The 113,039-nt window shown below is 59.8% G+C and carries 112 protein-coding genes, 1 tRNA gene and 2 pseudogenes (2 of these 115 cut by a window edge); 52 read left to right on the top strand and 63 right to left on the bottom strand.

Annotation, left to right across the window (positions count from 1 at the left end; all coding sequences use genetic code 11):
- The 4 genes from JNB88_RS03960 to JNB88_RS03945 form a co-directional block, all read left to right on the top strand.
- On the top strand, positions 1-1,483 hold the 3' portion of the coding sequence (locus JNB88_RS03960) for an ABCB family ABC transporter ATP-binding protein/permease (protein ID WP_220354388.1). The gene continues 395 nt to the left of window position 1, outside the view; 1,483 of the gene's 1,878 nt are visible here — the last part of the coding sequence; the start codon falls outside the window, past its left edge; its stop codon occupies positions 1,481-1,483.
- Between the two features lie 136 nt (positions 1,484-1,619).
- Positions 1,620-2,318, top strand: coding sequence for a phosphatidylserine decarboxylase (locus JNB88_RS03955; RefSeq protein WP_220354387.1), 699 nt, complete (start codon positions 1,620-1,622; stop codon positions 2,316-2,318).
- A 19-nt stretch (positions 2,319-2,337) separates the two neighbouring features.
- Positions 2,338-3,186, top strand: a complete 849-nt coding sequence (gene pssA / locus JNB88_RS03950) for a CDP-diacylglycerol--serine O-phosphatidyltransferase (protein WP_220354386.1) — start codon at positions 2,338-2,340, stop codon at positions 3,184-3,186.
- A gap of 160 nt (positions 3,187-3,346) precedes the next feature.
- Positions 3,347-3,487, top strand: a complete 141-nt coding sequence (locus tag JNB88_RS03945; protein ID WP_197066669.1) for a hypothetical protein — start codon at positions 3,347-3,349, stop codon at positions 3,485-3,487.
- Between the two features lie 189 nt (positions 3,488-3,676).
- Here JNB88_RS03945 and JNB88_RS03940 read toward each other — a convergent pair whose 3' ends face one another.
- From JNB88_RS03940 to JNB88_RS03930, 3 genes are read right to left on the bottom strand one after another with little or no spacing between them, the layout of a single operon-like run.
- Positions 3,677-4,300, bottom strand: a complete 624-nt coding sequence (locus tag JNB88_RS03940; protein WP_220354385.1) for a LysE/ArgO family amino acid transporter — start codon at positions 4,298-4,300, stop codon at positions 3,677-3,679.
- Positions 4,301-4,336: 36 nt separating this feature from the next.
- Complete coding sequence (locus JNB88_RS03935) at positions 4,337-5,101, bottom strand: SOS response-associated peptidase (protein WP_220354384.1); 765 nt, start codon at positions 5,099-5,101, stop codon at positions 4,337-4,339.
- Between the two features lie 42 nt (positions 5,102-5,143).
- Positions 5,144-5,464: a YnfA family protein gene (locus tag JNB88_RS03930; protein WP_037134546.1), complete on the bottom strand. Its 321-nt coding sequence runs from the start codon at positions 5,462-5,464 to the stop codon at positions 5,144-5,146.
- 85 nt (positions 5,465-5,549) lie between these two features.
- Here JNB88_RS03930 and JNB88_RS03925 point away from each other — a divergent pair, with 85 nt between their 5' ends.
- From JNB88_RS03925 to JNB88_RS03890, 8 genes are all read left to right on the top strand, one after another.
- Complete coding sequence (locus JNB88_RS03925; RefSeq protein WP_220354383.1) at positions 5,550-5,969, top strand: NUDIX hydrolase; 420 nt, start codon at positions 5,550-5,552, stop codon at positions 5,967-5,969.
- Positions 5,970-6,029: 60 nt separating this feature from the next.
- Complete coding sequence (locus JNB88_RS03920; protein ID WP_220354686.1) at positions 6,030-6,461, top strand: TIGR02301 family protein; 432 nt, start codon at positions 6,030-6,032, stop codon at positions 6,459-6,461.
- 99 nt (positions 6,462-6,560) lie between these two features.
- Complete coding sequence (locus JNB88_RS03915) at positions 6,561-6,818, top strand: hypothetical protein (protein ID WP_018857413.1); 258 nt, start codon at positions 6,561-6,563, stop codon at positions 6,816-6,818.
- 17 nt (positions 6,819-6,835) lie between these two features.
- Positions 6,836-7,582 carry a hypothetical protein gene (locus JNB88_RS03910; RefSeq protein ID WP_220354382.1) on the top strand — a complete coding sequence of 249 codons (747 nt, stop codon included), beginning with the start codon at positions 6,836-6,838 and terminating at the stop codon, positions 7,580-7,582.
- Between the two features lie 62 nt (positions 7,583-7,644).
- Positions 7,645-8,478 (top strand): CAF17-like 4Fe-4S cluster assembly/insertion protein YgfZ, encoded by an 834-nt coding sequence (gene ygfZ / locus JNB88_RS03905; RefSeq protein WP_220354381.1) that lies wholly within the window; start codon positions 7,645-7,647, stop codon positions 8,476-8,478.
- Entirely contained in the window at positions 8,475-9,080 is a 606-nt protein-coding gene (locus JNB88_RS03900) for a YfbR-like 5'-deoxynucleotidase (RefSeq protein ID WP_037134542.1), read from the top strand. The genes ygfZ and JNB88_RS03900 overlap by 4 nt, the downstream gene beginning before the upstream one ends.
- Positions 9,077-9,613, top strand: a complete 537-nt coding sequence (locus JNB88_RS03895) for a tyrosine phosphatase family protein (protein ID WP_220354380.1) — start codon at positions 9,077-9,079, stop codon at positions 9,611-9,613. Before JNB88_RS03900 ends, JNB88_RS03895 begins: the two co-directional genes overlap by 4 nt.
- Before the next feature lie 35 nt (positions 9,614-9,648).
- The gene (locus JNB88_RS03890; RefSeq protein WP_037134540.1) at positions 9,649-10,224 is read left to right on the top strand and encodes a hypothetical protein; all 576 of its coding nucleotides are present in this window, start codon (positions 9,649-9,651) and stop codon (positions 10,222-10,224) included.
- Positions 10,225-10,243: 19 nt separating this feature from the next.
- Here JNB88_RS03890 and JNB88_RS03885 read toward each other — a convergent pair whose 3' ends face one another.
- Positions 10,244-10,759: a superoxide dismutase family protein gene (locus JNB88_RS03885; RefSeq protein ID WP_220354379.1), complete on the bottom strand. Its 516-nt coding sequence runs from the start codon at positions 10,757-10,759 to the stop codon at positions 10,244-10,246.
- A gap of 119 nt (positions 10,760-10,878) precedes the next feature.
- Positions 10,879-11,208 carry a hypothetical protein gene (locus JNB88_RS03880; protein WP_420832161.1) on the bottom strand — a complete coding sequence of 110 codons (330 nt, stop codon included), beginning with the start codon at positions 11,206-11,208 and terminating at the stop codon, positions 10,879-10,881.
- A gap of 424 nt (positions 11,209-11,632) precedes the next feature.
- On the opposite strand from JNB88_RS03880, the gene JNB88_RS03875 reads away from it, so the two are divergent.
- From JNB88_RS03875 to JNB88_RS03865, 3 genes are all read left to right on the top strand, one after another.
- A complete protein-coding gene (locus tag JNB88_RS03875; protein ID WP_220354377.1) occupies positions 11,633-13,507 on the top strand; it encodes a putative bifunctional diguanylate cyclase/phosphodiesterase in 1,875 nt (624 codons plus the stop codon).
- Between the two features lie 68 nt (positions 13,508-13,575).
- The gene (locus tag JNB88_RS03870; RefSeq protein ID WP_220354376.1) at positions 13,576-14,220 is read left to right on the top strand and encodes an HD domain-containing protein; all 645 of its coding nucleotides are present in this window, start codon (positions 13,576-13,578) and stop codon (positions 14,218-14,220) included.
- A 9-nt stretch (positions 14,221-14,229) separates the two neighbouring features.
- Entirely contained in the window at positions 14,230-15,084 is an 855-nt protein-coding gene (locus tag JNB88_RS03865; RefSeq protein ID WP_220354375.1) for an MOSC domain-containing protein, read from the top strand.
- On the opposite strand, the gene JNB88_RS03860 is transcribed toward JNB88_RS03865, so the two are convergent.
- The 12 genes from JNB88_RS03860 to rpoZ all read right to left on the bottom strand — a co-directional run bounded on the left by JNB88_RS03860 (position 15,081) and on the right by rpoZ (position 25,221).
- Positions 15,081-16,082, bottom strand: a complete 1,002-nt coding sequence (locus JNB88_RS03860) for an aldo/keto reductase (protein ID WP_220354374.1) — start codon at positions 16,080-16,082, stop codon at positions 15,081-15,083. The two genes, JNB88_RS03865 and JNB88_RS03860, sit on opposite strands and share 4 nt — an antisense overlap.
- 109 nt (positions 16,083-16,191) lie before the next feature.
- Positions 16,192-16,950 carry a DNA repair protein RecO gene (gene recO / locus JNB88_RS03855; protein ID WP_220354373.1) on the bottom strand — a complete coding sequence of 253 codons (759 nt, stop codon included), beginning with the start codon at positions 16,948-16,950 and terminating at the stop codon, positions 16,192-16,194.
- A gap of 68 nt (positions 16,951-17,018) precedes the next feature.
- Positions 17,019-17,453, bottom strand: coding sequence for a response regulator (locus JNB88_RS03850; RefSeq protein WP_420832166.1), 435 nt, complete (start codon positions 17,451-17,453; stop codon positions 17,019-17,021).
- A 156-nt stretch (positions 17,454-17,609) separates the two neighbouring features.
- Entirely contained in the window at positions 17,610-18,362 is a 753-nt protein-coding gene (locus tag JNB88_RS03845) for a Crp/Fnr family transcriptional regulator (protein ID WP_220354371.1), read from the bottom strand.
- A 128-nt stretch (positions 18,363-18,490) separates the two neighbouring features.
- Positions 18,491-19,429: a GTPase Era gene (era, locus tag JNB88_RS03840; RefSeq protein WP_220354370.1), complete on the bottom strand. Its 939-nt coding sequence runs from the start codon at positions 19,427-19,429 to the stop codon at positions 18,491-18,493.
- 8 nt (positions 19,430-19,437) lie between these two features.
- Positions 19,438-20,157 (bottom strand): ribonuclease III, encoded by a 720-nt coding sequence (gene rnc, locus JNB88_RS03835; RefSeq protein WP_037134530.1) that lies wholly within the window; start codon positions 20,155-20,157, stop codon positions 19,438-19,440.
- Positions 20,154-20,897 (bottom strand): signal peptidase I, encoded by a 744-nt coding sequence (lepB, locus tag JNB88_RS03830; protein ID WP_037134529.1) that lies wholly within the window; start codon positions 20,895-20,897, stop codon positions 20,154-20,156. The genes rnc and lepB overlap by 4 nt, the downstream gene beginning before the upstream one ends.
- A gap of 115 nt (positions 20,898-21,012) precedes the next feature.
- Positions 21,013-21,417, bottom strand: a complete 405-nt coding sequence (gene acpS, locus JNB88_RS03825) for a holo-ACP synthase (RefSeq protein WP_220354369.1) — start codon at positions 21,415-21,417, stop codon at positions 21,013-21,015.
- The gene (locus JNB88_RS03820) at positions 21,414-21,998 is read right to left on the bottom strand and encodes a DUF2062 domain-containing protein (RefSeq protein WP_220354685.1); all 585 of its coding nucleotides are present in this window, start codon (positions 21,996-21,998) and stop codon (positions 21,414-21,416) included. Before JNB88_RS03820 ends, acpS begins: the two co-directional genes overlap by 4 nt.
- A 140-nt stretch (positions 21,999-22,138) precedes the next feature.
- The gene (locus JNB88_RS03815) at positions 22,139-22,288 is read right to left on the bottom strand and encodes a DUF3563 family protein (protein ID WP_081930954.1); all 150 of its coding nucleotides are present in this window, start codon (positions 22,286-22,288) and stop codon (positions 22,139-22,141) included.
- A gap of 184 nt (positions 22,289-22,472) precedes the next feature.
- Complete coding sequence (locus tag JNB88_RS03810) at positions 22,473-24,716, bottom strand: RelA/SpoT family protein (RefSeq protein WP_220354368.1); 2,244 nt, start codon at positions 24,714-24,716, stop codon at positions 22,473-22,475.
- 100 nt (positions 24,717-24,816) lie between these two features.
- Positions 24,817-25,221 (bottom strand): DNA-directed RNA polymerase subunit omega, encoded by a 405-nt coding sequence (rpoZ, locus tag JNB88_RS03805; RefSeq protein WP_220354367.1) that lies wholly within the window; start codon positions 25,219-25,221, stop codon positions 24,817-24,819.
- Between the two features lie 286 nt (positions 25,222-25,507).
- Between rpoZ and JNB88_RS03800 the strand changes: the two genes are divergently transcribed.
- Complete coding sequence (locus JNB88_RS03800; protein WP_037134524.1) at positions 25,508-26,092, top strand: LabA-like NYN domain-containing protein; 585 nt, start codon at positions 25,508-25,510, stop codon at positions 26,090-26,092.
- A gap of 51 nt (positions 26,093-26,143) precedes the next feature.
- Here JNB88_RS03800 and smpB read toward each other — a convergent pair whose 3' ends face one another.
- Together smpB and dapA are read right to left on the bottom strand one after the other, a co-directional pair.
- Positions 26,144-26,623, bottom strand: coding sequence for an SsrA-binding protein SmpB (gene smpB, locus JNB88_RS03795; RefSeq protein WP_025659866.1), 480 nt, complete (start codon positions 26,621-26,623; stop codon positions 26,144-26,146).
- A 101-nt stretch (positions 26,624-26,724) separates the two neighbouring features.
- Positions 26,725-27,609, bottom strand: a complete 885-nt coding sequence (dapA, locus tag JNB88_RS03790) for a 4-hydroxy-tetrahydrodipicolinate synthase (protein WP_037134523.1) — start codon at positions 27,607-27,609, stop codon at positions 26,725-26,727.
- A 213-nt stretch (positions 27,610-27,822) separates the two neighbouring features.
- Here dapA and JNB88_RS03785 point away from each other — a divergent pair, with 213 nt between their 5' ends.
- Entirely contained in the window at positions 27,823-29,895 is a 2,073-nt protein-coding gene (locus JNB88_RS03785) for a lytic transglycosylase domain-containing protein (protein ID WP_220354366.1), read from the top strand.
- Positions 29,896-29,950: 55 nt separating this feature from the next.
- Positions 29,951-30,841 (top strand): alpha/beta fold hydrolase, encoded by an 891-nt coding sequence (locus JNB88_RS03780; protein WP_220354365.1) that lies wholly within the window; start codon positions 29,951-29,953, stop codon positions 30,839-30,841.
- A gap of 89 nt (positions 30,842-30,930) precedes the next feature.
- Here the strand turns inward: JNB88_RS03780 and JNB88_RS03775 are convergent, their stop codons facing one another.
- From JNB88_RS03775 to JNB88_RS03760, 4 genes are all read right to left on the bottom strand, one after another.
- Entirely contained in the window at positions 30,931-31,956 is a 1,026-nt protein-coding gene (locus JNB88_RS03775) for a porin (protein WP_220354364.1), read from the bottom strand.
- Positions 31,957-32,525: 569 nt separating this feature from the next.
- Positions 32,526-32,615 (bottom strand) — tRNA-Ser (locus JNB88_RS03770).
- 81 nt (positions 32,616-32,696) lie between these two features.
- A complete protein-coding gene (locus JNB88_RS03765; RefSeq protein ID WP_220354363.1) occupies positions 32,697-33,914 on the bottom strand; it encodes an NAD(P)/FAD-dependent oxidoreductase in 1,218 nt (405 codons plus the stop codon).
- Between the two features lie 83 nt (positions 33,915-33,997).
- Positions 33,998-35,113 (bottom strand): Gfo/Idh/MocA family protein, encoded by a 1,116-nt coding sequence (locus tag JNB88_RS03760; RefSeq protein WP_220354362.1) that lies wholly within the window; start codon positions 35,111-35,113, stop codon positions 33,998-34,000.
- 205 nt (positions 35,114-35,318) lie between these two features.
- Here JNB88_RS03760 and JNB88_RS03755 point away from each other — a divergent pair, with 205 nt between their 5' ends.
- The 5 genes from JNB88_RS03755 to iolB all read left to right on the top strand — a co-directional run bounded on the left by JNB88_RS03755 (position 35,319) and on the right by iolB (position 41,979).
- A complete protein-coding gene (locus JNB88_RS03755) occupies positions 35,319-36,194 on the top strand; it encodes a MurR/RpiR family transcriptional regulator (protein WP_220354361.1) in 876 nt (291 codons plus the stop codon).
- Between the two features lie 92 nt (positions 36,195-36,286).
- Positions 36,287-38,221, top strand: a complete 1,935-nt coding sequence (locus tag JNB88_RS03750) for a bifunctional 5-dehydro-2-deoxygluconokinase/5-dehydro-2-deoxyphosphogluconate aldolase (RefSeq protein WP_220354360.1) — start codon at positions 36,287-36,289, stop codon at positions 38,219-38,221.
- Positions 38,222-38,244: 23 nt separating this feature from the next.
- On the top strand, positions 38,245-40,095 hold the full coding sequence (gene iolD, locus JNB88_RS03745) for a 3D-(3,5/4)-trihydroxycyclohexane-1,2-dione acylhydrolase (decyclizing) (protein WP_220354359.1): 1,851 nt from the start codon (positions 38,245-38,247) through the stop codon (positions 40,093-40,095).
- A 66-nt stretch (positions 40,096-40,161) separates the two neighbouring features.
- Positions 40,162-41,079: a myo-inosose-2 dehydratase gene (iolE, locus tag JNB88_RS03740; RefSeq protein ID WP_220354358.1), complete on the top strand. Its 918-nt coding sequence runs from the start codon at positions 40,162-40,164 to the stop codon at positions 41,077-41,079.
- A 102-nt stretch (positions 41,080-41,181) separates the two neighbouring features.
- On the top strand, positions 41,182-41,979 hold the full coding sequence (gene iolB, locus JNB88_RS03735; RefSeq protein ID WP_220354357.1) for a 5-deoxy-glucuronate isomerase: 798 nt from the start codon (positions 41,182-41,184) through the stop codon (positions 41,977-41,979).
- Positions 41,980-42,029: 50 nt separating this feature from the next.
- Here iolB and JNB88_RS03730 read toward each other — a convergent pair whose 3' ends face one another.
- Complete coding sequence (locus JNB88_RS03730) at positions 42,030-42,470, bottom strand: glyoxalase superfamily protein (protein WP_220354356.1); 441 nt, start codon at positions 42,468-42,470, stop codon at positions 42,030-42,032.
- A gap of 347 nt (positions 42,471-42,817) precedes the next feature.
- Between JNB88_RS03730 and JNB88_RS03725 the strand changes: the two genes are divergently transcribed.
- Positions 42,818-43,150, top strand: coding sequence for a hypothetical protein (locus JNB88_RS03725; RefSeq protein ID WP_220354684.1), 333 nt, complete (start codon positions 42,818-42,820; stop codon positions 43,148-43,150).
- A gap of 41 nt (positions 43,151-43,191) precedes the next feature.
- On the opposite strand, the gene JNB88_RS03720 is transcribed toward JNB88_RS03725, so the two are convergent.
- Positions 43,192-43,638 (bottom strand): baeRF12 domain-containing protein, encoded by a 447-nt coding sequence (locus JNB88_RS03720; RefSeq protein ID WP_037134512.1) that lies wholly within the window; start codon positions 43,636-43,638, stop codon positions 43,192-43,194.
- Between the two features lie 253 nt (positions 43,639-43,891).
- Here JNB88_RS03720 and JNB88_RS03715 point away from each other — a divergent pair, with 253 nt between their 5' ends.
- Positions 43,892-44,287: a hypothetical protein gene (locus JNB88_RS03715; protein ID WP_037134511.1), complete on the top strand. Its 396-nt coding sequence runs from the start codon at positions 43,892-43,894 to the stop codon at positions 44,285-44,287.
- Positions 44,288-44,380: 93 nt separating this feature from the next.
- Entirely contained in the window at positions 44,381-45,493 is a 1,113-nt protein-coding gene (locus JNB88_RS03710) for a pyridoxal phosphate-dependent aminotransferase (protein WP_220354355.1), read from the top strand.
- A 117-nt stretch (positions 45,494-45,610) separates the two neighbouring features.
- On the opposite strand, the gene JNB88_RS03705 is transcribed toward JNB88_RS03710, so the two are convergent.
- A complete protein-coding gene (locus tag JNB88_RS03705) occupies positions 45,611-45,877 on the bottom strand; it encodes a sel1 repeat family protein (protein WP_220354354.1) in 267 nt (88 codons plus the stop codon).
- A 434-nt stretch (positions 45,878-46,311) separates the two neighbouring features.
- Here JNB88_RS03705 and JNB88_RS03700 point away from each other — a divergent pair, with 434 nt between their 5' ends.
- Positions 46,312-46,650: a DUF2147 domain-containing protein gene (locus JNB88_RS03700; RefSeq protein ID WP_037134508.1), complete on the top strand. Its 339-nt coding sequence runs from the start codon at positions 46,312-46,314 to the stop codon at positions 46,648-46,650.
- 58 nt (positions 46,651-46,708) lie between these two features.
- Here JNB88_RS03700 and JNB88_RS03695 read toward each other — a convergent pair whose 3' ends face one another.
- Entirely contained in the window at positions 46,709-47,407 is a 699-nt protein-coding gene (locus JNB88_RS03695) for a glutathione S-transferase N-terminal domain-containing protein (protein WP_037134807.1), read from the bottom strand.
- A gap of 75 nt (positions 47,408-47,482) precedes the next feature.
- Between JNB88_RS03695 and JNB88_RS03690 the strand changes: the two genes are divergently transcribed.
- Together JNB88_RS03690 and amn are read left to right on the top strand one after the other, a co-directional pair.
- A complete protein-coding gene (locus JNB88_RS03690) occupies positions 47,483-47,737 on the top strand; it encodes a hypothetical protein (protein ID WP_156142554.1) in 255 nt (84 codons plus the stop codon).
- A gap of 97 nt (positions 47,738-47,834) precedes the next feature.
- Complete coding sequence (amn, locus tag JNB88_RS03685) at positions 47,835-49,331, top strand: AMP nucleosidase (protein ID WP_220354353.1); 1,497 nt, start codon at positions 47,835-47,837, stop codon at positions 49,329-49,331.
- 9 nt (positions 49,332-49,340) lie between these two features.
- Here amn and JNB88_RS03680 read toward each other — a convergent pair whose 3' ends face one another.
- Positions 49,341-49,565 carry a hypothetical protein gene (locus JNB88_RS03680; RefSeq protein WP_220354352.1) on the bottom strand — a complete coding sequence of 75 codons (225 nt, stop codon included), beginning with the start codon at positions 49,563-49,565 and terminating at the stop codon, positions 49,341-49,343.
- Positions 49,566-49,712: 147 nt separating this feature from the next.
- Between JNB88_RS03680 and JNB88_RS03675 the strand changes: the two genes are divergently transcribed.
- From JNB88_RS03675 to JNB88_RS03660, 4 genes are read left to right on the top strand one after another with little or no spacing between them, the layout of a single operon-like run.
- Complete coding sequence (locus tag JNB88_RS03675) at positions 49,713-50,072, top strand: YciI family protein (protein WP_220354351.1); 360 nt, start codon at positions 49,713-49,715, stop codon at positions 50,070-50,072.
- 10 nt (positions 50,073-50,082) lie between these two features.
- Entirely contained in the window at positions 50,083-50,442 is a 360-nt protein-coding gene (locus tag JNB88_RS03670; protein WP_220354350.1) for a YciI family protein, read from the top strand.
- A gap of 4 nt (positions 50,443-50,446) precedes the next feature.
- The gene (locus JNB88_RS03665) at positions 50,447-50,806 is read left to right on the top strand and encodes a YciI family protein (RefSeq protein ID WP_220354349.1); all 360 of its coding nucleotides are present in this window, start codon (positions 50,447-50,449) and stop codon (positions 50,804-50,806) included.
- Positions 50,807-50,809: 3 nt separating this feature from the next.
- Positions 50,810-52,054: an RNA polymerase sigma factor gene (locus JNB88_RS03660; protein ID WP_220354348.1), complete on the top strand. Its 1,245-nt coding sequence runs from the start codon at positions 50,810-50,812 to the stop codon at positions 52,052-52,054.
- Here JNB88_RS03660 and JNB88_RS03655 read toward each other — a convergent pair.
- Positions 52,022-52,984 carry a lysylphosphatidylglycerol synthase domain-containing protein gene (locus JNB88_RS03655; protein WP_220354347.1) on the bottom strand — a complete coding sequence of 321 codons (963 nt, stop codon included), beginning with the start codon at positions 52,982-52,984 and terminating at the stop codon, positions 52,022-52,024. The two genes, JNB88_RS03660 and JNB88_RS03655, sit on opposite strands and share 33 nt — an antisense overlap.
- A 67-nt stretch (positions 52,985-53,051) precedes the next feature.
- Here JNB88_RS03655 and JNB88_RS03650 point away from each other — a divergent pair, with 67 nt between their 5' ends.
- Together JNB88_RS03650 and JNB88_RS03645 are read left to right on the top strand one after the other, a co-directional pair.
- Positions 53,052-54,068 (top strand): glycosyltransferase family 2 protein, encoded by a 1,017-nt coding sequence (locus JNB88_RS03650; protein ID WP_220354346.1) that lies wholly within the window; start codon positions 53,052-53,054, stop codon positions 54,066-54,068.
- Positions 54,061-55,557: a glycosyltransferase family 39 protein gene (locus JNB88_RS03645; RefSeq protein ID WP_220354345.1), complete on the top strand. Its 1,497-nt coding sequence runs from the start codon at positions 54,061-54,063 to the stop codon at positions 55,555-55,557. Before JNB88_RS03650 ends, JNB88_RS03645 begins: the two co-directional genes overlap by 8 nt.
- A 13-nt stretch (positions 55,558-55,570) precedes the next feature.
- Here JNB88_RS03645 and JNB88_RS03640 read toward each other — a convergent pair whose 3' ends face one another.
- On the bottom strand, positions 55,571-56,935 hold the full coding sequence (locus tag JNB88_RS03640) for an aspartate aminotransferase family protein (protein WP_220354344.1): 1,365 nt from the start codon (positions 56,933-56,935) through the stop codon (positions 55,571-55,573).
- Between the two features lie 52 nt (positions 56,936-56,987).
- On the opposite strand from JNB88_RS03640, the pseudogene JNB88_RS03635 reads away from it, so the two are divergent.
- Positions 56,988-58,354, top strand: a pseudogene (locus JNB88_RS03635) (glutamine synthetase family protein).
- Here the strand turns inward: JNB88_RS03635 and JNB88_RS03630 are convergent.
- The gene (locus tag JNB88_RS03630; protein ID WP_220354343.1) at positions 58,351-59,295 is read right to left on the bottom strand and encodes a diacylglycerol/lipid kinase family protein; all 945 of its coding nucleotides are present in this window, start codon (positions 59,293-59,295) and stop codon (positions 58,351-58,353) included. The pseudogene JNB88_RS03635 and the gene JNB88_RS03630 overlap by 4 nt on opposite strands.
- A gap of 305 nt (positions 59,296-59,600) precedes the next feature.
- Between JNB88_RS03630 and JNB88_RS03625 the strand changes: the two genes are divergently transcribed.
- Positions 59,601-60,821, top strand: coding sequence for an MFS transporter (locus JNB88_RS03625; protein ID WP_220354342.1), 1,221 nt, complete (start codon positions 59,601-59,603; stop codon positions 60,819-60,821).
- On the opposite strand, the gene JNB88_RS03620 is transcribed toward JNB88_RS03625, so the two are convergent.
- Positions 60,789-61,193: a winged helix-turn-helix transcriptional regulator gene (locus JNB88_RS03620; RefSeq protein WP_220354341.1), complete on the bottom strand. Its 405-nt coding sequence runs from the start codon at positions 61,191-61,193 to the stop codon at positions 60,789-60,791. The genes JNB88_RS03625 and JNB88_RS03620 overlap by 33 nt on opposite strands.
- Positions 61,194-61,297: 104 nt before the next feature.
- Here JNB88_RS03620 and JNB88_RS03615 point away from each other — a divergent pair, with 104 nt between their 5' ends.
- Complete coding sequence (locus tag JNB88_RS03615; protein WP_220354340.1) at positions 61,298-62,311, top strand: zinc-binding alcohol dehydrogenase family protein; 1,014 nt, start codon at positions 61,298-61,300, stop codon at positions 62,309-62,311.
- Positions 62,312-62,596: 285 nt separating this feature from the next.
- Positions 62,597-63,973: a magnesium transporter gene (gene mgtE / locus JNB88_RS03610; RefSeq protein WP_220354339.1), complete on the top strand. Its 1,377-nt coding sequence runs from the start codon at positions 62,597-62,599 to the stop codon at positions 63,971-63,973.
- Between the two features lie 32 nt (positions 63,974-64,005).
- Here the strand turns inward: mgtE and JNB88_RS03605 are convergent, their stop codons facing one another.
- Positions 64,006-64,479 (bottom strand): Lrp/AsnC family transcriptional regulator, encoded by a 474-nt coding sequence (locus tag JNB88_RS03605; RefSeq protein ID WP_220354338.1) that lies wholly within the window; start codon positions 64,477-64,479, stop codon positions 64,006-64,008.
- A 145-nt stretch (positions 64,480-64,624) separates the two neighbouring features.
- On the opposite strand from JNB88_RS03605, the gene JNB88_RS03600 reads away from it, so the two are divergent.
- Positions 64,625-65,530, top strand: coding sequence for a DMT family transporter (locus tag JNB88_RS03600; protein ID WP_220354337.1), 906 nt, complete (start codon positions 64,625-64,627; stop codon positions 65,528-65,530).
- A gap of 120 nt (positions 65,531-65,650) precedes the next feature.
- Here JNB88_RS03600 and JNB88_RS03595 read toward each other — a convergent pair whose 3' ends face one another.
- Positions 65,651-66,757 (bottom strand): branched-chain amino acid aminotransferase, encoded by a 1,107-nt coding sequence (locus JNB88_RS03595; RefSeq protein ID WP_220354336.1) that lies wholly within the window; start codon positions 66,755-66,757, stop codon positions 65,651-65,653.
- Between the two features lie 24 nt (positions 66,758-66,781).
- Complete coding sequence (locus tag JNB88_RS03590) at positions 66,782-68,446, bottom strand: electron transfer flavoprotein-ubiquinone oxidoreductase (RefSeq protein ID WP_220354335.1); 1,665 nt, start codon at positions 68,444-68,446, stop codon at positions 66,782-66,784.
- A gap of 244 nt (positions 68,447-68,690) precedes the next feature.
- On the opposite strand from JNB88_RS03590, the gene JNB88_RS03585 reads away from it, so the two are divergent.
- The 6 genes from JNB88_RS03585 (at position 68,691) to JNB88_RS03560 (ending at position 76,798) form a co-directional block, all read left to right on the top strand.
- Entirely contained in the window at positions 68,691-69,479 is a 789-nt protein-coding gene (locus JNB88_RS03585; RefSeq protein WP_220354334.1) for an SDR family oxidoreductase, read from the top strand.
- Between the two features lie 209 nt (positions 69,480-69,688).
- Complete coding sequence (locus tag JNB88_RS03580) at positions 69,689-70,951, top strand: efflux RND transporter periplasmic adaptor subunit (RefSeq protein ID WP_220354333.1); 1,263 nt, start codon at positions 69,689-69,691, stop codon at positions 70,949-70,951.
- Positions 70,948-74,064: an efflux RND transporter permease subunit gene (locus JNB88_RS03575; RefSeq protein WP_220354332.1), complete on the top strand. Its 3,117-nt coding sequence runs from the start codon at positions 70,948-70,950 to the stop codon at positions 74,062-74,064. The genes JNB88_RS03580 and JNB88_RS03575 overlap by 4 nt, the downstream gene beginning before the upstream one ends.
- Before the next feature lie 168 nt (positions 74,065-74,232).
- The gene (locus JNB88_RS03570; RefSeq protein ID WP_037134485.1) at positions 74,233-75,525 is read left to right on the top strand and encodes an Hsp70 family protein; all 1,293 of its coding nucleotides are present in this window, start codon (positions 74,233-74,235) and stop codon (positions 75,523-75,525) included.
- A gap of 58 nt (positions 75,526-75,583) precedes the next feature.
- Positions 75,584-76,456 carry a uracil-DNA glycosylase gene (locus tag JNB88_RS03565; RefSeq protein WP_220354331.1) on the top strand — a complete coding sequence of 291 codons (873 nt, stop codon included), beginning with the start codon at positions 75,584-75,586 and terminating at the stop codon, positions 76,454-76,456.
- 150 nt (positions 76,457-76,606) lie between these two features.
- On the top strand, positions 76,607-76,798 hold the full coding sequence (locus tag JNB88_RS03560) for a hypothetical protein (RefSeq protein WP_037134483.1): 192 nt from the start codon (positions 76,607-76,609) through the stop codon (positions 76,796-76,798).
- A 42-nt stretch (positions 76,799-76,840) separates the two neighbouring features.
- On the opposite strand, the gene JNB88_RS03555 is transcribed toward JNB88_RS03560, so the two are convergent.
- Together JNB88_RS03555 and JNB88_RS03550 are read right to left on the bottom strand one after the other, a co-directional pair.
- Complete coding sequence (locus JNB88_RS03555) at positions 76,841-77,722, bottom strand: hypothetical protein (protein WP_220354330.1); 882 nt, start codon at positions 77,720-77,722, stop codon at positions 76,841-76,843.
- 195 nt (positions 77,723-77,917) lie between these two features.
- A complete protein-coding gene (locus JNB88_RS03550) occupies positions 77,918-78,847 on the bottom strand; it encodes a DMT family transporter (protein ID WP_220354329.1) in 930 nt (309 codons plus the stop codon).
- A gap of 294 nt (positions 78,848-79,141) precedes the next feature.
- Between JNB88_RS03550 and JNB88_RS03545 the strand changes: the two genes are divergently transcribed.
- The 3 genes from JNB88_RS03545 to JNB88_RS03535 all read left to right on the top strand — a co-directional run bounded on the left by JNB88_RS03545 (position 79,142) and on the right by JNB88_RS03535 (position 85,568).
- Positions 79,142-80,254, top strand: coding sequence for a methyl-accepting chemotaxis protein (locus JNB88_RS03545; RefSeq protein ID WP_220354328.1), 1,113 nt, complete (start codon positions 79,142-79,144; stop codon positions 80,252-80,254).
- A gap of 163 nt (positions 80,255-80,417) precedes the next feature.
- Positions 80,418-83,066 carry an aminopeptidase N gene (gene pepN / locus JNB88_RS03540; RefSeq protein WP_220354327.1) on the top strand — a complete coding sequence of 883 codons (2,649 nt, stop codon included), beginning with the start codon at positions 80,418-80,420 and terminating at the stop codon, positions 83,064-83,066.
- Between the two features lie 183 nt (positions 83,067-83,249).
- Entirely contained in the window at positions 83,250-85,568 is a 2,319-nt protein-coding gene (locus JNB88_RS03535) for a PAS domain-containing sensor histidine kinase (protein WP_220354326.1), read from the top strand.
- On the opposite strand, the gene JNB88_RS03530 is transcribed toward JNB88_RS03535, so the two are convergent.
- The 4 genes from JNB88_RS03530 to JNB88_RS03515 form a co-directional block, all read right to left on the bottom strand.
- Positions 85,565-88,522 (bottom strand): bifunctional [glutamine synthetase] adenylyltransferase/[glutamine synthetase]-adenylyl-L-tyrosine phosphorylase, encoded by a 2,958-nt coding sequence (locus JNB88_RS03530; protein ID WP_220354325.1) that lies wholly within the window; start codon positions 88,520-88,522, stop codon positions 85,565-85,567. The genes JNB88_RS03535 and JNB88_RS03530 overlap by 4 nt on opposite strands.
- Before the next feature lie 137 nt (positions 88,523-88,659).
- Positions 88,660-90,063, bottom strand: coding sequence for a sensor histidine kinase (locus JNB88_RS03525; RefSeq protein WP_220354324.1), 1,404 nt, complete (start codon positions 90,061-90,063; stop codon positions 88,660-88,662).
- On the bottom strand, positions 90,060-90,737 hold the full coding sequence (locus JNB88_RS03520; RefSeq protein WP_220354683.1) for a response regulator transcription factor: 678 nt from the start codon (positions 90,735-90,737) through the stop codon (positions 90,060-90,062). The genes JNB88_RS03525 and JNB88_RS03520 overlap by 4 nt, the downstream gene beginning before the upstream one ends.
- Positions 90,738-90,883: 146 nt before the next feature.
- A complete protein-coding gene (locus JNB88_RS03515; RefSeq protein WP_037134475.1) occupies positions 90,884-92,440 on the bottom strand; it encodes a Do family serine endopeptidase in 1,557 nt (518 codons plus the stop codon).
- A 219-nt stretch (positions 92,441-92,659) separates the two neighbouring features.
- Between JNB88_RS03515 and JNB88_RS03510 the strand changes: the two genes are divergently transcribed.
- On the top strand, positions 92,660-93,838 hold the full coding sequence (locus JNB88_RS03510) for an MFS transporter (protein WP_220354323.1): 1,179 nt from the start codon (positions 92,660-92,662) through the stop codon (positions 93,836-93,838).
- Between the two features lie 2 nt (positions 93,839-93,840).
- Here JNB88_RS03510 and JNB88_RS03505 read toward each other — a convergent pair whose 3' ends face one another.
- The 18 genes and pseudogenes from JNB88_RS03505 to JNB88_RS03420 all read right to left on the bottom strand — a co-directional run bounded on the left by JNB88_RS03505 (position 93,841) and on the right by JNB88_RS03420 (position 109,341).
- Positions 93,841-94,296: a cytochrome c-type biogenesis protein gene (locus JNB88_RS03505; RefSeq protein ID WP_220354322.1), complete on the bottom strand. Its 456-nt coding sequence runs from the start codon at positions 94,294-94,296 to the stop codon at positions 93,841-93,843.
- Entirely contained in the window at positions 94,293-96,281 is a 1,989-nt protein-coding gene (locus JNB88_RS03500; RefSeq protein ID WP_220354321.1) for a heme lyase CcmF/NrfE family subunit, read from the bottom strand. Before JNB88_RS03500 ends, JNB88_RS03505 begins: the two co-directional genes overlap by 4 nt.
- On the bottom strand, positions 96,278-96,730 hold the full coding sequence (ccmE, locus tag JNB88_RS03495; protein WP_037134471.1) for a cytochrome c maturation protein CcmE: 453 nt from the start codon (positions 96,728-96,730) through the stop codon (positions 96,278-96,280). The genes JNB88_RS03500 and ccmE overlap by 4 nt, the downstream gene beginning before the upstream one ends.
- On the bottom strand, positions 96,727-97,860 hold the full coding sequence (gene ccmI, locus JNB88_RS03490) for a c-type cytochrome biogenesis protein CcmI (protein WP_220354320.1): 1,134 nt from the start codon (positions 97,858-97,860) through the stop codon (positions 96,727-96,729). The genes ccmE and ccmI overlap by 4 nt, the downstream gene beginning before the upstream one ends.
- 111 nt (positions 97,861-97,971) lie before the next feature.
- Complete coding sequence (locus JNB88_RS03485; protein ID WP_037134470.1) at positions 97,972-98,397, bottom strand: membrane protein; 426 nt, start codon at positions 98,395-98,397, stop codon at positions 97,972-97,974.
- 115 nt (positions 98,398-98,512) lie between these two features.
- Positions 98,513-99,916, bottom strand: a complete 1,404-nt coding sequence (locus JNB88_RS03480; RefSeq protein WP_220354319.1) for a sensor histidine kinase — start codon at positions 99,914-99,916, stop codon at positions 98,513-98,515.
- Positions 99,906-100,577, bottom strand: coding sequence for a response regulator transcription factor (locus JNB88_RS03475; RefSeq protein ID WP_018860060.1), 672 nt, complete (start codon positions 100,575-100,577; stop codon positions 99,906-99,908). Before JNB88_RS03475 ends, JNB88_RS03480 begins: the two co-directional genes overlap by 11 nt.
- 53 nt (positions 100,578-100,630) lie before the next feature.
- Positions 100,631-100,879 carry a hypothetical protein gene (locus tag JNB88_RS03470; protein WP_037134467.1) on the bottom strand — a complete coding sequence of 83 codons (249 nt, stop codon included), beginning with the start codon at positions 100,877-100,879 and terminating at the stop codon, positions 100,631-100,633.
- 161 nt (positions 100,880-101,040) lie between these two features.
- The gene (locus JNB88_RS03465; RefSeq protein WP_220354318.1) at positions 101,041-101,256 is read right to left on the bottom strand and encodes a hypothetical protein; all 216 of its coding nucleotides are present in this window, start codon (positions 101,254-101,256) and stop codon (positions 101,041-101,043) included.
- Positions 101,257-101,283: 27 nt separating this feature from the next.
- Positions 101,284-105,120, bottom strand: a complete 3,837-nt coding sequence (locus JNB88_RS03460; protein WP_220354317.1) for a baseplate multidomain protein megatron — start codon at positions 105,118-105,120, stop codon at positions 101,284-101,286.
- 33 nt (positions 105,121-105,153) lie between these two features.
- A complete protein-coding gene (locus tag JNB88_RS03455) occupies positions 105,154-105,603 on the bottom strand; it encodes an NlpC/P60 family protein (protein ID WP_220354316.1) in 450 nt (149 codons plus the stop codon).
- On the bottom strand, positions 105,600-106,484 hold the full coding sequence (locus tag JNB88_RS03450) for a DUF2163 domain-containing protein (protein WP_220354315.1): 885 nt from the start codon (positions 106,482-106,484) through the stop codon (positions 105,600-105,602). Before JNB88_RS03450 ends, JNB88_RS03455 begins: the two co-directional genes overlap by 4 nt.
- A complete protein-coding gene (locus JNB88_RS03445; protein WP_220354314.1) occupies positions 106,481-107,122 on the bottom strand; it encodes a DUF2460 domain-containing protein in 642 nt (213 codons plus the stop codon). The genes JNB88_RS03450 and JNB88_RS03445 overlap by 4 nt, the downstream gene beginning before the upstream one ends.
- A gap of 7 nt (positions 107,123-107,129) precedes the next feature.
- Positions 107,130-107,675 (bottom strand): phage tail tape measure protein, encoded by a 546-nt coding sequence (locus JNB88_RS03440; protein WP_220354313.1) that lies wholly within the window; start codon positions 107,673-107,675, stop codon positions 107,130-107,132.
- Entirely contained in the window at positions 107,665-107,988 is a 324-nt protein-coding gene (locus tag JNB88_RS03435) for a rcc01693 family protein (protein WP_222857918.1), read from the bottom strand. Before JNB88_RS03435 ends, JNB88_RS03440 begins: the two co-directional genes overlap by 11 nt.
- Entirely contained in the window at positions 107,910-108,266 is a 357-nt protein-coding gene (locus tag JNB88_RS03430; protein WP_220354312.1) for a gene transfer agent family protein, read from the bottom strand. The genes JNB88_RS03435 and JNB88_RS03430 overlap by 79 nt, the downstream gene beginning before the upstream one ends.
- Positions 108,267-108,337: 71 nt before the next feature.
- Positions 108,338-108,672, bottom strand: a pseudogene (locus tag JNB88_RS03425) (phage major tail protein, TP901-1 family); the annotation flags it as partial.
- Positions 108,673-108,756: 84 nt separating this feature from the next.
- Positions 108,757-109,341 (bottom strand): HAD family hydrolase, encoded by a 585-nt coding sequence (locus JNB88_RS03420; RefSeq protein ID WP_338110960.1) that lies wholly within the window; start codon positions 109,339-109,341, stop codon positions 108,757-108,759.
- Between JNB88_RS03420 and JNB88_RS33385 the strand changes: the two genes are divergently transcribed.
- Positions 109,276-109,509, top strand: a complete 234-nt coding sequence (locus JNB88_RS33385; protein ID WP_222857953.1) for a hypothetical protein — start codon at positions 109,276-109,278, stop codon at positions 109,507-109,509. The two genes, JNB88_RS03420 and JNB88_RS33385, sit on opposite strands and share 66 nt — an antisense overlap.
- A gap of 125 nt (positions 109,510-109,634) precedes the next feature.
- Entirely contained in the window at positions 109,635-110,855 is a 1,221-nt protein-coding gene (locus JNB88_RS03415; RefSeq protein ID WP_220354310.1) for an MFS transporter, read from the top strand.
- Here the strand turns inward: JNB88_RS03415 and JNB88_RS03410 are convergent.
- The 4 genes from JNB88_RS03410 to JNB88_RS03395 form a co-directional block, all read right to left on the bottom strand.
- Positions 110,815-111,234, bottom strand: coding sequence for a DUF3168 domain-containing protein (locus JNB88_RS03410; RefSeq protein ID WP_220354309.1), 420 nt, complete (start codon positions 111,232-111,234; stop codon positions 110,815-110,817). The genes JNB88_RS03415 and JNB88_RS03410 overlap by 41 nt on opposite strands.
- Before the next feature lie 99 nt (positions 111,235-111,333).
- On the bottom strand, positions 111,334-111,669 hold the full coding sequence (locus tag JNB88_RS03405; RefSeq protein WP_220354308.1) for a phage head closure protein: 336 nt from the start codon (positions 111,667-111,669) through the stop codon (positions 111,334-111,336).
- Complete coding sequence (locus JNB88_RS03400; RefSeq protein ID WP_220354307.1) at positions 111,669-112,238, bottom strand: head-tail connector protein; 570 nt, start codon at positions 112,236-112,238, stop codon at positions 111,669-111,671. The genes JNB88_RS03405 and JNB88_RS03400 overlap by 1 nt, the downstream gene beginning before the upstream one ends.
- Before the next feature lie 75 nt (positions 112,239-112,313).
- On the bottom strand, positions 112,314-113,039 hold the 3' portion of the coding sequence (locus JNB88_RS03395) for a phage major capsid protein (RefSeq protein WP_220354306.1). 534 nt of this gene lie beyond the right edge of the window; the window shows 726 of its 1,260 coding nt (coding positions 535-1,260); its start codon lies off the right edge, out of view; it ends in the stop codon at positions 112,314-112,316.

The raw sequence follows: 113,039 nt of genomic DNA, 5'->3' as shown, positions 1-113,039 counted from the left end.
TCTCGAGCGCAAGACTGGCGGGCTTTCGCGCATCATCGAGCGCGGCACGAAGGGGATCGAGACGATCGTGCGCTTCACGATCCTCAATTCCGTTCCGACGCTGATCGAGTTCCTGCTGACAGCCATTATCTTCTGGTGGGGCTACGGGTTTTCCTACCTGGCCGTCACCGCGTTCACGGTCTGGGCCTACATCTGGTTCACGATCCGCGCCAGCGACTGGCGTATCGCCATCCGCCGGACGATGAACGACAGCGACACGGACGCCAATACAAAGGCGATCGACTCGCTCCTCAACTTCGAGACGGTCAAGTACTTCGGCAACGAGGAGATGGAAGCGAAGCGCTTCGATCGATCCATGGAACGCTATGAAAAGGCGGCGACGGATGTCTGGACCTCGCTCGGCTGGCTGAACTTCGGCCAGGGCGTGATCTTCGGCCTGGGAACAACCGTGATGTTGATCCTGTCAGCTCTTGCCGTCCAGCGCGGCGAGCAAACCGTCGGCGATTTCGTCTTCGTCAATGCCATGCTGCTGCAGCTTTCCGTCCCGTTGAATTTTATCGGTTTCGTCTACCGCGAAATTCGTCAGGGCCTGACTGACATCGAGCAGATGTTCGATCTCCTCGAAGTCAAGGCGGAAGTGAAAGACGCGCCTGACGCAGCACCTCTCGATATCGAGCAAGGCGCGATCTCCTTCAAGGACGTCCATTTTTCCTATGACCCGGCTAGACCGATCCTCAAGGGCATTTCCTTTGACGTGCCCGCAGGCAAAACCGTCGCAGTCGTTGGTCCCTCCGGCGCCGGGAAGTCGACGCTGTCGCGCCTGCTCTACCGCTTCTACGACATTCAGAGCGGCTCGGTATCCGTCGACGGCCAGGACATAAGGACGGTCACGCAGAAGAGCTTGCGCACGGCGATCGGCATGGTCCCGCAGGACACGGTCCTTTTCAATGACACGGTCGCCTACAACATCCGCTACGGGCGCCCCTCCGCAAGCGACGCCGAGGTGAAGACGGCAGCCGAGATCGCGCAGATCGCCCACTTCATCGATCTGCTGCCAGAAGGCTTCGACACCAAGGTCGGTGAGCGCGGCCTGAAGCTATCCGGCGGCGAGAAGCAGCGCGTGGCGATTGCGCGCACGATCCTGAAGGCGCCGCCGATCCTCATCCTCGACGAAGCCACGTCTGCCCTCGACACCACCACCGAGCGGGACATCCAGACGGCACTCGACGTCGTATCGAAAAACCGCACGACGCTGGTCATCGCCCACCGCCTTTCCACAGTGATCGGCGCAGACGAGATCATCGTTCTGAAAAGCGGCGAGATCGCTGAGCGCGGCACCCACGCCGAGCTTCTTCATAAGAACGGTCTCTATGCCTCGATGTGGAACCGCCAGCGCGAAGCTACGCAGGCGGAAGAGCATCTGAAGCAGGTCCGCGACAACGACGATATGGGCGTCGTGAACAGACTTGCGCCCGCAAACTAGCCGAAATGAGCGGCAATCCGTCCGCTTTGCTGTTCAGAAGCCTGTCATAAATGTGAGTCAAGAAGCCGCAGCATTGCCCCGCCTGCGGTTTCCCTGTAACCAGCGGAAAGAAAAGAACGCTAGGAGAGCGGTATAAATGAGCTTGTTCAATACGGTACGCAACACGATCGTTCCGGTGCACAAGGAAGGGTACCCCTTCATCGCCGCTTTCTTTGTCGCCTCGCTGATCCTCGGCTGGATCTTCGAGCCACTGTTCTGGATCGGGTTGATCCTGACGCTGTGGTGCGCCTATTTCTTCCGCGACCCTGAAAGAATGACGCCTCAGGATGACGATCTCGTCATCTCGCCGGCCGATGGCAAGGTATCCTCGGTCCAGATGGTCGTTCCGCCCGCCGAACTCAACCTCGGCAGCGAGCCGATGCTTCGCATCTCGGTGTTCATGAATGTCTTCAACTGCCACGTAAACCGCTCCCCGGTGCGCGGACGGATCGTCAGCGTCAACTACCGGTCTGGCAGTTTCGTGAATGCCGAACTCGACAAGGCAAGCGAGGACAACGAGCGAAATGGCCTCGTGATCGAAACCAAGCATGGCCAGATCGGTGTCGTTCAGATAGCCGGGCTTGTTGCACGGCGGATCCTGTGCTGGGCGAACCCGAACGAGCCTCTCGACGCCGGCGAGCGCTTTGGCCTGATTCGCTTCGGCTCGCGCCTTGACGTATTTCTGCCGGCAGGCGCGGCACCCCGGGTGACACTTGGCCAGACCGCGATCGCAGGCGAGACCGTGCTCGCAGAATTCGGCTCCTCCAAGGGTCCGGTCGTCAGCCGCCGAAGCTAAACAAGCACTGGAGAGCGACATGGAAACGCCCTTCCCGCCCTTCGAACCCAACGGCCCTGCCGACGATTCCGGCCGAGGGCCGCGGCTTCGCGAGATCCCGCTTCGCCTGATCATCCCCAACCTGATCACGATTCTGGCGATCTGCGCCGGCCTCACCGGCATCCGCCTCGCCTTCGAGAACCGGTATGAACTTGCGGTCGGCATGGTCCTTCTCGCCGCATTCCTCGACGGGATCGATGGACGCGTTGCACGCCTGATGAAGGCGACCTCGAAGTTCGGGGCGCAGATGGATTCGCTGGCCGACATCGTGAATTTCGGCGTCGCGCCCGCACTCGTTGTCTATGTCTTTGCGCTGGATCAGGCTCGCTCGATCGGCTGGATGGCCGCTCTGATCTATTGCATCGCGGCGGGCCTTCGGCTTGCTCGCTTTAACGTCATGGCCGAACGCGAGAACAAGGCAACGTGGCAGTCGGAATATTTCGTCGGCGTACCAGCGCCAGCCGGCGCGATGCTGGTGCTCCTACCCGTCTATCTCGGCTTCCTCGGCCTCACGACAGATCGTACTTTCGCCTATCTCTCGTCCGTCTACACGGTTGTGATCGCGTGCCTGCTTATCAGCCGCTTGCCCGTCTGGTCCGGCAAGTCGGAGGGCAGCAGGCTGCGGCGCGATCTGGTGCTGCCAGTGATGCTCGGCGTCGTTCTTTACGTGGCGATGCTGTCGAGCTTCACCTGGGAAGTCATGGCCGTGACCGCGGTTATCTACCTTCTCACGCTGCCATTCGGCGCCCATAAATGGAAGCGGAAGTACGGGACGCTGACGATTGAAGAACCCGGCGTCGGTGAGGACGATATCGGTCGCCACATCTGATATCTCCGGCTCTCCTTCCGGACGAATGCCTGACTCAAGCCTCGCGAATTATGCATTGGATACATAATTCCTGATATGCGGCGCCTCGATTTTGTCGCTATTACAGGCAAAAGAGCAATAAATATAAGAGTCTAGGGACAGCACACGTGAGGAGAGTATTGTGACCCCGAAGAAGACGAGCGTCGAACAGCCGGCAAAGTCCGACCTCAGCGCCAACTACCGCCCGCTCGGCCTGAAGGCCGTCCTTGCGGCAGCCCTAATGCTCAAGAGCAAGCCACCGCTCGTCAAGAAGCCTGCCTAGGGTCGATACTGCTATCACGGCTGGTGAAGCCGATGCGCCAACCGGCCTTTTTGCTTCCATGCGCCACTGAAAATCCAACGCGCGTTGTCATGACGCGCGATTGGGTTGAGCCGAATTGCTACGATACACGTCGATAAGCCACGCACAGCGACAGCCTCGAGGGGCGTTGCTCGGCGGCATGCAGGAAGTTTAGGCTGACGTGAAGAACCGAATGAGCAGGCTCGCCGCCAGCAGCGCCATGACAATGCCGATGATGACGTCGAGAACCCGCCAAGCAGCGGGTTTTGCGAAGACCGGCTGCAACAGGCGGGCGCCGTAGCCCAATCCAAAGAACCAGACGAAGGATGCGGTTGCCGCCCCGAGGCCATAGGCCAATCGGTCTGCACCACTGTAGGCGGCAGACAGGCTGCCGAGCAGAACAACCGTGTCGAGATAGACATGCGGGTTCAGGAAGGTAAAGGCCAGGCAGGTCGCCACCGCGGCCTTCAGGCCGAGCGCCTTTGGAGAACCCGTCTGCATGGCACCGGGGTGGATGGCGCGGCGGAATGCCATTGCCGCATAGGTTCCGAGGAAGATCGCGCCCCCGATCGTCACCAGTGAGATGAGCGTCGGCGAGCGGGAGACGAGCGTTCCAAGGCCTGCGACGCCGGCAGCAATCAACAAGGCATCCGACAAAGCGCAGATCAGGCATAGAACGAAGACGTGCGAGCGCAAAAGCCCCTGGCGAAGAATGAATGCGTTCTGTGCGCCGATTGCGATGATAAGCGAGGCACCAAGAAAGAAGCCTGCGAGAGCGGCCGAGATGGAGATCATGTCATTTTCCGGGGATGATGCGGTGGGATTAACGGACTAGAAGAAGCTCAACTGGCCGTCATCCGGCTTTTTCTTTTCAGGCGGCGGTAGCGGTTTTTCGACGGCCACCCTTTCCTGAAGATCGGCCCCCATGTTGGCCACCTTGTTGACCTTGTCGGAGACTGGGATTGCCTCGAAGAAATCCTCTTCCACGGGCTTCATGAGATCTGCAACATCGCGCGGTTCCTGCGTCTTGCAGTCCAACCAGCGCGAAAAATCCTCAGGCTTGATCACCACCGGCATCCGGTCGTGGATCGGCGCAATGGAAACGTTTGCGGCGGTGGTCAGGATTGCACCGGTATCGACTTCCGAACCATCAGCCGAAGACCATGTTTCCATCAAGCCGGCGAAGGCAACGACACCGCCGTGGCGCGGCTTGATCCAATAGGCCTGGGACTTCTCGCCACTCTCCTTGCTAGGACGATGCCATTCGTAGAAGCCGGAGGCAGGCACGAGCACGCGCCGATGGCGCATGGCGGCCCGAAACGATGCCTTGCCGATCGCCGTTTCGGCGCGGGCGTTGATCAGAAGCGGGAATTGTTTCGGATCTTTCACCCAGCCGGGCGTGAAGCCCCAGCGTACCAGCACCGCACGCCGCTCGGGAAGATTGCTGCCTTTTTCCCTCGTTTCATCTGATACGACGACCAGAATGGGCTGGGTCGGGGCAATGTTGTAACGCGCGGGAAAATCCTCGAGATCCATGATCCCCAGGATTTCCTTGAGCTCTTCGGGAGAAATCGTCAGCGCATAGCGTCCACACATGAAGATGTCTTTGCACTCAGACCCACTACGGTCAAGACTCACTCATCCGCGCGGCGCGAACAGGATGATTGCAGTTCCACAAAGGCAAACGACCGCACCACCGATGTCCCAGCGGTCGGGCACCCGGCTCTCGACGAGCCACAGCCACATCAGCGAGGCAACGATGTAGATGCCGCCATAGGCGGCAAACGTGCGGCCGGCGGCCTCGCTCGGCACAAACGTAAGGAGCCACGCAAACAGCCCAAGAAACACCATGCCCGGCGCGAGCCACCAAACCGGCTTTGCCATTTTCAGCCACGCCCAAAAAGCAAAGCAACCCGCAATCTCGAAAACAGCTGCTGCGGCATAGATGATATAAGTCAAGGGAGCTCCTTCGAATCGCCGGATTCAATATCCGGCGGAATGTCGGATGCGCCAAGTACAGCACCACCAATCGATGCGGATTTCCATGACTTCCACTCCGAAGGCGGCATCCTCCGCCATTCTTCAGCGCGGCGACCGGTTCCTTCTCGTACTTCGGCGCAATCCGCCGTCGGCTGACATGTATGCCTTTCCGGGAGGACGGGCCGAGCCCGGCGAGGCACCCGCGGCCACCGCGCTGCGTGAATTCGAGGAGGAGACCGGGATCAGGGCACACAGCCCCAGACCCTTCGCAACATACGATCTGAAGACGCACTCAGCCGACGGAGCGGTCGTGAGCCATTTCCTGCTTTCGGTGTTTCGCGTCGAGGCCGACGAGGAAACTGTCGCCATCGCGGCCGACGACGCTGCCGACCTAGGCTGGTTCACCCTCGAAGAGATCCGCCGATTGCCAACCCCTCAAAGCGTGCTGGAATGCGTCGAGCGCCTGGCCGCCAGCAGCGAATAAGCAGGTGGAAACTCGTGCATGCGCCTTGTTCCGGTCACCGTCAGAGTATCAACTATGAACATGATTCCCGTTCGATGCGTGTTCCTGTTTCTTGCATTGTGCGCAACCGCCGCCCTACCCGCCCCCACGTGGGCACAGGGCCCGACGCCGACACTGTTGCCGGAAGAGAATGCGCCAAAAACGGTCACCGTGCCCTACGACGACAAGCTCTCACGGCTTGCTGAAGTGTTGGGGTCGGTTCACTACCTGAGAAGCCTGTGCAAGGCGGAAGACAGCGGAGAATGGCGAAACCGGATGCAACAACTGCTGGATTCGGAAGCCAAAGACGAACAAAAACGCAAGGAGCAGCTGACTGCGGCGTTCAATCGGGGCTATCGCACATTCGCGTCGGTTTATACGGATTGCACGCAGGCAGCCATCGTGGCAGAAGAGCGATACCGTGCCGAAGGCGCAACACTTGCCACAGAAATTACGTCACGGTTCGGAAATTAACGGTTAATTAACCTCTTTTCGCACCCGGCCGTGTCGTTTTGGGAAAAGGCTGATAAGGTTGTTAACTAGGCAGTAAGGCATGCAGTTTGAGGAAAGACAATGGAACCAAGCCTCAATGATATCGACGACATGATCGTTCATGAGAAGACTCAGGCGGCCTTGGAGTACCATAACGAAGCCTGGGCCGACGGCATGGCAGACGGGATCGAACCCGAGATTATTGCCGATACAGCGATCATCCATGCGCTCCGCGAAACCATTCGCCTGCATGGCGAAAACAGCGCCGAGGCCTTGTTGGATTCCTTGCGCGAGCGGATGCTTGCCGGCGAGTTTTCTCCGAACCGCACCCTGCAATAACGATCACAGAGAGTTTCATGCATACCGCTAGGGACAATGCTTCGCGGCCTGTAATCGTGCCGCTTTTGCTTGCAATTGGCCTTAGCGCCAGCAGCCTTCTGACCGGGACCTCAGCCCTGGCACTTTCCGAGCTGCAAAAGACTCCTGGGCAAGCCGATCAAGGCGCCCCCGGCCAAAACGGCGAACAGCCTGCAACATCGCCCACCGCACCCGGCGTTCCGATGCCGGACCCTTTGGTCAGCACTCCAGCTAGCCAGAGTGGCGACAGGACACCCGGCGCCCAGGATGGCGCGAAGCCGGTCGAGGTCATTTACGATATCAGCAAGGTTCCTGAGCCCGTTCGCAAGATGCGCGAACAGATCGTCGAGGCCGCTGCCTCGGGCGATCTTGAGCGCTTGCGTCCCCTGCTTGGCACGGGCGCAGGTCAGACGCAGGTAACGGTCGGAGAGCCGACCGATGACCCGATCAGCACACTCAAGGACCTCTCGGGCGATCCAGAGGGCGATGAGATACTGGCGATCATGCTCGACGTCATTTCGACCGGTTTCGTGCACATCGGCCAGGGCACTCCCGACGAAATGTACGTCTGGCCGTACTTCGCGGAGAAGGATCTGAAGGCGCTGACGCCTCCGGAGCGCGTCGAACTGCTGCGCATTGTTACAGCAGGCGACCTTGCCGACATGCAGGAGTTCGGCGGCTACAATTTCTATCGCGTGGGCATTACCCCAGACGGCAAGTGGAAGTACTTCACCGCCGGCGACTAAGGCTTGCGATCCGTCCAGTGAAGACATACTTCTGAGCGACAACGAACGCGACAGGTGCCGCCATGCCAGCCGTATTTCTGAAGAACCGCTCGCTCATCCGGGTCAGCGGATCAGAAGCTCAATCCTTCCTGCAGAACCTGATCACGACCGACATCGCGGCGTTGGGCGCCGAAGAGACGCGGCCCGGCGCACTGCTCACGCCGCAAGGCAAAATCCTGTTCGATTTCATGATCTGGCGTGATGGCGACGCATTCGTCATCGAGACCGACGACAGCCAGCGAGACGCACTGCTCAAGCGGCTGACGATGTATAAGCTCAGAGCTGCTGTCGACCTGTCAGCCGCCGGCGAAGGGGTAACCGTATCCTGGGAGCCAGCGATCGAGGGGCCGACCGATAGTCGCTTTGCCAAGGCCGGCATCGGGCTTGTCCGGAAAGCGGGAGAGCACGGCACTGATGATCTCGAAGCTTACGATGCGTTGCGAACGGCGAACGGGATAGCCGTGTCCGGGCGGGACTACGCCCTGCAAGACGCCTTCCCGCACGATGTCCTGATGGATATCAACGGCGGCCTTTCCTTCAGGAAGGGTTGCTATGTCGGTCAGGAGGTTGTTTCGCGAATGCAGCACCGTGGAACGGCTCGCCGCCGCGTGGTCATCGTGAAGGCCGAGACCGCACTGCCACCTTCCGGGACGGAGATTACTGCGGCGGGCAAACCGGTTGGCACTCTTGGCTCGGTCACAGGAAAGACCGGCCTTGCGATCGTTCGCATCGACCGCGCCGGCGAGGCCATGGCGACAGGCACACCTTTATTGGCGGGAGAAACGTCTGTCGCGGTCGAACTGCCGGCGTGGACAGGACTGACATTCCCGTCATCAGCGGACGAGGCCAGCGCGTGACCACAAAGGCGCCGCGCGCGTGGCAACGGATGCTCTCGGGCCGCCGGCTTGATCTGCTCGACCCATCTCCGCTCGACGTCGAGATGAGCGATATCGCGCATGGGCTTGCCCGCGTTGCGCGCTGGAACGGGCAAACCTCGGGAGATCACGCCTTCTCCGTTGCGCAGCACTGCCTTGTCGTCGAGGATATCTTTCGCCGTCTCAACGAGACGACAGCCGAACAATGCCTGATGGCACTTCTGCACGACGCTCCGGAGTATGTAATCGGCGACATGATTTCACCTTTCAAGTCGGTCGTCGGCGGCGGGTACAAAGCCGTCGAAAAGCGGCTGGAAGCTGCCATACACCTTCGCTTCGGGCTCCCCCCTCACCCAACGCGTGAACTCAAGGACAAGATAAAGAAGGCCGACACGATCGCCGCCTATTTCGAAGCAACTCAACTCGCCGGCTTCACCTCCTCGGAGGCGCAGAAATTCTTTGGCCAGCCACGCGGGATCACAAAAGATATGCTTCTGATGACGCCGCTCCCGGCGATCGAGGCCCAGCGGCTCTTCTGCGACCGTTTCGAGGCAATCGAGGCTATGCGGAGCAGCAGGGCATGACTGTCATCGTTGTCGCTCCACTTGCTCGGATCGCCGAGATGGCGGTCAGGCATGGCGCGCGGGAAATGATAAGCCTGATGGCGAAGGAGCATACCTTTCACCGGCCCGCAGTGATCCAGCCGGACCGGCACCTGCTGCTCACCATGAACGACATCGCCTTCAAGGGAACCGGCAACCTCGTGGCGCCCGATGAAAACCACGTGCGGGAGATCATCGATTTCGCGCGAGGCTGGGATCGTAATGCACCTCTCCTCATCCACTGCTGGATGGGCGTCTCCCGTTCGCCTGCCGCCGCTCTGATTGCTGCCCTCTCCCTGTCGCCCGAGCAAAGCGATGAGGTTCTCGCGCGCCGGCTTCGCGCAGCGTCGCCCTATGCCACGCCGAATGCACGGCTGGTGCAAATCGGTGACGACATGCTTGACCGCCGAGGGCGATTGGTCGACGCCGTACGCTCTAACGGCAGGGGAGCCGACGCGGACGGAAACGCGCCGTTTTCTTTGGAAGTCGAAGGGTCTGCCGCCGGAACGTTTTGAGTCGACATCGGTTAACCCCTACAGGAGGTTGATCGATGTCGCTGCAGAACTATCGCGATACGTTTGTAAGGTGTCTGGCTACTCTCAAGAGCCTGACAAGCTCGTCTAATGAATATGCGCGATTTCGATGGCAAGCCATCTACATTACACGCGATCGATTCTCTTATTTCTTTCGAGGCGGCATGGAGATCGAGAAACGGAACTCCTTCGGCCAGCAGATGGACCTAGTCACTGGCGTCGCAACGCCGGTTCCGACGCATTCGATCGCACTCTACGGGGCGACGTTCGGCCTCAACGAGGCAATTACTGTCTACAACGGCCCCCAGAAATCCGTCATCGACGTTGCGCATGCTTTCAGTGAAGAAAGCGCCGCAGATTTTCGGCCTGAGTTCTTCTACGTCAGGATGAGCCTTCTTCATATGGCGGACGACGGTCGCATGGGCTTCGGTGCCGATCCGCTGCTGCGGGAAAACACGAACATCATATTCGTCGGCCTGGAGGATCAAGCAACCGCGGACCACCTCGAAACCAGCAGCGCCGGACAATGGGTTGCCCACGATAAACCCATGGCATCAAGCCAGTGGTACACAGAGAGATACTACTATCACTGACACACCAGCCCGGAACGATTTACTTGATGACAGCGCATGCGAGACGCTCACCGGAATCTCCTGCCGGCTGGCTCCGATAGTCATCGGAGTTGGAATGAACGATCAGCGCTCGACCACGAATGCCGTCTGTCTTGCCGTCAAGCGTCACCATCTTGTCGAAGATTTGCGCCCGCAGAACACCGTCTTGTCCGACATACTGGTTGGGCATATCGCCGGCATGCGGACCCTTTGCCGCCAGCAGACCGTGCTCGGCCTTCGCCGGATTAAAGTGCTCCCCAGCAGAATCATGACGCTGGGACGCGTCGCAATTGCCAGTATCGTGGATATGGATCGCAAGCCACTTGTTTGCAGGAAGGCCGGATACCTCGACTTCGATTAGCACTCCGCCGCTTGCGGTAGCCGTCAAAGTCGCTCGACCGTCAGCTTTACCGTCACTGCCGACGAAATCCGCAACTGCCGTTTGCTTATCCTGAGCTGTGGCACTTGAAGAAACCACCATAAACCCCAAAGCGAAAATCGATATGGCCGTTTTCATTCGAGCTTCCTTCCTTGGCATGTGGGTTTCCAACGTGTCAGGCGCGAAGCTGTTCCCGAATCGGTTGCAAAGAAAAAGCCGGCCACTGCGGCCAGCTTTGAAGATCCATGCACACGCGATCAGGCGACTGTATCGAGATCATATTGACCGTAGGTGCTCTTATACAGGTCGTAAGATGCGCTCTGCTGGGCTTGCGGATGAAAATTCACACTTCCTGTCTCGCGGGAGGCCATCATGAATGAAAGCACGCCGTCGGAAAGCTTCGGCGCGAACTCCTGAATGCTACTATCCTCATCGCCCAATTGCTTGAGGATGCCAGGCTTTTCTTCAGCGGCACGCTCGCCACGGCTCAAGACGCCGTCGCCATTTGTGTCCAACCGCGACAATGTCGCGAGATACGCGTAAGACGTATCGGTAACCGATGAAACTCGGCTCATACAAACCTCCATTCACCGCTGTTTCGGTGATGTTTGTACGCAATACGAAAAGGGGAAATCGAAGACTAAGTGGGTGGTTAAACTGATTTGCGCACTGCGTCAATAACCTGTTAACACCGTATTAACCTTAGTTGACAAACCGTAATTCAGGCTTCCGCGAGCGCGCGTTTGTGCCATGGGAATTGCAGGCAACCCGCTGCAAACCGGACCTGAATAACGCCCGGGATTTATTCGTTTGCGTTGCAACAGAATTTTAATGCGACCAGCGGATTATCTTTTCGCAATGCACGCTACACTGAGCTTTGATTTATTGAGACGATAGTTTTTTCAGAAGGTCTTTTCATGTCTGGCGCGTCGCGTCGAAATTGCAGGCAAACGGCAGGTTCGCTGGTTCCCGTTCAAAATCCTTCCTTTCCCGATGTGAAGATTGCCGCAAATGGAAGCTGAAGCGCTTTTTCGGCAACAGTGCACGACCGCCATCAATGAGGATGGCTCTGCGAACGCACAGCGCCTGATGGATCTTGTCGTAGAGACATACCGGCTGCAGGCAGGAAAGAAGCGTGACGCCGAGGATCGTTCCGAGCTACTCAACCGCCAGAACGGTGAGTTGAAAAGTGCGCTCGCCATCACGACTGGAGATCTCGCGGAACAGAAACGCCTCTTCGAGATCGTTCTCGACAACCTGCCGAACGGCTTGAGTGTCTTCGACTCGGAGCAGCGGTTGATCGTTTGCAATATTCGCTTCCTGCAGCTCTTCGGCTTCACCGCCGATGACATCCCTCCCCGAGTCTCGATGGCATCGCTGATCGCGAAGATCCGCGGCACGGAGCGCTCGGAGACGAAAGCATCGCGCCTACCCAATGCCGCCGCGAACGGCCACATTCGCCACCGCGAGTGGAACATGGATGACGGTCGCACCATCAGGAGCGTAATCACCGTCCTGCCTGATGGCAGCAACATTTCCGTTCACGCCGATATCACTGAAGATCGAAAGGCGGCGGAGCGCATAGCCTATCTCGCACATCACGATCCACTGACGGGCCTGCCAAATCGAATCAGATTGCGAGAATGCATCGATACCGCGCTTGCCGGTCGCAAGCCGGACGAGCACATCGCGCTGGTACACCTCAACCTCGATCGCTTCAAGTCGATCAACAACATGCTTGGCGTCTCTGCCGGCGACAAGATTCTGCGGCAAGTGGCGGAGCGTATCCGCATGTCGGCCGGTGCCGGCAATGTGCTGGCACGGCTAGGCTCCGACGAATTCGCCATCCTCCAGTCCGGCCGCCAGCAGCCGTGGAATGTCACCGCTCTCGCAGAGCAAATTCGTCGGGAACTCTCCGAACCGTTCTTTCGCGGCGACAAGGCCGTTGAGCTCAGCGTGTCGATGGGTATAGCCATCAGCCCCCAGGATGGAGCGGAGACGGACGTGCTGTTGAAGCACGCCGGCGTTGCCCTGTCGCACGCCAAGAGCGGCGGCGGGAACAGCGAGCATTTCTTTACCGCCGAGATGGAAGCGCAAATCGAAGCGCGGATCGCGCTGGAGGCCGATCTTCGCAAGGCCATCGAGCGGGAGGAGTTCGAACTTCACTATCAGCCGCTCTATGACTTCAGCCAGCAGCGGATTTGCGGTTTCGAGGCACTGGTTCGGTGGAATCACCCAACGCGCGGCAAGGTGCCGCCGATGGAGTTCATCCCGCTTGCGGAAGAGGTCGGCCTCGTGGTCGATATCGGACGATGGGTGCTGCGCCGCGCTTGCCGGGATGCCGCACAGTGGCCAGACGATATCAAGGTGGCTGTGAATGTATCGGCCATTCAATTTACAAATAGCGATCTGCCGAGCGACGTGGCAGCGGCGCTGACGGCGGCGGGGCTTCCAGCGGGTCGCATGGAGGTCGAGATCACCGAAAGCGTGCTGATGGAGAATCTCGACGAAGCATTGCCCGTCCTGCACAGCCTCAAGCAAAGCGGTATCCGGATCGCGATGGACGATTTTGGCACCGGCTATTCGTCGCTGAGTTACCTCAGGCGGTTTCCCTTCGACAAGATCAAGATCGACAAGTCTTTCGTGAACGGCATCGTGGAAAACAAGGAAGCCTTTGCGATCATGCGCGCCATCATCCTCCTCGGAGATGCGCTCGGCATGCGCGTGACCGTCGAAGGCGTGGAAACGGCGGAACAGATGGCCCTGCTTGAGCGCGAAGCCTGCGATGAGATCCAAGGCTACCATATCAGCCCGCCACGGCCTGCCATCGACGTTCCCTGCCTGATAGCCCAGTCTGCAGGACAGACCAGCGCCAAGGCGAGTTGATACGCACTTCGTTGCGACTCGTGGCAGCTCCGTTTATGGAAGGACACCCTTTCCAACGCGGTGATCCCATGTTCCAGGCGAAGGCCTTCGCTCCATTTGAAAAACTTGCCATCGAGCTCGTACCGTACTCCTCGGAAGGGGACGATGGTTCGCATGACCTCGCGCACGTGCTACGCGTTTTCAAGAACGCGATGCGGATCCAGACCGTCGAGGGCGGCAATGCGAGGATCCTTGCAGCTGCCGTTCTTCTGCACGATTGCGTTGCTGTAGAGAAAGACTCCCCGCTGCGGTCGAAGGCATCGGCGCTCGCTGCGGAGAAAGCCTCTGCGGTTCTCGCCAAGCTTGGCTGGGCGGACGACGACATCGCGGCCGTTGCGCATGCAATTGTCGCGCACAGCTTCTCGGCAAATATCACGCCGGAATCCCTGGAAGCCAAAATATTGCAGGATGCCGATCGGCTCGATGCAATCGGCATGGTGGGTGCGGGGCGTTGCTTTTACATAGGCGGTCGGATGTCATCGGCGCTGTACGATCCCTTCGATCCCGCCGGCAGCGACCGACCGCTTGACGACAGGCGATTTGTCATCGACCACTTCCAAACCAAACTCTTCAAGCTGGCGGATGGCTTTCAGACAAAGACCGGACGGGCGCTTGCGGCGACACGCGACCAGCGGCTGCGCGATTTCCTCGCCGCATTCATGGACGAAATCTAGGAGCACCTGATGCGTATTACCGACCTTTTCATCTATCCGCTCAAGAGTGCTCGGGGCATTGCCCTGCAGTCATCGGAGGTTGACGCTTTTGGACTGCCCGGCGACCGGCGCGCGATGATTACCGACGCGGCCGGGCATTTCATCACCCAGCGCGAGTTGCCGGATCTCGCACGCATCAGCGTACAGGCTGGGCCGTCCGAGCTCCAGCTCGTCATGGGCGATCACCAGATGGCCGTTCAGGTCCCTGCCGCTGCGACACGGATGGACGTTTCAATCTGGAAATCCATCGTCAGTGCTGCGGTTGCTGACGACGCCGTAAATGATGCACTCTCCAGCTGGCTCGGACGGGACGTTAAGCTTGTCTTCTTCGATCAGGATGCCAAACGTTCCGCCAGCGCGGAATGGGCCGGAGAAGGCACGCCCGTCACCTTTGCCGACGGTTACCAGATCCTTGTGACAACGACCGGGTCATTGAAGGCGCTCAATGCTGACCTCGAAGCACACGGGGAAGGTCAAGTCGGCATGGAACGGTTTCGCCCCAACATCGTCATCGATACTGAGGAGGCCTGGCCGGAAGACCGCTGGGCGGCGATCGAGATCGGCGGCATTCGGTTTGATCTCGTCAAGCCATGCGCGCGCTGTATCATGACGACGCAGGACCAATCCACCGGATCCCGCGACGTCCCGAACCCGATGCCCGCGATGGGGCGCATTCGGATGTCGGCGGACCGCCGCGTGCCCGGCCCGCTCTTCGGCTGGAATGTCACCCCTCGCGACACCGGCAGAATCGCCGTCGGCGACGCAGTTAAGGTGATCGACGAAAGGCCCGAAGGCTGGGCCTTTAAGATCCGCAACCGCGCTTAGGCACGAAGCTGCGCAAGTGCCTCATCGATTTCGGTCATGACCGAGGGAGGCAGCGGGCCCTTGCCCAGCGCACCGGCGTTTTCTTCGACCTGTGCGACAGTGCGGAAGCCGGGGATCGGTAAGGTTCGAGGCGAGCGCGCCCATAGCCACGCCAGGGCGCCTTGCGTCGGAGTTCGTCCGCCTGATTGCAGCAACTCGCGGACAGCTTCCAATCGAGCCGCGAACTCCGGCGCGATGCGGCCGTCCTTGAAATAGACCATCCAGTCAAGGCTCGCACCGCGAACATCCTTGGCGCCGATTTTCGTATCCGCCCGGAATTTTCCGCTGAGCAACCCCATCGCGAGCGGCCCGCGGTTGATCGAAATCAGTCGATGCCGTTCTATCACCGAAATCATATCGGGCACCGGCTCGAAAACGTTCATCGTGTGCTGAACAGAAACGAAACCCGGGCGCCCGGCGTGTCGCGCGGCGCGGTCAGGAAAGTCGGTGCTCCAGCCGAAAGCGTCGATCTTTCCTTCGCCCCGCAATTGCTCCAACGTTTCGAAAACGTCATCCGACTGCTCAAGCGCAAAGTCGTTCAAATGGAACTGGAGGAGATCGAGGCGATCCCTCTTCAACCGACGCAGCGATGTCTCGGTGGAACGCCGGATAAACGCCGGATCGGCAAAGGCGCCCGTTGCCTGCTTTGTCGCTGGATCTGTGGCGAAACCGAACTTGGTTGCGATGACAATATCGCTGCGATTGCCGATCGCCCGGCCAAGGACCTCTTCGGAATGCCCTGCCCCATAATTTGAAGCTGTATCGAAGAACTGGATGCCGAGTTCGACTGCGTGATGGATCGCCGCGATGGATTCGTTGTCATCGACCTCACCCCAACCAAGCGGAGTGTCGCCGGCATAGAAGGGTCCGCCGATTGCCCAGCAGCCCATTCCCAACCGAGGGATGTCATGGCCATTCCAAAGTTCTATCGTAGTCGTCGTATCGGGCTTGCTCAGCATCGTCTGTCCCTTCCAATCGCAGGCTCAATGCGATTGAAATAGAAAGCGCGGAAAGACGGGTAAAGCGCCTGATCTGCACGATATTTTTCACCAGTGAAAAACCGTCCTCTCAGGATGACAGTTCGTCCTGTGCAGAAACCGCTTTGAGTGCTTTGAGCGCGGCCTGAACGAAGCCCTCGCGCGCCGCTGCAGGCTCCACTCCTCGTGGCTCATAGACGTGCCGATGAAGAAAGAACGCTGTCAGCCGAAACGCCGCATTGAGACTGTCGAGGTCGGCCGCATGGTTCTCCTCGCTATTCAGGAACGACGGCAGGGCCAGCATCTTGTCCGCCCATGGTGCGCCGGCACTTCGGCTGACCGCTCTGCCCGACTTGGGCGACACGTAGGCAAGGTCGGACCGGGAGCCTGTCGCCGCACACTCGGTCAAATCAAGGCCGAAGCCGAGGTCGTTGAGAACCGCAAGCTCGAAGCGAACGAAAAGCTCACCTGCGTCAGTCGGATTGTGGAGATTGTCGAGGATCACCTCGAGCGCTTCGAAAAGATGCGGATGCGGATCACGCTCCGGCAGCAACCGCAGCAACGCGCCCATGGCCTGTACGCCATAGACGGCGGTGGCAGTTTCCATCAGTCGTGCGGCTCGCAACGTCAATGGCTCAACGCGGAACTCGCCAAGGTGCTCGTCAAGGCGCGCGCGCCACGTGACCTCGACCTCATTGCCCGGCTGCAGAACAGGCTGCATGGCGCGCGACCGACCAGAACGGACCATGCCGAGATGGCGTCCGCGTTCACGCGTCATAACCTCGGCGATGACACTCGTCTCGCCGTGGCGCCTGACGCCTAGAATGATAGCGCGGTCATGCCATTGCATCGGAAGCGAACCCCAAATCCTACGATTCGATTCTATCGCAACAGCGGCATTCTGTCATAAAAAGGCCCTCAGCCGGCGGCCGGGAACAGCTCTTGAAGGAACTCGCGCATCGCCGATTCACCGAACGGCTTGACGAGCAGCGGAACGTTCTGGAGATCTTCGGGAAAATCCTTCGTGTCCGAATAGCCGCTCACAAATCCGAAGGGAATATCGATGCTTGCGAGATAGCGCGCAAAATCGAAGCTCATCACCTCGCCAAGATTGACATCCAGCAGAGCGAAATCGAACGTCCCGGTCTTGGTTGCTTCGGTAGCCTGTTCGAGGCTGCTGACAATTTCAATCGTGTCCACGCCGACTTGGCGAAGAATATCTTCAGCCTCCATCGCAATGATCAGACTGTCCTCTAGGACCAGAACACGGTTTGCCTTCATACCCACTACGCCCCTCGCTGAGCGTCTTCTGCGACGCTCGGCATCTGCATTTCCCGGATTTCCACCTCTGATGCCCCATGGCTCATCGGTCGACGACCACTACCGCTTAGCCTGCATAACCGCTTTTTCGTTTCGGGTCGATAAAAGCAAGCAGGAATAAAGATGGCAAGAGGAGCTTAGGTCCGCGTCGCGCGGCAGGCATTTAAAAAAGACATGCCGGCAAGCGGATCAAATAAACGGGCGGACTTTTTCCCCAAGTCCTTCCCAACCGGCAATAGCCATCAATTCTTCACCATCAAGCAGTTCGCAAGCACGCTCCTGCCAACGGATCAGATTGCGGTTAGAGAGCTTTTTCAAGGTCTTGTTCGTATGAACAATTGAAAGTCCCAGCGTATCCGCCACATGCTGCTGCGTGATCGGGATCGACGCCTCGCCGGTGAACAGCTTCAGCCGTTTCCCACGCTCAAACAGAAAGGCGATGAGGTAGGCCGCGCGCTCGAGCGCCGTCCGACGGCCGATGCTCAACAGATGTTCGTCGAGCATTCGTTCCTCCTGAGCTGCAATCCAGGTGATATCGAAAGCCAATGACGGGTGTTTGTTGTAGAGACCCATCAGCTTGTCGCGCTCGAAAACGCAAAGGGACACAGGCGACAAGGCTTCGACGGAATGCTGCATCTCGCCCATGATCGTTCCCTGGAGTCCGATCAGATCCCCCGGCATCACGTAGTTCAGGATCTGCCGGCGCCCGTCTTCCAGCGTCTTGTAACGGAAGCCCCAACCGGAGAGGACGGTAAATAGATGCGCGCTGTGAGCGCCCTCCACCAGTATCGTGGCGCCGGCATCCACCGCGAGTTCGCCCCTTTTGAATTTCGAAACAAAATCAAGCTCATCGCTGCTGAACTCCCTGAACGACGGGTTCGTACGCAACGGACAGCGTTCACAAGGCGTTTTGAACGAGTGGGTAGGACGCGCGGTCGCCATGAAGGTCCGTGTGCTCGGAGGAAGCGCCCCGGGATCGGCAACGCTTTCGCACAAGAACACGCGAACATCGCGGTTGTTCCATTCATATCTGATTTTTTATCGCAAAAACAATGGCGTAGAGGCCATCTCTAGTGCGGGAAGTCCAAACCCATCTCGCGGAACCGTTCGGGATCGTCGCCCCAGTTCTCGCGCACCTTCACGAACAGGAAAAGATGAACCGGCTGTTCGAGGATCTCAGAAAGCTCCCGCCGCGATGCGGATGAGATCGCCTTGATCGTTTCGCCGCCCTTGCCGAGAGCGATCTTCTTCTGGCTGTCACGCTCGACGTAGATCACCTGCTCGATCCGAACCGACCCGTCCTTGCGTTCTTCCCACTTTTCCGTTTCGACATGCGACGAATAGGGGAGTTCCTGATGCAGACGCAAGAACAGCTTCTCGCGGGTAATCTCGGCCGCAAGCTGCCGCATCGGCAGATCGGAAATCTGGTCTTCCGGGTAGTACCACGGGCCTTCCGGCAGCGTCTTTGCGAGATAGTTCATGAGATCGTCACAGCCGGAGCCATTCTCGGCCGAGATCATGAAGGTCTGGTCGAAAGCAATCTTCTCGTTTGCGGCCGCGGCAAGGGCCAGCAGGTCCTCGCGCTTGACCCGGTCGATCTTGTTCAAGACGAGGATCTTTGGCTGGTGAACGTCCTTGAGGCCCTCAAGAATGGCTTCGGCGTCACCGCGCAAGCCGCGCTCGCTATCGATCAGCAGCATGATCAGGTCGGCATCCTTGGCGCCGCCCCAGGCCGACGTAACCATGGCGCGGTCAAGCCGCCGGCGCGGTTTGAAAATACCAGGCGTATCCATGAACACGATCTGCGCATTGTCATGGATCGCAATGCCACGCACGATCGCGCGCGTCGTCTGGACCTTGTGGCTGACGATAGACACCTTTGCGCCCACCAGGCGATTGACCAGCGTCGACTTGCCGGCATTTGTCGGCCCGATCAGGGCAACGAACCCTGATCGTGTCGCGCCCGCGGTTTCAGCGGCGTCATCCGCCATATCGTGTTCTTCTGTCATCTATCCCGTCAGTTTCCGGCAGAGGATTTCTGCCAAATGCCTTCGCGTTCCAGCATTTTCGAGGCTGCAACCTGCTCTGCCGCACGCTTGGAGCGCTCAATGCCTGTTTCCGGCTGAACCCCGGCGACCTCAACAGTCACCGTGAAGCGCGGATCATGATCCGGTCCGGTGCGTTCTTCAACCCGGTAGATCGGTGTGACGCCGAATTTGGCGTGCGACCATTCCTGCAATTCGGTCTTGGCATCGCGCCGGGCGCCATCGGCCCGTGCAGCCCGCTTCTCCCAGAACTTCAGGATGAAACGCCGGGCGACCTCCAGACCACCGTCGAGATAGATCGCCGCGATGAGGCTTTCAACCACATCGGCGCGCACATTCATCATGCGTTTGCCGGTCAGCTTCTTCACGTCTGCCCCGGTACGAATGAAAAGGTGCAAACCGAGCTCATCGGCGACTTCCGCACAGGTGTCTGCGCTGACGAGCTGATTGAGGCGCACCGAGAGCTCACCCTCGGTGGCCGCGCCGAAGGTGCGAAACAGCAGTTCCGCGACACAGAGGCCAAGCACCCGGTCGCCCAGAAACTCCAGCCGCTCGTAATTGCCGCCCTTTTGCGTGCGGGCACTCGCATGCGTCAATGCCCGGTCCAGGCGCTCCTTCTCGGCGAATTGGTGGCCGATCAGGGCCTCAAGCCTTGCTCGATCCGCCGCAGAGAGCGTCAGTGCCTTGCTCATTCAACGCCCTTGAAGAGACGATCCCAACGCATGTTCGCCGGCCACTTCCAGATCTCGCGGAACGAGGTGTCGTTGCCGAGCGAGAAGAAGATGACGCTGGCACGGCCAACCAGGTTCTCGGCCGGCACGAAGCCGACATCGAACCGGCTGTCTAGCGAGTTGTCGCGATTGTCGCCCATCATGAAGTAGTGTCCTTCAGGAACGATGAACTCGCGCGTGTTGTCACCACGGGAAACCGGCGACTGGTCCAGCGTGTCATAGGTGACGCCGTCATCCAGGGTTTCGCGGAAGACGGGCACATCCTGGCCGGGATCCTGCGCATAGTCGGAATTGAACGTGCCATCCGGCACCTTCGGAACCGCCTTGCCGTTGATGTAGAGGACGCCGTCGGTAACCTGAATGCGGTCACCGGGAAGACCGACCAGACGCTTGATGTAATCGACATCAGGATTTGGCGGGAAGCGGAAGACAACGATATCGCCGCGCTTCGGCTCGCTTGCAAAAATGCGTCCGCTGAAGAGGTTCGGCGAGAAAGGCAGCGAGTACTTCGAATAGCCGTAGGCAAACTTGTTGACGAAGATGTAGTCGCCAACCAGCAGGGTCGGCATCATGGAGCCGGACGGAATGGTGAACGGCTGAAAGAACACCGTTCGGATAACCATTGCCAAGATCAGCGCCTGGGCGATGACCTTGATGTTCTCCCAGAGGGCGTTCGGCTTGGTTTCGACTTTTTCGGACACGCAGTCTTATTCCTTCAATGCACCGCCAAGGGTGCAACTCTTGTTTGCTTCTCTCTAGCGGCTTCGGCCGATTGCGGCAATGGCGCCAACATTAAAAGCGACTCTACGTCGCTAGTCAGGCAGTTTCCGGCAGGGCCTCGATGATCACAAAAGCCTGTGCCAACGGATAATCATCCGTTATCGTCAAATGAATGGCGGCCTTGTGACCAGCCGGCAGTAGCGACCGCAACATCTCGCCCGCCCCACCGGTCAACTTCATCGTGGGCTTGCCGCTCGGCAGGTTGACCACACCGAGATCTCGCCAGAATACGCCCTGCGCCATTCCCGTTCCCAGCGCCTTGGAGCAAGCCTCCTTTGCCGCGAAACGCTTGGCATACGAAGCTGCACGATTGGCGCGCCGATCCGACTTTGCCCGCTCGACCTCTGTGAAGCAGCGCTGCGTAAAGCGCTCCCCAAATCGCTCGAGAGACTTCTCGACGCGCCTGATATCAATGAGGTCGCTGCCGATACCTATTATCATACCGTTTCCTGCGCTGGATGTAACAGCCGCACGCGGGAACGCTCCATCAGGCGCTCGCGACGGCGCGTCTGAAAGCCCTTCACGGCGTAGAAAGTTCCGAAATAGACGATGGCCGAGGTCAACAGAGCCGGCGGGATGGAGCCAATCAGCATTGGCTCAACGACGGGGCGCCAAAGCTCCGCAAAGTGCAGCTCATGGAACAGGGCACCAAGATCGATCGAATGCCCCTGCATCGTGTCCTCACGCGCCAATAGCAAGTGTCCGATCTCCCAGGTCGCACCCCAGATGAACGGATAGGTCAATGGATTCCCGAAGGCCGCGCAACCAAGCGCGGCGGCGACCATATTGCCGGAGAAGAGATAGCTGAGCACGAAGGCCATCACGAAATGAACGCCAATAAAGGGCGTCCAAGATACGAAAATCCCTGCGGCGACACCCATGGCCACCGCGTGCGGGGACGCTGTCAAGCGCAAGACACGCATCGCCAGATAGCGGAACGGCCGCACGAACCCCTTGCGGGGCCACAGCAACTCACGCACCTTTTCACGAAATCCAGCAGGTTTTCGACGTCGGAACAACATGGCGCGTATGTAGTGCAACCCGCACCAGCGTGACAAGAGCGTCAAAGTATCTCAGTCGTTATTTGGTTGCCGCAGACTGAGCACTCACCAAGGGGCGATATGCAAGACGCCCCTTTCATTCTCGAAGTATAAACCCGATATTAGCGGGCGCGGAACAGACCGCGATCAACCTGACGCTGGCGATATTCAAGATCGATACGGTCGAACGAACCGTTCAGGTAAGCGATTTCGCGTTCTTCAGCGGTCGGAGCGCGCAATGCGCGGGCGATCTTCTTGATCGGTGTAAACATTTCCTTGCCTCATCTTCTGTTCATTTTCTGATGACCTGAAGATAAGCGCTCACAGCCACAATTACCAACGCTCTAACATAAGCGCAGCCATGCGCTGAGTGCATACTCAGCCTTATATCCGTGCGACTTGCGACACAAAACGATCATAAAATGTGCAGCTGACCTAGTGCCGAGTTCCAACGGTCTACTCGTAGAGCCGACGAACCGTTGCAACGCACTCCAGATCCTTCAATTGAGCCAGCAGCTGATTCAATTGCCTGAGGTCCCACACCTCGACGTCAAGCGTCATTTCGGTGAAGTCAGTCGCGACGCGCACGGTATTGAACACCCGGATATTTACGTCGACGCCCGCGACCGTCTGAGCGAGCTTCGCGAGAGTGCCTGGCTCGTTCAGCGCGTTCACCATGATGCGCGCCATGAAACGGGACTTGTTGGCCTCGTCCAGATCCCAGCGAACATCGATCCAGCGATCCGGCTGATCGTCGAAGCGCTGCAGCGTCGGCGACTGGATCGGGTATATCGTGATGCCGCTGCCCTTTTCCGTCGCATTCATGATCCCAACGATGCGATCGCCCGGCACAGCACCCGTTGGCGCAAACTGGACATCGACGCTGCTCGATATGCCACGGATCGGCATTGTATCCATATCGAAGCCAGTCTTCAGATCCGAACCATCGATGCTTGACTTCGGCTTACCCGGAATCTTGAAGATCATGCCGGAGGCGCTGCGAACATTGAACCAGCCGTCGTCCCCGCTCGGCTTCGCCGTAACACGCTCTTCCAAATGATCCGGATAGACGGCGCGCAGCACGTCGAGCGAAGACATTTCGCCACGACCGACTGCCGCGATCGCGTCCTCGACATCCTTCTGCCCGAGGCGATGGAGCGCAGGCTTCATCGCCTCTCGCGAGAAGATTTTGCCGGCGCGGTCGAAGGTCCGCTCGAGAATACGGTGCCCGAGACCAGCATACTGCTTCCGAATGGCGAGCCGGGTAGCACGGCGGATCGCCGCCCTCGCCTTTCCTGTCACGACAATCTCCTCCCAGGCGGCAGGCGGCACCTGCACGCCGGAACGGATGATCTCCACTTCGTCGCCATTCGCCAATCGGGTCACGAGCGGCATGATGCGACCGTTGATTTTTGCGCCGACGGTCGTGTCGCCGATATTGGTGTGAACGGCATAGGCGAAGTCGATCGGCGTTGCGCCACGCGGAAGCGCGATCAGCTTGCCCTTCGGCGTGAAGCAGAAGACCTGGTCCTGGAAGAGTTCAAGCTTCGTATGCTCCAGGAATTCCTCAGGGCTATCCCCTTCCGCGAGCGCCTCGATCGTGTGGCGAAGCCAGGAATAGGCGTTGGATTCCCGCGAAAGGATATCGTTGTCCGACGTCGAGGCACCGTCCTTGTAGAGCGTGTGCGCCGCGATACCGAATTCGGCGATCTCGTGCATGCGCTTGGTGCGGATCTGCAGTTCGATACGCTGGCTGGACGGACCGACGATCGTGGTATGCAGCGAGCGGTAGTCGTTCTGTTTCGGCGTCGAGATGTAGTCCTTGAAGCGTCCGGGGACCACGCGCCAGCGGGTATGCACGATGCCGAGGGCCCGATAGCAGGCCGGAATATCATCGACGATGATGCGGAAACCGTAGACGTCCGAGAGCTGCTCGAAGGAGAGCGACTTCGACTGCATCTTGCGGAAGACGGAGTAAGGCTTCTTCTGCCGCCCCTTGACGATGGCGCCGGCCAACCCGCTCGCGACGAGCAGATCGCCCAGCTCGGTCTCGATCTTCTTGACCAGACCTTCATTGCGCTTGGAAAGTTCCTCGAGTCGCCCGGTGACGGTTTCGTAGGCTTCGGGATTGATGTGGCGGAAGGAAAGGTCTTCCAGCTCCTCGCGCATATCCTGCATACCCATGCGGCCGGCCAGCGGCGCATAGATATCCATGGTCTCCTCGGAAATGCGCGCGCGCTTTTCCGGCGACATGTGATCGAGCGTGCGCATGTTGTGCAGGCGGTCGGCGAGCTTGACCAATAGAACACGCACGTCGTCCGAGATAGCGAGCAACAGCTTGCGCAGGTTTTCAGCCTGCTTGGCCTTCTTGGTGACGAGATCAAGCTTCTTGATCTTCGTCAGTCCTTCAACCAGCCGACCTATGTCCTCGCCGAAGAGCTCATCGATCTCGGCGCGGGTCGCCGTTGTGTCTTCAATGGTGTCGTGAAGCAACGCAACCGCGATCGTCGACTCGTCGAGGTGCATGTCGGTGAGAATGGCGGCAACTTCCAGCGGATGCGAGATGTAGGGATCGCCGCTTGCACGCTTCTGCTGTCCATGCTTCTGCATCGCATAGACATAGGCTTTGTTCAGCAGGGCTTCGTTGGCATCGGGCTTGTATTTCTGAACCCGCTCCACGAGCTCGTACTGCCGCATCATCCCGAAACCACTCCATTACAAAAGAAAAGCGCGCCAATCACGGATTGGCGCACATGATATGCGATAATATGCCGAAGCAATAATGGCGCAAGGTTGACGATTAGTAATCGTCGCTCTTTTCCGGCGGTACGAGGCCCTCGATACCAGCCAGAAGCTCTTCTTCCGACATCTGGTCGAAGGTGATCGTTTCCGGCAGATCTTCCTGCTCTTCGCTGTCGGCCGTAGCAACGCCGCCGGCTGCGATGAGGCTGGCCGGATCGGGCTCGGGCTCGTCGACTTCGACATGCTTCTGCAGCGAATGAATGAGATCTTCCTTGAGATCATCCGGCGACAGCGTCTCATCCGCGATTTCGCGAAGAGCCACAACCGGGTTCTTGTCGTTGTCGCGATCGATCGTGATCGAGGCACCCTGGGAAATCAGCCGGGCACGGTGGCTGGCAAGCAGAACCAGCTCGAAGCGGTTCTCAACTTTATCAATGCAGTCTTCTACTGTGACACGGGCCATTGCCTGTCCTTTACGCTCGGATCTCGGGATTAACACGCCCGATACAATTAAAACCGGGCAAATTCAAGTTTTCATTGCGGGCGGTCCCAAATGGCGAAGTGTCGAAATTTGCAAGCCGAAAGCTGGTTTCCACCCAAAGTTGCTTGGAATATCCCGAATCGTGCCCTAAATCTTTCTTATATGAATAGTTCATAAAGTAAGAATTGTTCCAGGCGTTCGCATAACCCATTGTTTTTGTGGGTTTTTGACGGAAGCACTAAGATTGATCACATTGGATTGGTACGGGATGTTTGATCCACGCGAAAAAATTGCTCTTTTTATCGATGGCGCCAATCTCTACGCTGCGTCGAAAAGCCTTGGCTTCGATATTGACTACCGCAAGCTGCTAAAGGCATTCCAGAAGCGCGGGTATCTTCTGCGTGCCTACTACTATACGGCCCTCATCGAGGATCAGGAATACTCCTCCATCCGCCCGCTCATCGATTGGCTCGACTACAACGGCTACAAGGTCGTGACCAAACCGGCCAAGGAATTCACGGATTCCATGGGACGCCGGAAGATCAAAGGCAACATGGACATCGAGCTCGCAATCGACGCCATGGAGCAGTCGGAAACCGTCGATCATCTCGTTATTTTCTCTGGTGACGGAGACTTTACGACGCTCGTCGAGGCACTGCAGCGCAAGGGTCGAAAGGTTTCGGTCATCTCGACGATGGCAACACAACCACCGATGATTGCCGACGACCTGCGCCGCCAGGCCGATCACTTCATCGATCTTCTGTCATTGAAGAGTGAAATCGGCCGAGATCCTTCCGAGCGGCCACAACGGCCGGCCGAAGCCGCGACAACGCCAACCGATTTCGAAACTTAATCCTGGAAGTCACAGCGCTGCGTTCCGGGCGGGGAGTACCGGCCCGGATCGCTAGCCGTTATCTTTGAGAAGACGGCTCTTCTGCCGGTTCCAATCGCGTTCCTTCTCGGATTCGCGCTTGTCATGCAGCTTCTTGCCCTTGGCGAGCGCCAGTTCCATCTTCGCACGGCCGCGATCGTTGAAGTAGATCTTCAACGGTATCAGGGTCATGCCTTCACGATTGATCCCCGCCCGCAGACGGTTGATCTCGCGACCGGACAGGAGGAGCTTGCGGCGGCGGCGAGGCTCATGGTTGAAGCGGTTCGCCTGCAGGTATTCCGGCAGATAGGAATTGATCAGCCAGATCTCGCCATCCTCATCGGAGGCATAGGATTCCGCGATATTGGCCTTTCCCTCGCGCAGCGACTTGACCTCGGTGCCCTTCAGCACGAGGCCCGCTTCGTAGGTATCGATGATTTCGTAGTTGAAGCGCGCCTTGCGGTTCTCCGCCACAATCTTCTTGACCACACGCTCGCTGCCTTTGGGGGCCATGACACATTCCAACTGCTAACGGGCGCGACTACCGCGCCCTTCTCACTTGCCCTCTATGTAAGGCAACATGGGCCACCTGTGAAGGCTGACCGACAGTCTCGTCAGTTCAGCAGGCCCGCATGACGCATGGCGGCGTCGATCGCTGCTTCCGTTGACGGTTCGAGCGTCGAAATCAACGGCGAACGCACGGTTCGGCCCATCCGCCCGAGCTTCGACAGTCCATATTTCGCGCCGCAGAGGCCAGGCTCCATGAAGATCGCCCTGTGCAGCGGCATCAGACGATCCTGATATTCGAGCGCCTTGGCGTAGTCGCCGGCCAGCGTCGCCGCCTGGAACTCCGCACAGAGGCGCGGTGCCACGTTGGCCGTCACCGAAATGCAGCCAACGCCGCCATGGGCGTTGAAACCGAGCGCTGTCGCATCTTCGCCGGATAACTGCTTGAATTCCTTGCCGCAAGTCAGGCGCTGCTCGGACACGCGCTCGATCTTGCCGGTCGCATCCTTGACGCCGACGATGTTGGAGTGCGCCTTTGCAAGCGCGCCCATCGTCTCAGGCGTCATGTCGATCACCGAGCGACCCGGAATGTTGTAGATGTAGATCGGCAGCTTCACGGCTTCGGCAATGGCCGAATAATGAGCGATCAGTCCCTTCTGCGTCGGCTTGTTGTAGTAGGGCGTAACCACGAGGATCGCGTCCGCTCCGGCCTTCTCCGCATGTTGGGCAAGTTCAATCGCTTCACGCGTGTTGTTCGAGCCGGCCCCGGCCATGACGGGGACACGCTTTGCCGCCGCTTCGATACAGAGTTCCACCACCCGCTTGTGCTCGGCATGCGACAGCGTCGGCGATTCGCCTGTTGTGCCGACCGGGACGAGACCACGGCTGCCTTCCTTGATCTGCCAGTCGACATGAGCCGCGAACGACGTCTCATCGACCAGGCCGGCATCCGTGAAGGGAGTGACGAGAGCGGGAATGGATCCCTGGAACATGCAGAACTCCTCATGGCCAAATTCACGCTTCGGCCGCATTCCTTGAATATTGGTGGGGCACCATAGTGCGGTGAAATCGCCGCGACAAGCGCGCATGGATCGGTTTAGGGCAAATTCCGATAGCAAATGTGAACGAAGTTTACCGAGTTCGGTAAGCTTTCGTTAAGATGGCTCCCGCCAAATGATCGGGCGTGTTTTCATTGTGAGTGTCCCATGAAGAGAGCAGTCCTGATCCTGTCCGCCCTCGGCCTTACAGCTGCCGCGTGGAGCAGTGTCGCGTCTCCGCTTCCAGCTGAAAATGCCCCCGTTCCAGATGTCAAACCCATCGGCTTCGTTCCTCAGACGTCGATGCCGGAATCGATCATCACCGGATCGATCCCACGCAGCCAGGCAATTGCACCCGTCAATAGCGACCTGAAAGCCGGTCTGGATGCCCTATCGGACAACGATCCCCTGCAGGCACTTTCCGTTCGCGATCGCATGGGACGCGGGACGCTTGACCGCCATATTCTGACGTGGGCGATTGCCGTCTCCGGGCAGAAGGGCATTCCCTCTGTTGAAATCGCGGCCGCCGCTCAGGAGCTGCAGGGATGGCCGGGACTTGCGAAGCTCCGCTCCTATTCCGAACGCGCCCTTTACGATGAAAATCCCGGCTCGGCCTCGGTCCTAGCGGCCTTCGGGCAGACGGCACCGGAGACCACTTCCGGTGCGATGATTCTCTCTCGCGCGCTTGTTGCGACCGGCAAGCAGAGCCAGGCTGCGAAATACATTCGCAAGGTCTGGCGCGGCGAAACGCTGGACAAGCCGACCGAGGATAAGCTGCTTGCCGAATTTTCCGGTCTTCTGACGCCCGCCGACCACAAGGCGCGGATGGACTACCTGATGTATCGCAACCGCGCGGCGCAGGCCAAGCGCTTCGGGGACATGGGACAAGCGCAATCGCTCTACAAGGCATGGACGGCGGTGATCGACAAGGCGGCCAACGCCGGCGCGCTTCTTGCTGCCGTCGACAGCAAGTGGAAGGGCGACGCCGGTTATCTCTTTGCCCGTATCGAATACCTGCGCAAACAGGAAAAATACGCCGAGGCCGCCAAGCTTCTCCAGCAGGCGCCTCGTGATCGGGATCAATTGGTCAATGCCGGCGAATGGTGGAACGAGCAACGGATCATCAGCCGAGGGCTTGTTGACCAAGGGGAGTTCAAGGCGGCTTACAGAATCGTTGCCAATTATACCGCAACGACACCGACCGACATCGTCGAGGCCGAGTTTCACGCGGGTTGGTATGCATTGCGCGGTCTGCAGGATCCCTCAGCGGCGCAGGCGCATTTCCGCAAGATCCTTGATTTTTCCAATGGGCCGATTTCCGTCTCGCGCGCCTGGTACTGGATGGGCCGGTCTGCAGAGGCTGGTGGACCTGGAAAAGCCTCCGAATTTTACGCCAAGGCAGCCAGCTACCCAACAACGTTCTACGGACAGCTTGCCAGCGACAAGCTCGGCCGCAAGACATTGAACGTTGCCTACCCCTCGCCGTCTCAGGCAGACCGCCAGCGCTATCAGTCGCGTGAGGCGGTGCAGGCCATCGCCCGTCTCGATGCAGCTGGTCACGGGTGGCGGGCGAAGGGCCTATACCTTGCGCTCGCCGAACAACTGCAAAACCCGGGCGAGCTTGCCGTTTTGAGCACACAGGCCGAGCGTTCAGGCGACCATCATCTGTCGCTGCAGGTTGGCAAGATCGCCTATTCGCGCGGGATCGATGTCGCTGCTTTGGCATTTCCCCTTGGCGTCATTCCGACCAACGCCAACATCTCCGGCTCCGGCAAGGCGCTTGCCTACGCGATTGCGAGACAGGAGAGTGCTTTCAATCCGGCTGCGATTTCGGTCGCGGATGCGCGTGGATTGCTGCAGATCTTGCCGGGAACGGCCAAGGCCGTCGCCAAACGCCACAACATTGCGTACTCCAAGGACAAGCTGACCGCCGACGCCGGATACAACGCGACGCTCGGCGCACATTACCTCGGTGAGCAGATCGACGCCTTCGGCGGCTCCTATATCATGACGTTCATCGCCTACAATGCCGGGCCCAAGCGGGTGCCTGAATGGATCGGACGCTATGGCGACCCCCGCGGCCAATCGATTGACGCCATCGTCGATTGGATTGAGCGCATCCCCTTCCCCGAAACGCGAAATTACGTACAGCGGGTCATGGAGAATTACGAGGTGTACAAGGCGCGGCTCGGGCAGCCGAGCGACATCGTCCGCGACCTCACCGGCGGCCGCTCTTCCTGATTGCCAAGCCTCCCCGCCTGATTAATCTGTCCCCGGCACAACGGGGACGATCGACGTGGATGAGGCAGGAGACAGCGGCTTCGAACCAACAACCTACCGTTCGGACGATGGACTGACGCTCTATGCGCGGGACTATCGTGGCCAAGGGACCACGAGCGGGGTGCCCGTCGTCTGCCTGCCCGGGCTGACGCGGAACTCGCGCGACTTTCACCAACTGGCACTGCTTTTGTCGCGGGATCCGGCGGTGCCCAGGCGCGTCATCGCTCTCGACTATCGCGGTCGCGGGCTGTCCGACCGGGATCTCAACAAGGCCAACTACAATGTCCGCGTCGAGGCGCAGGACATCATCTCGGCCTGCCGGCATTTCGGAATCGATCGGGCTGTCTTCATCGGCACGTCGCGAGGCGGACTGATTCTTCATTTTCTGGCGCAGATCACGCCGGAGCTGATCGCCGGCATCGTCCTCAACGACATCGGACCGAAGATCGAGGCCAGCGGGTTGAAGCGCATTCGCGATTATCTCAATACCGCCGCACCGCCGCACGACTGGCGGCAAGCGGTCGCCGTCCTCAAGGCCTGCCATAGCCACTATTTCACGGCGCTCCGCGATCGCGACTGGCAGGAGATGGCTGTGGCGATCTACCGGGAGATCGGCGGAATACCGGTCGCCGACTTCGACCCGGCGATTGCCGCCCAGTTGCAGACCATCGACTTCGACACGCCGCTACCCGATCTCTGGACCCAGTTTGCCGGGATGACGCCGATTCCGATGCTGGTTGTCAAGGGGCAACATTCCGACCTGCTGTCGCGCCGGACGGTCGAGGAAATGATCGAACGGCACCCTGATATCACCGCCGTGGAGGCACCCGGTCAGGGACACGCACCCCTGCTTCATCTGCAGCCGGCCTTGCACGCCATCAGAACGTTTCTGGTGACAACCGAATAGGCTGCTTCTTGTTTCGTCGTACCCTTGTCCTGACAAAAAAAGCCCGGCTCGAAAGCCGGGCTCCCCTGATTGACCGAAGTCAGATCAGATTAGAATGCACGCTGCAGACGGAAGTAACCGGTAACCGCGTCGTCGTCGACAGCAATCGTACGCTCCTGCCACTGGACCGAGGCCTTGGCGTAGAAGTTCTCGACGATCTGGTAGTCGACCGTTACGCCGGCCTTCCAGTTTTCGTCGGAGCCGAAGTCGTCGCCAGCAGCGTTCAGGCCGTAGTTGTCGAAGTACTGAACACCGGGGGTGATCTTCAGCTTGTCGGTCGCCTGGATGGCGTACTCAGCTGCGATGGTCCACTCGGAGTCATCGTAGTAGGAGTTTACGCCAGATGCCCAGACGGCTGCGAGGCCGAGCGTGCCAGGACCGATTGCAACGGTACCCATAGCGCGGATTGCGCCTTCTTCGTTGTCGGTGTCATAGCCGCCGATAACCTGGTAAGAGAAGGCACCAGCCTTGCCGCCGAGACCGAGGGCAACGCCCCAGTTGTTCGGCTCTTCACCCGGCTTGTAGGCGCCGTCTTCCAGTTCGTCGAACGAGATACCGGCATAGAAGTCGCCAGACTCGTACTGGTAACGAACGGAGTTATGCAGCGTCGAGTGGCTTGCCAGAACGTCGGTTTCGCCCGAGAGGCCATCATCCCACCAGCTGTAGAACAGACCAGCGCGGAAGCCAGCTACGTCGATGTAGGCCGAGTCCAGAACCGAGTCGAACGAGGAGCCGTTGTCGCCGTTAAGCTGGTAAACGATCACGCCGGTGAGCGGGCCGTACTCGGTGTCGCTCTTAGCCGTGAACTGAACCTGACCGCGGGTGAACGCATCCCAGTCAGACGTGCCAGGAGCAGCTTCATCCGGACCAACGTCAACCTGGAAACGGATGTAACCTTCGATCTTCAGGCAGGTTTCCGTGCCCGGGATGTAGAAGTAGCCGGTGCCGTAAGCGTCGCAGACGCGAACGTATTCAACCGGTTCCGGCTCAGCAGCAACAATAGCGTCAGCAGCCTGAGCACCGGAAACTACTGCGAGAGCAGCAGCGGAGCCGAGAAGAAGGCTCTTGATGTTCATATTGACCTCCAATTCAAAGTTTCGATTGGGTCTGGGTTTTTCGCCACTTGAGCAGCGTTCCCTGCCCCATCCCCATGTTTCAAAGAAGTCGGACGATCAACCGCCCTCGCTTCCGAAGTTGAAAATACAAGACCGGGACTGTCACGCAATCACCAACTTGCCCGTTTCGGGTATTTGCGACAGCCTTCCCCATGCGCTGTTGCTGAAAGGTCACAAATGCGGCATGCGCCCCTGCCGTTTCTTTATAGTTTATTAAGAAAGCGCTGATTTTGCGGGTGTTTACCGCCACTCGGGATCCTTCCGCCTCTGTGGATTGTGCCACATTGGAACCAGTTTCTCGCCGGATTCCTACGATTTGTGGTGGTGAGATGCGATGCGCTTGTAACGAGAGCTGCCGACGAAGCGGTCGAAAGGATCAGAATCAGTTTTGCTGACTAAGGATGATTCTCTGTTCGATTCTGCTGACGTGAGAATCGCACAGCACTATCCGCTGGGGTGGTAGACGTTGCCGACAGGCGGATCGCGTAGCGACCACGTCAGACCAAACAACAAATGATGTGATGATATGATGGCGGAGAAGATGGGATTCGAACCCACGATACCCTCTCGGGTATACTCCCTTAGCAGGGGAGCGCCTTCGACCACTCGGCCACCTCTCCGGTGGGAGCCTGATAGAGTCATTCGCCAGGTGACGCAAGCGCTTTTTCGGCTTTTTTCACCTGATGCCGCGGCTGGCGGCCTCAGCTCAGCAGCTGCTTGAGATCAGCGGACGCGTTGGCCAGGATCGCCTTGTCAGGATTGATTCCCAATTCCAGCAGTTTCTTGCCGGTCACATAGGCTTTCGCATCATTGATCGCGTCGACGGCGATAAGTGCGCCGTCCTTGAAATACCAGATTGAGTGTGCGCCTTCGCGCGAACCTGGGCGAAGCAATGTCTCGTCGTATCCTAAATTGAAGCCGGCAATCTGCAGCTTCACATCGTACTGGTCCGACCAGAACCACGGCTTGGGATCATAAGGCGCGTTGCCGCCGGCGATGACGGCTGCGACGGCTTCCGCCTGATCGACGGCGTTCTGCACCGACTCCAGACGGATGCGGCCATCCTGCCAAGGAAGCGACGCGCAATCGCCCGCCGCAAAGATCGACGGGTCGGACGTTCGTCCGAATTCATCAACGATAATGCCGTTGCCGACCTCTATGCCGGCATCCTTGGCAAGCTGGTCGTTCGGAGCAACGCCAATTCCCACGATGGCGAAATCAATGTCGATGACCGATCCGTCGGCAAGCTCGGCGCCCACGACATGACCGTCCTTGCCCACGAGCCGCTTCAAGCCGGTCTTTTCACGAATGACCACGTCATGCATTTCGTGAATTACCCGCATGATGTCGGCCGTTTCCTTGGCGGCGACCCGCTGAAGGATTCGATCGGCCATCTCGATCACCGTTACTTCCAGGCCGCGATGGCGGGCGACGGCTGCAGCTTCGAGGCCGATGTAACCGCCGCCTATAATAAGGACGCGGCGGCCCGGGCGCATTTCGTCAGCCAGGCGGTCTGCATCGCGCTTGTCGCGCGCAACATAAACGCCTTCGAGATCTCCACCGATGGTCGCAGGCAGATTTCGCGGCGTGGCGCCGGTGGTCAGCACCAAGGTAGCGTAGTCGAGAATCGAGCCATCCTGCAGCATGACCTGCTTGCTGTCCGGCTTGATCTGCTCGGCCCATGTCGCAAGCCGAATCTCGACATCGTTGTCGGGATACCAGTGCTCCGGGCGGAACAGCAGGCGATCGAATGCCATTTCGCCAAGCAGATATTTCTTGGTCAGCGGAGGACGTTGGTAGGGCAGCACATCTTCGGCGCCGATGATGGTGATCGGACGCATATCCTTGAGTGCGCGCAATTTCGCAGCCAGTGCAAAGCCTGCCTGCCCGGCGCCGATAATCACCAGTCTGTCCGTCACGATCCCACTCCCACCATACATTCGCGAGTTCAGGCCAAGGCGTACCCCCTGCCCCTTGCGCCGTCAACAGAAGCGGACCGACCTCAGCCGATCTCAATCCAACGACGCTCATGAAACGACTGTGCCATGGCGTGAACGGACTTCTCTATCCTAAGACCGTCTTCGAATGTCACGATCGACGACGGCTCACCGGAAATTGCGCGAATGAGTTCGCGGCATTCGATAATCTTCAGGTCGTTGAAGCCTAGCCCATGCCCGGGAGCAGGAATGAAGCGATCGTAGGGCTGGTGAGCCGGTGCGGTCAGTATCTTGCGGAATCCCTGCTCCGAACCGCGCCCGTCTGCCTGATAAAGCTCGAATTCATTCATTCGCTCCTGATCATAGGCGATGGCACCCTTCGCACCGAAAATCTGCAGTGCGATCCGCCCTTTCCGTCCCCAGGCCGAGCGATTTGCCATCAGTACGGCCGAAATGCCGCCCCCAAGCCGCATGAGCACATTGGCCGCGTCGTGATTCTCAACGCTGCGACGACCGCCTTCCTTGAGCGGACGATCCGCGTAAGGCTTTACCATATCCGCGATGACGGCTTCGACATGTCCGAAGAGATACCAGAGCAGCGACAGCGGATGCACCGCGAAGTCGTCCAGGGCACCGTAGCCGGAGGCAAGTTCGCTCTTCCAATAGAAGAAGGCGTCCGGATCGGCCATGAAGTCCTCGTCCATCTCCACGCGAATGTGGTTGACGGTGCCGATGGCGCCATCGTCGATCAGCATCTTGATATGCCGCATGATCGGATTCTGGATATAGTTATAGCCGAGGACGGCGACTTTGCCGGATGCTTTGGCCGCCTTCAGCATCCTTTCGGCATCGGCATAGGCGGGCGCCATCGGTTTTTCACACCAGACATGCTTGCCTGCCTCAAGCGCGGCAATCGCCATGTCGGCATGGAATTGATTCGGCGTTGTTACGGACACCACATCCACTTCAGGGTCGGCAATGAGTGCGCGCCAATCGGCCGTTGCCTTTTCAAAGCCGAACTCGGAACCACGCTGCTCAGCCAGCGCCGCACTTGCCTCGGCCAGGTGAACGAGGCGCGGGCGATCGACGTCACCGAAGACCGTCTTTACCGCATTCCACGCCAACGCGTGACATTTCCCCATATAGCCGGTGCCGATCAGGCCAATTCCGAGTGGCTTCATCTTGTCTCCTCCAGATACACCACTGTTTTTGGAATATTTAGACCGTTTTGACAAGCTGCTGCCTCCGGCAGCATTTTTCTCGCAAATGGCTCCATTTCGTAGAAATTCATTGGATTTTAGCGAAGTAAAAACAATTAGCCGGGTGGAGGGAAATCATTTATGGTCACGAGTATGGAATGTTTATTTCATTCACTGGACTGCACCAATGGAAACTGACAGTAAGACGCCTGCACGCGTTCCGCGCGACTTCGAAAGCCTGCGAAGCACGATCATCGAGCGCAAGGCCAACATGCCGAAACGCTTGGCGCAGGTCGCCGCCTTCGCGCTCGGCAATCCCGACGAGATCGCCTTCGGCACGACGGCGAGCATTGCCGCCGCTTCGGATGTGCAGCCGTCGACGCTGGTGCGCCTTGCCCATCATCTGGGTTACGACGGGTTCTCCGATCTCCAGAGCATCTTTCGCGAGCGCCTACGCGATCGCACGCTGACCTATGAAGAGCGCCTTGTGACATTGGAACAGGCGAGCGGCGATGACGAAGACGCCAATCTGCTTTCCGGTTTCATTTCGGCCGCGAGCCAGTCGGTCAACCGGCTGGCAGCCACCGTACAGACTGACACCTTTACCAAGGCAGTCGATATTCTGGCCGCCGCCGAGACGATCTACCTGATCGCCAAGCGGCGCTCCTATCCGCTGACGGCACATATGACCTACGCCTTTTCGAAGCTGAACATCCGACACCAAATCGTCGCATCGCCAAACGGCGTCGATCCGGAGATGGTGCAATTCGCGACCAAGAACGATGCGGCAATTGCCGCAAGCTTCTCTCCCTATGCCGCCGATAGCCTCAGCCAGGCGGAAGCGCTGGCGGATCGGGGCGTGCCTGTGGTTGCCATAACCGATTCAGCCTTCTCGCCGCTCGCCGCCCGTGCGACCTGCTGGTTCGAAGTGGCGGAGGCGGACTTTGCTGGTTTCCGCTCGCTCTCCGCCTCGATGGCGCTGACCATGGCGCTCCCGGTTGCGATCGCCGAGCGGCGGCGGAAGCGAACGTCGACAAAATCGACAAAATCAAAAATGGAATAAACATTCCGAATTGACAACAATACGGAACCGATGTTTCATTACTCGCAATCAGCAGGCGCCAAGCCGTAGCTAAAATCTAGCGGGAGGACATCATGGCACAACCGAACCCGGGCTCGCAGCCGGAACCGTCGCTTGACGTGATCACCATCGGCCGCTCTTCGGTCGATCTCTACGGCCAGCAGATCGGTTCGCGGCTCGAGGACATCGGCTCCTTTGCCAAGTCCGTCGGCGGCTGCCCTGCCAATATCGCCATCGGAACGGCGCGCCTGGGCCTCAAGTCGGGCCTGATCACCCGGGTCGGCGACGAGCAGATGGGCCGCTTCATCATTGAGCAGTCGGCGCGCGAAGGCGTCGAGACGAAGGGCATCAAGACCGACAAGGAGCGCCTAACGGCACTGGTGCTGCTCGCTGTCGAAGCCGAAGGCGTCTCGCCGATGATCTTCTATCGCTCTGACTGTGCCGACATGGCGCTCGACGAAGGCGACATCGATGAGAGTTTCATCAAGTCGTCGCGCGCCGTGCTGGTGTCGGGCACGCATTTCTCCCGGCCGAATACGGAAGCAGCACAGCGAAAGGCCATCCGCATTGCCAAGGCCAATGGTCGCAAGGTCATCTTCGACATCGACTATCGACCGAATCTCTGGGGCCTTGCCGGCCACGCTGAAGGCTTCGAGCGCTATGTGAAGTCCGATCGCGTCTCCTCCAAGATGAAGGAAACGCTTCCGGACTGCGACCTGATCGTCGGAACGGAAGAGGAAATCCTGATTGCCTCAGGTGCTGACGACGTACTCGGCGCGCTCAAGGAAATCCGCCTGATGTCGCCGGCAACGATCGTTCTCAAGCGCGGCGCCATGGGCTGCATCGTCTACGATGGTCCGATCAGCGACAATCTGGAAGACGGCATTGTCGGCGAAGGCTTCCCCATCGAGGTATTCAACGTGCTCGGCGCCGGCGATGCCTTCATGTCCGGCCTTCTGCGCGGCTGGCTGAAGAATGAACCGCTGAAGACCTGTGCCACCTGGGCGAATGCCTGTGGCGCCTTCGCCGTCTCCCGCCTCCTCTGCTCGCCTGAGTATCCGACCTGGGCCGAGCTCGATTTCTTCCTGAAGCACGGAAGCCAGCATCGTGCGCTGCGAAAGGATGAGGCGATCAACCACATCCACTGGGCTTCCACGCGCAAGGGCGACATTCCGCTCCTCATGGCGCTTGCCATCGATCACCGTTCGCAGCTGACCAGCATCTGCGACGAACTGAACCTGGACTACAAGAAAATCGTCGCCTTCAAGCGCCTTGCCGTGGAGGCCGCGGCGCGTGTCGCTGATGGCCGCAGCGGTTATGGCATGTTGATCGATGAGCGCTTCGGGCGCGATGCCTTCTTCGATGCGGCAACCAAGAACTTCGCCTGGATCGGCCGCCCTGTGGAGCTGCCGGGGTCCAAGCCACTGCGCTTCGAGTTCAGTCAGGATATCGGCTCGCAGCTCGTCGAATGGCCGCTCGATCATTGCATCAAGTGCCTGTGCTTCTACCATCCGGATGATCCGGCAGCGCTGAAGACCGAACAGCAGGAAAAACTGCGCACGCTCTTCGAAGCCGCGCGCAAGGTCGGCCGCGAACTGCTGATCGAAATCATTTCGAGCAAGAACGGGCCACTGACCGACGACACGGTCTCGACGGCGATGGAAGAGCTCTATGCACTTGGCATCAAGCCCGACTGGTGGAAACTTGAGCCCCAGGCTTCGACGGCCGCCTGGAAAAAGATCGAGGCCGTGATTGCCAAGAACGATCCATGGTGCCGCGGTATCGTCCTGCTTGGTCTCGAGGCTCCGGCCGACGAGCTGGTCAAGGGCTTCGAGGCGACGCTGGCTGCTCCGTCCGTCAAGGGCTTTGCCGTCGGCCGCACCATCTTTGCTGAAGCGGCACGCGGCTGGCTTTCCGGTAAACTAAACGATGAGGAAGCGATCGCAGACATGGCCGGACGCTTCCGCCAATTGACAGACGCCTGGTTGAAAACCCGCGGCCTGAATTAGTTAAAGCATTTGGGAGGTGCCCCATGGGCAAGACTGTACGATTGACGATGGCTCAGGCCGTCACGCATTTCCTCAAGAAGCAGATGACCCTGGTCGACGGCAACAAGGTGCCAATCTTCGGCGGCGTCTGGGCGATCTTCGGGCACGGCAATGTCGCTGGCATCGGCGAGGCGCTCTATCAGGTCCGTGGCGAACTGCCGACCTATCGTGCCCATAACGAGCAGGGCATGGCGCATGCGGCGATTGCTTATGCCAAGGCGAATTTCCGCCAGCGTTTCATGGCGTGCACGACGTCGATCGGTCCAGGCGCCCTCAACATGGTGACGGCTGCCGGCGTCGCTCACGTCAACCGCATCCCGGTGCTCTTCCTGCCGGGCGATGTCTTCGCCAATCGCGCGCCTGATCCGGTGCTGCAGCAGATCGAGGATTTCGGCGACGGCACGGTTTCGGCCAATGACGCCTTCCGTTCGGTTTCCCGCTATTTCGACCGTATCACGCGGCCGGAGCAGATTATCTCGGCGCTGAAGCGCGCCATGCAGGTACTGACCGATCCTTATGACTGCGGCCCCGTCACGCTGTCATTGTGCCAGGACGTGCAAGCCGAGGCCTTCGACTATCCCGAGAGCTTCTTCGAGGAGCGTGTCTGGACCACGCGCCGCCCTCGCCCGGATGCCGATGAACTGGCAAACGCCATCGCGCTCATCAAGAAATCGGAAAAGCCGGTCATCATCGCCGGCGGTGGTGTACTCTACTCGCAGGCCACGAAGGAACTGACGGCGTTTGCGGAAGAACACCGCATCCCCGTCGTCGTTACGCAGGCCGGTAAGTCGGCGATCGACGAGCGGCATCCGCTGGCGCTCGGCTCCGTTGGTGTCACAGGCACGTCTGCGGCCAATGCCATCGCCACGGATACAGACCTGATCATCGCCGTCGGCACGCGCTGCCAGGACTTCACGACGGGCTCGTGGGCGCTTTTCCAGAACGACAAGCTGAAGATCCTCGGCCTCAACATTGCCGCGTACGACGCAGCCAAGCATGACGGTGAGACGCTGGTGGCCGATGCCCGCGAGGGACTGAAGGCAGTTTCGAGCGGGCTTGCCGGCTGGAAGGCACCCGCTGGGCTCGCAGAGAAGGCCAAACGGGAAAAGAAGGTCTGGATGGACGCCGCCGCCAAGGCGATGGCGAGCACCAATGCCGCCCTGCCCTCCGACGCCCAGGTGATCGGCGCTGTTACCCGTTCGATCGATCTCGAAAAGGCCATCGGCCTATGTGCTGCCGGCGGCTTGCCGGGCGAGATGCACAAGCTCTGGCCGGCGACCGCGCCCGGCAGCTACCACATGGAATATGGCTTCTCCTGCATGGGCTACGAGATTGCTGGCGGCCTTGGTGCTAAGATGGCGCATCCTGAGAAGGAAGTCTTCGTCCTCGTCGGCGACGGCTCCTACATGATGCTGAATTCCGAGCTCGCGACATCGGTCATGCTCGGCCTGAAGCTCAACATCGTCCTGCTGGACAACCGCGGCTACGGCTGCATCAACCGGCTGCAGATGGCGACCGGTGGCGCGAACTTCAACAACCTGCTGAAGGACGCGCACTACGAAGTCATGCCCGAGATCGACTTCCGGGCACATGCCGAGAGCATGGGCGCCATCGCCGTCAAGGTTGCGTCGATCGCCGAGCTCGAGAAGGCGATCGCCGACTCGAAGAAGAACGATCGCACCTCGGTTTTCGTGATCGACACCGATCCGCTGATCACGACGGATGCCGGCGGCTATTGGTGGGACGTTGCCGTTCCCGAAGTCAGCCCGCGCGAACAGGTCAACAAGGCGCACGCGGCTTACGTCAAGGCGCGCGCCGCCCAGCGCATCGGCTGATCGACTGATTTCATCTTCTGGAAGAGCGGCGACGCTCTTCCAACAATGCTTTTGAGGAGACTATTGATGAAGGCCAAACTTGGCATGTCGCCGATCGCCTGGTGGAACGACGATCTTCCCGAGCTTAGCGACGACGTATCCCTGGAAGAATGCCTGCGCCAGTCGCGCGGCGCTGGCTTTACCGGCATGGAACAGGGCCGCCGCTTTCCGAACAATCCGGCCGAGATGCTGCCGATCCTGCGCGCCGCCGACGTGACGCTTTGCGGCGGCTGGTTCTCGGGCACGCTCGTCGACGAGGAGCTCGCGGCCAACAAGGATCGCATCGCGCCGATGATCGAGCTGTTCAAGGCCGTCAACGCGCCCTGCATCGTTTATGGTGAAGTCGGTCGCTCCATCCAGGGCGACCGATCCAAGCCGCTCGCGACCAAGCCGCGTCTTTCCGACGATGAGATGAAGGTCTATGCCCGCAAGGTCACCCAGTTTGGCGAATGGTGCGCCGAGCAGGGCATGCCGCTTTCCTATCACCACCACATGGCAGCCGTCGTTGAGACCGAGCCGGAACTGGACGCCTTCATGCGCAATTCGGGTGAAGGCATTCCGCTGCTGCTCGACGCCGGGCACCTGGCCTTTGCCGGCGGCGACGTTTTGCGCGCCATCGACAATCACCACGCCCGCATCAATCACGTTCACGTCAAGGACATCCGCAAAACTGTTGTCGACGGGCTCGACCGTAGCAAGCAGTCCTTCCTCGACGTGGTGGCGCTCGGCGCCTTCACCGTGCCGGGTGATGGCTCGCTCGATTTCGGCGCCATCGTCGAGCGGTTCGCGAGTTACGGCTATGAAGGGTGGTTCGTCGTCGAGGCTGAACAGGATCCGCGCAAAGCGCCTCCGCAGAAGATGGCAGAAATCGGCCATGCTGAACTGATGCGCGTCATGACCACGGCGGGCTACACGGTGGAAACCGAGGGCTTCCCCAAGGGATAGCGTTCTATCTGCGGCCATCTAAGGATTCGCTCGCCCCACAACCCGCCCCGAAAGGGGTGGGGGCGAGGACAAGAAAGCGAGAGCATCAGGGAGTACCCGCCAATGCCAAACCTCAAGGTGAAACCATCCGGCACGCACGGCCGCGTCACGCACGTCACCCCGGAAAACGCCGGCTGGACCTATGTCGGCTTCGATATGCATCGGATGAAGCCAGGCGAGACGGTCTCCGGAGAAACCGGCGAACGCGAAGTTTGCCTCGTCTGGGTGAGTGGCAAGGGCAAGGCCAAGGCCGGCACGAAGGATTTCGGCTCGCTCGGCGAGCGCATAAGCCCCTTCGACGGCGCCCCGCATGCGCTTTATATCCCTATGGAATCGACGTGGTCGGTGACGGCGGAAACAGACCTTGAACTTGCGGTCTGCTCTGCTCCCGGCGGCGGCACATATGAAGCAAAAGCCATTCCGCCCGGCACGCACCCGCCTCTGACGCGCGGCAAGGGCACCAACGTGCGCTACGTCAACAATATCATGCCGGAAGATGACGCCTCCGCCTACTCGTTGCTCGTCGTCGAGGTCATCACGCCAGGCGGTCATACGTCCAGCTACCCGCCACACAAGCACGACCAGGACAACCTTCCGAACGAGAGCTTTCTCGAAGAAACCTACTATCACCGGCTCAACCCGCCCCAGGGTTTCGGCTTCCAGCGGGTATATACCGACGACCGTTCGCTGGACGAGGTGATGGTGCTTGAGGACGGCGATGTGACGCTGGTGCCGAAGGGCTATCACCCTTGCGCCGCCTGCCACGGCTATGACCTCTACTACCTCAACGTCATGGCCGGGCCCAAGCGCATATGGAAATTCCACAACGCGCCGGAGCATGAGTGGCTGCTGAAGGCGTAAGACAAGAATACAACAGAGCCGCGCCCGAAAGCGCGGCACTGTTGTGCGCCTCAAATCTCCAGCACGAGATGCGGAACGCCGTTCGACGTCTCGCGCGGCGACACGCCGTTTGCATCGACCTGCGCATTGATGCGCCGACGGAAGGCCGAAAAGCTCTCGAAGGTCACCACGTCCACCGGCTCGTCGAAATGGATGGTGATCTTGTGGAGCTTGGCTCCCGGCTCTCCGGCGAGAGCCAGCACCTGGCCAGTGAAGGACTGGTTCAAATAGCGGCCGCGCACCTGGGAGCCAACCGAGATGGCCGCAATTGGCTCCTCGTTCGGCCTTGCAGCGAGTGCAGAGAGGGTATTCCAGTCTCGCACCCCATGCTGCTGGGCGACGAGTTCGAGCGCAGCGCTGTGAGAAATCGGGGTGCTGCGTCCTTCCATGGCCTGACGAAGACGCTTGGCCTGGGATTTCAATTCTTCGATCGTTGGATATGCAGTGGTCACAGAATCAGCCTTTCGGAAGGCATGCCATTTCGACCGGTACCAGGGAGCTCGCCTTGCCTGCAGTCAGCATGCACCAAAATGGCTGTGACTGATCATATCGAGGACTTCACCATGGACCTGTCGTCCGCGAGCGGCCGGCGCCTCGAGCCATGCCCGATATGCTTGAAGGCCATCGGCCTGTCAAGCGACGTGGCTTCAGGGTAGAAGCTCTCCCTGACCGAAAACGAGCCATTCTGCTCTCCAGACAGGCATAAGCTTCGGATTGTAGGGAGATTATTCAGAAGTTGTCAGCAATCCTACGCTAATCTCGAAGCGTATAACAAGCGGAGGCTACCATGGCCTTTCAGATGCACCTCGACACAGAGCACCCGGAGCCCGAACAGGCCTACCGGGAATTTTCGCTCGATCGTCCCGGCAAGATCATCGTCGTCGGGCACCACCTCAGCACGGGAACGCAGATCCGTTGCCTGATCCGCACTATCACGCTTGCCGGCGCGGTGCTGGAGGTCAATCCGAACATAGAGGTCCCAAATCACTTCTTCCTCGAGATCCTCGGAATCCATGATGAAATCGGCTCGACGGTCGTGAAGCGGGAGGGCGACCTCGTCACGATCAGCTTCAATATGCTGATCAATCCGGAATTTCTGCACCACGTCCTAAGGCTGAATTTCGAGAACTGAGCGGCGGATACGAAACGAGGCTCGTATCCACCGTCATTTGGCTAAGCCACCAAGTGCCGTTCGATCTGATCGACCGGCAAGTTGATGTAATCTTTCGGAACTTCAGCCGAAATCGCAGCCTGCACGTCTGCCGTCAGATTGCCCCGAAGCGTACCAAGTGCCCGGGGCGGCGCCACCAGAACAATACGTCGAGCCTGCTTCTCGCGCACCAACGCATCCATCTTCACGGCGACCTGCTTCAAGAACTCTGTCTCGGCTTGCTCATGCCAATCCGTTTGCTGCACAGCACTACCGCTGAAACCACCTGCAACGTGCGTTCTACCAGGTTTGTCCGTGCCGATTTCCCGGTCTGGTTCATTCGGCTGGGACAAGGTTTCCTCGACCTTGAGGTTCATATATTCCGCATCGCCTGCATTCTGCAGGATCAATGCCTTGGCACCATCGCAAACGACCACCCACGATTTCGACGGAACTCTGACATCAACCATTGTTATTTCCTCATCTTGCAATTTTGAAGCGTCGGACACGCCCCGACACTTAGGCAAACGTGCAAGCCGAGAAAGAGTTCGATGGCATCATGTGACAATTTCGGTGCGATCTGTGCCGGGTAGCAGTGCCGGAAAGCAGGAAAAGGCTGCATCGCTAAAATTGTATTTTCTTCTTTGACAATTGTGCAAAGCATTCATGTGAGGCTGTGGTCGATGTAAACCGGGATAATCCGGGTTAAGGGAGACACGCGGGATGTCCATGCTTCGCGCCACACACCTTGCGACGGTAAAATCTGCGGTCTACGAGACGCGCTGGGAACAATTCAACGTCAGGCGCCCTGCCCGTATCGTTGCCGTTCGACCTTGCCTCACTGGCATTTCCATCCGCAGTGCGGAAATCGTCGACATCTCGCGCGGTGGCGCCACCTTTGTCGTCTCATCGACAGCAGGCCTGCCGAAGCACTACTACCTCAATATTCTTGGCCTCGCCTACAGGATCGGCTGCGCGGAAGTGTATCGCAACAACGAGCGCATAGGCGTCCGCTTCATCAATACGATCGAGCCCGAGGTGCTGCGCCGCGTCGTGCGCGCCGACTTTATGGCCGGCAACGTGGAAGCTCTCGAAGCCCGCGGAGCCGTGCGCATGTAAATCCCGCATACCGAGAAATAATGTTTCTTGCCTTGGCGGTGGCAGAGCCTATTCTCGGCCCGATTTTTACAGCATCCAGGAAACTGCTTCAGCATGTCCGCCTTTTCGCGCTTCACACCGCTTGCTAGCGCCCTCCCGTCCACCGTTCCTTTCGTCGGCCCGGAAGCGATCGAACGTCAGCGCGGCCTTCAGGTCAAGGCACGCATCGGCGCAAACGAAAGCGGCTTCGGCCCCGCCCCGTCTGTAATCGCTGCCATGCAAGAGCAGGCTGGCGAGATCTGGAAGTACAACGACCCCGAAAACCACGCGCTCAGGCAGGCTCTTGCCGACCATCTTGGCGTCGGAATCGACTCCATCGCCATCGGCGGGGGTATCGATGAGTTGCTTGGCCAGATCGTACGGCTCGTGATCGAGCCGGGCGCACCAGTCGTCACGTCGCTCGGCGGCTATCCGACCTTCAACTTTCATGTAACGGGCTTTGGTGGGCGGCTGGTAACGGTTCCCTATGCCAATGATCGTGAGGATCTCGGCGGTCTTCTGGAAGCGGTCAAGCGCGAGAACGCGCCGCTGGTTTATTTCGCCAATCCCGACAATCCGATGGGGAGCTGGTGGGATGCAGAGAGCATCGTCGCCTTTGCCCGTGCGTTGCCGGAAACCACGATGCTGATCCTCGACGAGGCCTACAGCGAAACCGGGCCTGCAGGATCTCTTCCCTCGATCGCGTCACTGATCGAGCTGCCCAACATCGTGCGTACGCGCACGTTCTCGAAAGCCTATGGCTTGGCCGGCGCCAGGGTTGGCTACGTCATCTCGACGCCCGGCACGGCGCGCGCGTTCGACAAGATCCGCAACCACTTCGGCATGAACAGGCTGGCGACCGTTGCGGCGCTGGCTGCACTCAAGGACCAGGCGTATCTCGCCGAGGTTGTCGGGAATATCCACCGCGCGCGCGACCGGATTGCCGGTATCGCCAAGGCGAATAACCTGCTTCCGCTTGCCTCCGCGACAAATTTTGTTGCCATCGACGCCGGACGCGATGGCACTTATGCCCGCGCTATCGTCGATGGGCTGATGCAGCACGGCGTCTTCATTCGCATGCCAGGCATAGCTCCGCTCAATCGGTGCATCCGGGTTAGCGTCGGACCGGAAGCGGATATGGCGCTTTTCGAGAAAGCACTGCCGCAAGTGCTCAAGTCGCTAGACTAGAAACCTCAACGCAAGCAGCCGCGCCGGCATTGTTCCTGCCGGTCGCGGTTGGCATTTCTGGCGTCGCCCCACCCGGAGCCCCGCCGCGTCCCTCTTTTGAGGTTGTCGTTATCGTCCTTAGTGGATCGTCATCCACTCGCGTGCAGCGCGCAGCGCCTCAACGAGCTGCATCTTGTCCATGCTTGCGGCAACATCAGCGCGCAGTTCCGCGGCGCGGTCGTTGCCTTTGATCGCCGCGATGTTCAACCACTTGTGAGCGGCAACCAGATCCACGGCACAGCCGCGACCTGTCGCATACATCAGACCCATTTCGCAGAAGATCTCGGCGCTGTTTTCGCCACCCATGGTGGCCATTTCAGCATTGTGCATTTCAAAGCGTGCCATCGGTTTTATCCCTGTTTAGCCTGTTGTCGACTTACCCTGTTTTACCTTCGGGCCCTGCCGTCTATCGCGGCTTTAGTGCCCTTCGGTCCGGCGGGTTTGCCCCGCTCGTTTGATGGCTCCACTATGCCAATGTGCTTTCAAAAAACGCCTAAAATGCATGATTAATTTGCGACAAACAAAGTGCAAATGCTTGGTAAAATTGGATTTTTGTTAAACATCGGAATCCCTGAGGATTAAGGATTTTCGACACAATTTTACGGAATATTCAGATCTGAAAATCAACCTTCCGTTCACCACGAAATGAGCTGAAAACTCGCGAAACGGAAGATTCACCAATGCCAGCGCCTGCAGGAATGCTCCACGTAGGCGGCGAAATACATTTACCTTTACGTTCGCGTCATATATTTTCCTGCGCGGACATTAGGGAGGAACGAATGATCCGCACACTCATTCTTGCCGGCGCATTGGTGTTTGCCGCCGGAGCAGCACTGGCAGACGAGCCGATCGTCGGCAATTGGAAGACAGCCTCGGGCGATACGGCCCATATCGCATCCTGTGGCGACAGCTACTGCATCGTCCTGAAGTCCGGCAAATATGCAGGCAAGAAGATTGGAACACTCGCGGGAAGTGGCGTGACCTATACCGGCCAGATCACGGATCCGGCCAACGACAAGACCTACAGCGGATCGGGCAACGTTCTCGGAAACTCCCTCAAGATGAAGGGGTGCGTTCTGAACGTACTCTGCAAATCACAGACCTGGACCCGCCTGTAGAACAGGCGAGCCCGAAAAGAAGCGCCCGGACAGGCCGGGCGCTTTTTCTTATTCATTCTCAGCGCGCGCGTTGATTGAAAAGGATCTTCTGCGCTTCCTTGTCCTCGGCAAGATTGCTGCGCTCACGCTCTTCCTTGCCGACGGCGGTGCCACGAATAACGGCTGGACGCGCCATCATCGTCTCAAACCAGCGCTTGAGATTGGGAAACTCGTTGAGATCCTGCCCCTGACGTTCGTAGGGGATCACCCAACCGATGCTGGCCATATCGGCTATGGAATAGTCCCCGGCGAGATAGTCGCGGTCGGCAAGCCGCTTGTTCATCACTCCATACAGGCGGTTCACTTCGTTGGTATAGCGGTTGATGCCGTATTCGATCTTCTCCGGAGCATAGCCGCGGAAATGATGCGCCTGGCCAGCCATCGGGCCCAACCCACCAACCTGCCAGAAGAGCCACTCTTCAATCTGGACGCGTGTGCGTTCGTCCGTCGAGTAGAACTTTCCGAACTTGCGGCCAAGATACTGGAGAATGGCGCCCGATTCGAACACCGAGATCGGCTCCCCGCCGGGACCGTCCGGATCGATGATCGCCGGCATTCGGTTGTTCGGAGCAATCCTCAGGAAGTCCGGCGCAAATTGCTCTCCCTTGCCGATGTTGACGTATTTGACCTCGTAGGGAACGCCGAGCTCCTCGAGCATGATGCTGATCTTCCAGCCATTCGGCGTCGGCCAATAGTAAAGTTCAATCGGTGCGGTCATGAAAATCTCCTTCGCGGACTGCAAAGATAAGATGCCCGGTTCGCGCTTCAAGCGGCCCGGCTTCCTGAACGGCTGATGAACCACGATCTCAGCGCCGGTTCAGCCACAGCGTGGCAAAACTGTCTCAACGCTAAGGCGATACCGGGGCAAGTCATGGATATGCTCATTTTGGCACGACGTTTTACCATCATCACACTGTTTGCGGCGGTCTTCGCCGTGAGCTTCTCGGCGGCAGTAAACCGCAACGCGGGTGGCGGCGCGCAATCGCACTTCGGAGCCAACTACAGCTGCTTCGATGCAACCAAGCCCTTCTGCAGACCAAGCCGCTGATCGCACCTGCTCGGCGGCGCCTCGTCGCGCCGCCCAAAACGTACAATCTCCCCTGTCGCGTCGTTTGCTTGTTAAAAACAACAATCTATAATGGCGTATGAGCAAACGAATCTCTTCACCTCTGAACATTTCGTCCCCTGCACCGTTCGTTCCGAAAACCTTTGATGATCCGGTCAACGCTGTCGATGCGCTGACCGAACTCTATGAGCGCAACACAAACTTCCTGATTGAGAGCTTCGCCAAGCTCGCCAAGGGAGCGCCCATCACCTCGCGCTATCGCGCCTTCTATCCTCAGGTGAGCATCGAAACCACGAGTTACGGGCACATCGACACCCGCTTGTCCTATGGCCATGTCACTGCTCCTGGCATTTACACGACGACGATCACGCGGCCACAACTCTTCCGCCACTATCTGAAGCAACAGCTCGGATTGCTGATGAAGAATCATGACGTGCCGGTCGTCGTTTCGGAATCGACGACGCCAATTCCATTGCATTTTGCTTTTGGAGAGGGGGCGCATGTCGAGGCCTCAGCCTCTGCGTTCATGGACATTCCGATGCGCGATCTGTTCGACACGCCGGACCTGAACACAACCGACGACGAAATCGCCAATGGTGAATATATCCCGCCACCAGGCGAACCTTCCCCGCTTGCAGCCTTCACGGCCCAGCGTATCGACTATTCGCTCGCCCGCCTTGCGCACTACACGGCAACCGGCGCGCAGCACTTCCAGAATTTCGTGTTGTTTACGAACTACCAATTTTACATCGATGAGTTCTGCACGTGGGCACGGAAGCTGATGGCGGAAGGCGGCGACGGCTACACTGCGTTCGTAGAGCCCGGCAACATCATCACTCATGCCGGATCCAGCCAACCGGAAACCGACGTCACGCTCGCACGCCTGCCGCAGATGCCCGCCTACCATCTGAAAAAGAAGGGCCATGCCGGCATCACGATGATCAATATTGGCGTTGGTCCATCCAACGCCAAGACGATCACCGACCACGTGGCCGTGCTTCGTCCGCATGCCTGGCTGATGCTTGGCCACTGCGCCGGACTACGAAACAGCCAGCGCCTCGGCGACTACGTCCTGGCGCACGCCTACATGCGCGAAGACCATGTTCTCGATGACGATCTGCCTGTTTGGGTGCCCATCCCGGCGCTAGCGGAAGTGCAGGTCGCGCTTGAGGGCGCCGTTGCCGAAATCACCGGCTACGAGGGCTTCGAACTGAAGCGGATCATGCGCACCGGAACAGTCGGCACGATCGATAACCGGAACTGGGAGTTGCGTGACCAGCGCGGCCCCGTCAAGCGGCTATCCCAGGCCCGAGCCATTGCGCTCGACATGGAGTCGGCGACGATTGCTGCAAACGGCTTCCGCTTCCGCGTGCCCTACGGCACGCTGCTCTGCGTTTCGGACAAGCCACTGCATGGCGAATTGAAGCTTCCGGGCATGGCGACAGCCTTCTACAGGACGCAGGTCAACCAGCATCTTCAAATCGGCATCCGCGCCATCCAGAAGCTCGCCGCCATGCCACCGGAAGCGCTGCATTCACGCAAGCTCAGAAGCTTCTTCGAAACGGCCTTCCAATAGGCCGTTTCGTCACTGGCGCGTTGCGGCGACTGCATTGGTGGCGAGCTGCCGTTCATAACGTTCGCCGGCGTTGTCCAGCACCAAGACAGTCAATGCCAGGAAGGCTACAGCTGCAGCAAGGCGCGTGATCACAGCTCGCGTCGTTGGTAGCTGCCTATCAGCCCTGTATTGGTACCCGTTATCCTGGCGACCTGGACGGATCCAATTCGCCAGCACAATCTCCAATATACCCATGATCGTTACTCCATATCGTTTGACGACACTTGGTCGAAGCCGACGCGCACGTTTCGACCTAAACTCCTTCAAAAAGTTTTTTTCGCTTCATGTCGAAATCGACCTAGGCTGATCGTCCAATGATTGTGGCAGCGGGGAGAGCAAACAATGAAATATCTTTGCCAGGTGTGGTTCGAGCCGGCGACGCTTGAAGCCATGACTGATGAGGAAAGGAAGAACCTCGACAGGGCTTCCCTCGCCTATGACGACGATCTGGTCGCTAGCGGGCACATGCTCGCCGCCCAAGCGCTGCAATCGCCGAAAAATGCCGTAACCGTCCGCGTTCGCAACAACGAGATGTCTGTGACGGACGGGCCCTTTGCGGAGACGAAAGAGCAGCTCGGCGGCTTCATTCTGATCGACGCGAAAGATCTGAATGATGCCATTCGTGTTGCGGCCGGCATCCCACTCGCGAAGCTAGGGTCGGTCGAAGTCCGGCCGATTTACGACATTCCAGTCAACAATTGAGGAAGACGTTATGAGATATCTTTGCCAGATCTGGTTCGATACCGAGAAGAGCAAGCTCGTGCCGCAGGAAGAATGGGATGAGCTGACGCAAGAGTGCATCGCAAGCGATGACCATTGGCGCGACAGCGGCGTCCTTCAGGCGGCGCTTGCGCTACATGAACCCGAAACGGCCGTCACCCTCCGCATCAAGCAAGGCGTCACGACCGCGACGGACGGCCCCTTCGCCGAAATCAAGGAACACCTTGGCGGCTTCGTGGTGATCGAAGCCGCCGACATGGAGGCGGCCAAGGCGATCGTCTCAACGCTCCCGATATTGAAGTACGCTTCGATCGAGATTCGCCCCGGCTACTCCATCAAGGACGGGAAGTGAGGCCATGCGCTACGTTTGCCTTATCTACAACTCGGCCGATGTCGACGGTCGTCAGACCGTGGCCGAAAGTGAAGCCGTCGTTCGCGCGCATTTCAGCTTTGATGAAGACTTAAGTGATCGTGGCACGCTGATCCATGCCGACGCGCTCGAAACACCCGACAAGGCCGTCGTTCTGAGGGTACGCAAAAACGAGATCAGCATGACCGATGGCCCCTATGTGGAAACAAAGGAGCATCTGGCTGGCGTGTATGTTATCGATGCGTCCGACATGAATGAGGCGACAACTATTGCTGCTGGAATTCCCTGCGCCCGTTTTGGCGCTGTAGAGGTCCGCCCGGTGCGGATGCTGACGCTGCCGGAGTAAGCCTTGGAACGTTTGATCGAGGATATCTATCGATCGCAGTCTCGCCGGGTCCTTGCGACACTCATCCGCCTCCTCGGCGACTTCGACCGAGCTGAAGAAGCCCTACACGACGCGTTTGCTGCTGCCGCACGGACATGGCCTCGCGATGGTGTTCCAGCAAATCCCTTCGCCTGGCTTGTTTCCGCCGGACGATTTCGCGCGATCGACCACATCCGACGCCGGTCCCGTTTCGACGGGTCTGTGAAGGATATAGAGGAAAGTCTGTACGGATCTTTCGATGAGACGGAGATCGGCAACGTGGACCTGATCGAAGATGACATGCTCCGCCTGATCTTCACCTGCTGCCATCCAGTCATACCAGCCGATGCGCAGATGGCGATGGCGCTCCGCGAGATATGCGGGCTTACGACTGAAGAGATTGCTCACGCGTTTCTCGTCCCAGCCCCAACCGTGGCACAGCGTATCGTGCGCGCGAAGAACAAGATCCGCACAGCGAAAATTCCCTACGAGGTGCCTGAGCGCCACGAGTTGCCGGAACGGCTCGACCGGGTGCTGCATGTGATCTACCTGGTTTTCAACGAGGGCTATTCCGCCTCAACAGGCGAAGAAGTGGTCCGCGCCGATCTGACCTCGGAAGCCATCCGTCTTACACGGCTTGTGGCGCGCCTCCTGCCACATCCTGATGTCTCCGGGCTGCTCGCCCTCCTGCTTCTCCAGGACTCGCGTCGCGCTGCTCGGCGCGGTCCGGAGGGAGCTCTCGTTCTCCTGGCTGATCAGGATCGCAAGCTTTGGGACCGTGAAAAGATTCTGGAAGGCCTTGGATGCCTCGAAGGAGCCATGCGAAGTGGGGAGGTCGGTATCTATACGCTGCAGGCTGCTATCGCGGCAGAACACGCACGGGCCGAAACGTCAGAGAAAACCGACTGGCGTCGTATCGTCAGCTACTACGATCTCCTGCTGTCGGCTCAGCCGTCGCCGATTGCCGAGCTCAACAGGGCAGTCGCTGTGGCAATGGTGGAGGGAGCAGAAAGAGGTCTGCAGCTCGTTGACGCCATCCTGCAGACGAGGAACCTGGAGAGCTACCATCTTGCGCATTCGGCACGCGCCGACTTCCTAAGGCAGCTGGGGCAGAAGGCAGAGGCGATTCTGGCCTACGAGACAGCGCTCAGGCTCTGCCAGCAGGCACCTGAGCGGACATTTCTGACGAAACGAATCTCAGAGCTTTCGGTTGCGACCCAGGGGCAATGATATTGCCGTACCTGTCAGGGCCGAGACGATGACCAGCAGATGTGCATTGATGCTTGCCTGTGCCAAGGCAGCGAGTGCGGTCTTTTCGCTGGATGCGCCCAGAGCAACGGCGCCAGCTGTTATGCCGGCAGGATAGGTGCCGACGCCTCCGGGAGCATGCACGGGGAGTACCGAGGAGAGTTCACCGCCAAGCGCGCCACCGAAGCTTGCCGCCGTTGGCATCACGCCCATGAGGTTGAGGGCCCAGGCGAGTACCAGTACCTTAACGAGCCAGTTGATGACGGTCATCGCCCACGCACGCGTGAAGGCCATGGCGTCCACAGGGAGCCCCCGCTCGATCTCGGCCACAAGCTTTTGCGCCTTGGCGGGTAGCAGCCGGCTCGCAATCCGCAACAAGGGTTGCCTGAGCGCAAAGGCGATCACTGGAAGCGCCAGGAAAGCCATCCAAAAGAGCCACGCAATGACCTTGTGCGGAGACGCGATCGCAAAACCTATCCCGGCGGCAGCCAGCAAAGCGTGCAGATCAAGCAGTCGCATCACCAGAAGCGCCGACGTTCCGCGCGCCAGCGGGATACCGAACTCAGTACGCATCAAGACCGGAAAGCTGGTCTCGCCGGTTCGAAACGGCAACATGACGTTCAGGAGATTGTGTATCTGCGTGACGCGGAACAAAACCCCGAAGCGGCCCGCGGTTTCGCGCGGAAAATAGTCGTAGATGCGCCAGGTCCTGAGAAAGTAGGTGCCGGACAGCAAGGCCAGAGCGCAGATCACCGGAACCACGCCAATCGCAGCCCATTGCCCAAGAATTGCCGGCCAGCCCCAGAACCATTGAATGAAGAGCGCATAGGCCGCCACGATCGTGATCGTCAGCAGCGTCATTCGATTGCGCAGAAACCAGGATTGTCGGCTGGCAACAACCGGAGACTTCATATACTAGGCTTTCCTGACTATCGCGGCTTGGCGCCTGCCACCGTGCGCCTTGTAGGAGAAATCGAACGTGCAGACAACGGCAGACTCGCGCCAGGGCATCGTGGAGGCAGTGCGCCCCGTGGAACTGTCGGTGGTGGTGCCCGTCTTCAACGAGGAAGAGAGCGTCGGTCCGCTTGTCGATCGGGTCTGCGTGGCAATGGCCAGCTATCCCGATCGCTGGGAACTGATCCTGATCGACGACGGCAGCACGGATGCAACACTGGCCAATGCGCGCAAGCATATCGGCCGCGAGGGACTCGAGCTCAGGATTGTAGAGCTGCAGCGCAATTTCGGTCAGACAGCTGCGATGCAGGCCGGCATCGACGCCGCCACCGGCCGGTTGATAGCCACGATGGACGGCGATCTTCAGAACGACCCGAAAGACATCCCCTCAATGGTAGCTGAACTCGAGCGTCGCCAACTGGACCTCCTTGTCGGCTGGCGAAAGAACAGACAGGACGGCTTGCTCCTGCGCAAGATTCCATCCTGGTGCGCCAACTACCTGATCGGTCGCATCACCGGGGTGAAGCTGCACGACTATGGCTGCAGCCTGAAGATCTACCGCGCGTCGGTCATCAAGCAGGTCAAGCTGATGGGCGAGATGCACCGCTTCATCCCGGCCTGGGTCGCAGGAGTGGTGCCTAGCTCACGTATTGGCGAAATGGTCGTGACCCACCATGCCCGCCAGCACGGACAATCCAAGTACGGCATCTCGCGCACCTTCCGCGTCATCCTCGACCTACTCTCTGTCATGTTCTTCATGCGCTACAAGGCGCGGCCGGGTCACTTCTTCGGCTCGCTTGGTCTTGGCCTCGGTGCAATCTCCGCGCTGATCATGCTGTATCTCTTTGTCGACAAGTTCATCCTGGGCAACGACATTGGCACGCGTCCGATGCTGATGGTCGGCATCGTCTTCATGCTCTCCTCGGTCCAGCTGATCACGACAGGCATTCTTTCCGAGATGATCGCCCGCACCTACTACCGCGACGACGCGTCGCCGAACTACATCGTCCGCCAAGTCTTCGATGGAAGTGAGAATGCGTAATCTTCTGGCTCGCAAGCCGGACACTGTTGTCCTACTGCTGGCCCTCTATTTCATTGCCAGCTTCATCGTCCGTCTGCTTGTGCCAAACGGCCTGCGAGTGGATGAATCCCAGCAAGCGTTGTTCTCCCAATGGCTTGTGGCCGGTTACGACACCCAGCCGCCGCTCTACAACTGGTTCCAGGCCATAGTGGTGTCCGCATTCGGGCTGTCGGTCGCAACGATTGCGGCAGCCAAGAACCTGGTCCTGTTTCTGCTTTTTCTGAGCTACTACAAGCTCGCAAAGCTCGTGCTCGACGACCGATTGTTTGCGGCCATAGCAACGCTTTCCCTGTTCGCGATTCCGCAGATGTTCTGGCAGGCACAACGGGACCTGACCCATACGGTCGCCCAGATGCTGATGATCAACCTGCTTCTCTACAGCATCATCGGGACGCTGAAGGCACCGTCGCTGCTTTCCTACGTGATGATCGGCGTCACGCTTGGTCTCGGCATGCTGACGAAGTACAATTTTACGCTTGTCGTGTCTGGCGCGCTTATTGCGGTTCTGCTGCATCCGGAAGGCCTGAAGCGGCTACTTGATCGACGCTTCCTGCTGTCGTTGGCTATCGCGGTCCTCATCTTTTTACCGCACGGCCTTTGGCTTCTCGACAATCTTGGCCTCGCTGCAAGCCGTACTCTGAATACCATGGCGCAGGAGGCACCTACGGGTGCGCTCGCAAAGCTGATCAAGGGACCTACCGAATTTTTCGGGCAGATCCTCGTGATCATGGCTCCTCTTGTTGCGGTTTATGCGATCATCTTTGGCAAGAAGTTTCTGCTGAACTTGCGCCCGACGACGGTCTGGGCTCACTTTTTCGACACGATATTTCTGACCATTGGCCTGCAGGTTCTGCTGCTGGTTTTCGCCATCGGCATAACATCCATGCGCGATCGTTGGGTGCTACCTTTCCTCTTCCTCATGCCGATCGCATTCTGCCTGAAAATGCAGGCGCGCGGCATTCGGGCCGAGGATTTCGCCAAGCGTTTCCTTGTCGTGCCGCTTGCCGTGATGATCATCGTGCCGTCGCTCGTTTTCGTCCGCGCCAACGTACCGACACTTTTCGGTCGGCCGGAAGCCTATAACGCGCCTTACGAAGAGTTCGTCAGCCGGATTCTGGCGGAGGAAGGCAAGCGTCCTGGGCTGGTGTTGACCGACGGCTGGCTCGCATCCGGCAACCTGCATCTGCAACTGCCCGACGTCCCGACCCTTTGCACGTTTTTTGGCAATCTCGAGGTCGACTATGAGTGGACAGCAGAGAAGCCGATACTAGCGGTTTGGCTCGCTTCCGAGGAGGGGACGACACTTCAGCCGGAGTTGGGTGCGTGGGTCCAGACGAACCTTGGCCCCCAATACGCCAACGTGCCGGTGAAGCACATGAGCGTCGGATACGTTCGCGGTCGACCGGAAGACCAGCGCCTTTTCGGCTACGCGTGGATCTATCCCCGCTAGCCACGACACTCTTCTACCGCAACTCTTTCCACGCGGCATCAAGCGCAATTTTCGCGATCCGCGCCATCTCGTCCACCTCGTCGTGGGAAATCACGAGCGGCGGTGACGCCAGCATGCGGTCTCCCGTCGCGCGCAGAACAAGCCCGTTTGCGAGAGCATGGTTGCGCACAAGCGCGCCGATGGCATCCGGCTTTTCGAAGCGGACGCGGTTTGCCTTGTCCTCGGTCAATTGAAGAGCGCCCATCAGGCCGACGCTCACGGCCTCTCCTACCAGATCGTGCTCAGCGAGCGCGCCCCACACCTTGCCAAAATAAGGGCCTATGTCGCCACGGACGCGTTGGACGATCTTTTCATCCTCGAGGATACGCAGATTTTCCAGAGCTGCGGCGGCGCATACCGGGTGACCAGAAGAAGTAAAACCGTGATTGAAATCGCCGACTTCGTTGATCAAAACGTCGGCGACACGGTCCCCGACAAGCACCCCACCGATTGGGAGATAACCCGAGGAGAGGCCCTTTGCGATCGGAGCCAGATCCGGTTCCACGCCATAGTACTGGTGACCGAACCATTCCCCGAGGCGGCCGAAGCCGCAGATCACTTCATCGCAGACAAGAAGGATGTTGCGCGACCTGCAGATGCGGGCGATCTCCGGCCAGTAGGTGTCGGGTGGGATGATCACGCCTGCGGCACCCTGGATCGGCTCCGCCACGAACGCCGCGACATTCTCCTCGCCGAGTTCATCGATCTTCGCTTCCAGCTCGCGCGCAACCTTCAGCCCGAATTCGGACGGAGACAGCTCACCGCCCTCCCCATACCAGTAGGGTTGTCCGACGTGGACAATGCCCGGTATCGGCAGGTCGCCCTGCTCATGCATGTATTTCATGCCGCCGAGGCTGGCGCCGGCAACCGTTGAGCCGTGATAACCGTTCTTGCGGGCGATGACGATCTTCTTCGAGGGTTTACCCACCGCGCTCCAATAGACGCGTGCCATCCGGAACCATGTGTCGTTCGCCTCAGAACCCGAACCGGTGAAGAATACGTGGTTGAAATGCGGCCCAGCGTGGGATGTGACCTTCTCGGCGAGGAGCGTCGTCGGCGTGGTCGTCGTGCCGAAGAAGGTATTGTAGTAAGGCAGCTCGTTCATTTGTCGGGCGACAGCATCGGTGATCTCCTTGCGTCCGTACCCGACATTGACGCACCACAAACCAGCAAAGCCATCAAGATACCGCTTGCCCTGAGCGTCCCAGATGTAAACGCCCTCACCGCGCTGAATGATACGGGTGCCGTCGGCATTCAGCTTTCCCATATCCGAGAACGGATGCAGGTGATGCGCAGCATCGATGGCTGCAAGGTTCGAGCGTGCGTAAGTATCAGACATGATTTGCAAAACACCTTCGGAATTGAAAGCCTCTTCCCAATGGGCTACGACCTTGGCCTTCTCCGGCAGGATTTTCAAGATCATGGCAGACGACAAGATTCACAGTCCGGCAGCGAGCGGCGACCCGCGCATTGAGCTCCTGCTCGTCGGCATGAATGGTGACCTGCGCGGTAAACAGATTCCGCTCGACGCACAGAAGAAGATCTGGGCTGGAGAAGTCCGCCTGCCCTCTTCCACGCAGTCGCTCGACATCTGGGGCGACGACAACGACGACATCACCGGCCTCTCGCTTTCCGTCGGCGATCCGGACGGCAATTGCATTCCGGACAAACGCAGCCTGACGCCGATGCCTCAATGCAGGTTCTTGCAACCATGCACGAGTTCGACGGCACGCCGAGCTTCATGGACCCCCGGGCTATCCTTGAATCCGTTCTGAAACGGTATGAGAACCGCGGCCTGACGCCCGTTGTTGCAACCGAACTCGAATTTTACGTCGTCCAGCCCAATTGGCGTGACACAGGTCGCCCCTCACCTCCGACAAGCCTGACCTATCGCGGCGAGCCGAATGGCTTCCAGCTCTACGACATGAGCGCCGTCGATGCGCTCGATGACTATCTGCAGACGGTGCGCGCCTATGCGAAGGCGCAAGGCCTGCCGGCAGATGCCACAACGGCGGAATTCGGGCCGGGACAGTTCGAGATCAACCTGCTGCATCGGCCAGACGCGCTCGCTGCTGCCGACGACTGCATCTATCTGAAGCGCGTTGTTGAACAGGCGGCCCGCCAGCACGGACTGAAATCCACCTGCATGGCCAAACCCTACTCCGACCATGCGGGTTCTGGTCTTCACGTGCATGCCAGTGTCGTCGACAAGGATGGAAGGAACATCCTCGATGCCAAAGGCGACGATCCGCGAAAACTGAAATCCGTCTGCGCCGGTCTGCTCCAAACCCTTCGCGATGCACAACTCATCTTCGCGCCGTTTGCCAATTCCTACCGACGTTTCCAGCCCGGCTCGTTTGCTCCGGTCGACCTGACCTGGGGTTGCGGTCATCGCGGCACGGCGGTTCGCATACCTGATCTCGATGGCCCGGCTGCGCGCGTCGAACATCGCGTCGCGGGTGCCGATGCGAACCCATATCTGCTGCTGGCAGCCATTCTAGGTGGAATGCTGCTCGGTATCGATTCCGAACTCGATCCTGGCGAGGAGACGACACCTTCGCACACGCCTGCACACACAACGCGACTGACTCACGACTTTCTGACAGCGGTTGACACTTTCCGCGCCTCCCCCTTCATCGCCGACATATTCGGGGAGCGCTACCAGAAGCTCTACGGCGACACAAAGCGCAAAGAGGCTATCACTTACCTTCGCACAGTATCGGACTTCGACTACCGAACCTACCTGCCGCGGATCTAGCTCGTGGATTCGCGGCGCTCGGCCTGATCCACCTGCGCGGCCATTCCCTCCTTCACCAGCACCTTCAGCTCACCGGGATGCAATTTCAGCGCGACATCCCGCGCGAGCGGCAGCAGTTCTCCGTCCATGACACAGTTTGCCTTGGCACGAAGCTTGGGGAAATGGAGGTGAACTTCCGCCGGATGCATCACCATAACGTTGACGTTCTCGCGGACCCTGCCACGCAGCATATCGATGGCAAGCCGCGCCACGCCGAGCGGTCGCAAGGGATTGGCGGTATAGAAGCCGAGTTCTCCCGAGTTGAGATTGTCCGCATAAAGCAGCGCGTTTTGACCGAAGGGATTGTTGGACACGGACACGGCCGAAACCCTGCGGCGATCGCGTATGCCAACGGCCTCGAACTCAACGTCGAACTCGGGTGGGTTCAAAACAACGCCAAAAGCCGCACGCAGGCTCGCATTCATTTTCCCGATGCGCGAGCGATAGGTATAAGCGTTGCGGTAGCGAACCATACGGGCGTGCAGCCCGGCAGAGAACTGGTGGATGAAGGGACGGCCGTTGGCGCTGGCGATATCGACATGATCGATTTCCCCGAACGCGAGCGTCTCGAGCGCCTGCCAGATATCAAGAGGAACCCGCAACGAGCGGGCAAAGAGGTTCATCGTCCCGGCGGGCACCACACCGAGTGCAACGCCATTCTTCCACGCGATGGAAGCCGCCGCGGATATCGTTCCGTCGCCGCCACCTGCGACGATGCCGTCGATGTCGTCACGACGGGCCGCACGCTCCATCGCGGGCACGATCTCCTTGCCGGAGAAAACGATTGCGTCGAAATCGTGCCCGGCCTCTCTGAAGACCGCTTCGGCGTGCCTCTCATAAGCTTCCATATCGATCGTTCTGAACGTCCCGCCATCTCGATTGAAAAAGCCAATAAGTTTCATAGAGTTCCTGCTGTCCATTCCACGAGATGATCACCTGCCCTGCGCTGGTAAGAGATGGTCGTCGTTGCAACGATTTCAAGCTGAGGGGCGTTCGTCCGTCACAGCAGGACCGCCAAATTTGCAAGGGACGTATGCATATCGGGGGACGCTGCACTGCAGAAAACGCACTCGACCTCCGGCTGTCTATCGGTGATAGATGGGATAGTGGAGCACGGCCTCCATCTCCCATCATCTCCGACCTACCGGTCACGGCTGCTCTCCCGGCTCGTCCCGTATGTCATGTACCGAATGCCAAGGAGTGCCTCTTGAGCCAGGTCGCCGTAAACGATTCCATTGATACGAGCTCAGTGGTTGAAGCTCCATCGCCGATGGCCATTGCACTCGTCCAACTGGCGCTGGCCTGCGGTGGGTTCGGCATCGGCACGGGCGAATTTGCGATCATCGGCCTCCTGCCCAACGTGGCCGACACCTTCTCTGTGACGACGCCCCAGGCGGGCTATGTGATCAGTGCCTATGCACTCGGTGTCGTGATCGGTGCGCCGATCATCGCGGTTCTTGCTGCGAAGATGGCGCGGCGCTCGCTGCTATTGCTGGTCATGGGCATCTTCGCAATCGGCAACATTTTGAGCGCGATGGCACCGACCTTCGAAAGCTTCACGGTGATGCGGTTCATAACGGGCCTACCGCATGGAGCCTATTTCGGCGTTGCTGCAATCGTCGCTGCATCGATGGTGCCAACGCACAAGCGCGCCCGCGCCGTCGGCCGCGTCATGCTCGGACTGACAGTTGCCACTCTTCTCGGTACGCCGCTTGCCACCGTATTTGGACAATCGCTCAACTGGCGCCTCGCCTTTACGATCGTCGGCATCATCGGCCTGCTGACCGTTGCCCTGATATGGTACTATGTGCCGCGCGATCGCGTTGCCGAAGGCGCAAGTTTCAAGCGTGAGCTGGGTGCGTTCAAGCGTCCGCAGGTGTTGCTGACGCTAGCCACCGCATCTGTCGGCTTCGGGGGGATGTTCGCCATGTTCAGCTACATCGCGCCGACCACGACGCAGGTGGCGATGCTGCCCGAGAGCATGGTCGCCGTGATGCTTGTGATCTTCGGCATTGGCATGAACGTCGGCAATGTCGTCGGCTCATGGTTTGCGGACAAATCGCTGATGGGTACGATCGGCGGCAGCTTGGTATTCAACATAATTGTGCTGACGCTGTTTTCGTTGACGGCGGCCAACCCCTTTATGCTGGCACTCTGCGTCTTCTGCATCGGTTGCGGCTTTGCCGCTGGCCCTGCCGTCCAGACCCGCCTCATGGATGTCGCCGCGGATGCACAGACACTTGCCGCGGCGTCGCATCACTCCGCCTTCAACATCGCCAACGCGCTCGGCGCATGGCTCGGCGGCCTGGTCATCGCCGGCGGCTTCGGCTTCGCCGCCACTGGCTACGTCGGGGCGATCCTGTCTTTCATCGGCATCTTTGTGTTCGCTGCGTCGCTAGGTCTCGACCGTCGCAGCCGGAACGCCTGACGCGACCGAAACGTCGCGAAGGTGGCGTCCTTCCGGAAGGCAGAAGACATTCTCCTCCCCCCATGTCGCGAGCGCCTTGATCACTGGCCTCAGCGTGAGGCCAAGCGGCGTCAACGCGTAATCCACACGTGGCGGCACGACTGGAAAGACTGTCCGCGAGACGAGACCAGACTCCTCTAGCTCGCGCAGCTGCTTCGTGAGCATCCGCTGCGTTACGGAGGGCAGCTTGCGACGCAGCTCGTTGAAACGCAGCGTTCCGCTCATCAGGTGGAACAAGATTACGCCTTTCCACTTACCGTCGAGAAAACTCAACGTCGCTTCGACGGGGCAACCTGGAAAATTGCTGGTCAGTTTGGCGCGCGGCAGCGACATTTGACAGTATCCTTTTTGGTACTACGTACAGAATTTGTGCATTCTTGCACCTTTCGAACATAAGACGCATCTAGCCTCTGTGCAAACGAACACAGGAGTTTCTCATGCGCGCAGTCGCCTACAAGGTTCCCCAGCCAATCTCCGCCGAAACGTCCCTGATTGACGTCGATCTGCCTATCCCGGAAGCGCAGGGACATGACCTACTGGTCGAGGTTAAGGCGGTATCCGTTAATCCGGTCGACGTGAAGGTGCGCGCAGGCGTCGCGCCGGCAGCGGATGAACTCAAGGTGCTCGGATGGGACGCCGCCGGTGTCGTCAAGTCGGTCGGCCCGAAGGTCACTCTGTTCAGTCGTGGGGATGAAGTCTTTTACTCCGGCGTGATCAATCGGTCGGGCTCCAATGCAGAGTTCCATCTGGTGGACGAGCGGATCGTCGGGCACAAACCGAAGACACTCGATTTCGCCTCAGCCGCTGCCCTGCCTCTGACGTCGATCACCGCCTACGAGGCACTTTTTGACCGACTGAGAGTACAAGATCCGGTTTCGGGCGCAGCACCGGCAATCCTTATCATCGGCGGCGCCGGCGGCGTCGGATCGATCGCGATCCAGATCGCCCGGTCACTGACAGATTTGACGATCATCGCAACGGCATCCCGTCCCGAAACCAGCGAATGGATCAAGCAGCTTGGCGCCCATCATGTCGTTGACCATTCGCAGCCGATCGCATCACAAGTGGCGGCGCTTGGTCTCGGTGCTCCGGGCTTCATTTTCTCCACAACCAACACCGACCAGCACATCAGCGAGATCGCCGAGGTCATTGCGCCGCAGGGCCGATTCGCTCTGATCGATGATCCGAAGACGCTCGACATAATGCCGTTCAAGCGCAAGGCGGTATCAACCCACTGGGAGCTGATGTTCACGCGACCGTTGTTCGGCACGCCGGATATGATCGAACAGCATAAGCTGCTCAACAGGGTTGCCGAACTCGTCGATGCCGGCAAGATCCGCACGACCGTCAGCGAGACGCTTGGACCGATCAACGCGGCGAACCTGAAGAAAGCGCATGCGATGATCGAGAGCGGGCGGACGAAAGGAAAGCTGGTTCTGGAGGGCTTCTAGAAGCTCCCCTCCGCCCTACGCATCCTGTCTAAATGGTGTGCCGCGCCCGAGGGTGCGGCATTCTGGCACCAAGCACCTCAAGCGCTTGACTTTTCTGCCAATTGAGACCACCTACAGCCTTACGCGGGTACGTTCGTTTTCCGCGGATATCAACGGAGCCATCATCACGATGCCAAGCGACAGTAGCAGTCGATTGCCTTTGCCGTACGCGGCCTTCGTGCGCTGACCTGACTCTGTCGGGCTCGCCCGTCGGACGCTACGGCGGATCGACGGAAAGGCGAGCCTATGAACATCAATCGCTTCCCACTGCGGGCCGGCCATGCCGCTCGTTTCTTCAGCAGCGACCACTTCGGCCCGATTACCACGGCAGAGCGCGTCGAGCAGCTGAATGCACTTGAAATTTCCGAAGCTGCAGCAATTCTGGTCACGCTGCCGCAGCAGAAAGCCGTACGCATTCTCGGACGTCCCGAGTTGCACCACGCAGCCGCAATGCTTGCAGAGATGCCCGTCGAGCACGCCGCACGGCTGCTGAATGCCGTGGCAAACGACCGCGTCGCCGACCTTTTTCAGGAAATGAAAGAAGACGCACGCGCGCATCTCTTCTCGCGGCTGGACCGCACGACCTGTCTCGCCGTCCAGCACCTGATGGGCTACCCGCCCCGCACGGCCGGTAGCATCATGACGACGGAATTCGTCAGCGTGCCCGCCACCTGGACGGTCGAACAGACGCTGGAGCATGTGCGCAAGGTCGAGCGTTCGCGCGAAACGGTCTATGCCATCTATGTGCTTGACGGTGTCAGCCGCGTACTGACGAGCGTCGTCACGTTGCGCCGCCTCATCACGGGTGATCCCGCTGAATCCGTTCTGACCGTTGCGCAGAAGGAAGGGGTTGTGCGTGCCGATCCGCTGATGACGCAGGAAGATGTCGCCCGGCTGATCCGCAAGCATAATCTGCTCGCCCTGCCCGTCGTCAGCGACGATGGCCACATGCTCGGCATTGTCACGGTCGACGACGTGATCGACACAATGATTGCTGACCAGACGGAAGACGCCCAGAAGTTTGGCGGTATGGAGGCGCTCGGCAAGCCCTACATGAAAATCGGCTTTGTCGGCATGATCCGTAAGCGTGCCGGCTGGCTCTGCGCTCTCTTCCTTGGAGAGATGCTGACAGCGAGTGCCATGCAGCACTTCGAGGGCGAGCTGGAAAAAGCGATCGTGCTGACGCTGTTCGTGCCTCTGATCATGAGCTCGGGCGGCAATAGTGGTTCGCAGGCAACGTCGCTGATCATTCGGGCGCTGGCGCTTGGAGAGCTCAAGCTGTCCGACTGGTGGCGCGTGCTACTGCGCGAACTGCCGACGGGTATCGTGCTCGGCACGATACTCGGTCTTGTCGGCTTTGCTCGCATCGTGCTCTGGCAGAATATCGGGCTCTACGACTACGGCGAGCACTGGATCCTGGTCGGAGTGACGATCTTTGCCGCGCTGATTGGCATCGTCACCTTCGGCTCGCTGGCAGGCTCAATGCTGCCCTTCATCCTGCAAAGGCTGCGGCTTGATCCGGCAAGCGCGTCCGCCCCGTTCGTTGCGACACTCGTTGATGTGAGCGGGCTGGTCATTTACTTCTCGGTCGCCCTGCTGATCCTCAGCGGTACGCTGCTTTAAGCATGAAACGGGGCCAGATCGGCCCCGTTTTTTCATTTCGGCTCCGGCAACTTCAAGGCACCATGGGTCTTCATGCTGCGGATGGCGAAATTCGAACGGATATCGCTGACATTCGGCAACGTCAGCAGCGTATCCGTCAGTAGCCGCTCGTAGGCGGCGAGATCCTCAACCACGACCTCCGCAAGGAAATCGGCCGTTCCCGAGATCAGGAAACACGAGACCACTTCGGGGATAGCAAGCAGTGCCGCCTCCTGCGCTTGCGCGTTCTCGCGGCTGTGATGGGCGACCTTGAGTTCAACGAAAACCGTCAGGCCGAGGCCGACCTCCTTGCGATCGATATCGGCGCGATAGCCACGTAAGACGCCAGTCTTTTCGAGATTTCGAATCCGCCGCAGGCACGGCGACGGCGACAGGTTGACCTTTTCGGCAATCTCCACGTTTGTCGCCCGCGCATCCTCCTGCAGGCACTTCAATATCGCAAGATCGAATTTATCAAGATTTGGCATGATCTATAAAATCCATTTGGTATTTTAGCAGATAGTTGCTCACACTAGTATTCTGATGGCATAAATAGCAAGGACATGCCTCGCCATTTCCGCCTAATCTTCTCTCAATCGGACAGCCGCCGGACGATCATGAGAGCAGAGATCGATGAGTGCCGTAGCCTTCGCCAACAATGAAAAGTCCACCTCGACGACAGTCGGATATGCGGGCGCCGTCGTCACGGTTCTGATCTGGGCAGCATGGATCCTCGCGACCCGCCACAGCGCAGCGACGCAGCTTGGTACGATCGATATCGGCTTGATCCGCTACGGCATTCCAGCGCTCGTGCTGGCGCCCGTCTGGCTGAAGACCGGACTGCTCCCGAAGGGTGTGCCGCTTGGATTGCTCGCCACGATGATCGCCGGTGCTGGCGCTGTCTTCTTCCAGTTGACCACCTCGGCCATTCACTCGACCCCGGCATCCGCCGCCGGCATTTTGCTAGGAGGGTCGATGCCGCTCGCAACTGCCCTGATCGGCGTCATTGTCTTCCGGGAACGACCAGACGTCATGCGCGTGGTCGGCCTTGCCGCAATCGTCGCTGGCGTGGCTATCCTGCTGGTCCGCAGCCTCGCGGGGACAGCCCTACCGTGGAGCAGCTTCGTACTGCTGCCTTTCGGAGCAATCCTCTGGGCAAGCTATACGCATGCCTTCCGCCGCTCCGGCCTGACGGCCCTGCAGTCGGGCGCGCTCATCGCCATCTGGTCGTTTCTGATCCATATCGGCCTTGCCGTAGTCTTCGGCACGTCGATCGCCAGTGCACCGCTGGTCGAAATCGGATTGCAGGTCTTGAGCCAAGGCGTGCTTTCCGGCCTTGCCGCCACGATCGCCTATGGCGTTGCTGTTCGTGCGCTGGGCGGAACGCAAGCAGCAGCCTTCACGGCAATCACGCCAGTTCTGGCAACGATCGGTGGCGGCATGCTGCTTGGAGAGGAGATCGGCGTGGCAGAGATTGCTGCTGCCGTTGTTACCGGGATCGGCGTGGCGCTTTCGACTGGCATCGCCTCGCGCAGATAGCAGCAACTCGGCAGGTTTCGATTCGCAGCTCCGGATCCGCTATCGCGCCGCCGCAACAAACGAAAAGGGCCGGCGGGTAAACCCCGCCGGCCTCGATACTTCCAGTACTGATGGATTCAGTCAGGCGCCCGCAAGCGGATATACCCAGCCGTGCTTGTCAACAGCCTCACCGCGCTGAATGCCGGTCAAATCGTTGCGGAGCTTTTCTGTCAGCAGTCCGGTTTCGCCATTGCCGATCTTGAACTCGCCGCCTGCGTGGCGGACCGTGCCGATACCGGCGACCACGGCGGCGGTACCGCACGCGAAGGCCTCACGAAGCTTGCCGCTTGCAGCGTCGGCCTGCCACTCCTCGAAGGAATAAGGCCGTTCATTGACCGCTATGCCATTGTCACGAGCGAGCGCGATCAGTGAGGCACGGGTGATGCCAGGCAGAATCGCGCCGTTCAAGGGCGGCGTGACCAGAGATCCGTCATTCATCACAAAGAAGATGTTCATGCCGCCAAGTTCCTCGACCCAGCGGTGCTCGGCTGCATCGAGGAAGACGACCTGGTCGCATCCCTGGCTGGAGGCTTCGGCCTGTGCCACAAGGCTCGCAGCATAGTTGCCGCCGCATTTCGCAGCACCCGTTCCGCCCTTGGCGGCGCGGGTATAGGTCTCCGTGACCCAGAGCGTGACCGCCTTCGCACCACCCTTGAAATACGGGCCAACAGGCGAAGCCACGACACAGAAAATGTATTCCTTCGCCGGCCGCACGCCGAGGAAGGTTTCGGCAGCAAACATGAAAGGACGGAGGTAGAGGCTGCTGCCCTCTCCCTTGGGGATCCAGGAAGCGTCGATGCGGACCAGTTCCTCAACTGCCTGCATGAACAGTTCTTCGGGAAGTTGAGGCATCGCCATACGCTCCGCGGACGCAGCGAACCGACGCGCATTCTGTTCAGGACGGAACAGCACGACCCGATCATCCGCCGTGCGATAGGCCTTCATGCCCTCGAAGATTTCCTGGGCGTAGTGAAGCACCGCGCTCGCGGGATCGACCGGGAATGGCGCCCTCGCCGTAATTTCAGCGGAATGCCAGCCCTTGTCGGCTGACCAGCGCACCACGGCCATGTGGTCGCTGAAGAGTGTTCCGAATCCGAGGTCTTCGAACGCCTTCGCCTTCTGGCTTTCCGACATGGGATTGGCGTTCGGCCGATGCTCGAATTTTACCTGCGCAGTTGCGGCTTGCATGGGAGACTCACTTTTCGATCTGCACTACATGTTCGGATAAACTGGCCCCTCACCGCCCTGCGGGGGAACCCAGTTGATGTTCTGGTTCGGGTCCTTGATATCGCAGGTCTTGCAGTGAACGCAATTCTGCGCGTTGATGACGTAGGTCTCCTTGCCATCCTTTTCCACCCATTCGTAGACGCCGGCCGGACAGTAGCGGGTCGAGGGACCGGCATAGATGTCGTGCTCGGACGAGACCTGCAGCGCCATGTCCTTGACCTGCAGGTGCACCGGCTGGTCTTCCTCGTGGTTGGTGTTCGACAGGAACACCGAGGAGAGGCGGTCGAAGGTAAGAACGCCGTCCGGCTTCGGGTAGGCGATCGGCTTGTGCTTTGACGCCGGCTCCAACGCGGCGGCATCGGTCTTGCCGTGCTTCAATGTGCCAAAAATGGAGAGGCCGAAGAGCTGGTTGGTCCACATGTCGAGACCGCCGAGCGCCACGCCAATCGCGGTGCCGAACTTCGACCACAGCGGCTTGACGTTGCGCACCTTCTTCAGGTCCTTGCCGATGTCGCTCGAACGCCAGTCGTTCTCGATCTCGACCACCTCATCATTGGCGCGGCCGGCGGCTATCGCGGCGGCAATCCTGTCCGCCGCCATCATGCCTGACAGCACGGCGTTGTGGCTGCCCTTGATGCGCGGCACGTTCACGAAACCCGCCGAACAGCCGATCAGCGCGCCGCCGGGGAAGCTAAGCTTCGGCACCGACTGATAGCCGCCTTCGGTGATGGCACGCGCGCCGTAGGAAAGCCGCTTGCCGCCCTCGAAAGTGGTGCGAATGGCAGGATGCGTCTTGAAGCGCTGGAACTCCTCGAACGGATAGAGGTAGGGGTTCTTGTAGTTCAGATGGACGACGAAGCCGACGGCAACGAGATTGTCTTCCAGATGATAAAGGAAGGAGCCACCGCCGGTCTTCATGCCGAGCGGCCAGCCGAAGGAGTGCTGCACCAGCCCCTGCCTGTGGTGCTCGGGCTTCACTTGCCAGAGCTCCTTGATGCCGATGCCGAACTTCTGCGGTTCCCGATCCTTCGACAGATCGAACTTGGTGATTAGTTGCTTGGCAAGCGAGCCGCGAACGCCTTCTCCAACAAGCACGTATTTGCCGAGCAGTTCCATGCCGCGGGTGTAGTTCGGGCCGGGCTCGCCATTCTTCTCGATGCCCATGTCGCCGGTGGCGACACCGATGACGGCACCCTCGTCATTACAGAGCACTTCGGTGGCGGCAAAGCCCGGGTAGATCTCGACGCCGAGTTCCTCGGCCTTGGTAGCCAGCCACCGACAGACATTGCCGAGTGAGACGATATAGTTGCCATGGTTGCTCATCAGCGGCGGCATCAGGATATTCGGCAGGCGCACCGAGCCAGCCGGGCCGAGCACCAGGAAGTGATCGTCCTTCACCTCCGTCTTGAACGGATGATCGGTTTCGTCGCGCCAGCCGGGCAGCAAACGGTCGATGCCGATGGGGTCTACCACCGCACCCGATAGGATATGAGCCCCTACTTCGGCACCCTTTTCGAGCACGACGACCGACAGTTCTGGATTGACCTGCTTCAGACGGATCGCAGCCGAAAGTCCCGCGGGACCGCCGCCGACGATCACCACGTCGAATTCCATGCTTTCGCGTTCAGGCAGTTCAGGCGTATCGGTCATGCATCCATCTCCGCTTGGCCGACATTGCGGCCATATTCCCCGTAGTGAGGTTATCTCTTGTCAAAACAGAGGACCATTGTCGAGCCGGGAAACGACAGCGAATCCTCCAATTCGCGCAACAGCATTTCTATCGTGAGATAAATATATGCATCTTACGTAAGCGTCAAATTATAAACATGGCGGCGCCGCTTTCATCGCGGTTCGACGCGCCGTATAGAAAGATGAACGGCTGAAGGAATATGGCATGGATCTCGGTATCAAAGGCAAGCGCGCGCTCGTTCTGGCATCGTCGCGGGGATTGGGTCATGGCATTGCCGTGGCGTTGGCACGTGAGGGTGCAAATGTTCTCCTTTGCGGGCGCAGCGGCGAAACGCTCGAGGCGAACTGCCGCGCGATCAATGCCGAGGGGCGCGGCAAGGCGGATTGGATCTGGGCCGATCTTTCCGATGAGAACTTTGTGGAGACCGTGACTGCCGCCGTAGGCAGCAAGCTTGATGGCATCGATATCCTGATCAACAACACCGGTGGCCCGACGCCAGGAACAACTCAGGACATGACGCCAGAAAAGCTGGAAACCTATTTCCTTTCCATGGTCCTCCGCGTGATCGCTCTCACCAATGCCCTGCTGCCATCCATGAAGGAGCAAGGCTGGGGCCGCATCCTCACGGTCGCCTCATCCGGCGTTATCGAACCCATCGCAAACCTCGCGCTTTCGAATACGCTGCGTCCTGCACTCGCTGGTTGGAGCAAGACCCTGGCAACGGAAATTGGACGCTTTGGAATCACGTCGAACCTTCTGCTTCCGGGGAGTATCCTGACCGGACGCCTCGATGACCTCGATGGCGCAGCAGCCAAGCGAACCGGAAAGAGCCTTGATGAAATCCGCGCTTCCAAGGAAGCGGCGATTCCGGTCGGTCGCTACGGAACGGTTGAGGAATTCGCGGCGACCGCCGCCTTCCTTTGCAGCCAGCCGGCAAGCTACATCACCGGCAGCCTTGTTCGCTGCGACGGCGGAGCGGCGCGATCGGTCTGATCGAAAAGGAGAAATTGCAAAAGAGCAGGTAACGGTGCATCGCAGATGCCCATGGACGTCACTTCAGCACATTCTTTCATTACAAAAATTTAAGCTATTATAACCACTTAGTGATGGTCGAGCGGCAATTGTGTCTTTTTTGCGCCGTAATAGGCGTGGTTCAATAGAGCCTGGATTTACGCGCAATTTGCCCCAACCCGGTCTCGCTCATGAAGAAATTTTTGGTCACAGTCTGCATCATCGCTGCTGCCAGCGCTGGCGCATGGCAATATAGGGAACGCATCCCTTATCTCTCACAATTCTTGCCGAAGGCACCAGAGCAGGCCGATGCAGCCGACGGTGGCCACCAGAAATCTGGCGACCAGAAAGGCGGCAACAAGGGCCGTAACCGCAACGGCGGACCAGCCCTCGTAAAGACTGTTGCTGCAGTTAGAACCGTTCTTCCCCGGGACGTTACCGCTTCCGGCTGGGCTGATGCGGATGATACGACGACGATCGCTGCTCAAGAACAGGGAATTGTTACGAAAATCCTCGCATCCGACGGCGCTACGGTCAAACAGGGAGACCTGATCGCCGAGCTTGACGCACGCACCGCGCAGGCAACAGTCGACAAGGACAGCGCCATGGTCGTCCGTGACCAGGCTACACTGGCGGAGTCAGAAACAGCCCTCTCACGCGCCAACGATCTTTTGAGTTCCAAAGCCGGTACGCAGCAGAACTACGATCAAGCGAAGGCGGCCCGCGACACGGCAGCCGCTACTGTCCAGGCGGACAAGGCAGCGCTAGCCGCCGATCAGGTTCTGTTGGAGCATACGGATATCCGCGCGCCGTTCGACGGGCGCCTCGGCGATATTGCCGTAAGCCCCGGCGCCTTCGTGAACGCTGGCTCGGCGATTGTAACGATCGCAAAGTACGATCCGATCTATGTCAAGTTCCACCTGCAGGAGCGTGACCTCCGGCAGTTGAAGCTTGCCCTCGCTGCAGGATCAGTCGACGTCAGCACGGTTCCCCGATCCGATAAGGGCAAACCACGCCAGGGCCACATCAGCTTCTACGACAACACAGTTGATCCGGCATCCGGTACCATTCTCGCGAAAGCGAAATTCGAGAATGCCTCCGGCGCACTCTGGCCTGGCCAGTCGGTCAACATCGTCGTCCACTTCAACAACAATGAGCAGCAGGTCGTGGTACCCACCGTTGCGGTCAGCCCGGGCGCCGATGGCTTCTTCGCTCTTGTGGTACGCGACGGCAAGGCGCACGTGACGCCAGTCACCGTGGCCCGTGCCAATGGTGGATTCAGCGCTATCTCGCAAGGCCTGTCCGAGGGCGACCATGTCATCATTGAGGGCCAGGCTCAGCTTGTTGATCAGCAAGCCGTCAAGGAACAATTCAACGACAAGGCATTGAACGTCGCCTCTGCGGACCAAACCGCGGGCAAGACCGAAATCATCACAGCGGGCACGGAAGAATGATACCGAATTTCTGTATCCGACGTCCTGTCGCGACGACGCTGCTTGCCATCGGCGTCGTGCTTGCCGGCCTTGCCGGCTATCAACTCGTACCGGTGGCAGCCCTGCCGCAGGTCGACTTTCCGACGATCAACGTCTCCGCCGCGCTGACCGGCGCCTCCCCGCAGACGATGGCGACCTCTGTCGCCACACCACTTATCAAGCAGTTCCAGACAATCCCCGGCATCAGCGAAATCAGCGCCACGAACTCGCTCGGCAATACGAGCATCGTTCTGCAATTTGACCTCAACCGCAATATCGATGCGGCGGCTGCCGACGTTCAGGCGGCGATCTCGCACGCGACACGCCAACTGCCGGACAACATGACGACGCCACCGAGCTACCGCAAGACGAACCCTGCCGACGCGCCGGTCATGCTGCTTGCGGTGCAGAGCGACACCATGCCGCGCAGCAAGCTCGATGAAATTGCCGAGGATATTATCTCTCCGTCCCTTTCGACGCTTCCCGGCGTGGCCGAGGTGACGGTTTTCGGTGCACAGACCTATGCGGTCCGCGTCGAAGTCGACCCCAACAAGCTTCTCAACCGCGGCATCGGCATTGACACCGTCAATCAGGCGCTGGTCGCTGCCAACAGCCAAGTTCCCGTCGGCTCTCTGCAGAACGACACGCAGAGCATGACGATCAATGCCAACACCCAGCGTACGAATGCGGACGAGTTCCGCACGCTCGTCATAGCCAATCCGAACGGCGCGCCGATCCATCTCGGCGACGTTGCCGACGTGCAAGATAGCGTCGAGAACCAGAACACAGGCAGCTGGTATGACGGCAAACGGGGCATCATCCTCGCCATCCAGCGGCAGCCCGACGCGAATACCGTCGAGGTTGTCGATGCGATCAACGCGAAGCTTCCAGGGTTGCATGCCGAAATTCCGGCATCGGTGTCAACGAAGGTGATGAATGATTCAGCCAAGCCGATCCGCGATGCGATCGGCGATGTGAAGTTCACGCTTCTCCTGACGATCGGCCTCGTTGTTTTGGTCATTTACCTCTTTACCGGCCATCTGACGGCCACGATCATTCCCGGCCTCGCGGTGCCACTGTCGCTGATCTCGACCTTCGGAATGATGTACGTGCTTGGATACAGCATCGACAACATCTCGCTGCTGGGATTGACACTTGCGGTCGGTCTCGTCGTCGATGACGCGATCGTCATGCTCGAAAACATTCTCCGGCACGTCGAGGAAGGGATGCCGGTCCTCGACGCTGCGATCAAGGGAGCCGGCGAAGTAAGCTACACGATCATTTCGATGTCCGTGTCGCTGATCGCCGTCTTCATCCCGATCCTTCTGATGGGAGGTGTTGTCGGTCGCATCTTCAACGAGTTCGGCATGGTCGTTGCGATCGCGATCGTCGCCTCGGCAATCGTTTCGCTGACGGTGACGCCGATGCTGGCGTCGCGCCTCGGCAGCGGCCATGAACGACCGCCCTTCTTTATCCGCTGGTTCGATGCCGGATTCGAACGAACTCTCAGAGGATACGAGCGAGCGGTCGGCTGGTGCCTGAAACACCGCCCTTCGGTTCTTGCGCTGTTCGTGGCATCGGTCGGCCTAACGGTCTATCTCTTCATGACACTGCCCTCGAGCTTCTTTCCTACCGAGGACATCGGCCGCCTGAATATCTCGACGCGCGCTCGTCAGGACATCTCCTATCCCGCAATGCAGGCCCTGCAGAACCAGGCAGCGGAACTCGTGAAGCAAAACCCTGCTGTCAACCATGTCATGTCGATTGTCGGAGGCAATGCGCGCAGCCCGCTCAACAACGGCACCATGTATGTCGAACTCAAGGACAAGGATCAGCGTCCGCCGCTTGATCAGACGCTAAGAGAATTGCGGGCTAGCATCAGCAAGATTCCGGGCCTGCAGGCTTATATAACGCCGCAACAGAGCCTCCGCTTCGGCGGCAGGCAGACTGCAAGCCAGTACCAGCTTGTCATCCAGGCGCTCAGCGCAGATCAGACAAACCTCTGGGCAAACAAGATCCAGCAGGCCCTGCGTGCCGATCCGCGCTTTACCGACGTCGCTTCCGACGCGCAGAACAACGCCCTGCAAGCCAATATCGTCGTCGACACCGAGAAGGCAGCGGCCTACGGCATCACCGACGGACAACTCCGCACGACGCTACAGGAGGCCTTTGGCGGATATACCGCAGCACAGATCCAGTCGACTGGCGACAGCTACGACGTGATCGTAGAGTACGACACAAGCAAGCCCTGGGACGACCAGAAGCTTCAGGAAATTCGCGTGGCATCGAACAGCGGCGCGCTCGTTCCGCTGTCAAACTTTGCGAAGGTCCAGCGTACGACAGGACCGGTCACCATCAACCAGACAGGCCAGCTTGTTTCGACGACCGTGTCTTTCAACTTGCCGGCGGGTGAAGCGCTCGGGGATGCCACTGCGGCAATCGATCAAATCAAGAAGGACATCGGCATGCCCGCTGATGTCTTCACATCCTACGGCGGCACGGCGCAGATCTTCGAACAGTCCCAGGGCAACACGCCTCTGCTGATCCTGGCGGCAGTGTTGACGATCTATGTCGTGCTTGGCGTTCTCTACGAGAGCTTCATCCACCCGCTGACGATCCTTTCCGGCCTTCCGGCCGCGGCACTCGGCGCATTGCTGGCGTTGAAAGTGATGGGCTTTGATCTTTCGATCATCGCGCTCATCGGCCTGCTGATGCTAATCGGCATCGTCAAGAAGAACGCAATCATGATGATCGACGTGGCGCTGGAGAATCTGCGCTCGGGCAGCGGCATGTCGCCATCGGAAGCCATCCACGAAGCCTGCGTCCGACGCTTCCGCCCGATCATGATGACGACCTTCTGCGCCCTTCTCGGCGCACTGCCGATCGCTCTTGGGACCGGCGCGAGCTCGGAACTTCGCCAACCACTTGGCATTGCCGTCGTCGGCGGTCTGGTCGTATCGCAAGCCCTGACGTTGTTCATCACCCCGGTGATTTTCGTCGAAATGGGCAGGCTCAGCGATTGGCTTCTCAGCCTCGGACGAAGGAAAAAGGCCGAGCACGATGAGGACATACCTCAAGCAATTGCCGCCGAATAAAAAACCAAGCGGGCGCCGAGGCGCCCGCTACATTTTTTCGTATCAAGCCTTGAATGACAGTGCCCCCTGTGGCATCACGCGCCCTCCTTGAATTCGGGCGCGCCATTTCGCGCCCTTACGGAGGTTGCCTCCGATCTCAAAACACAATCGGCAAGATGAGGTGCGAGCATGGCTCAAGCGCTGGGATTCGACTTCGGCACAACGAATACGGTTTTAGCCACGGCAGACGGGCAGACGACGCATTCGATGGCCTTCACGAGTGCCGCCGGCATCGCCGACAGCATGCGCACTGCTCTTTCCTTCATGAAGGATGCGCAACTTGGCGCCTCTGCCTTGAAGGTCGAGGCCGGCCACGCAGCAATCCGGCAGTTCATTGATAATCCTGGCGATTGTCGCTTCCTGCAATCGATCAAGACCTTTGCGGCAAGCGCGCTATTCCAAGGCACCCTCGTCCACGCGAAGCGTCACAGCTTTGAGGACCTAATGGAGGTCTTCATCAGACGCCTGCGCAACTATGCCGGCGACAACTGGCCGTCTGACGTCAAGCGCATCGTTACCGGTCGCCCAGTGCATTTTGCCGGCGCCAACCCTGACCCCGCATTGGCGACCGAGCGCTATAACGAAGCGCTTTCACGCTTCGGTTTTCCCGAGGTTCACTATGTCTATGAACCGGTGGCGGCTGCGTTCTACTTCGCGCAGAATCTGAAGGCGGATGCCACCGTCCTGGTTGCCGACTTCGGTGGTGGTACGACCGACTATTCTCTTATCCGGTTCGAAACGATTGGCGGCAAATTGACCGCGACCCCCATCGGTCATTCAGGCGTCGGTATCGCCGGCGATCACTTCGACTATCGCATGATCGACAACATCGTTGCCCCGCAGATCGGCAAAGGGAGTCATTTCAAGAGCTTCGACAAGATCCTTGAAGTTCCAACGAACTACTATTCGAGCTTCGGTCGCTGGAACCAGCTTTCCATCTTCAAGACATCGCGCGAGTTCGAAGATCTCAAGAAGCTGGTGCGTACGGCTCTCGAACCCGAGAAGCTTGAGATCTTCATCGATCTCGTCGATCACGACGAGGGCTATCCGCTCTATCAGGCCGTGTCGGCCACGAAGATGGCGTTATCGGCAGCAGACGAGGCAGCTTTCGACTTTGCCCCCCTCGGTCGCGGCGGTCATCGAACCATCCGCCGAGCCGATTTTGAGAACTGGATCGCCGATGACCTCGCGCGCATCGAAGGCGCCCTGGATGACGTTCTGGAGAAGACAAACACAACGTCTGACATGATCGACAAGGTCTTCCTCACCGGAGGTACGTCGTTTGTCCCGGCTGTGCGCCGCATCTTCACGGAGCGCTTTGACAAGGACCGTATCGAGAGCGGCGGCGAGCTGCTGTCGATTGCGCACGGCTTGGCACTGATCGGCGAACGCGAGGATATCATGCAATGGACGGTGCAATAGGTCGGCTTGCAGCCAGCACGCTCTTTCATTGATGCCCCGGCTTCGCTAAAGTCGCGCCATGATCTCCGTCAACGAACTCTCTCCGGGCGAACTCGCCGCGCTTTTGCATTTCCATGCAGAAGCGGGTGTGGAGTGGCTGCTCGAAAACGAAGCCATTGATCGCTTCGCGGAGTTCGAGGCAATGAAGGCGGCCAGAAGGAGCGCCGCTCCGGCCGTGCAGGCAGCTGAAGCACGGGAGAATTCGCCGCGCCCAGGGACTTCCGCCAGCCAGAGAAATGCCCCTGCCCCCGAGCGTGCCGTGCAGCGGCAGCAACCTTCGATCCCTGATGGCGAGGCTGTGCAACAGGCACGCTTCGCGGCAGAAAGCGCCCGATCACTTCCGGAGTTGAAAACGGCGATCGAGGCATTCAACGGGTGCAATCTCAAGCACAGTGCGCGCTCGACGATTTTCGCCACCGGAGATGCGGCAAGCGGAATTATGGTCATCGGGTCGGCGCCAGGAGCGGAAGATGATCGCGAAGGCCAACCCTTCGCCGGTCGACCGGGCCAGCTGCTGGACAAGATGCTGGCGGCCATAGGTCTGCGGCGTGATTCGATATTGCTGACGCAGGTCATTCCCTGGCGCCCACCGGGCAACCGCATTGCGTCTGCAGCGGAGATGGATATCTGCCGGCCTTTCATCGAAAGGCAAATTGCACTCGCCGAGCCGAAGGCAGTTCTCGTACTCGGCAATTTTGCCGCGCGAGTGTTTTTTGGCGAGAGCGATACGATTCATGGGTTACGGGGCCAGTGGCGCGAAATCGCAGTTGGCAATCACATCGTCCCTGCGATCGCTACATTGCATCCGCAAGACCTGCTGACAGCGCCGGTCAATAAGCGATTGGCCTGGAACGATCTTTTGGCTTTCCAAGCAAAGCTGGCTGCTCTCTAATCTGCATTTAATATAGGCAAATCTAAACGTTTTGTGAAAATATCTATGCGATTTTTGCATACCTGATGCTTGTTCAGATGCGTTGCAAAATCCATGTTGCAATGCAATATTCACATTGTGTCTTGGGAGGAATCAACAGGAACCAAGGCAATGACTACTCGTTTCCGTCCTATTCACTGCGGGTTTGAAACCCTTCGCCTTGCCAATGAGCAAGGTCGCACAACGCAAAGCTACAGCCGCATCGGCTTCGCCACCAATGAGCAAATGATTGCTCGCGGCACCGGCGCCAGCGGACGCATTGCGCGCCCTGCTGCTATCTTTGCAGATTTCCAGCAGTACTGAGTCGAGGCCGGCGTCCGCTGGCCTCTTACCCTTGGCGCCCGATCACGCCGGCCCGTTAGCGACTCGCCGCTTCTGCCCCGTCCCCCAGTGGAACGCCTCCTCCACATAAGCGAACTTGATCGCTTGCCACTGGCTGTATTGCTCCAGAAACGAGCGGGACATCCAAAGCACAAGCTTCTTGTCTGTTGTATCCCAGCCAAGCGATCCGTGCTGCGCTGCCTTTGAGAAAAGCCGTTGAAGGTGCGTGCGCGACATCATGAGGTCTGCTGCCAGAGCACGGCTATCTAGGTGACCGACGACGAAGCGCTCCGGATCACTCCCCTCCAGATCAATTCGGGAGACGAGATGGTCGACTATCAGTCCGCCGGCGTCATTCCAAAGGAACAGCGCCACATGCTCTGAGGGCTCCCGCCAAAGGAGATCCTGAAGGCAATTTCGTGCGATTCGCGGTTGTAACGTGCGAATCAGTTCCGGATGAGCCTCCACGCAGGCGACACGACCGCCGCCATCCAGCATATCAAGAGCGCCAAGGTTCGAGATCAACCAGCCGAACATCGCCTGGTGACTAATGTCAGCTGGCTCAAAGTGGCGCGGGCGCCGCCGTTCCGCTCCAGGTTCGTATGCGATGAAGCGATAGGTCAGGAGTTCGTCAATAAAACTCAGCACCGTGTTGCGACTGGCCACCTTGCGCGACGTGATCTCCCCAACCAGTCGCGCGGCGGTGAAGCCGGACGTCGCATCGGCAGGATCGCGCTCCATGGCCAAGGCGTACGCGGTCTGCGTTAGGAGCCACCGTTGTTGGGAGGCTAGCAGTCGCGCCAGCCGCGGGCCGGCATTGAAGATGACGCGCATGCGTTCCGCATGGAAGCGGATAGCCAGGATAAATTTCGGATCGGCAACCAACTCTTCGGCATTAAACGGCATTTTTCTCCCGACGCACACCCGCCCGGCGCCGGCACCCCCATGGCATCCGATCAACCCATAATATGCGCATTCAAGAATAAGTGACGCTTCGTCAAGTTCAGCGACGGCATCAACCGTTCGAATGCCGATCACTATTTCGTTCGCAGAAGGTAAAACCTCGGCAATACGATCATCCGACCTGAATTGCGCGCGCCTTTACGAACCTGCTTGCCGTGCAGCGCGCCGTTCCAGTTCAAGCTTATGCTCTCGGTAGATGATGAATATTCCTGCAGCTACGACAATCACTGTGCCTACCAGGGTATGGCCACTCGGCACATCGCCAAAGATGAAATAGGCGATCACCGCGCCGATAACGATCGATGTGTACTCGAACGGAGCAACGGTTGAGACATCCGCGTGCCGATAACTCTCCGTCAGCAGGATTTGTGCTACGCCACCACAGAAACCGGCCGCGATCAGAAACAGTTGCGGCTCCGGCGCGAGCAATTGCCAGCCGAACGGCACCGTCAGGAGCGAAAACACCGTGGCAGTTATCGAAAAATAGAGGACGATCGTTGCAGTCTTCTCTTCCTCGACCAATCGGCGCACCTGGATCATCGCCATGCCACCCAGCACGGAGGCCAACAGCACAGAGATTGCACCGATCGCCTGTTCCGCCTGGACGCCGCCCTCGCTGAAAAGCGTGAGCTTCGGCCATGATATGATGGCCACGCCCACCATACCGAACAGCACTGCGCTCCAGCGATAAATTCGCACTGCCTCGCCAAGGAACACCGCTGCAAAGATTACGGCGACCAGCGGCATCGCGTAGCCGAGCGCAATCGCCTCGGGCAGCGGCAGGTGCAGCAACCCATAGAAGCCGAGTCCCATTGATATGATTCCAAGAGTCCCTCGCTTCAGGTGACCGATCGGATTGGTCGTGTGGAAAGCCGATCGCAACTGGCCGTGATAGGCCAGGTAGGCAATGATCGGAAACAGAGCGAAGAAGGAGCGGCAGAAAGTCACCTGCCCTGGCGGGATGTCGCTACCGGCGAGCTTTATGAAGGTCTGCATTGCAAGGAAGATGACGACCGAGCCTACCTTGCACACAATTCCCTTCATCGGGTTTTCCAAAGCCGGCCGCATGTCGTGAACTCATAGATTGCTGTTTTGAGGCAGGAGAACGCGCCAGACTCGACGCAAGACGACTGTGACAGTCGTTGCGCCGAATGAACAGATGAAAAATCCGAAAGTTTGCGCACTAGCGAAACCCGCAAAGCGGCACAAAATTTAATCACCATTCATATGCGCCCAAAAATGTTCAGCCAACACATCCATGACGTTAACGTTTTGAGAACCATCAGGCCGCTTTCATGAGCCAATATTTCAGTCCTCATTTTTTCTAGCCTGCCGTTTCAGCTTGCCACCGGGATCCCGTCCATGACGCAGTTCAAACCCAGAGACATCGACCAGCCGATGGTTGCCACACCACGCTCAATGCGAGTCGTGACGGAGGGGATAGGCACCGATCTCGAGAATTTCAGTGCCGCGAATACGCATGTGGTGAAACAGATCAAGCTGCTTGCCATCAATGCGCTGATCGAAGCCGCCCGCGCCGGCGAGGCTGGCAAGGGCTTTGCCGTCGTTGCCAACGAGGTGCAAAGATTGGCACAGGTCGCAAGCGACATTTCGGCAAAATTCGAGAGCAACGTTCTCGGACGCATCGGGCGCTCTCGCCGAATGGCGGAATCGCTCGTGAACGAGATGGAAGGCGTGAGGCTTACTGATCTCGCCCAGACCCTGGTGCAACTGATCGTCCGCAATCTCTTCGAGCGAACAGCCGATGTTCGGTGGTGGGCGACAGATGCTGCGCTTTGGCAGGCGTTGCAGTCCCCGAACAAGGAAACCGCAGCCGTTGCCGCCGAACGACTGGGCGTTATCAACCGCTTCTATACCGTCTATCTCGACCTCGTTCTGACGGATACCTCCGGTCAGGTGATCGCCTCCGCAAATCCCGAGTTTCAGCGCAAGATCGCCAACAGGCAGCTTGCGAACGACGGCTGGTTCCAGGCTGCGGTTCGCTGCGCGTCCGGGGACGATTATACTGTCGATGAGGTTCGAGAGAGCCACCTTCACGACAATCGGACGGCGCTCGTCTATGCAACGGCTGTGCGCCAGGGTGGCAAGCTTGACGGCAAGATTGTGGGAACCCTCGGTGTGTACTTCGACTGGCAGAAGCAAGGACAGGCAATCGTGGAGAAGGAGGCAAACCTCCCGCCGCAGGTAGCTGAGAAAACAACCGTGATGCTGCTCGACGGATCAAACAGGATCATCGCAGCCAGCAATCCCAGCCTTCTCTTCAGCCATTTTGCACTCCAGAATCAGTCCGGCGCGCTGCGCGGCAGCTATTACGACAACAATGGCTCGATCGTCGCATTCGCCAGGACGCTCGGCTACGAGGACTATGATGGCTTGGGCTGGCATGGCGTTGTCGTTCAGCGCACAGAAGACGACGAGGCCATCAAGGCCGCCCTCAACCTGAAATCCCAGTAACAACCACACCGGATATACCGTTCCCAGAGCTGCGAAATCTTCCGCTGCCGCGATTTCGCTTTAACTTTAGTTCAGACTTTAATGCAATCATGCCCGTCAAAATTTGCGGGGTGCCCACTCCGCATACAAAGCAGTCATCCGCTCAAGGCCTTCAGGGAACACCATGCGTACAGATATCGGCCAGGTCATCAATCTGGCAGACTACCAGCCCACCGAGTTCGTTCTGGAACGCGTGGACCTCACCTTCGAACTCGATCCCACGGAAACCAAGGTAGAAGCGAGACTTATCTTCCACCGCCGCGAAGGCTCCGATCCCAAAGCGCCACTGGTGCTTGATGGTGATGAACTCACCCTTTCCGGCCTGCTGCTTGACCAGATGGAAATGCCGGCGGAGCAATATACCGCAACTCCCGAAAGCCTGACCGTCCGCGATCTGCCGGCATCCGATCCGTTTGAACTCACGATCACAACGATTATCAACCCTGAAGCCAACACGAAGCTGATGGGTCTCTATCGCACGGGTGGTATCTACTGCACGCAGTGCGAAGCCGAAGGCTTCCAGCGTATCACCTATTTCCCCGACCGCCCGGACGTGCTGGCACCCTACACAGTCAACATCATTGCCGACAAGGCCGCCAATCCCCTGCTGCTGTCGAACGGCAACTTCCTTGGCGGCGCCGGCTATGGCGAGGGCAAGCACTTTGCTGCCTGGTTCGATCCGCATCCGAAGCCGAGCTATCTCTTTGCATTGGTTGCCGGCGACCTCGGTGTCATCGAAGATACGTTCACGACGATGTCCGGTCGCGAAGTCGCGCTGAAGATCTATGTCGAGCACGGCAAGGAGCCGCGCGCCGCCTACGCGATGGACGCGCTGAAGCGCTCGATGAAGTGGGACGAAGAAGTCTTCGGACGCGAGTACGATCTCGATATCTTCATGATCGTCGCCGTTTCCGACTTCAACATGGGCGCCATGGAGAACAAGGGTCTCAACGTCTTCAACGACAAGTACGTCCTTGCCGATCCGGAAACGGCGACGGACAGCGACTATGCCAACATCGAGGCGATCATCGCGCACGAGTACTTTCACAACTGGACCGGCAACCGCATCACTTGCCGCGACTGGTTCCAGCTGTGCCTGAAAGAGGGTCTGACCGTCTATCGCGATCACGAGTTCTCGGCCGACCAGCGCTCACGCCCAGTCAAGCGTATCGCCGAGGTCCGACACCTGAAATCCGAGCAATTTCCTGAGGATTCGGGTCCCCTCGCGCATCCGGTTCGGCCCACGAAATACCGTGAGATCAACAACTTCTACACGACGACAGTCTACGAGAAGGGTAGCGAAGTCACGCGAATGATCGCAACGCTGCTCGGCAAGGACACGTTCAAGAAGGGCATGAACCTCTACTTCGATCGTCACGACGGCCAAGCCGTCACGATTGAGGACTTCGTCAAATGCTTCGAGGACGCCAGTGGTCGCGACCTCGCACAATTCTCGCTCTGGTACCATCAGGCCGGAACGCCGCTGGTTACGGCCTCGGGCTCCTATGACGCTGCCGCAAAGACGTTCAGCCTTTCGCTCGAGCAGATGGTCCCGGCGACACCCGGTCAGTCCGAGAAGAAGCCGATGCACATCCCGCTGAGCCTTCAGCTCTTCGACGAGACCGGTGCGGCGCTTGTTCCGGCTTCCGTCGAAGGTGCGGAATATGCCGGCAACGTGCTGCATCTGACCGCCCGGACGCAAACGGCGCTCTTCCACGGCGTTCCCTCGCGGCCGGTCGTCTCGATCAACCGCAGTTTCTCGGCACCAATCAACCTCCATTTCGATCAGACACCGGCCGACCTTGCCTTGCTCGCGCGATATGAGACCGACCATTTTGCCCGTTGGCAGGCGTTGACCGACCTCGCACTTCCAAACCTGCTGACGGCGGCTCGCGACGCCCGGGAAGCCAAGGCCGTCGTTTCCGAGCAGACCTTCGTCGATACGTTGGTAGCAGCCGCGGCGGACGAGAACCTCGAGCCTGCCTTCCGTGCCCAGGCCCTTGCCCTGCCGAGCGAAGCTGATATCGCCCGCGAACTCGGTGGCAACAACGATCCGGACGCGATCCATGCCGGACGCCAGACGATCATCAAGCAGGTCGCCGACGCGGGAAAGGCTACCTTCGCTTCGCTCTACGAATCTATGACGACACCTGGCGCCTTCAGCCCTGATTCAACGAGCGCCGGCCGCCGCGCTTTGCGCAACGCCGCCCTTACTTATCTTTCGTATGCTGAGAACCTTCCGGCGCGCGCCAAGGCAGCCTTCGATGCGGCCAACAACATGACCGATCTGCTGCATTCGCTGACGATCCTTGCGCACCGCTTCCCCGACAGCGCGGAAGCGGTCGAGGCGTTGTCAGCTTTCCGGGATCGCTTCTCTGAGAACGCACTGGTCGTCGACAAATGGTTCTCGGTTCAAGCAACCATCCCTGGCGCAAACACTCTCGATCGGGTGTTGAAGCTGATGGACAATCCTCTGTTCAAGCGGACCAACCCCAATCGTGTCCGTTCGCTTGTCGGGACCTTCGCCTTTGCCAATCCGACCGGCTTCGGCCGCGCCGATGGGGAAGGTTACCGCTTCCTCTCCCGGGAGATACTCGACATCGACCGTCGCAACCCACAATTGGCCGCTCGCATCCTGACATCGATGCGCTCCTGGCGCTCCCTGGAGCCGGTGCGGGCCGACCACGCGCGTTCGGCGCTGCTGGAAATCGAACGATCGTCAGAGCTTTCGACCGACGTCCGCGACATCGTAGAGCGCACGCTAAAAGGCTGATTTGCCCGCGCTGGCCGCTGCATGACACGCAGCGGCCATTCTACCGCCGAAGAAAAATCAGCATCTAGAATCAGTTAACAGATTTTTACCTTTTCCTCTGGACAAGGCGAATCACCAATGATTCATTGGGTTAGGTTCGGGCGAGCGGCGCTGCGAATCACACGAGGGATCAGGGCTGAAAAGATGATGAACGTGCGGCGGGCAACCGCAGCCGATGGGCGGCTGCGTGTCGATTTCGACAGCCTCCTGGCTTGGCGCGATGGCTTTTCAGCCAGGCGGCCGGCCGTTTCATCATCGTCGTCGCGCAGCCTCTCCCAAGTCGAGATCATCCTGAAGCGCGTTATTCCTATACTGATCGTGGCCTTCCTTACGGTTGTGGCCGCATCGCATTTTTTCGGCATGGTTTCCGAGTATGGCAGGACAGAAGCAGCCGCCCGCCACTCCACCGCGCTGGCCGCCGCGACCGCCGCTGCGGCCTTCGCCGATGCCAATCAAATATTCGAAACCGCTGACGTCGCGCAGGCGCAGGCTCGTCTGGCACGCTTCCTCCCGCAGGATCGCCTTGACGATGATGCCTTCGTGCTGCTCGTGCAGCCGAGCGGCCAAGTGTTTGCTGCAACAGCCGCCGGCTCAGCCTATCTCGGCGCCGGCGTTGGTGACTTTTTCTCCGAGATCTCGGCGGTGCGCCGCTTCGGCGATCGTGCCGGTGTCATCGAAACGACGATCAGCGGCCGTCCTCACTACGCGGAGATTACCCTGATCGGCGGTTCCGGAGGATATGTCATCGCCGCGACGTCTCTGGAACGGATAAGCAAGCTCTGGCGAGATGAAGTCACGCTCAACGTGACGCTCTTCGCAGGCATCTCCTCGATCCTGCTCGTCATTCTCTATGCCTACTACATGCAGGTGAAGCGTGCTCGCGAAGCCGATGACATCTTCGTAGAGTCCAACCTTCGCGTCGAGACGGCACTGTCTCGGGGCCGCTGCGGGCTTTGGGACTTCGATTTCGAGAGGCGCGAATTCTACTGGTCGCGTTCCATGTACGAAATGCTCGGGCTTCCCGGCTCGGACCGGACGATGTGCTTCAGTGATGCGGCCCGCCTGATGCACCCGGATGACGGCGGCGTCTATGAAATCGCCCGGTCGATTGCCCGCGGCGATGCCGGTCAGGTCGATCAGATCTTCCGTATGCGCCATGCCGGCGGCCACTATGTGTGGATGCGCGCTCGCGCCCAGGTGATCCGCACCAATTCCGGCCGCGTCCACATGATCGGCATTGCGATGGATGTGACCGAGCAGCATCGTCTCGCCCAGCGCTATGCCGAGGCCGACCAGCGGCTGGCAGACGCCATCGAGTGCACATCGGAAGCTTTCGTGCTCTGGGACAAGAACGACCGTCTGGTGATGTGCAACGCGCACTTCCAGCAGGCCTATGGACTTCCCGACAGCGTCCTGGTTCCCGGCACCGAGCGCAGCGTCGTCAATGCCGCCGCAGCACGCCCGGTGATCGAGCGCCGCATCGCCGACGCGGATGGCTCCGGCTATTCTCGCACGACCGAGGTGCAGCTTGCCGACGAGCGCTGGCTGCAGATCAACGAGCGCCGTACGCGCGACGGCGGCATGGTCTCGGTCGGCACCGATATTACGCTTCTGAAGCGCAACCAGGAGCGTCTGCGCGATTCCGAACGTCGACTCATGGCGACGATCGGGGATCTGTCTGCATCGCGCCAAACTCTGGAAAGCCAGAAGTCGGCGCTCTCTGTCGCCAACTCCAACTATCTTGTCGAGAAGGAGCGCGCCGAAGCCGCCAACCAGGCCAAGAGCGAGTTCCTGGCAAACATGTCCCACGAGCTTCGGACGCCGCTCAACGCTATCCTCGGGTTCTCGGAGATCCTGCAGGATCAGATGTTTGGCCCGCTTGGGTCGTCGAAGTACAACGAATATGCGCGCGACATCCATGATAGCGGCAAGCATCTGCTGAATGTTATCAGTGACATCCTCGACATGTCGAAGATCGAAGCAGGCCACATGATGCTGGAGTGTGAGACCATGGATCTCGCCCCGCTCATCGAGGAGAGCCTGCGCTTTACCGCCATTCCGGCAGCACAGAAGAATATCGTCGTCGAGCAGCGTATTTGCGATGGCATGAGGCTGACTGCCGATCGCCGCGCCATGAAACAGATCCTGCTCAACCTGCTGTCCAACGCGGTGAAGTTTACCAACGAAGGCGGCCGCATCGCCGTTCGCACGCGTCGCACTAACAACGGCGTCATGCTGACCATCGCAGACACCGGCATCGGCATCCCACGCGCGGCACTCGGCAAGATCGGCCAGCCCTTCGAGCAGGTGCAAAACCAATACGCCAAGAGCAAGGGAGGCTCCGGCCTTGGTCTCGCCATCTCGCGGTCTCTGACGACCCTTCACGGCGGCAAAATGAAGATCCGCTCGCGCGAGGCGATTGGCACCATCATTTCACTGCACATCCCGAACGACGGCCGCTAGGCTTTGACCACGGTCTGGAAAATCTTCCTGACCGCTTTCGAAAGTCGTTTGATCTCTCCCTCAAGCGTCTTGATGTCAGGGCAATCGCCTGCCCGGGCGACAACCTCGATCAGTCCGGCCGGAGCCTCCTTGGGGTCGAACAGCCCGTCGATGCAGAGCCGGATGAGCTGCGAAATGTCGGTATAGAGCGAGAGTGCCGCAAGGCAGAGTTCCATGTCATCGCGGTCCATCATCTCCGCACCCAGCAGCTTCAACTGCCCCGCCGTGTTGAAGTCGTCCCCCTCAACGGCGATTCCTTTCGCGGATGCCACCAACCGAAGATACTGCGCGATGAATTCGATATCGATCAGGCCGCCAGGAATTAGCTTCAAGTCCCAGATGCTGGCCGGAGGCTTTTCCTGCTCGATCAGGGTCCGCATCTCGGCCACGTCCTTGGCGATTTTCTCTGCATCGGTCTTGGCGAGAAGCACGTCGGCAATGATCCGCTCGGCCTCCCTGATCAGTTCTCGGTCACCACAGACAAGACGAGCACGCGTCAGCGCCATGTGCTCCCAGGTCCAGGCCTCGTCCCGCTGATATTTTTCGAAGGACTTGATGCGGGTCGCCACCGGCCCCTTGTTGCCCGATGGCCTGAGGCGCATGTCGACCTCATAGAGTACGCCCTCCGCGGTCGGAGCCGAGAGCGCCGAGATCAGCCGCTGTGTAACCCGGGTGAAATAGCGCGTCGCGTCGAGAGGCTTGGAACCTGAGGATTCGGCGGCTTCATCATCGTGGTCGTAGAGCAGGATGATGTCGATATCGGAGCCAGCTGTGAGTTCGAAGCTCCCGAGCTTGCCCATGCCGACAACTGCCACGCGGCCGCCCGGAAAATCGCCATGTGCGGCCCTGATCTCGTTCATGACGGCATCGAGCGCCGCTTCGAGAACGAGATCGGCCAAATGCGTGAAGGCGCGGCCCGCCATGGCGCCTCGGATAGCGCCGGTCAAAAGCCGGATACCGATGAGAAAACGCTGCTCGTCGGCGAAGATGCGCAACCGATCCAGCACCTCCTCATAGTACCGCGCGGGAGCGAGAAAGCCACGAATACGCTGCGAGAGATAGGCGCGCGTCGGCAATTCGGCCATCAGGCCTGGATCGAGCATGCCGTCGAAAACGTGTGGTTTCGCGGCAATGACCTCAGCCAGCTTCGGGGCCGAGGACATGATGTTGACGATGAGCGACAGGAGTGCCGGGTTACTGCCGAGGAGTGAAAACAGCTGGATGCCCGCCGGGAGACCCGAGAGAAAGCTGTCGAAGCGCAGGATCGCCTCGTCCGCGCGGTTACTCTCGCCGAACACGCGCAGCAGTTCCGGCGTCAACTCGGTCAAACGCTCGCGCGCCTCCACGGACTGGGTCGCCTTGTAGCGGCCGTAGTGCCAGGTGCGGATAACGCGCGAGATATCGGATGGCCGTTCGAAGCCCAGCTTGCGCAGCGTGTTCAGCGTGTCGGGATCATCGCCCTGGCCTGTGAAAACCAGATTTCCCGTTTCCGTCGAGAGCTTGGTTTCCTGTTCGAAAAGGCGGGCGTAACGTCGCTCCACTGTCCTGAAGACCTCGACGAGACGCGTGGAAAAACTGGGCGTATCCTCGAACCCCATCATGAAGGCAATCCGCTTCAGATCGGTTTCGGTCTCAGGTAAAAGATGGGTCTGCTCGTCGCGGACCATCTGAATTCGATGCTCGACGTCACGCAGGAACCAGTAGGCCTCTGTCAGTTCGTCCCGCGTCTCCTCGTCGATCCAGTTCGCCCTTGTCAATTCCGCCAGCGTCTCTTCGGTGCCGCGGCAACGGAGCGCCGGCATCCGGCCACCGGCGATCAGCTGTTGGGTCTGCGCGAAGAACTCGATCTCGCGGATGCCGCCGCGGCCGAGCTTGACATTGTGTCCCTTCACGGCGATCGCTCCATGCCCCTTGTGTGCATGGATCTGCCGCTTGATGGAATGGATATCGGCGATGGCCGCGTAATCGAGATACTTGCGGAAGACGAATGGAACCAGTCCGCGCAGGAACTGTTGGCCAGCCTGGATATCACCCGCGACGGCACGCGCCTTGATGAAGGCGGCCCTCTCCCAGTTCTGCCCCCTTCCCTCATAGTAGATCATCGCGGCATCGACGGGGATCGCAAGTGGTGTCGATCCCGGATCTGGTCGCAGGCGCAAGTCGGTTCGGAAGACGTATCCATCCGCCGTCCGCTCCTGCATGATCCGCACAAGCCGCCGCATCAACCGCGGAAAGATTTCAATGGCATCGTCTGGGTCCGCCACAATCCCAGCCTGCTCGTCGAAGAAGACGACCAGGTCGATATCGGAGGAGTAGTTGAGCTCCGAGGCGCCGAGCTTTCCCATGCCAAGAACGATCAACCCGGAGCCGTCGCTCGGAGCAGCAACGTCCTTCAGCGTCACCTTGCGCCCATCGTTGGCGGCAAGAAGGAGGTGATCCATCGCTGCGCTGACAGAGGCTTCTGCCAGTCGGCTCAACCAGGCCGTCGTCGCGCGACCGTCGAATACCCGGGCGAGATCTGCCAGCGCGAGAAGAAACGCGACCTTGCGCTTGATAATGCGCAGGCGGCTCATGACTTCGGCCTCGCTCGGCACTTCGCCACCTGCCATGGGCTTCCAGCAGGCTCGTGCATCGGCGATCAACGCCTCGATATGAGGCTCAAGCGGTTCCGAAATTGCGGTTGCAAGGATTGCCGTATCGATATTGGCAATGTCGCGTAGATAGGGGGATAGGGTCAGCGCGGCCGTGACGAAATCGCGAAGCGCGCCATCCGCCTTGAGCATTTCCGCCACCGCAGGCTCGCTCTTGCCAATCTTCTGAAGATCCGTCTGGGCAAGCTTCAGCTCGCTCTTGTTCAGCGGCTTCAACACTCCCCCGGCTACATCAACAAGGCTATGCCTCGAACTCGTCAGCATGCACCCTCCCTGGCGAACATTACCGAAAACCGCCGGGGAGAATCATAGCAACTTCCGGCAATTACGATCTAAGGTAGGGCCTGTGGCGGCGATGGCCAACACCGAATGCGATTGGCGGTCGGAGTGCTCCTGAGGCGCTACTTCACCGGAAAGATCATACTGACCGTAAGGCCTCGCTTTTCCTGATTTTGCGGATCGGTGTCAGACAGCTCGAGCTTCCCGCCGTGCAATTCCATCACCGCCTCGACCAGAGAGAGGCCAAGACCGGTGCCGGGTTTGGAGCGGCTTTCATCCAGTCGCACGAAACGCTTCAGCACATCCTCCCGCTTCTCAGCCGGGATGCCGGACCCGCGGTCAGCCACGGAAAGGCAAATACCATCCGCACGGCGGAGAAGCTTCAACGTGATATCGCCGTGGCCCTCCACGTCCGAGGAGTATTTGATGGCATTGTCGATCAGATTGAATATCGCCTGGCCGATGAGTTCACGGTTGCCCTGCACTTCGATATCGGGCTCGATCGAAGACGTCAGCGTCAACCCGGCCTCGTCGGCAACGGGCTCATAGAGTTCCGCGCTGTCTGCCACGATGGCGGACAGATCGACTGGTGACATTTCGGCGGCAACCGATCCCGCTTCGACGCGCGAAATCATCAGCAGTGCATTGAACGTGCGGATCAGTTGGTCGGACTCGGAGATGATCCCTTCGAGGGCAGTGCGCCGCACCTCACCATCGGTGGTCTCCAGGGCGTCAGCGGCCTTGTTGCGCAACCGCGTCAGCGGCGTCTTCAGGTCGTGCGCAATGTTGTCGGAAACCTGCCGCAAGCCCTCGTTGAGCTTTTCAATCCGGCCGAGCATCGTATTGAGCGAGACCGAGAGGCGATCGAACTCATCGCCGGAGCCGCCGACCGGAAGACGTTGCGAGAGATCACCCGCCATGATCTTCTTGCTGGCGTCGGACATGCGGTCGATCCGCTTCAGGGCATTCCGGCCGATTCCGAACCAGATGATGATGGCCCCGAGCCCCATGATCGCCAGCGCGATCATCAGCGCTTGCCGGACCAGCCCGCGGAATGCTTCTGGCTCCCCGAGATCGCGGCCGATCAGCAAGCGCAGCCCGTTATCCAGCACAAAGATGTTGGCAACGGCCATATGGCGGCGACCGACGCCGCTTTCGGCGTAGCGCTGATATGTGAAGGGCAAGGACGTCCACCCCTCCTCGTCAAGCACACCGGGCTGCACCGATGCGACGTTACCCGCGAGGATATCGCCCGACGGACCCGCAATGATGTAGAGATTTGCACCCGGTTGCCGCGCGCGGCGCTCCATCGTTCGCAGAAGAAGGTTCATGCCGCCAGTATCATAGGCGCGCTGAACCTGATCCACCTCCTGCTGAACAGCTTCCCGAATCTGGTTGGTCAGAAGCCGTTCTGACATCGCCGTGACATAGAAGACCAGCGTCGCGGCACATATGGCGAAGAGCAGGATGTATAGTGCCGATAGGCGGACTGCCGTGGACTTGAAGAGAAACCAGAAGCGGTTCATCCCTCGTCCTTGATCATATACCCCGCTCCGCGAATGGTCTTGAGAAGCGGCTGGCTGAAGTCCTTCTCAATCTTCGACCGCAGCCGGGAAACGTGTACGTCGATGACATTGGTCTGCGGATCGAAATGGTAATCCCAGACGTTCTCGAGCAGCATTGTCCGCGTCACGACCTGACCGGCGTTCTTCATCAAATACTCAAGGAGACGGAATTCGCGAGGCTGCAGCGGTATTTCCTTGCCGCCGCGACGGACCTCATGCGCAAGCCTGTCGAGCTCGAGGTCGCCCACGCGATAGACAACGTCCTGGTCCGGCGTGCCCTTGCGACGGCCGAGTACTTCGACACGGGCAAGGAGTTCGCTGAATGCGTAGGGCTTCGGCAGATAGTCGTCGCCGCCGGCTCTAAGTCCCGTAACACGGTCATCTACCTGGCCGAGGGCGGAGAGAATGAGAACGGGCGTGTGGATGCCCTTGCGGCGCAATTCGCTGATGACGGAGAGACCGTCGCGGCGCGGCAACATACGATCGATGACGATTACGTCGTAGGTGTTTTCCGAGCCCATGAAGAGCCCGCTTTCGCCATCGCTTGCGTGATCGGCCACGATGCCCGCCTCACGAAACGCCTTTGTGAGGTAGGCCGCTGCTTCGAGGTCGTCTTCGATGATGAGAATCTTCATTCGGCCGACATTACCCACGCCTTGCGTTTCGGCAAGGCTCAAAGCTTCTTCGTGCTGCACAGAGGTCATTGCGATCACCTACGGATATTGGCGAAAAGGAAGCCGCGCCCAGATGACGCGGCTCCCACTCTGTCGGGGTCGGAGTGTTAACCCTGGCTGTTGATCGGAAGGGCGACGAAGCGGCTGCCGTCCTTCGACTGGATCTGGAACAGCGCGCGGGTGCGGCCATCCTTCTTCGCCTGGTTCAGAACCTTCACGACATCATCGGCATTCGAGACTTCCTGATTGTTGACCGAGGTGATCTTCTCGCCTTCCTTGATGCCCTTGTCGGCTGCATCGGAGTCCGGGTCGATACCGGTGATCTGCAGTCCCTTGCCGTCGTCGGACGGACCAACCGTCAAGCCCAGATCAGCAAGCGCCTTCTCCGAGGCAGGAGCCTGTTCGGGTGCCTGATCACCATCGTCAAGGGCTGCATCCTTCTGTTCAGCAGGCAGCGTTCCGAGTTCGACCGTCAGAGACTGAGCCTTGCCGGCACGCCAGACAGAAAGCTCAACCTTCTTGCCCGGCGTCATGGCGCCGATGCGGCGGCTCAGATCGCGGGCATCCTTGACCGTTTCGCCATTGACAGCGGTGACGACATCGCCAGCCTTCATGCCGGCCTTCTCACCCGGCGTGCCCGCCTGAGCGGAGACAACCAGCGCACCGCTCGCCTCGGAAAGGCCAAGCGAGTCAGCAATGTCCTTGGTGACCGGCTGGATCTGGACACCGAGGTAGCCACGGGACACCTGGCCATCCTTCATGAGGTCGGCAACGACATCCTTGGCCGTAGACGCCGGGATGGCAAACGCAATACCCACACTGCCACCGGACGGAGAGAAGATCGCGGTGTTGATACCGACGACTTCGCCATTGAGATTGAAGGTCGGACCACCGGAGTTGCCGCGGTTCACGGCCGCGTCAACCTGCAGGTAATCGTCGTACGGACCAGAGCCGATGTCGCGACCACGGGCCGAGACGATACCGGCCGTTACCGTACCACCAAGACCGAACGGGTTACCGACTGCAACAACCCAGTCACCGACGCGAACGTTATTGTCATCCGCCCAGTTGACATAGGTGAACTTGCGGCCCTTGCCGTCGACCTTGAGAACAGCGAGGTCCGTGCGCGGATCCTTGCCGATCAGCTTGGCATCAAGTTCGGTGCCGTCGTTCATGACCGCAACGAATGCCGCACCATCGGAAACGACGTGGTTGTTGGTGACGATGTAGCCATCATCGGAAATGAAGAAGCCAGAGCCCTGGGCAACCGGACGCAGACGACCCTTGCCATCCTGCGGGCCATGGTGTGGAGGACCACGGCGACCCTGCGGACCCTGCTCACCGAACTGGCGGAAGAAAGGCTTCAGGGCATCCGGCAGATCGTCGAAGCCACGACCATTGAAATCGAACGAGAAGCCACTGGCATCATCGTCGGATACCGGCTTGACGCGATTTTCGACACGCACCGACACAACTGCCGGCGAAACGGCATCTACGACGTTCGCGAAGCTCGGAACGGACGGAGCCTGAACCTTCACGGCTTCGGCATAGGAACGGGTGATTTCGAGGGGAATACCAGTCGCAAGAACCGCAGCGGCAAGACCCGCGACGGTCGAAGCCTTCAGCGCGGTATTGAGCGACGGAGCCTTGATATTCTTGAACATGAGTGGGACCTTCTTTGACGTCTACATCGATAAGATCGGTAGTGACCGGATCGGCTGATGAAGACACATATAGGTCGGCACACCTTACTGCGAACTGTCCGAGCGATGAAAAATTCGTAATGTGCGATAAGACAGCGCTGCAATCTCTTGGACCAACCTCTCGACTAACGCAGTAGAAGTCGATAAGCGTCCTCCCTACAACCGGAGGGGGATGAGACGATGACCCATGTGGTCACGGGAGAGGACTTTGCGCCTGATACTGCAGCGCTCGCCGCCGTCATCTTCGGTGTTACCGCCTTCGCGGTTGCGCAGGGGCTGACCTACCCGCTGATTTCTCTCGTCCTCGAGCATCGAAATGTTTCGCCTAGCCTCATCGGCTTCAACGCCGGGTGCTTTGCAGCGGGCCTGGCCGTAGCAACGTTTGCGGTCACGTGGCTGTCGCGAAAGGTGCGCGGCGACCGCTTGATCGTTGCGGGCCTCATCGGCTGTGCTGCTAGCCTTGCCACCTTTGCGACATTCGACAGCTTCTGGGTCTGGTGCATCGCGCGGTTCTGCCTCGGCTTCTTCGTGAGCCTCATCTTCATGCTCAGCGAGGCCTGGCTCAACACGGCCTGCCCTGATCGCCTGCGCGGTCGCGTCTCGGGGCTCTACGGCGCCGGCATGTGCGGCGGCTTTGCCGCTGGGCCGCTCGCGATTCCGATCTTCGGCACGGAGCAAGGCTTCGCCTTCGCCCTGCTCGCCGTCTACGTCGCCTGCGTCGCGTTCCTGACGGTGATCCTAACCAGGAGGGCACGGACGCTTCCAGAACAGGCCGCATCGGGAGCGCTCTTCCAGTTTATCAGAAACGCGCCGATTCTGATCTGCATGGTGGTCGCGTTTGCGTTCGCCGATATTGCCGCCATTTCGGCCATGCCGGTCTATTTCGTGAGGCTCGGCTATTCCGAGGCCTTCGCTGCCGTGAGCGTTACCGTGCTTGCGCTACCGACGGCGCTCGCGCAGCCCGTCGTCGGCTGGCTTCTCGACAAGACCTCACGCTTCGGTGTCGCCATCTGCTCCGGGCTCCTTGCCGGATTGAGTTTCATCGCGATCCCGTTCCTTCAGTCGCAGGCGGCAATTCTCGTAATGTTCGGCATCATGGGCGCAGCGAGTTTTTCGCTCTACACCTGCGCGTTGACGATCCTTGGGGAGCGCTATGCCGGAGACACCCTTGTTGCCGGAAGTGCTGCCTTCGCCCTTGCCTATGCCGTCGGCAGCGCAGCTGGATCATCCTCGGTTGGAGCGGTGATGGACGCGTATTCGCCATCCACGGGACCAATCGCGGCGGGCAGCGTGGTGCTGGCATTCACGGCAACGCTCGTCGCGTCCGTCGTCCGAGGCCGTCTCAGCAGACAGCGCTAGACCTACTCGTCGAGCAATTGGCTCAATCGGGCCTGTTCGTCGGCGGTCAGCTTGGCACCTGTCGGTCGGCCTGCCCTTTTCCGCGCGAAGCCGATCAATGAAAGCCCCCCTGCAATAACAAGCAGGAGCGGCGCGCCCCACAGCAGCAGCGTCTTCGTTTCAAAGCGCGGCTTCAAGAGCACGAACTCGCCATATCGCGACACGATGTAGTTCATGACCTGCTCATCCGTGTCGCCATCCGTCAGCCGCTCACGCACCAGCAAGCGCAGGTCCTTCGCAAGCTCGGCATTGGAATCGTCGATGGACTGGTTCTGGCAGACCATGCAGCGCAATTCAGCGGAGATCGCGCGGGCGCGCGCCTCGAGTTTCGGATCAGCAAGAACTTCGTCCGGATTGACGGCAAACGCAGGCGCGGAAGACAGAACCACAGCCAGAATGAGGATGAACCGCCGGATCATTCCGCCGGCTCCATCGCCGGGCGCGCCGGCTTTGCTCTTCGGCTCGGAGCGCCGACACGCAGCCGCCGGTCGCTCAGCGAGACGAACCCGCCGATCGCCATGATCACCGCGCCGCCCCATATGCAGAGGATGAAGGGTTTCCACCAGATACGAACGACCATCCCACCGTCATCCGTCGGATCCCCGAGCGACATGTAGAGTTGGCTCAGGCCAAAGGTCAGAATGCCAGCTTCGGTCGTCGGCATCTGGCGCGCCGTGTAGATCCGCTTCGACGACCATACATCTGCCACTTCGACGCCGCCGCGACCAATGCTGAAGTGGCCGCGCTCCTCAGTATAGTTCGGGCCGGTCGCCGGCTTTATGCCGTCAAAGCGCACGGAATAGCCTCCGGCCTCGACAGTCTGCCCAGGCTTCATCTCGACCACGTGCTCGGTTTCAAAGGTGGTCACCGCGACTATGCCGAGGATGGCCACGCCCAGCCCCGCATGGGCAAGCGCCGTTCCGAAAGCCGAACGCGGCAAGCCGACGAGACGCTTCCAGGCGACAGAAGCCGCAACCTTGCCGACTCCAGCGCGATACCAGAGATCAGCCATCGCGCCGAAAACCAGGAACAGACCCGCAGCAAGCCCAACTACAGCGAGCACCGGTCCCCCGTGTTCCACGTAGAAAAACACGACTGCAGCGACAAAGGCCAGGATCGCCACCAGATAGAGCCGCTGGAAAACAGCAAGCAGGTCGCCGCGCTTCCACGCAAGCAGAGGCCCAAAGGGAACGATCACCAGCAACGGTGCCATCAGCAGGCCGAACGTCAAATTGAAGAACGGCGCACCGACCGAGATCTTGTCGCCGGTCAACGTCTCCAGCAGCAGCGGATAGAGCGTCCCTGTCAGCACCGTCCCGCAGGCTACGGTCAGGATCAGGTTGTTCAGGACGAGCGCCCCTTCGCGCGAGATCGGAGCAAACAGACCTCCGGCCGACAGGCGCGGCGCGCGGAACGCAAACAGCGACAGCGCTCCGCCAATGAAAACAAGCAGAATGCACAGGATGAAGATGCCGCGCGAGGGATCGCTGGCAAAGGCATGAACGGAGGTCAGCACACCTGATCGCACGAGGAAGGTGCCCATGAGCGACAGCGAGAACGTCAGGATGGCGAGCAGCACCGTCCAGATCTTCAGCGCCTCGCGCTTCTCCATGACAAGCGCTGAATGGAGCAGTGCGGTACCGGCCAGCCACGGCATGAACGACGCGTTCTCGACCGGGTCCCAGAACCACCAGCCGCCCCAGCCGAGCTCGTAGTATGCCCAGTAGGAACCCATGGCGATGCCGAGCGTCAGAAAGGTCCAGGCAGCCAGCGTCCAGGGCCGCACCCAACGTGCCCAGGCTGCGTCGATGCGGCCTTCAAGCAGGGCGGCCACGGCAAAGGAGAAACAGACGGAGAAGCCGACATAGCCGAGATAGAGCAGTGGCGGATGGATCGCGAGGCCAACGTCCTGCAGAACGGGATTGAGGTCCTTGCCTTCCGCCGGGGCCGGGTCCAAACGCATGAACGGGTTGGACGTCAGGAGGATGAACAGAATGAAGGCGACCGAGATCCAGGCCTGTACGGCAAGCACGTTTGCCCGGAGCGTGTCCGGCAAATTACGCCCGAAGGCCGCGACCAGAGCGCTGAACAACACCAGGATCAGCAGCCAGAGCAGCATCGAGCCTTCGTGATTGCCCCACACGCCGGAGAACTTGAAGAGCAGTGGCACCAGTGAATGCGAATTCTCCCAGACGTTCTTTACCGAGAAGTCAGATACGACGTGGGCATAGGTCAACGCCGCAAACGAGAAGGCCACCAGCAGGAACGTCACCAGGGAGCCGACGGAAGCCACGTCCATCATCGCGCGGTCGAGGCGCCTTGCGCCGATCACCGGAACGACCGAGATGATAAGCGCCGTCGCCAGCGCGAGAACGAGGGCGTAGTGACCGATCTCGACGATCATTGCACTGCCTCCCCTTCCTTCCAGAGACCCTGCGCCTTCAGCTTGTCGGCCACTTCCTTCGGCATGTATTTCTCGTCGTGCTTGGCAAGCACCGTATCGGCGGTGAAGACGTCACTGCCCGTCTCGAAGCGGCCTTCGGTCACGACACCCTGCCCCTCCCGGAAGAGGTCGGGAAGGATACCGGTATACCTTACTCTGACCAGATCGCCGGTCGCGTCTGTCACGGCAAACTGCACGGTCGAGCCGGCACCGCGCACAATGCTTCCCTCGCCGACCAGACCGCCAAGGCGGATCCGGGTTCCGGGCGGCACCGGGTTCTTCACGACATCCGCCGGCATATAGAAATAGGCCACGGATTGGCTGAAGGCGAACATGACGAGCAGTACGGCGGCAATGATGAAGCCCATCCCGCCACCAATGATTGCCAAGCGTTTCTGCTTGCGCGTCATTCCGTCATTCCTTCTGTCGCGATGTCGAGCTCTCGTGCCAATGCCAGCAGTTGCTTGCCCTGCTCGCTGCTCGCAGGGAACGTCGCCAGTCCACGTTTCAGAGCTTCAGCCGCACGATCCTTATCCTTCAATACGACATAAGAACGAACGAGCCGCAACCAGCCTTCGAGGTTGTTCGGGTCTTCGGAGAGCCGGGCGTCGAGGCTTTCCACCATGCCCTGGATCATCTGCTGTCGGTCGCCTGTGGTCATGCTGTCTGCGGCCGCGACGTCTGCCTGTGTCGGATTGCCCGGTGCCTGACCGGCACCGCTTGGTAATGCACCGCCATTCTTCGCGATATGCTCGGTGACAAGTGGCATCCAGGGCGCGTCGGCAGGGGATTCGCTGGCAAGCGCTTCGAAGGCCGCCTTGGCGTTTGCCGTTTGCCCGGCCTGCTCCATGCCAAGTGCAATGTAGAAGCGGGCCTTCGGATTGTCAGGCTCTAGCCGAAGCGACTCCTCCAGCGCCTGGCGCGCATTTTCGGTGACGACGCCGCCGGACATCGCCATCAACGTCTCAGCGAGACCATCAAGCCTTGCCGAGGTTGGGCCCAGCAGACGGATCGCATGGCGATAGGCCGTTTCGGCTTCGGCAACCCGCATCGTGCTGAAGTATATCGGTGCCAGCACATCCCAGCCCTTGCCGTCGTCCGGGTTCTGGGCCAGATGCCGCTCGGCCTTGGCGACCAGTATGGCCATGTCGTTGCCGGGGTTTTCCAGGCGGGCCTCTAGCGGCTGCGACGGCAAGTCCGGCCGCCCAACCAGCATGTAAAGACAGAGCCCCATGATCGGCAGGAGCAACAGCACGAACGCCTCAGAAAGACGATGATGCTTTGAGGTCTTGCGATCGACCATTGGCGCGGCCGAGACGGAAATGAGACGCCGGCCAATTTCGGCACGCGCATATTCAGCTTCCTCGGGCGATATCAGCCCGCCTGCGAGGTCACGATCAAGTTCGCGCAGCTGATCGCGATACACCGCGACCTCGCCGGCATGCGTATCGTCCGCCACTCTCGCGCCTCGCAAAAGCGGATAAAGCAGAACAGCGGCGACACCCGCCGTAAGAACGGCCACAAGAATCCAGAAAAGCATAATCGCCAAATACTCGAAGCGGACATCTATTCCAACACGCAAAGCCGCAATGACGATTAATTGAGGCGTTTGGCCGCTCCCAAGCGCCTCATCCTACCTCGTGGAAACCGATTAGCCGAGCGGCGACCAGCTTCCGTTGTCGTTTCGGCAGGCTGAACCGCGCGCCACCGTTTCCTTGCCGTCGATTGTTACACTATGGGTATACTGGCGGCAATTCTGCGAACCGACCTGATAAGGGGCGGAGGCTACAACTCTGCCGCTGACGTTTCGCCCGCTCCAGACGACGGGTTGCCCGACAGCAGCCCCTTCGAGAGCGCGATACTCTGCTTCAAGGGCACGCTGGCGGTCGCTACTGCCGAGTTCCACACCGCTGCGACCGATAATGCCGCCTTGTAGCGCCGTGATGTAACCTGCCGAAGCCGACGGTTTCCTCGAGAATATGCCGCTTGAACTGCCGCTTTTTGTCGATTGGCACCCCGAAAGCGTCATGGCGACGAGAAGCGAGGAAACAATCATGCCTTGCGAACGTAGCATCATTCAGTCGAACCAGAATCAGTGTCAATCAAGCCGTCACACGTACACCGCGCCGTGTCGGCAATAAGGCAATGCATGCTATGCAATCGCCTATGTCTTTGTGACATCAAGCAGTTGCTCACGCAACATCCTTTGTGATGCCGGGCAGAATAAGACGCGCCTTCAGGCCCTTCCACTCACCGCGGGATAATTCGAGCCGTCCCTGATATTCGTTGGAGATCTCCGTAACGATCGAAAGCCCAAGGCCTGTACCGGGTTTGCTTTCATCCAGACGCTTGCCGCGCTTCAGCGCTTCGCGGATCTGATCCGGCTCGAGCCCCGGTCCATCGTCCTCAACGACAAGCTCGATCCAATGGCGACGGCCGCTGCCTTCCACACCTTTGATGTCCTCCGGCGCTTCCTTGACAGAAAGCCTAACCTTGGCCGCTGCGAAACGGGCGGCATTCTCGAGGAGGTTGCCGACCACCTCTTCGAGGTCCTGCTGCTCCATCGCAACGGCAAGATGGGGCGGCGTCACATCGAGTTCGAACTCCTTGTCGACGTTCAAGCGGCGCATGACGCGCACCAGCCGCTCCAGCGCCGGCTCGGCATCGGTGCGGGCAAGCACTGATTCGCGCTGCGCGGCGATACGGGCCCGGTTCAGATAGGACTGCACTTGCCCCTGCATCGCCTCTGCCTGACTGCGTACGAGATCGCCGTGTGAGCGTTCCAAAACGCGCGCCTCGTTGAGCAGCACGGCAATCGGCGTCTTCAGCGAATGAGCCAGGTTGCCGACCTGCATGCGCGCCCGTTCCACGATGCGGCGGTTGCTGTCGATCAGCGCGTTGACCTCGTTGGCGAGCGGCAGGATTTCCCGAGGAAACTCGCCCTTCAACTGCTCGCTCTCGCCGGCGCGAATGCGCTCCAGCGCCGCACGCGCCTTGTCGAGCGGCTTGAGGCCGTAGAGAATCGCCAGCGCGTTAACGATCAGACTGCCTACGCCGAAACCGGCAAGAGCCAGGTAGAGGCTGTGGGAGAAATTGCGAACGTCGTCTTCGACCACATCGACGTTGCCGGTCACGCGGAAGCGGGCAGCGCGGCCATCAGTATCGAGCACGACCTCCGTCTCGGCAACCTGGATACGGTTCCCCGAGGCATCCGTTACCTGGTAGTAGCGCTCGTAGTTCTTGTCGAAGGGCGCTTCAAGAACCGAAGGAACGGGAATCGAGACCGAGCCTAGCGAGGGCGATACCAGCGGCGGGGCGGTGTAGGTGCCGAGTGGCTCGACCACCCAGTACCATCCCGTTTTCGGCTGCGCGAAGCGCAGATCGCCGAGCTGCGGGCTGCCGCTGAGCGCTCCCTGATCACCGATCGTCACGGAGTTGATGACGTTGTAGAGCTGGGCCCGCAACAGGTCCTGAAACCCCCGCTCCGCGCTTTTCCGGTACAGAGTCGAGATAAGAAGACCGATGACAACAAGCGCGACGGTCGACCAGATCGTGGTCAGCAGCAAAACGCGTGCGGTAAGTGACTTAATTCGCATTGTTCGGCGCTTGGATGCGGTAGCCGAGCCCGCGCACCGTTTCGATCAGATCAACGCCCATCTTCTTACGAAGGCGGCCCACGAAAACCTCGATCGTGTTGGAATCGCGGTCGAAATCCTGATCGTACATATGTTCGACCAGCTCGGTGCGCGAAACCACTTCCCCCATGTGGTGCATCAGATAGGACAGCAGCCGGTATTCATGCGACGTCAGCTTCAGCGCCACGCCATTGACCGTCGCCTTGGAACTCTTGGTATCGAGCCGCACCGGCCCACAGATGATCTCGGACGAGGAATGCCCCGCCGCGCGGCGGATCAAGGCGCGGATGCGGGCCAGCACTTCCTCGACATGGAAAGGCTTGGTGACATAATCGTCGGCGCCGGCATCGATACCGGCAACCTTGTCGCTCCAGCGGTCGCGTGCCGTCAGGATCAGCACCGGCATGCCGCGACCCGCGCCGCGCCACTTCTCGAGGACCGTCACGCCATCCAGTTCCGGCAGGCCGATATCGAGGATGATCGCGTCGTAGGGCTCGGTATCCCCGAGGAAGTGCCCTTCCTCGCCATCAAACGCCTGGTCCACGACGTAACCAGCTTCCTTGAGGGTATCGCTGAGCTGCCGGTTCAGGTTGACATCGTCTTCGACTACCAGAATGCGCATCGGTCCGCTTTACTCCGCTTGATATCTTCGGCGTCTAGATAGGCCGATTCTGCCTACATCGGAACCTTGACGGTTACCTTGCGGGGGCGCTGGCCGTTCCCCTGGACGAGGACGGTGATGATGCAGCTATCGCCCAAAGGCTGCACGGACAGGAGCTGACCTCCCGTCTTTTCCACAACCTCCCGCGCTGCCTCGCTGCAATCGCCTGCAACGCGCACTGTCAGGGTACGCGAATTATCCGGTGAGGGCGACGTTATCGCAAGCCCTGCGGCTAGCGCTGCGACGCTCAAGGGAGAGGCCATGTGCAATGCTTTCAATGGATACCAACTTGGCCCAGACTATGTACTCAAGCGACCTGAATGGCAAATGAATGCCTTGTAATCCCTGATGTTTGGAACAATTCGAATTCGCGCCAGGCGTGTTCAAAAATGGACGGCGAACTGGTTCGCTCGCCGCACCGGCCTCAGCTGGCGGACTTGATGGCCGCCCTCGCGGTTACCCGCCCATAGACAGCCAAAAGACCGCCAAGCGCGCCTGATATGTTCACGATCGAATCCACCAACTGGCTCTTGTCGGCCGCGCCAAGATCAATACCGGTAAAATGCAACACTGACGCGACGACCGATATAACCGCGCCCCAAATGGTTTTCGAACTGTACCAATTCTTGAGATCGAGCATTTTCTCTCCTTCCAAGGGAAACCTAACCTACAACAAACAAATCGCATGGGCCGGAATCCCGAGCGGGACGCGTTCGCCCAGTTGCCGGATTCGTACGCTCAGGCTCTCCTGCCGTTGCCCGAAGTCGGCGAGTTCGTCGGCCGACGCATAGATCCATTCCGCCCCTTCGACCTCGCTTGTCCTGAATACCGCATCGCCGTCCAGAATTTCGACACGATAGCGCTCGAACGGCTCATCCAGGGGAATGTCGGCAGAGAGCCAACTGTCGGCATCGTCTCGCCCGCGCCTGATCCACGTGACTTTCACATCGTCGCCAGTACGCTTGCACCTGATGTGGACGGGTGCGAGCGGGGTCTCCGCCCGCAGTCCGCCTTCGAAGGTCAAAGGACCCACCTTGCTTAGCGATGCGGCTGTTTCGGCAATCCAGTTGAGCCGTAGTCCCATTTCGTCGCGCCCGAGGCCGAGCGGCTTGACTGCTTCGTCGAGCAGCACGACGGCCGAACCAACCGCCGCTCCCGAAAGCATCGCATCCTCGGTACCCGCGAGCGCCCGCAGCAGACCCTGCAGCCTCCAGCGCCCGCTCGCTATCTCCTCCGCCTCGCGAAACGCCACGACTTCCCAGGCACCGTTGACCGACAAGACCGCCAACAGATTGGCACCATTCATAACGGATGTGGCCGGTGCCGAAGCGAGACCGCCGAACGGAAGAGCCAGTTCGAGTGGCTGCGACCAATCGAAACGGCCAATGACCCCGGCAGCCAGCCCACTCGTCAATGTACCGATCCGAGCGGGGCGATCGAGGAGCACCCTGCCCTTGTACCCCTCCGTCGTGGCAGACGACGACAATCCAATCCTTGTCCACGGTCTTGCAAAGGCAGCGCCACGGGCGAAGCTCGAGGGATCGCTGCCATCGAATCTTGGCAGATCCATCAGGTGAACGACGGGTGCAAACAGGTTCGAACCGCCGTCGCTGCTCGGCTTTTCACCACCGACCGTCCCTGCAATAGCTCCGCCAGACGAGGCGAACTCGCGCGCATCCACCCGGCGAGCGTCCCCATCTTCGACACGGGTGATCAGGAACCGCCCCGGTGGTCCTCCGGGCAGCGTAACGACATCGCCAGTCTGGATACGCATCTTATTGGGTGGCAGCGAGAAGCGGATGGACCGCCGCGCAATGCGATTGTCGCGCAGCAGTGCCTCGGCGGCGGCAAGCGCCGTCTCCTCCGGCAGGACGGCTGTGAGATCCTGCCGGATGACCCGGCTCGTCGATTGGGCCACACGATGGGAACGGGCACTCGCCTGCTCATAGTCGAGGTCGGGGTTGTAGAAGCTCAGCAAGGCTTCGGCAGCAAAATCGCTGTCATGACCACGCGTCTCCTGCCACAGCGGCTCTTCTTCGCGATCGACAAGAATGTCAACCGGCAGCGCCAGCAGGCTTGCACGCATGCGGGACCGGAAGCGCAGCCGCCCCGCATCCTCGAGCACATCGATCTGAAACGCTTCCAGGAGCGGCTCGATCAGGCTGCGCGCGGATGCAATGTCCCCCTGCACATATCCCAACAGATCGCCACTGACCTCCGACACGTCGAAATCGCTAAAGCCGTGATCCCGCAGCAGAGCAGCCACCACCTCAGCCAGTGTGCCACTGCCGAGCCTGCCGTTGAGCCAATGTCCGACGCGCCAGTTGGTGCCATCGCTCCATGTCGAGGTATTCTGCGGAAAGGCCGGAAATGGCCGCGCGTCCCACGACCAGACAAAAAGGTGCGCCGGGTCGACCATTCCGGCTGGAGGACCACCGCTGCCCCACCATGCAAGATGGGCCTCGAGGAAGCGCCGCTGCATAGTGTCGGCGCGGGTTCGGTTGGAAAAATAAGGAGCGGCAGTTTCCGCCGACTTCGGATCGGCAAAGACATTCGGCTGGTTGGCGCCCTTGTCGATGGCGCCGCAGCCGAGTTCGGTGAACCACACAGGCTTGCTGTACGGAAGCCACGATGTCGGCGTCGGGTTTTCCACGCCGCCGATACGCTCGTGATGGGAATTGGTCCACCAGCCCGCGATATCCTTGTAGCGGAAGACCCAGGGCTTTCCGGCAAGCCCACCCGAAATCGGGCTACGCTGCCTCGTCCGGCGAGCCGCATCGCTCTCATAATACCAATCGAAACCCTCGCCCGCCGTGATCGCAGCGGTCATCGCTTGGAGGTCGTCGGCAGTCCGGAAACCATCAGGGCTGGCGTTCGCGAGATCGTCATCCCGCCAGTCCGCCAGCGGCATGTAGTTATCGATGCCGACAGCATCGATCGCCGGCGACGACCAGAGCGGATCAAGGTTGAAATAGACATCGCCGCTGCCATCCTGCGGATGGTAGCCGAAGTATTCGCTCCAATCGGCTCCATAGGTCAGTCTCGTCCCCGGCAGGAGCGCCTTCACATCCGAAGCGAGAGCCGCCAGCGCCGCGACGAATGGAAACCCATTGGCGGCATCGCGCACCTGGGTCAGCCCGCGCAACTCCGATCCGACAATGAACCCGTCCACACCACCCGCCGCTTTTGCCAGTTGCGCGTAGTGCAGGATGAAACGGCGATAGCTGTTCTCGCCGCCGGCATAGGTGACACGCTGCCCGTGGATGGAAAAGTCGGTTGCCTGCGCCGCCCCTGTGAACGCGGACAGTTGGCTTGTTGCCTCCCCGGCCCTATCCACGGTTCCAGGCTGCCCTATCGCTGGGTGGCAGGTGATCCGCCCGCGCCAGGGATAGGCAGACTGACTTGATGCCCCATAAGGATCCGGCAGGCCATTGCCGGCCGGAATATCCATCATCACGAAGGGGTAGAGGTAGACGGCAAGCCCGCGAGCCTTGAGATCGGCAATCGCCGAGACAACACTCGCATCATCAGGCGTGCCGCCATAGGCGGGACCACCACCGCTCCGGCTGACCAGATGGGCCGTGTCGCGCGAATAGCCGGAAACCGACCACGGGCTGCTTTCGTCGCGCGCCAATATTTCCACCCCCGGCACGATCCGGCATTCGCCCGCGCGCAGATCGGTCCCGAACCAAGAGACGACCAGCGCGACGCGCTCCAGGTTTGGGCAGAGCGCCGTCAACTCGTCGATCGAAACGTCCCAGTCGGTCAGCCCTTGCAGGCTGTTGCGGTTCAGAAGCCGCGCGCTCCCAGCGCCGGTGCTTTCGGAGACCGCGACCGCGCGATAGCCGTGCTCGGTCGAGCCCGGAATGATGCAGACAGCCCTGATCTCACTCGCGAGCGCGCCGATCGGGCGAACCACCTCGAACTGCAGCAGCGGAATGCGATTGCCGTAAGCATCCAATGGCAATCGCTCGAAGACCACATAGGCAAGCCCGCGATAGGCCGGTGCCATGCCAGCTCCCTGCTTGGCCTCGATCAACGGATCGGGTTGCTGGTTGCGATCGCCGGGATAGAACCGCATCTCGACGCGCGTCAGGTCGAGTTCCTTGCCATCAGCCCAGACGCGACGGACGCGGGCAACAGGTCCCTCGCAAAGCCCAATCGCCAGATTGGCAAAATAGCGGAAGGTCTCGACCCGCTGTCCGCTTGAGGACTTTCCGCCGGTGCGCTCGCTCGTCACCTGCTCCTCGAAGCGTGTCGCCCAGATCAGCGTCCCGCCCACCCGGGCCGTTCCGTAAACCCTGTTGATCGCCGCCCCTTCGTCCGCACCCGGAATCCGCGCCGTGGAGAGGTGCGCACCGCGAACGGTCGAGCCGCGCGAAAGCAAGGCATGATCGACGACGCTTCCGGCGAGCGCACCGGCTGCGCGGCCGATGATGGCGCCAACCGGGCCGAAGACACTGCCGAGGGCTGCGCCGGCCGCTTGAAAGAGAAGTGTTGCCATGAACCACCGGAGGATCGAGAGGAGTTACAGGCTTCAGCCGGAAACAGAGCCGGATTCGGGAAAGCGAAACACGGCCGCGACCCGCCTGCGCCAACTAGGCACCAGCAGCGAACAGACGACCGAAGCCTGTTCATAGGCGTGGATGAACTGCCGTTCGCCGGCAAGAATGCCGGCATGCTTTGCCGCCACATCCGGCCGCCAGCGGAACAACAGCACATCGCCCGGCTGCGCTTTCATCAGCAGCAGCGGCGTTCCGAAGTGCTTCAGCGCCGCAGCCATCAGGCGGTCCGTGCCGCTTCGCTCGGCCCAGTCGGGCGCATAGGGCGGCGGCGGTTCCGGTTCCTCGCCATAGACCTCCCGCCACACGCCGCGGATCAGACCGAGGCAATCGCACCCGACGCCCTTGGTCGAGGCCTGGTGGCGATACGGCGTTCCGATCCAGCTCGCGGCGGCGTTCAACACCTTCTCTGCAATGGGTCTCATTTGAACAGCGCGCTTCCGTCATGAACGGTCTCGCCATCGGCGTAGGTATAGGCGAAGTCGGCACCCGGTATATGCGGAAACCCTTGGAAATTCAGATGGTTGGAGAATTTTGTTCGGCAGGTGGAAAAAGCCTTGTCACATCCAGCCGTCAGCCGCACCCGATCGCCGACCTCGGGCAGCACGACCAACGGAAGCCACAGCGTCAGCACGCCATCAGCACCAGAGTAGGACTGGATGATCACGCCCTGCCCCTCGGCGGCGCCATCGAGAAACGCCAATTCGCCGAAACGGAAGAAGTCGTCGCCCACGCGGCCGATCCCGGAAACCTGGATCTGGCTTTCATTGCGCACCAGCGCCACGGCACATTCGACGTGAAATTGCGGCTGTGCCAGATCCACACCGCATCTGCTGTCCCCAAGTGCCGCATCACAACGCCTGCCGTAGACGCGCCCCTGCGGCTGGTTGAGGCGGTGGGCAAAGCTGCGAAGCTCGGCACGAAACTGACCGGCATCGCGCACGACCTCGCCGATTTCCTGCACCTTGACCAACAAGTGCTGCTCCGGCGCCGACCAATTGACAAGGAATACCTCCACACGGGCGCCGTCATAGGCGCCGCGTTGAAGATCCTCCTCGGTAATCGCCTCGCTGGAGAAGCCACCCGCAACGTCGCTCGTTGCCGCAGGAAGACCCGCCTCCTCCTCGGTGGCGCTTGCCGAAAAGCCACTCGCGGCCGTGAAGGTGGTATAGGCGAAAGTGAGATCGTGGTCATGCTCGGTAAAACCGAGGACGACGCCGTCCCGCCTCGCCACCCGCCAGGCATGGCAAAGTGTCGTCGCGTCGCAGCCGAGATGCATCGCCAGAGATGGATCGATGGTTCTCACGGTACAATCTCCGTTAGCGGAATTGTTGGGATCCGTCCGGCGTTGAAAGCCGACAGATTGACGTCGATCCGACCCGTCGCGAAGCGAACCGGTACATCGAATTCGAAGCCCGCGGTAATAGCAGCACCCGCAGCAGGAATATGACCGGCAGCAAAGCTGACGAGGCCAGTCGCGGCATCGCACGCAAAGGCGGAAGGACCTTGCTCAACACCATCCACGGCAATTACCACGGAGCCCACCACCGGCTTGCGGATGGTTCGAACGCTGCTCGCGGCCGCATCTCCGTAGGTCTTTGCAAGCTGAAAGCTCGCCGTCGTGCCGTCTCCGGTGCCTATGACCTGATCGAATGCCGTCACCGGCATATCCGGCCGCCCGGACGTCCAATCGACCGGATCGCGAAAGCGAAACCCATAGAGTTCACCGCTGCGCGCCTCGAAAAACTCCAGGACCTCATAGAGATCGGTGACAGAGCGCAGCCCCGAGCCCGCATCGTAGCTGCGCCGCGCATCACGCCATCGGCTGTTGCGGCTCTCGCGTCCATTCGAAAGGTTGACAATGTCGGTGCGCCTGACAGGGCCGCCGCTCGTCGACAGCGACAAGCGGAGCGGAAAGCGGACCTCGTGGAAGCCGTTTGTCATGTCTGCCTCAGAGGTTGCGCTGGCCGCGCATCGCCGTGCGCGCCAGCATGGCGGAAATCTGCGCCTCGCTTTTCTGGAAGCTCTGCGCATCGGTTGCAGTGACATTGAAGACGATCTGCGGGCCGGACGACCCGCCTGACGCGGCCACACCCAACGCCCCGTCGGCACCGCGCTTCAGCGGTAGGATCGCCTCGCTGCCGGCCTCGCCCATCAGCCCCATGTTGCCGCCCATCGGGAAGTAGGTCGGCTGCGAAACCACACCGCCATCGGCGAAAGGCAAGAGTTTGCCGAAGCCGCCAAGAAGGTTCGATGCGGCGCCCGAGATCATCGTCTCCAGCGGCTTCAATCCGGCCGACAGTGCGATATCCGTCAGGCGGCTGCCGAGACTGCGCAGCACCTCGTCGAGACCCTTGCCGCCGTCGACCGCGCTGCGCAGCGCGCTTGATAGGGCCGAGCCGAACGAGCGCGAGCGGCTTTCGAGGCCATCGAGCGTACGCTGCAGTGTCTCGGCCTGCCCCGTTATGGCGGAGAGGTCGACATCCTCATTCTCCATGATCGCTCCTTCGTTTTGAGGGTGTTGCGCCATCCGGAAATTGCGCCATCAGCGCGCCGAGGTCGGCGCGGGCCACGGTGCTGCGCGGCGCCAATCCGCCGGCAACGGCATGAAATTCAACGGGTGTCATCGCCCAGAATATTGCTGGAGGCAGCCGCAGCAGACAGAGACCGACGTGGAGGACGCGCGCCCAGGGGAAAGGCGTCGCGCGACCGGTCTCGATATCTGCTGCGGCTAAAGGGGGCGCGCGGCAATTTCCGCGTTCTCCCCTATGAATGTCGCGGCAAGCAGATTGCCGACGACAACAGCGCAACCGGCGATGCCGCCATCAATGCTGGCCTCCGCCACTTCCTGATCCGAATAGAGATTGCCGCCGCCACGAAGGCCGGCACCGATGATACGGATCATGTCGGCGGCCTTCAGTTGTCCCCGCGAGAAGCGCTCCGCCAGGCCGACGAGGTTGTCCGCGGAAAACGCCGTTTCCAGTTCAGCCAACGCACCGAGCGTCAGGCAGAGGATGCGCTGTTCGCCGTCGATGACGGCCTCGATCTCGCCGCGGCGTCGGTTCGCCCTTGCTCCCGCCGTCCGCATCAGAGCGCCTCGAAGCTGATGGCGCCGGCCGATTCCAGCGCCAGCTCGAACATCACCTCGCCGTTATACTGGCCTGAGTATTCAAGCGCGCTCGCCTGGAACGGCCCGCCACCATGCCGAAACCGGGGACGATGATCTGCCAGCTGAGGATCGACGCATTGAAGAAGGCGTTCCGCACCAGGCCATCGGAGGCGGCATCCTTGAAGATGCCTGCGCCCGAGACCGATGCCCGCTGCACGCCCGCGCCACCCAGCAGCTCCCGCCAGCGCCCGGCGCTCTCGGCGTCGGTGACGTCCACCGTTTCGGCATTGAAGGCCAGCCGTTTCGACCGTAGCCCCGCAACCGTTTCGTAAGCCGTGCCGTTGAATATCTTCAGGAGCAGGTCCTTGCCCTTCTGCGCCACCATCGTCCGATCCTTTCGACATGAAAAAGGCGCCCGAAGGCGCCGTCCTGCAGTTCCAATGGGAGCCTCGCTCCTGTGCGTTGTCACTTACGGCAACCATTCGCGCAGGCGCGGATGGCGGCGGATATCCTGCTCACGGGAATAGGCCGTGCCATCCCATCCCGCCTGCGCCGCCAGCGCCACAATCTCGGGCTGATCGTCGAAGAACAGCGGCCGCTCCTCGCCGGAAATCCCCAGTGCAGCGTTGATAGCCTCGAAGAAGCGGATATCTTTTTTGGGATGCCCGATCTCGGCGCTATAGAAAATACCGTCGAAGAGCCGGGAAAGGCCAAGGTCGTTCCAGAGATATCGTGCCCGGTGATGTTCCTGGCCGGTTGCCAGATACAGCGTCACATCAGCCGCCCGGCGCAGCTCGGACACCAGCTCGATAACAGGTACATTGAGATTTGAATCTTTTTCAAACCAGTACTGCATGAAGGAGCTCACGCTACCGGCATAGCCGACCTGCGGAAGCACTTCGGCGAGCGCCACCGTCAAATCGGTTTGTCCACTCACGCATGTAAACATTCGGCTTTGCGAGCGATCGTCAGGTGTTCCGAAAAAGAGATGTTGGAACGCATTGCGATCCACACCCAGATCGTCTTCGATTGTCACATCCCAAGGCTTGCGCAGTTCCGGATTGGCGTGCCATCCATCGATCAGGACACCGTCGACATCGAAGAAGATTTTCACCGTCCACCTGTTTTGTTAAGTCGCAACCTCGCGCAACTTAAACAAATGGCACCTCCACGCAACCACAATGGCAGATTGCGCTCAACGCTGCGAGCAGCGATTTCCTGAGCGGTAGCTTTACAGAAAACAGGCGCATTCGGCGGCTGTTGGTGTCATCCACTTGTCACTTTCAACCAGTCGGCGAAGCTGCTACGACCTTGCCCGCCCCTACCCCATTCGCGTCAAAGCCCGCCATGTCTCGATCCATCCCCTTGCGCTCGGTGCAGACGATTGCTGTGCTTGCCGTCACGCAGCTGATTGGCTGGGGCACGACCTTCGATATGCTTGGCGTCATGGGGCGCGTCATTGCGCCGGATCTCGGCCTGCCGAATGAGGTGGTCTTCGGCGGGTTGAGTATCATGATGGTCGTCAGCGCCCTGGCCGGCCCGACGACCGGCCGCCTGCTCGCCCGACATGGAGCAGCCCGCGTGCTTGCCGCCTCCTCGATCATCTTCACGATTGGCCTCGTGCTGCTGTCAGCCGCCCAAGGCATCGTCCTCTACGGGCTTGCCTGGATCGCCATCGGCGCCGGCGGCGCCTTCGGTCTTTCCGCCCCGGCCTACACCGCCGTCGTCGAGCGCGCCGGGCCTGACAGCAAACGGGTGATTGCCATCCTGATGCTGTTCACCGGCCTTTCGAGCGCGATCTTCTGGCCGATCCTCAGCCAGCTGAACGCGACCGTCGGCTGGCGCATGACGTTTCTCATCTGCGCGGCGCTACAGTTCTTCGTCTGCCTGCCGCTGCATGTTTTCGCCCTGCCGAAGCCGATCGCCTTCGCAGCCGACGGCAGCGCCGCGCAGGAAACGCCGGTGCCGCTCTCGCCTGCGGGACAGCGCAAGGCTTTCCTGCTGATTGCCGCCGCGACGACGATCTCGACTTTCGTGACTTTCGGCGTATCGCCATCGCTGCTTGAAATACTGCGCCAGTCCGGCGCATCGCCTGCGCTGGCGCTGCAGCTCGGTTCGGCGCGCGGCGTGATCGGCATCTCGGCCCGCTTCCTGGACATGCTCCTCGGCCGCCGCGGCAATCCGATCCTCAGCGCCGCAATGGGCGTGAGCCTGATGGTCTCAAGCTTCCTGATGATGCTGCTGATACCGCCCTCGACACCGTTGCTGGTTGCCTTCATCCTGCTCTACGGCTTCGGCTCCGGCGTCATGAGCGTCGCCCGCGCGTTGCTGCCGCTTGCGCTGTTCTCGCCGCGCGAATTCGGGCTGCAATCGGCCCGCCTGTCGCTGCCGCAGAACCTCGCCAATGCCATCGCACCCGTCGTTTTCACGGCGATCCTCGATCGCGCCGGGGCCGGAACAGCAATCGCGACCTGCGCCGCGCTCGCCGTTGTCTCGCTGGGCTTCGTGCTGATGCTGGCTGCACAGGTCAAGGTGGCCACTCGGGAAGCCCTTCCGTCACCGCCCTGAAGCGCAACTCGGCGACATAGAGCTTCGTCTTCGGTTCCCGCCGGCTCTGTGTCCTGGCGTGCAGCAGGCTGACGAGGCGATACGGTCCAAGATCGAGCGCCGCGTCGTGCAGCAGGGCGTGGAGCCGCGAGGCTACCAGCTGCGCCTGCTTGCGCCCACCAACATCGATCCAGATTTCCAACGAGAACAGATGCTCCTCGCCTCTCTCCGTCGAGGTCGAATAGTCATTGCTGTTGACGTCGCCGATCAGGACAGAAGGCAGCTTTCGTCCCGTCGCAAGGCGGTCGCGGACACCATCCTCGCCGATCAGGCCGAGAAGCACGGCGTCTCCGGTCAGCCGTGCATGGATCGCCGCTAGCAGTTCATTGGTTGCGCTCATTGCCCCCGCCTCCCTTTGCCTGTGACTTACTTGCGGTATCTCGCGACAGGCGCGCCAGGATGTCCGCCAGATCGCCGAGTGTGATCGCCAAGGCGGTGCTCATCGTCCTTCCTCCTCGCAGAGGCAGCAGAGATAGCGGCCGGTTTCGTCTGGGTCGCGCCAGGTGCCGATGGCAAACAGCCGGTCGCCCTTGCGCAGCCGCATCCCGGCCCTGATGTCGCTGCGGAACCGCAACCAGATACGATGCGTCAGCGTGAAGACATCTGCACCGGCCCGCTCTTCCCGTACTTCGGCCAGCGGTTCGATCCGCGCCCACACCGAGGCAACAGCGGTGAAGGTGACAGTGGCACCGCCCTGTCCGTCCAGCGCTTCTTCCGGCGCCTCCAGTTCAAGCCGCGCCGTCATCTGCCCGGGATCGAAGAAGACGGAGCGCATCAGAGCCTCCGCATCAGGAACGGTGCGACCAGCCTGTCGTAGCCGACAGGGATATCGGCTGGCTGGTCCTCGACGGCCACGGCGCCCCGGAAAGCGAACATCTGGGCGACATGCATCAGCATCGCCCGCTTCAGCGTATCCGGCACCTCTGCGCCGCTCTCGCCGAAACCGGCGGAAAACTCGATCTCGATGCCGTTCACGGCGATATCAGGGTTCAGACTTCGATCAAGCAGCAGACGCGCCGGCCGGGCATTGCCGTCAAGCACATGGCCGGTCGCAGGCAAGACCACTTCCTCGCCCGCCTCATCGTAAATGCTCAGGCTTTCAACGGCTTGCACCGGACCCTTGGCAATCTGAATCACACGATCTTCAGGTATCGATTCACGATGGAGCCGCCAGACCTGTGTGATCAGGCAGAGGCCCGTCGTGCGCTCCAGATGCTCGCGGGCAACGCGGATCAGTGAGGCCAGCAGCGTGTCTTCGCTGCCGTCGTCGAGCCGCAGATGGGCCTTCACCTCGGCAAGCGTCAGCGCTTCCGCGACGGGCGGGGTAATCAGTGCATAGGTCATGGATGATCCTGGATTGGTGTGGTGCAGGCATGTTCGGCAGGCGGATGCGGGCAGCCGCACCCGCCTTGCTTAGGATCAGCTCACGGCGAACTTGATGAGCTTGATCGCCTCGAAGTTCTGCACGCCGCCGCCGACGCGCTTGGTCGTGTAGAAGAGCACGTAGGGCTTGGCGGAATAGGGATCGCGCAGCACGCGCACGCCGGTGCGGTCGACAACGAGATAGCCGGCGCGGAAGTCGCCGAAAGCGATCGACAGCGCATTGGCCGCGATATCGGGCATGTCCTCGGCCTCGACAACCGGGAAGCCAACCAGCGAGGCCGCCTCGCCAGCCGTTGCCGGCGGCTGCCAGAGATAGCGGCCGTCGCCATCCTTGAGCTTGCGCACTTCGGCCTGCGTCTTGCGGTTCATGACGAAGTTGGCGTTCTGACGGTGACCTGCCTTCAGCGAATAGATCGTATCGATCAGAGTATCGGAGGCACCCGTGGTCTTGAAGGCGCCGGCCGCACCCGTCGCAATATAGCCGAGATTGCCCCAGCTCCAGGCGCTGTCGGCGACTGCGGTATAGGCGAGGAAGCCCTTCGGCTTGTTGGTGCCGTCGCCGTTGACGAAGGCAGTGCCCTCCTGCTCGGCAAAGACGGTATCGACCTCGCTCGAGATCCAGGCCTCGATATCGACAGCAGCATCATCAAGCAGCGCCTGCGTTGCTGCCGGCATGGCGTAGAGCTCCATGGTCGGGAAGGAGAGTTCGGCCAATTGGGCGCTTGACGTCTGCGGGCGGGCCGCCACCTCGGCCACCCAGCC

This window comes from Rhizobium cauense, assembly GCF_019511525.1.
In the GTDB taxonomy this organism is placed as follows: domain Bacteria; phylum Pseudomonadota; class Alphaproteobacteria; order Rhizobiales; family Rhizobiaceae; genus Rhizobium; species Rhizobium cauense.
Note: the sequence above shows the minus strand (reverse complement) of the source record. Positions and strands in the feature narration are given on the sequence as shown.

Bases quoted from the DNA above. Each gene is read 5' to 3' on its own strand.
- JNB88_RS03955 (WP_220354387.1), top strand. From the start codon at position 1,620: ATGAGCTTGTTCAATACGGTACGCAACACGATCGTTCCGGTGCACAAG.
- pssA (WP_220354386.1), top strand. From the start codon at position 2,338: ATGGAAACGCCCTTCCCGCCCTTCGAACCCAACGGCCCTGCCGACGAT.
- JNB88_RS03940 (WP_220354385.1), bottom strand. From the start codon at position 4,300: ATGATCTCCATCTCGGCCGCTCTCGCAGGCTTCTTTCTTGGTGCCTCG.
- JNB88_RS03935 (WP_220354384.1), bottom strand. From the start codon at position 5,101: ATGTGTGGACGCTATGCGCTGACGATTTCTCCCGAAGAGCTCAAGGAA.
- JNB88_RS03925 (WP_220354383.1), top strand. From the start codon at position 5,550: ATGACTTCCACTCCGAAGGCGGCATCCTCCGCCATTCTTCAGCGCGGC.
- JNB88_RS03920 (WP_220354686.1), top strand. From the start codon at position 6,030: ATGATTCCCGTTCGATGCGTGTTCCTGTTTCTTGCATTGTGCGCAACC.
- JNB88_RS03915 (WP_018857413.1), top strand. From the start codon at position 6,561: ATGGAACCAAGCCTCAATGATATCGACGACATGATCGTTCATGAGAAG.
- JNB88_RS03910 (WP_220354382.1), top strand. From the start codon at position 6,836: ATGCATACCGCTAGGGACAATGCTTCGCGGCCTGTAATCGTGCCGCTT.
- ygfZ (WP_220354381.1), top strand. From the start codon at position 7,645: ATGCCAGCCGTATTTCTGAAGAACCGCTCGCTCATCCGGGTCAGCGGA.
- JNB88_RS03895 (WP_220354380.1), top strand. From the start codon at position 9,077: ATGACTGTCATCGTTGTCGCTCCACTTGCTCGGATCGCCGAGATGGCG.
- JNB88_RS03890 (WP_037134540.1), top strand. From the start codon at position 9,649: ATGTCGCTGCAGAACTATCGCGATACGTTTGTAAGGTGTCTGGCTACT.
- JNB88_RS03885 (WP_220354379.1), bottom strand. From the start codon at position 10,759: ATGAAAACGGCCATATCGATTTTCGCTTTGGGGTTTATGGTGGTTTCT.
- JNB88_RS03880 (WP_420832161.1), bottom strand. From the start codon at position 11,208: ATGGAGGTTTGTATGAGCCGAGTTTCATCGGTTACCGATACGTCTTAC.
- JNB88_RS03875 (WP_220354377.1), top strand. From the start codon at position 11,633: ATGGAAGCTGAAGCGCTTTTTCGGCAACAGTGCACGACCGCCATCAAT.
- JNB88_RS03870 (WP_220354376.1), top strand. From the start codon at position 13,576: ATGTTCCAGGCGAAGGCCTTCGCTCCATTTGAAAAACTTGCCATCGAG.
- JNB88_RS03865 (WP_220354375.1), top strand. From the start codon at position 14,230: ATGCGTATTACCGACCTTTTCATCTATCCGCTCAAGAGTGCTCGGGGC.
- JNB88_RS03860 (WP_220354374.1), bottom strand. From the start codon at position 16,082: ATGCTGAGCAAGCCCGATACGACGACTACGATAGAACTTTGGAATGGC.
- recO (WP_220354373.1), bottom strand. From the start codon at position 16,950: ATGCAATGGCATGACCGCGCTATCATTCTAGGCGTCAGGCGCCACGGC.
- JNB88_RS03845 (WP_220354371.1), bottom strand. From the start codon at position 18,362: ATGGCGACCGCGCGTCCTACCCACTCGTTCAAAACGCCTTGTGAACGC.
- era (WP_220354370.1), bottom strand. From the start codon at position 19,429: ATGACAGAAGAACACGATATGGCGGATGACGCCGCTGAAACCGCGGGC.
- rnc (WP_037134530.1), bottom strand. From the start codon at position 20,157: ATGAGCAAGGCACTGACGCTCTCTGCGGCGGATCGAGCAAGGCTTGAG.
- acpS (WP_220354369.1), bottom strand. From the start codon at position 21,417: ATGATAATAGGTATCGGCAGCGACCTCATTGATATCAGGCGCGTCGAG.
- JNB88_RS03820 (WP_220354685.1), bottom strand. From the start codon at position 21,998: ATGTTGTTCCGACGTCGAAAACCTGCTGGATTTCGTGAAAAGGTGCGT.
- JNB88_RS03815 (WP_081930954.1), bottom strand. From the start codon at position 22,288: ATGTTTACACCGATCAAGAAGATCGCCCGCGCATTGCGCGCTCCGACC.
- JNB88_RS03810 (WP_220354368.1), bottom strand. From the start codon at position 24,716: ATGATGCGGCAGTACGAGCTCGTGGAGCGGGTTCAGAAATACAAGCCC.
- rpoZ (WP_220354367.1), bottom strand. From the start codon at position 25,221: ATGGCCCGTGTCACAGTAGAAGACTGCATTGATAAAGTTGAGAACCGC.
- JNB88_RS03800 (WP_037134524.1), top strand. From the start codon at position 25,508: ATGTTTGATCCACGCGAAAAAATTGCTCTTTTTATCGATGGCGCCAAT.
- smpB (WP_025659866.1), bottom strand. From the start codon at position 26,623: ATGGCCCCCAAAGGCAGCGAGCGTGTGGTCAAGAAGATTGTGGCGGAG.
- dapA (WP_037134523.1), bottom strand. From the start codon at position 27,609: ATGTTCCAGGGATCCATTCCCGCTCTCGTCACTCCCTTCACGGATGCC.
- JNB88_RS03785 (WP_220354366.1), top strand. From the start codon at position 27,823: ATGAAGAGAGCAGTCCTGATCCTGTCCGCCCTCGGCCTTACAGCTGCC.
- JNB88_RS03775 (WP_220354364.1), bottom strand. From the start codon at position 31,956: ATGAACATCAAGAGCCTTCTTCTCGGCTCCGCTGCTGCTCTCGCAGTA.
- JNB88_RS03760 (WP_220354362.1), bottom strand. From the start codon at position 35,113: ATGAAGCCACTCGGAATTGGCCTGATCGGCACCGGCTATATGGGGAAA.
- JNB88_RS03755 (WP_220354361.1), top strand. From the start codon at position 35,319: ATGGAAACTGACAGTAAGACGCCTGCACGCGTTCCGCGCGACTTCGAA.
- JNB88_RS03750 (WP_220354360.1), top strand. From the start codon at position 36,287: ATGGCACAACCGAACCCGGGCTCGCAGCCGGAACCGTCGCTTGACGTG.
- iolD (WP_220354359.1), top strand. From the start codon at position 38,245: ATGGGCAAGACTGTACGATTGACGATGGCTCAGGCCGTCACGCATTTC.
- iolE (WP_220354358.1), top strand. From the start codon at position 40,162: ATGAAGGCCAAACTTGGCATGTCGCCGATCGCCTGGTGGAACGACGAT.
- iolB (WP_220354357.1), top strand. From the start codon at position 41,182: ATGCCAAACCTCAAGGTGAAACCATCCGGCACGCACGGCCGCGTCACG.
- JNB88_RS03725 (WP_220354684.1), top strand. From the start codon at position 42,818: ATGCACCTCGACACAGAGCACCCGGAGCCCGAACAGGCCTACCGGGAA.
- JNB88_RS03720 (WP_037134512.1), bottom strand. From the start codon at position 43,638: ATGGTTGATGTCAGAGTTCCGTCGAAATCGTGGGTGGTCGTTTGCGAT.
- JNB88_RS03715 (WP_037134511.1), top strand. From the start codon at position 43,892: ATGTCCATGCTTCGCGCCACACACCTTGCGACGGTAAAATCTGCGGTC.
- JNB88_RS03710 (WP_220354355.1), top strand. From the start codon at position 44,381: ATGTCCGCCTTTTCGCGCTTCACACCGCTTGCTAGCGCCCTCCCGTCC.
- JNB88_RS03705 (WP_220354354.1), bottom strand. From the start codon at position 45,877: ATGGCACGCTTTGAAATGCACAATGCTGAAATGGCCACCATGGGTGGC.
- JNB88_RS03700 (WP_037134508.1), top strand. From the start codon at position 46,312: ATGATCCGCACACTCATTCTTGCCGGCGCATTGGTGTTTGCCGCCGGA.
- JNB88_RS03695 (WP_037134807.1), bottom strand. From the start codon at position 47,407: ATGACCGCACCGATTGAACTTTACTATTGGCCGACGCCGAATGGCTGG.
- JNB88_RS03690 (WP_156142554.1), top strand. From the start codon at position 47,483: ATGAACCACGATCTCAGCGCCGGTTCAGCCACAGCGTGGCAAAACTGT.
- amn (WP_220354353.1), top strand. From the start codon at position 47,835: ATGAGCAAACGAATCTCTTCACCTCTGAACATTTCGTCCCCTGCACCG.
- JNB88_RS03680 (WP_220354352.1), bottom strand. From the start codon at position 49,565: ATGGGTATATTGGAGATTGTGCTGGCGAATTGGATCCGTCCAGGTCGC.
- JNB88_RS03675 (WP_220354351.1), top strand. From the start codon at position 49,713: ATGAAATATCTTTGCCAGGTGTGGTTCGAGCCGGCGACGCTTGAAGCC.
- JNB88_RS03670 (WP_220354350.1), top strand. From the start codon at position 50,083: ATGAGATATCTTTGCCAGATCTGGTTCGATACCGAGAAGAGCAAGCTC.
- JNB88_RS03665 (WP_220354349.1), top strand. From the start codon at position 50,447: ATGCGCTACGTTTGCCTTATCTACAACTCGGCCGATGTCGACGGTCGT.
- JNB88_RS03655 (WP_220354347.1), bottom strand. From the start codon at position 52,984: ATGAAGTCTCCGGTTGTTGCCAGCCGACAATCCTGGTTTCTGCGCAAT.
- JNB88_RS03645 (WP_220354345.1), top strand. From the start codon at position 54,061: ATGCGTAATCTTCTGGCTCGCAAGCCGGACACTGTTGTCCTACTGCTG.
- JNB88_RS03640 (WP_220354344.1), bottom strand. From the start codon at position 56,935: ATGTCTGATACTTACGCACGCTCGAACCTTGCAGCCATCGATGCTGCG.
- JNB88_RS03630 (WP_220354343.1), bottom strand. From the start codon at position 59,295: ATGAAACTTATTGGCTTTTTCAATCGAGATGGCGGGACGTTCAGAACG.
- JNB88_RS03620 (WP_220354341.1), bottom strand. From the start codon at position 61,193: ATGTCGCTGCCGCGCGCCAAACTGACCAGCAATTTTCCAGGTTGCCCC.
- JNB88_RS03615 (WP_220354340.1), top strand. From the start codon at position 61,298: ATGCGCGCAGTCGCCTACAAGGTTCCCCAGCCAATCTCCGCCGAAACG.
- mgtE (WP_220354339.1), top strand. From the start codon at position 62,597: ATGAACATCAATCGCTTCCCACTGCGGGCCGGCCATGCCGCTCGTTTC.
- JNB88_RS03605 (WP_220354338.1), bottom strand. From the start codon at position 64,479: ATGCCAAATCTTGATAAATTCGATCTTGCGATATTGAAGTGCCTGCAG.
- JNB88_RS03600 (WP_220354337.1), top strand. From the start codon at position 64,625: ATGAGTGCCGTAGCCTTCGCCAACAATGAAAAGTCCACCTCGACGACA.
- JNB88_RS03595 (WP_220354336.1), bottom strand. From the start codon at position 66,757: ATGCAAGCCGCAACTGCGCAGGTAAAATTCGAGCATCGGCCGAACGCC.
- JNB88_RS03590 (WP_220354335.1), bottom strand. From the start codon at position 68,446: ATGACCGATACGCCTGAACTGCCTGAACGCGAAAGCATGGAATTCGAC.
- JNB88_RS03585 (WP_220354334.1), top strand. From the start codon at position 68,691: ATGGATCTCGGTATCAAAGGCAAGCGCGCGCTCGTTCTGGCATCGTCG.
- JNB88_RS03580 (WP_220354333.1), top strand. From the start codon at position 69,689: ATGAAGAAATTTTTGGTCACAGTCTGCATCATCGCTGCTGCCAGCGCT.
- JNB88_RS03575 (WP_220354332.1), top strand. From the start codon at position 70,948: ATGATACCGAATTTCTGTATCCGACGTCCTGTCGCGACGACGCTGCTT.
- JNB88_RS03570 (WP_037134485.1), top strand. From the start codon at position 74,233: ATGGCTCAAGCGCTGGGATTCGACTTCGGCACAACGAATACGGTTTTA.
- JNB88_RS03565 (WP_220354331.1), top strand. From the start codon at position 75,584: ATGATCTCCGTCAACGAACTCTCTCCGGGCGAACTCGCCGCGCTTTTG.
- JNB88_RS03560 (WP_037134483.1), top strand. From the start codon at position 76,607: ATGACTACTCGTTTCCGTCCTATTCACTGCGGGTTTGAAACCCTTCGC.
- JNB88_RS03555 (WP_220354330.1), bottom strand. From the start codon at position 77,722: ATGCCGTTTAATGCCGAAGAGTTGGTTGCCGATCCGAAATTTATCCTG.
- JNB88_RS03550 (WP_220354329.1), bottom strand. From the start codon at position 78,847: ATGCGGCCGGCTTTGGAAAACCCGATGAAGGGAATTGTGTGCAAGGTA.
- JNB88_RS03545 (WP_220354328.1), top strand. From the start codon at position 79,142: ATGACGCAGTTCAAACCCAGAGACATCGACCAGCCGATGGTTGCCACA.
- pepN (WP_220354327.1), top strand. From the start codon at position 80,418: ATGCGTACAGATATCGGCCAGGTCATCAATCTGGCAGACTACCAGCCC.
- JNB88_RS03535 (WP_220354326.1), top strand. From the start codon at position 83,250: ATGATGAACGTGCGGCGGGCAACCGCAGCCGATGGGCGGCTGCGTGTC.
- JNB88_RS03530 (WP_220354325.1), bottom strand. From the start codon at position 88,522: ATGCTGACGAGTTCGAGGCATAGCCTTGTTGATGTAGCCGGGGGAGTG.
- JNB88_RS03525 (WP_220354324.1), bottom strand. From the start codon at position 90,063: ATGAACCGCTTCTGGTTTCTCTTCAAGTCCACGGCAGTCCGCCTATCG.
- JNB88_RS03520 (WP_220354683.1), bottom strand. From the start codon at position 90,737: ATGAAGATTCTCATCATCGAAGACGACCTCGAAGCAGCGGCCTACCTC.
- JNB88_RS03515 (WP_037134475.1), bottom strand. From the start codon at position 92,440: ATGTTCAAGAATATCAAGGCTCCGTCGCTCAATACCGCGCTGAAGGCT.
- JNB88_RS03510 (WP_220354323.1), top strand. From the start codon at position 92,660: ATGACCCATGTGGTCACGGGAGAGGACTTTGCGCCTGATACTGCAGCG.
- JNB88_RS03505 (WP_220354322.1), bottom strand. From the start codon at position 94,296: ATGATCCGGCGGTTCATCCTCATTCTGGCTGTGGTTCTGTCTTCCGCG.
- JNB88_RS03500 (WP_220354321.1), bottom strand. From the start codon at position 96,281: ATGATCGTCGAGATCGGTCACTACGCCCTCGTTCTCGCGCTGGCGACG.
- ccmE (WP_037134471.1), bottom strand. From the start codon at position 96,730: ATGACGCGCAAGCAGAAACGCTTGGCAATCATTGGTGGCGGGATGGGC.
- ccmI (WP_220354320.1), bottom strand. From the start codon at position 97,860: ATGCTTTTCTGGATTCTTGTGGCCGTTCTTACGGCGGGTGTCGCCGCT.
- JNB88_RS03485 (WP_037134470.1), bottom strand. From the start codon at position 98,397: ATGATGCTACGTTCGCAAGGCATGATTGTTTCCTCGCTTCTCGTCGCC.
- JNB88_RS03480 (WP_220354319.1), bottom strand. From the start codon at position 99,916: ATGCGAATTAAGTCACTTACCGCACGCGTTTTGCTGCTGACCACGATC.
- JNB88_RS03475 (WP_018860060.1), bottom strand. From the start codon at position 100,577: ATGCGCATTCTGGTAGTCGAAGACGATGTCAACCTGAACCGGCAGCTC.
- JNB88_RS03470 (WP_037134467.1), bottom strand. From the start codon at position 100,879: ATGGCCTCTCCCTTGAGCGTCGCAGCGCTAGCCGCAGGGCTTGCGATA.
- JNB88_RS03465 (WP_220354318.1), bottom strand. From the start codon at position 101,256: ATGCTCGATCTCAAGAATTGGTACAGTTCGAAAACCATTTGGGGCGCG.
- JNB88_RS03460 (WP_220354317.1), bottom strand. From the start codon at position 105,120: ATGGCAACACTTCTCTTTCAAGCGGCCGGCGCAGCCCTCGGCAGTGTC.
- JNB88_RS03455 (WP_220354316.1), bottom strand. From the start codon at position 105,603: ATGAGACCCATTGCAGAGAAGGTGTTGAACGCCGCCGCGAGCTGGATC.
- JNB88_RS03445 (WP_220354314.1), bottom strand. From the start codon at position 107,122: ATGACAAACGGCTTCCACGAGGTCCGCTTTCCGCTCCGCTTGTCGCTG.
- JNB88_RS03440 (WP_220354313.1), bottom strand. From the start codon at position 107,675: ATGGAGAATGAGGATGTCGACCTCTCCGCCATAACGGGGCAGGCCGAG.
- JNB88_RS03430 (WP_220354312.1), bottom strand. From the start codon at position 108,266: ATGCGGACGGCGGGAGCAAGGGCGAACCGACGCCGCGGCGAGATCGAG.
- JNB88_RS33385 (WP_222857953.1), top strand. From the start codon at position 109,276: ATGTTGGAACGCATTGCGATCCACACCCAGATCGTCTTCGATTGTCAC.
- JNB88_RS03415 (WP_220354310.1), top strand. From the start codon at position 109,635: ATGTCTCGATCCATCCCCTTGCGCTCGGTGCAGACGATTGCTGTGCTT.
- JNB88_RS03410 (WP_220354309.1), bottom strand. From the start codon at position 111,234: ATGAGCGCAACCAATGAACTGCTAGCGGCGATCCATGCACGGCTGACC.
- JNB88_RS03405 (WP_220354308.1), bottom strand. From the start codon at position 111,669: ATGCGCTCCGTCTTCTTCGATCCCGGGCAGATGACGGCGCGGCTTGAA.
- JNB88_RS03400 (WP_220354307.1), bottom strand. From the start codon at position 112,238: ATGACCTATGCACTGATTACCCCGCCCGTCGCGGAAGCGCTGACGCTT.